Source organism: Flavobacterium sp. J372, from assembly GCF_024699965.1.
Lineage (GTDB): Bacteria > Bacteroidota > Bacteroidia > Flavobacteriales > Flavobacteriaceae > Flavobacterium.
Map to the genome: position 1 here is coordinate 2,255,444 of NZ_JAJOMZ010000004.1, position 115,343 is coordinate 2,370,786.

General features: G+C 40.0%; 95 protein-coding genes, 4 tRNA genes and 14 pseudogenes (2 of these 113 running past the window's edge). 57 read left to right on the plus strand and 56 right to left on the minus strand.

Annotated features, from left to right (window positions below):
• The 9 genes and pseudogenes from LRS05_RS17670 to LRS05_RS11245 form a co-directional block, all read right to left on the minus strand.
• Positions 1–2,344: pseudogene (locus LRS05_RS17670) on the minus strand (glycoside hydrolase family 3 N-terminal domain-containing protein); it reaches 562 nt to the left of the window's first position.
• An 84-nt stretch (positions 2,345–2,428) separates the two neighbouring features.
• Positions 2,429–2,912: pseudogene (locus LRS05_RS11210) on the minus strand (ABC transporter ATPase).
• Between the two features lie 8 nt (positions 2,913–2,920).
• Positions 2,921–3,712 carry a (Fe-S)-binding protein gene (locus tag LRS05_RS11215; RefSeq protein WP_257868410.1) on the minus strand — a complete coding sequence of 264 codons (792 nt, stop codon included), beginning with the start codon at positions 3,710–3,712 and terminating at the stop codon, positions 2,921–2,923.
• Between the two features lie 6 nt (positions 3,713–3,718).
• Complete coding sequence (locus LRS05_RS11220) at positions 3,719–4,165, minus strand: HAD family acid phosphatase (protein WP_257868411.1); 447 nt, start codon at positions 4,163–4,165, stop codon at positions 3,719–3,721.
• A gap of 2 nt (positions 4,166–4,167) precedes the next feature.
• The gene (locus LRS05_RS11225) at positions 4,168–5,493 is read right to left on the minus strand and encodes a (Fe-S)-binding protein (RefSeq protein ID WP_257868412.1); all 1,326 of its coding nucleotides are present in this window, start codon (positions 5,491–5,493) and stop codon (positions 4,168–4,170) included.
• A gap of 27 nt (positions 5,494–5,520) precedes the next feature.
• Positions 5,521–6,507: an MlaD family protein gene (locus LRS05_RS11230; protein ID WP_257868413.1), complete on the minus strand. Its 987-nt coding sequence runs from the start codon at positions 6,505–6,507 to the stop codon at positions 5,521–5,523.
• Positions 6,508–6,586: 79 nt separating this feature from the next.
• Positions 6,587–6,832, minus strand: a complete 246-nt coding sequence (locus LRS05_RS11235) for a hypothetical protein (RefSeq protein ID WP_257868414.1) — start codon at positions 6,830–6,832, stop codon at positions 6,587–6,589.
• 53 nt (positions 6,833–6,885) lie between these two features.
• Complete coding sequence (locus tag LRS05_RS11240; protein WP_257868415.1) at positions 6,886–7,770, minus strand: N-acetylmuramoyl-L-alanine amidase; 885 nt, start codon at positions 7,768–7,770, stop codon at positions 6,886–6,888.
• Between the two features lie 186 nt (positions 7,771–7,956).
• Positions 7,957–9,063 carry an N-acetylmuramoyl-L-alanine amidase gene (locus LRS05_RS11245; protein ID WP_257868416.1) on the minus strand — a complete coding sequence of 369 codons (1,107 nt, stop codon included), beginning with the start codon at positions 9,061–9,063 and terminating at the stop codon, positions 7,957–7,959.
• Positions 9,064–9,221: 158 nt separating this feature from the next.
• Here LRS05_RS11245 and LRS05_RS11250 point away from each other — a divergent pair.
• Together LRS05_RS11250 and LRS05_RS11255 are read left to right on the plus strand one after the other, a co-directional pair.
• Positions 9,222–11,818: pseudogene (locus tag LRS05_RS11250) on the plus strand (putative LPS assembly protein LptD).
• Between the two features lie 28 nt (positions 11,819–11,846).
• Positions 11,847–12,227 carry a RidA family protein gene (locus LRS05_RS11255; protein ID WP_257868417.1) on the plus strand — a complete coding sequence of 127 codons (381 nt, stop codon included), beginning with the start codon at positions 11,847–11,849 and terminating at the stop codon, positions 12,225–12,227.
• Here LRS05_RS11255 and LRS05_RS11260 read toward each other — a convergent pair.
• From LRS05_RS11260 to LRS05_RS11280, 5 genes and pseudogenes are all read right to left on the minus strand, one after another.
• Positions 12,208–12,582 (minus strand): methylglyoxal synthase, encoded by a 375-nt coding sequence (locus LRS05_RS11260; protein WP_257868418.1) that lies wholly within the window; start codon positions 12,580–12,582, stop codon positions 12,208–12,210. The genes LRS05_RS11255 and LRS05_RS11260 overlap by 20 nt on opposite strands.
• A gap of 5 nt (positions 12,583–12,587) precedes the next feature.
• Positions 12,588–13,436, minus strand: coding sequence for an N-acetylglucosamine kinase (locus LRS05_RS11265; RefSeq protein ID WP_257868419.1), 849 nt, complete (start codon positions 13,434–13,436; stop codon positions 12,588–12,590).
• A gap of 95 nt (positions 13,437–13,531) precedes the next feature.
• On the minus strand, positions 13,532–14,533 hold the full coding sequence (gene gap / locus LRS05_RS11270; protein WP_257868420.1) for a type I glyceraldehyde-3-phosphate dehydrogenase: 1,002 nt from the start codon (positions 14,531–14,533) through the stop codon (positions 13,532–13,534).
• Between the two features lie 24 nt (positions 14,534–14,557).
• Positions 14,558–15,545 (minus strand): annotated as a pseudogene (gene pfkA, locus LRS05_RS11275) (6-phosphofructokinase).
• Between the two features lie 198 nt (positions 15,546–15,743).
• Positions 15,744–20,183 (minus strand): translocation/assembly module TamB, encoded by a 4,440-nt coding sequence (locus LRS05_RS11280; protein WP_257868421.1) that lies wholly within the window; start codon positions 20,181–20,183, stop codon positions 15,744–15,746.
• A gap of 178 nt (positions 20,184–20,361) precedes the next feature.
• Here LRS05_RS11280 and tsaD point away from each other — a divergent pair.
• The 14 genes and pseudogenes from tsaD (at position 20,362) to LRS05_RS11350 (ending at position 31,238) form a co-directional block, all read left to right on the plus strand.
• Positions 20,362–21,385: pseudogene (gene tsaD, locus LRS05_RS11285) on the plus strand (tRNA (adenosine(37)-N6)-threonylcarbamoyltransferase complex transferase subunit TsaD).
• Positions 21,382–22,350: an alpha/beta hydrolase gene (locus tag LRS05_RS11290; RefSeq protein ID WP_257868422.1), complete on the plus strand. Its 969-nt coding sequence runs from the start codon at positions 21,382–21,384 to the stop codon at positions 22,348–22,350. Before tsaD ends, LRS05_RS11290 begins: the two are co-directional and overlap by 4 nt.
• A gap of 3 nt (positions 22,351–22,353) precedes the next feature.
• Complete coding sequence (locus LRS05_RS11295; protein WP_257868423.1) at positions 22,354–23,061, plus strand: 16S rRNA (uracil(1498)-N(3))-methyltransferase; 708 nt, start codon at positions 22,354–22,356, stop codon at positions 23,059–23,061.
• Between the two features lie 19 nt (positions 23,062–23,080).
• Positions 23,081–23,437 carry a DUF2200 domain-containing protein gene (locus LRS05_RS11300; protein WP_257868424.1) on the plus strand — a complete coding sequence of 119 codons (357 nt, stop codon included), beginning with the start codon at positions 23,081–23,083 and terminating at the stop codon, positions 23,435–23,437.
• A 48-nt stretch (positions 23,438–23,485) separates the two neighbouring features.
• A complete protein-coding gene (locus LRS05_RS11305) occupies positions 23,486–24,124 on the plus strand; it encodes a DUF4159 domain-containing protein (protein ID WP_257868425.1) in 639 nt (212 codons plus the stop codon).
• 101 nt (positions 24,125–24,225) lie between these two features.
• Positions 24,226–25,308 carry an AI-2E family transporter gene (locus tag LRS05_RS11310; RefSeq protein WP_257868426.1) on the plus strand — a complete coding sequence of 361 codons (1,083 nt, stop codon included), beginning with the start codon at positions 24,226–24,228 and terminating at the stop codon, positions 25,306–25,308.
• A 2-nt stretch (positions 25,309–25,310) separates the two neighbouring features.
• Positions 25,311–26,486, plus strand: coding sequence for a class I SAM-dependent methyltransferase (locus tag LRS05_RS11315; RefSeq protein WP_257868427.1), 1,176 nt, complete (start codon positions 25,311–25,313; stop codon positions 26,484–26,486).
• Between the two features lie 6 nt (positions 26,487–26,492).
• Positions 26,493–27,065, plus strand: coding sequence for a hypothetical protein (locus LRS05_RS11320; RefSeq protein ID WP_257868428.1), 573 nt, complete (start codon positions 26,493–26,495; stop codon positions 27,063–27,065).
• Positions 27,066–27,208: 143 nt separating this feature from the next.
• Positions 27,209–27,292 (plus strand) — tRNA-Ser (locus LRS05_RS11325).
• Positions 27,293–27,299: 7 nt separating this feature from the next.
• Positions 27,300–27,374 (plus strand) — tRNA-Pro (locus LRS05_RS11330).
• A gap of 295 nt (positions 27,375–27,669) precedes the next feature.
• Positions 27,670–28,902 carry a site-specific integrase gene (locus LRS05_RS11335; protein ID WP_257868429.1) on the plus strand — a complete coding sequence of 411 codons (1,233 nt, stop codon included), beginning with the start codon at positions 27,670–27,672 and terminating at the stop codon, positions 28,900–28,902.
• A 46-nt stretch (positions 28,903–28,948) separates the two neighbouring features.
• Positions 28,949–29,191: a transposase gene (locus tag LRS05_RS11340; RefSeq protein ID WP_257868430.1), complete on the plus strand. Its 243-nt coding sequence runs from the start codon at positions 28,949–28,951 to the stop codon at positions 29,189–29,191.
• A gap of 301 nt (positions 29,192–29,492) precedes the next feature.
• Positions 29,493–30,044 carry a DDE-type integrase/transposase/recombinase gene (locus LRS05_RS11345; RefSeq protein WP_257868431.1) on the plus strand — a complete coding sequence of 184 codons (552 nt, stop codon included), beginning with the start codon at positions 29,493–29,495 and terminating at the stop codon, positions 30,042–30,044.
• Positions 30,045–30,074: 30 nt separating this feature from the next.
• Positions 30,075–31,238, plus strand: coding sequence for an IS3 family transposase (locus LRS05_RS11350; protein ID WP_257868432.1), 1,164 nt, complete (start codon positions 30,075–30,077; stop codon positions 31,236–31,238).
• A gap of 123 nt (positions 31,239–31,361) precedes the next feature.
• On the opposite strand, the gene LRS05_RS11355 is transcribed toward LRS05_RS11350, so the two are convergent.
• The gene (locus tag LRS05_RS11355; RefSeq protein ID WP_257868433.1) at positions 31,362–32,282 is read right to left on the minus strand and encodes a site-specific integrase; all 921 of its coding nucleotides are present in this window, start codon (positions 32,280–32,282) and stop codon (positions 31,362–31,364) included.
• Between the two features lie 81 nt (positions 32,283–32,363).
• Here LRS05_RS11355 and LRS05_RS11360 point away from each other — a divergent pair, with 81 nt between their 5' ends.
• A complete protein-coding gene (locus tag LRS05_RS11360; protein WP_257868434.1) occupies positions 32,364–33,518 on the plus strand; it encodes a restriction endonuclease subunit S in 1,155 nt (384 codons plus the stop codon).
• A gap of 143 nt (positions 33,519–33,661) precedes the next feature.
• On the opposite strand, the gene LRS05_RS11365 is transcribed toward LRS05_RS11360, so the two are convergent.
• On the minus strand, positions 33,662–34,075 hold the full coding sequence (locus LRS05_RS11365) for a hypothetical protein (protein ID WP_257868435.1): 414 nt from the start codon (positions 34,073–34,075) through the stop codon (positions 33,662–33,664).
• 97 nt (positions 34,076–34,172) lie between these two features.
• Here LRS05_RS11365 and LRS05_RS11370 point away from each other — a divergent pair, with 97 nt between their 5' ends.
• On the plus strand, positions 34,173–34,727 hold the full coding sequence (locus LRS05_RS11370; RefSeq protein ID WP_257868436.1) for a restriction endonuclease subunit S: 555 nt from the start codon (positions 34,173–34,175) through the stop codon (positions 34,725–34,727).
• A gap of 9 nt (positions 34,728–34,736) precedes the next feature.
• Here the strand turns inward: LRS05_RS11370 and LRS05_RS11375 are convergent, their stop codons facing one another.
• From LRS05_RS11375 to LRS05_RS11405, 6 genes and pseudogenes are all read right to left on the minus strand, one after another.
• Positions 34,737–35,924 carry a restriction endonuclease subunit S gene (locus tag LRS05_RS11375; RefSeq protein WP_257868437.1) on the minus strand — a complete coding sequence of 396 codons (1,188 nt, stop codon included), beginning with the start codon at positions 35,922–35,924 and terminating at the stop codon, positions 34,737–34,739.
• Positions 35,925–35,968: 44 nt separating this feature from the next.
• Positions 35,969–37,595, minus strand: a pseudogene (locus LRS05_RS17675) (type I restriction-modification system subunit M).
• A gap of 207 nt (positions 37,596–37,802) precedes the next feature.
• Entirely contained in the window at positions 37,803–38,591 is a 789-nt protein-coding gene (locus tag LRS05_RS11390; RefSeq protein ID WP_257868440.1) for an AAA family ATPase, read from the minus strand.
• A gap of 198 nt (positions 38,592–38,789) precedes the next feature.
• Positions 38,790–39,941: a hypothetical protein gene (locus LRS05_RS11395; RefSeq protein WP_257868441.1), complete on the minus strand. Its 1,152-nt coding sequence runs from the start codon at positions 39,939–39,941 to the stop codon at positions 38,790–38,792.
• A complete protein-coding gene (locus tag LRS05_RS11400) occupies positions 39,850–41,685 on the minus strand; it encodes a type I restriction endonuclease subunit R (RefSeq protein WP_257868442.1) in 1,836 nt (611 codons plus the stop codon). Before LRS05_RS11400 ends, LRS05_RS11395 begins: the two co-directional genes overlap by 92 nt.
• 410 nt (positions 41,686–42,095) lie before the next feature.
• The gene (locus tag LRS05_RS11405) at positions 42,096–42,479 is read right to left on the minus strand and encodes a helix-turn-helix domain-containing protein (protein WP_257868443.1); all 384 of its coding nucleotides are present in this window, start codon (positions 42,477–42,479) and stop codon (positions 42,096–42,098) included.
• 168 nt (positions 42,480–42,647) lie between these two features.
• Here LRS05_RS11405 and LRS05_RS11410 point away from each other — a divergent pair, with 168 nt between their 5' ends.
• The 4 genes from LRS05_RS11410 (at position 42,648) to LRS05_RS11425 (ending at position 46,863) form a co-directional block, all read left to right on the plus strand.
• Positions 42,648–43,553, plus strand: coding sequence for a hypothetical protein (locus LRS05_RS11410; RefSeq protein ID WP_257868444.1), 906 nt, complete (start codon positions 42,648–42,650; stop codon positions 43,551–43,553).
• A gap of 29 nt (positions 43,554–43,582) precedes the next feature.
• Positions 43,583–44,350, plus strand: coding sequence for a hypothetical protein (locus LRS05_RS11415; protein WP_257868445.1), 768 nt, complete (start codon positions 43,583–43,585; stop codon positions 44,348–44,350).
• Between the two features lie 6 nt (positions 44,351–44,356).
• Positions 44,357–45,604, plus strand: a complete 1,248-nt coding sequence (locus LRS05_RS11420) for a hypothetical protein (protein WP_257868446.1) — start codon at positions 44,357–44,359, stop codon at positions 45,602–45,604.
• Between the two features lie 554 nt (positions 45,605–46,158).
• On the plus strand, positions 46,159–46,863 hold the full coding sequence (locus LRS05_RS11425; RefSeq protein ID WP_257868447.1) for a hypothetical protein: 705 nt from the start codon (positions 46,159–46,161) through the stop codon (positions 46,861–46,863).
• Between the two features lie 137 nt (positions 46,864–47,000).
• Here the strand turns inward: LRS05_RS11425 and LRS05_RS11430 are convergent, their stop codons facing one another.
• The 4 genes from LRS05_RS11430 to LRS05_RS11445 form a co-directional block, all read right to left on the minus strand.
• Positions 47,001–47,618 carry a hypothetical protein gene (locus LRS05_RS11430; RefSeq protein WP_257868448.1) on the minus strand — a complete coding sequence of 206 codons (618 nt, stop codon included), beginning with the start codon at positions 47,616–47,618 and terminating at the stop codon, positions 47,001–47,003.
• Positions 47,619–47,890: 272 nt separating this feature from the next.
• Positions 47,891–48,463, minus strand: coding sequence for a hypothetical protein (locus tag LRS05_RS11435; RefSeq protein WP_257868449.1), 573 nt, complete (start codon positions 48,461–48,463; stop codon positions 47,891–47,893).
• A gap of 63 nt (positions 48,464–48,526) precedes the next feature.
• A complete protein-coding gene (locus tag LRS05_RS11440) occupies positions 48,527–48,838 on the minus strand; it encodes a hypothetical protein (RefSeq protein ID WP_257868450.1) in 312 nt (103 codons plus the stop codon).
• A 40-nt stretch (positions 48,839–48,878) separates the two neighbouring features.
• Complete coding sequence (locus tag LRS05_RS11445) at positions 48,879–49,571, minus strand: nucleotidyl transferase AbiEii/AbiGii toxin family protein (RefSeq protein WP_257868451.1); 693 nt, start codon at positions 49,569–49,571, stop codon at positions 48,879–48,881.
• 220 nt (positions 49,572–49,791) lie between these two features.
• Here LRS05_RS11445 and mobA point away from each other — a divergent pair.
• The 7 genes and pseudogenes from mobA to LRS05_RS11475 all read left to right on the plus strand — a co-directional run bounded on the left by mobA (position 49,792) and on the right by LRS05_RS11475 (position 55,469).
• Positions 49,792–50,222, plus strand: a pseudogene (mobA, locus tag LRS05_RS11450) (conjugal transfer protein MobA).
• A gap of 5 nt (positions 50,223–50,227) precedes the next feature.
• Positions 50,228–50,737: a relaxase/mobilization nuclease domain-containing protein gene (locus LRS05_RS17345; RefSeq protein WP_308224909.1), complete on the plus strand. Its 510-nt coding sequence runs from the start codon at positions 50,228–50,230 to the stop codon at positions 50,735–50,737.
• Complete coding sequence (locus LRS05_RS11455) at positions 50,643–51,485, plus strand: hypothetical protein (protein WP_308224911.1); 843 nt, start codon at positions 50,643–50,645, stop codon at positions 51,483–51,485. The genes LRS05_RS17345 and LRS05_RS11455 overlap by 95 nt, the downstream gene beginning before the upstream one ends.
• 244 nt (positions 51,486–51,729) lie before the next feature.
• Positions 51,730–51,999, plus strand: a complete 270-nt coding sequence (locus tag LRS05_RS11460; protein WP_257868452.1) for a helix-turn-helix domain-containing protein — start codon at positions 51,730–51,732, stop codon at positions 51,997–51,999.
• A 102-nt stretch (positions 52,000–52,101) separates the two neighbouring features.
• Positions 52,102–54,504: an NACHT domain-containing NTPase gene (locus tag LRS05_RS11465; RefSeq protein WP_257868453.1), complete on the plus strand. Its 2,403-nt coding sequence runs from the start codon at positions 52,102–52,104 to the stop codon at positions 54,502–54,504.
• Positions 54,505–54,758: 254 nt separating this feature from the next.
• A tRNA-Arg gene (locus LRS05_RS11470) sits at positions 54,759–54,832 on the plus strand.
• A gap of 61 nt (positions 54,833–54,893) precedes the next feature.
• Complete coding sequence (locus tag LRS05_RS11475) at positions 54,894–55,469, plus strand: hypothetical protein (RefSeq protein ID WP_257868454.1); 576 nt, start codon at positions 54,894–54,896, stop codon at positions 55,467–55,469.
• Positions 55,470–55,510: 41 nt separating this feature from the next.
• On the opposite strand, the gene LRS05_RS11480 is transcribed toward LRS05_RS11475, so the two are convergent.
• Positions 55,511–55,867: a hypothetical protein gene (locus tag LRS05_RS11480; protein ID WP_257868455.1), complete on the minus strand. Its 357-nt coding sequence runs from the start codon at positions 55,865–55,867 to the stop codon at positions 55,511–55,513.
• Positions 55,868–56,323: 456 nt separating this feature from the next.
• On the opposite strand from LRS05_RS11480, the gene LRS05_RS11485 reads away from it, so the two are divergent.
• Positions 56,324–56,875 carry a hypothetical protein gene (locus LRS05_RS11485; protein ID WP_257868456.1) on the plus strand — a complete coding sequence of 184 codons (552 nt, stop codon included), beginning with the start codon at positions 56,324–56,326 and terminating at the stop codon, positions 56,873–56,875.
• 7 nt (positions 56,876–56,882) lie between these two features.
• Here LRS05_RS11485 and LRS05_RS11490 read toward each other — a convergent pair whose 3' ends face one another.
• Positions 56,883–58,370, minus strand: a complete 1,488-nt coding sequence (locus LRS05_RS11490) for a carboxypeptidase-like regulatory domain-containing protein (protein ID WP_257868457.1) — start codon at positions 58,368–58,370, stop codon at positions 56,883–56,885.
• Positions 58,371–58,624: 254 nt separating this feature from the next.
• On the opposite strand from LRS05_RS11490, the gene LRS05_RS11495 reads away from it, so the two are divergent.
• From LRS05_RS11495 to LRS05_RS11505, 3 genes and pseudogenes are all read left to right on the plus strand, one after another.
• Positions 58,625–59,803 (plus strand): acetyl-CoA C-acyltransferase, encoded by a 1,179-nt coding sequence (locus LRS05_RS11495; protein WP_257868458.1) that lies wholly within the window; start codon positions 58,625–58,627, stop codon positions 59,801–59,803.
• Positions 59,804–59,925: 122 nt separating this feature from the next.
• A pseudogene (locus LRS05_RS11500) lies at positions 59,926–60,683 on the plus strand (NlpC/P60 family protein).
• Positions 60,684–60,742: 59 nt separating this feature from the next.
• A complete protein-coding gene (locus LRS05_RS11505; protein WP_257868459.1) occupies positions 60,743–61,474 on the plus strand; it encodes an alpha/beta hydrolase in 732 nt (243 codons plus the stop codon).
• 183 nt (positions 61,475–61,657) lie between these two features.
• Here the strand turns inward: LRS05_RS11505 and bcp are convergent, their stop codons facing one another.
• Positions 61,658–62,119, minus strand: a complete 462-nt coding sequence (gene bcp, locus LRS05_RS11510) for a thioredoxin-dependent thiol peroxidase (protein ID WP_257868460.1) — start codon at positions 62,117–62,119, stop codon at positions 61,658–61,660.
• A 32-nt stretch (positions 62,120–62,151) separates the two neighbouring features.
• Between bcp and nth the strand changes: the two are divergent.
• A pseudogene (nth, locus tag LRS05_RS11515) lies at positions 62,152–62,812 on the plus strand (endonuclease III).
• Positions 62,813–62,829: 17 nt separating this feature from the next.
• On the opposite strand, the gene LRS05_RS11520 reads toward nth, so the two are convergent.
• From LRS05_RS11520 to LRS05_RS11540, 5 genes are all read right to left on the minus strand, one after another.
• Positions 62,830–62,973 (minus strand): hypothetical protein, encoded by a 144-nt coding sequence (locus tag LRS05_RS11520; protein WP_257868461.1) that lies wholly within the window; start codon positions 62,971–62,973, stop codon positions 62,830–62,832.
• 51 nt (positions 62,974–63,024) lie between these two features.
• Entirely contained in the window at positions 63,025–63,609 is a 585-nt protein-coding gene (locus LRS05_RS11525; protein ID WP_257868462.1) for an RNA polymerase sigma factor, read from the minus strand.
• A gap of 254 nt (positions 63,610–63,863) precedes the next feature.
• Positions 63,864–64,331 (minus strand): YdeI/OmpD-associated family protein, encoded by a 468-nt coding sequence (locus LRS05_RS11530; protein ID WP_257868463.1) that lies wholly within the window; start codon positions 64,329–64,331, stop codon positions 63,864–63,866.
• A gap of 13 nt (positions 64,332–64,344) precedes the next feature.
• Positions 64,345–65,292 (minus strand): hypothetical protein, encoded by a 948-nt coding sequence (locus LRS05_RS11535; RefSeq protein WP_257868464.1) that lies wholly within the window; start codon positions 65,290–65,292, stop codon positions 64,345–64,347.
• Between the two features lie 59 nt (positions 65,293–65,351).
• Complete coding sequence (locus LRS05_RS11540) at positions 65,352–66,281, minus strand: LD-carboxypeptidase (protein ID WP_257868465.1); 930 nt, start codon at positions 66,279–66,281, stop codon at positions 65,352–65,354.
• A gap of 111 nt (positions 66,282–66,392) precedes the next feature.
• Here LRS05_RS11540 and uvrA point away from each other — a divergent pair, with 111 nt between their 5' ends.
• The 6 genes from uvrA (at position 66,393) to LRS05_RS11570 (ending at position 72,862) form a co-directional block, all read left to right on the plus strand.
• Positions 66,393–69,182, plus strand: a complete 2,790-nt coding sequence (gene uvrA, locus LRS05_RS11545) for an excinuclease ABC subunit UvrA (RefSeq protein ID WP_257868466.1) — start codon at positions 66,393–66,395, stop codon at positions 69,180–69,182.
• A gap of 53 nt (positions 69,183–69,235) precedes the next feature.
• Positions 69,236–70,657: a putative phage abortive infection protein gene (locus LRS05_RS11550; protein WP_257868467.1), complete on the plus strand. Its 1,422-nt coding sequence runs from the start codon at positions 69,236–69,238 to the stop codon at positions 70,655–70,657.
• Positions 70,654–71,028 carry a VOC family protein gene (locus LRS05_RS11555; protein ID WP_308224913.1) on the plus strand — a complete coding sequence of 125 codons (375 nt, stop codon included), beginning with the start codon at positions 70,654–70,656 and terminating at the stop codon, positions 71,026–71,028. Before LRS05_RS11550 ends, LRS05_RS11555 begins: the two co-directional genes overlap by 4 nt.
• A 2-nt stretch (positions 71,029–71,030) precedes the next feature.
• The gene (locus LRS05_RS11560) at positions 71,031–71,654 is read left to right on the plus strand and encodes a hypothetical protein (protein ID WP_257868468.1); all 624 of its coding nucleotides are present in this window, start codon (positions 71,031–71,033) and stop codon (positions 71,652–71,654) included.
• Complete coding sequence (locus LRS05_RS11565; RefSeq protein ID WP_257868469.1) at positions 71,654–72,040, plus strand: DUF2809 domain-containing protein; 387 nt, start codon at positions 71,654–71,656, stop codon at positions 72,038–72,040. Before LRS05_RS11560 ends, LRS05_RS11565 begins: the two co-directional genes overlap by 1 nt.
• Positions 72,041–72,232: 192 nt before the next feature.
• Complete coding sequence (locus tag LRS05_RS11570; protein WP_257868470.1) at positions 72,233–72,862, plus strand: hypothetical protein; 630 nt, start codon at positions 72,233–72,235, stop codon at positions 72,860–72,862.
• An 85-nt stretch (positions 72,863–72,947) separates the two neighbouring features.
• Here LRS05_RS11570 and LRS05_RS11575 read toward each other — a convergent pair whose 3' ends face one another.
• The 8 genes and pseudogenes from LRS05_RS11575 to LRS05_RS11610 form a co-directional block, all read right to left on the minus strand.
• Positions 72,948–73,475 carry a DinB family protein gene (locus LRS05_RS11575; RefSeq protein WP_257868471.1) on the minus strand — a complete coding sequence of 176 codons (528 nt, stop codon included), beginning with the start codon at positions 73,473–73,475 and terminating at the stop codon, positions 72,948–72,950.
• A gap of 245 nt (positions 73,476–73,720) precedes the next feature.
• Positions 73,721–76,286: pseudogene (locus LRS05_RS11580) on the minus strand (phosphoenolpyruvate carboxylase).
• Between the two features lie 78 nt (positions 76,287–76,364).
• Positions 76,365–76,843 (minus strand): annotated as a pseudogene (locus LRS05_RS11585) (Lrp/AsnC family transcriptional regulator).
• Positions 76,844–76,885: 42 nt separating this feature from the next.
• Entirely contained in the window at positions 76,886–77,260 is a 375-nt protein-coding gene (locus LRS05_RS11590; RefSeq protein ID WP_257868472.1) for a hypothetical protein, read from the minus strand.
• Positions 77,233–78,051, minus strand: coding sequence for a M14 metallopeptidase family protein (locus LRS05_RS11595; RefSeq protein WP_257868473.1), 819 nt, complete (start codon positions 78,049–78,051; stop codon positions 77,233–77,235). Before LRS05_RS11595 ends, LRS05_RS11590 begins: the two co-directional genes overlap by 28 nt.
• A 96-nt stretch (positions 78,052–78,147) precedes the next feature.
• Positions 78,148–78,333: a hypothetical protein gene (locus LRS05_RS11600; protein ID WP_257868474.1), complete on the minus strand. Its 186-nt coding sequence runs from the start codon at positions 78,331–78,333 to the stop codon at positions 78,148–78,150.
• Positions 78,323–79,168: a hypothetical protein gene (locus LRS05_RS11605; RefSeq protein WP_257868475.1), complete on the minus strand. Its 846-nt coding sequence runs from the start codon at positions 79,166–79,168 to the stop codon at positions 78,323–78,325. The genes LRS05_RS11600 and LRS05_RS11605 overlap by 11 nt, the downstream gene beginning before the upstream one ends.
• A gap of 345 nt (positions 79,169–79,513) precedes the next feature.
• Complete coding sequence (locus LRS05_RS11610; protein ID WP_308224915.1) at positions 79,514–80,026, minus strand: 1-acyl-sn-glycerol-3-phosphate acyltransferase; 513 nt, start codon at positions 80,024–80,026, stop codon at positions 79,514–79,516.
• A gap of 60 nt (positions 80,027–80,086) precedes the next feature.
• Here LRS05_RS11610 and LRS05_RS11615 point away from each other — a divergent pair, with 60 nt between their 5' ends.
• Positions 80,087–80,749, plus strand: a complete 663-nt coding sequence (locus LRS05_RS11615) for a spermidine synthase (protein ID WP_257868476.1) — start codon at positions 80,087–80,089, stop codon at positions 80,747–80,749.
• Between the two features lie 45 nt (positions 80,750–80,794).
• On the opposite strand, the gene kdsB is transcribed toward LRS05_RS11615, so the two are convergent.
• The 3 genes and pseudogenes from kdsB to LRS05_RS11630 form a co-directional block, all read right to left on the minus strand.
• Positions 80,795–81,544, minus strand: a complete 750-nt coding sequence (gene kdsB, locus LRS05_RS11620; protein WP_257868477.1) for a 3-deoxy-manno-octulosonate cytidylyltransferase — start codon at positions 81,542–81,544, stop codon at positions 80,795–80,797.
• A complete protein-coding gene (locus tag LRS05_RS11625) occupies positions 81,544–82,152 on the minus strand; it encodes a hypothetical protein (protein ID WP_257868478.1) in 609 nt (202 codons plus the stop codon). Before LRS05_RS11625 ends, kdsB begins: the two co-directional genes overlap by 1 nt.
• A pseudogene (locus LRS05_RS11630) lies at positions 82,142–83,567 on the minus strand (ATP-dependent RecD-like DNA helicase). The gene LRS05_RS11625 and the pseudogene LRS05_RS11630 overlap by 11 nt, the downstream one beginning before the upstream one ends.
• Before the next feature lie 98 nt (positions 83,568–83,665).
• Between LRS05_RS11630 and LRS05_RS11635 the strand changes: the two are divergent.
• From LRS05_RS11635 to LRS05_RS11645, 3 genes are read left to right on the plus strand one after another with little or no spacing between them, the layout of a single operon-like run.
• The gene (locus LRS05_RS11635) at positions 83,666–84,466 is read left to right on the plus strand and encodes a DUF3822 family protein (protein WP_257868479.1); all 801 of its coding nucleotides are present in this window, start codon (positions 83,666–83,668) and stop codon (positions 84,464–84,466) included.
• Positions 84,463–85,038, plus strand: coding sequence for a 16S rRNA (guanine(966)-N(2))-methyltransferase RsmD (gene rsmD, locus LRS05_RS11640; RefSeq protein WP_257868480.1), 576 nt, complete (start codon positions 84,463–84,465; stop codon positions 85,036–85,038). The genes LRS05_RS11635 and rsmD overlap by 4 nt, the downstream gene beginning before the upstream one ends.
• Positions 85,025–85,516: a hypothetical protein gene (locus tag LRS05_RS11645; protein ID WP_257868481.1), complete on the plus strand. Its 492-nt coding sequence runs from the start codon at positions 85,025–85,027 to the stop codon at positions 85,514–85,516. The genes rsmD and LRS05_RS11645 overlap by 14 nt, the downstream gene beginning before the upstream one ends.
• 118 nt (positions 85,517–85,634) lie before the next feature.
• On the opposite strand, the gene hutH is transcribed toward LRS05_RS11645, so the two are convergent.
• Positions 85,635–87,143 (minus strand): histidine ammonia-lyase, encoded by a 1,509-nt coding sequence (gene hutH, locus LRS05_RS11650; protein ID WP_257868482.1) that lies wholly within the window; start codon positions 87,141–87,143, stop codon positions 85,635–85,637.
• A gap of 72 nt (positions 87,144–87,215) precedes the next feature.
• Positions 87,216–88,706 (minus strand): NAD(P)H-hydrate dehydratase, encoded by a 1,491-nt coding sequence (locus tag LRS05_RS11655; RefSeq protein ID WP_257868483.1) that lies wholly within the window; start codon positions 88,704–88,706, stop codon positions 87,216–87,218.
• 140 nt (positions 88,707–88,846) lie between these two features.
• On the opposite strand from LRS05_RS11655, the gene uvrB reads away from it, so the two are divergent.
• The 8 genes and pseudogenes from uvrB to LRS05_RS11695 all read left to right on the plus strand — a co-directional run bounded on the left by uvrB (position 88,847) and on the right by LRS05_RS11695 (position 97,406).
• Complete coding sequence (uvrB, locus tag LRS05_RS11660) at positions 88,847–90,832, plus strand: excinuclease ABC subunit UvrB (protein WP_257868484.1); 1,986 nt, start codon at positions 88,847–88,849, stop codon at positions 90,830–90,832.
• Positions 90,833–90,882: 50 nt separating this feature from the next.
• Positions 90,883–91,911 carry a DUF262 domain-containing protein gene (locus LRS05_RS11665; protein WP_257868485.1) on the plus strand — a complete coding sequence of 343 codons (1,029 nt, stop codon included), beginning with the start codon at positions 90,883–90,885 and terminating at the stop codon, positions 91,909–91,911.
• Complete coding sequence (locus LRS05_RS11670) at positions 91,895–92,530, plus strand: HEPN domain-containing protein (RefSeq protein WP_257868486.1); 636 nt, start codon at positions 91,895–91,897, stop codon at positions 92,528–92,530. The genes LRS05_RS11665 and LRS05_RS11670 overlap by 17 nt, the downstream gene beginning before the upstream one ends.
• Complete coding sequence (locus LRS05_RS11675; protein WP_257868487.1) at positions 92,531–93,382, plus strand: DMT family transporter; 852 nt, start codon at positions 92,531–92,533, stop codon at positions 93,380–93,382.
• 190 nt (positions 93,383–93,572) lie between these two features.
• Positions 93,573–94,693 (plus strand): annotated as a pseudogene (locus LRS05_RS11680) (MDR family MFS transporter).
• A gap of 98 nt (positions 94,694–94,791) precedes the next feature.
• The gene (locus LRS05_RS11685) at positions 94,792–95,151 is read left to right on the plus strand and encodes a BlaI/MecI/CopY family transcriptional regulator (protein ID WP_257868488.1); all 360 of its coding nucleotides are present in this window, start codon (positions 94,792–94,794) and stop codon (positions 95,149–95,151) included.
• Position 95,152: 1 nt separating this feature from the next.
• Positions 95,153–97,153: a M56 family metallopeptidase gene (locus LRS05_RS11690; protein WP_257868489.1), complete on the plus strand. Its 2,001-nt coding sequence runs from the start codon at positions 95,153–95,155 to the stop codon at positions 97,151–97,153.
• A 112-nt stretch (positions 97,154–97,265) separates the two neighbouring features.
• Entirely contained in the window at positions 97,266–97,406 is a 141-nt protein-coding gene (locus LRS05_RS11695; protein ID WP_257868490.1) for an SsrA-binding protein, read from the plus strand.
• A 90-nt stretch (positions 97,407–97,496) separates the two neighbouring features.
• Here the strand turns inward: LRS05_RS11695 and LRS05_RS11700 are convergent.
• Positions 97,497–97,570: transfer RNA gene (locus LRS05_RS11700), tRNA-Arg, on the minus strand.
• Positions 97,571–97,739: 169 nt separating this feature from the next.
• On the minus strand, positions 97,740–99,941 hold the full coding sequence (locus tag LRS05_RS11705; protein WP_257868491.1) for a bifunctional alpha,alpha-trehalose-phosphate synthase (UDP-forming)/trehalose-phosphatase: 2,202 nt from the start codon (positions 99,939–99,941) through the stop codon (positions 97,740–97,742).
• 80 nt (positions 99,942–100,021) lie between these two features.
• On the opposite strand from LRS05_RS11705, the gene LRS05_RS11710 reads away from it, so the two are divergent.
• Complete coding sequence (locus LRS05_RS11710; protein WP_257868492.1) at positions 100,022–101,818, plus strand: glycoside hydrolase family 15 protein; 1,797 nt, start codon at positions 100,022–100,024, stop codon at positions 101,816–101,818.
• 50 nt (positions 101,819–101,868) lie between these two features.
• Here the strand turns inward: LRS05_RS11710 and LRS05_RS11715 are convergent, their stop codons facing one another.
• Genes LRS05_RS11715 through lpdA form a run of 4 tightly spaced genes read right to left on the minus strand, consistent with a single transcriptional unit; the run spans position 101,869 to position 107,924 of the window.
• A complete protein-coding gene (locus LRS05_RS11715) occupies positions 101,869–103,833 on the minus strand; it encodes a thioredoxin family protein (protein ID WP_257868493.1) in 1,965 nt (654 codons plus the stop codon).
• Positions 103,833–105,146, minus strand: a complete 1,314-nt coding sequence (gene tilS / locus LRS05_RS11720; protein WP_257868494.1) for a tRNA lysidine(34) synthetase TilS — start codon at positions 105,144–105,146, stop codon at positions 103,833–103,835. Before tilS ends, LRS05_RS11715 begins: the two co-directional genes overlap by 1 nt.
• A 20-nt stretch (positions 105,147–105,166) precedes the next feature.
• A complete protein-coding gene (locus LRS05_RS11725; RefSeq protein ID WP_257868495.1) occupies positions 105,167–106,462 on the minus strand; it encodes an anthranilate synthase component I family protein in 1,296 nt (431 codons plus the stop codon).
• Positions 106,463–106,517: 55 nt separating this feature from the next.
• Entirely contained in the window at positions 106,518–107,924 is a 1,407-nt protein-coding gene (gene lpdA, locus LRS05_RS11730) for a dihydrolipoyl dehydrogenase (protein WP_257868496.1), read from the minus strand.
• A 304-nt stretch (positions 107,925–108,228) separates the two neighbouring features.
• Here lpdA and LRS05_RS11735 point away from each other — a divergent pair, with 304 nt between their 5' ends.
• Positions 108,229–108,945: a toll/interleukin-1 receptor domain-containing protein gene (locus LRS05_RS11735; protein ID WP_257868497.1), complete on the plus strand. Its 717-nt coding sequence runs from the start codon at positions 108,229–108,231 to the stop codon at positions 108,943–108,945.
• A gap of 195 nt (positions 108,946–109,140) precedes the next feature.
• Here the strand turns inward: LRS05_RS11735 and LRS05_RS11740 are convergent, their stop codons facing one another.
• The gene (locus LRS05_RS11740; RefSeq protein ID WP_257868498.1) at positions 109,141–109,599 is read right to left on the minus strand and encodes an Lrp/AsnC family transcriptional regulator; all 459 of its coding nucleotides are present in this window, start codon (positions 109,597–109,599) and stop codon (positions 109,141–109,143) included.
• Positions 109,600–109,756: 157 nt separating this feature from the next.
• On the opposite strand from LRS05_RS11740, the gene LRS05_RS11745 reads away from it, so the two are divergent.
• From LRS05_RS11745 to LRS05_RS11755, 3 genes are all read left to right on the plus strand, one after another.
• Entirely contained in the window at positions 109,757–110,980 is a 1,224-nt protein-coding gene (locus LRS05_RS11745; RefSeq protein ID WP_257868499.1) for an aminotransferase class I/II-fold pyridoxal phosphate-dependent enzyme, read from the plus strand.
• Positions 110,981–111,108: 128 nt separating this feature from the next.
• Entirely contained in the window at positions 111,109–113,286 is a 2,178-nt protein-coding gene (locus LRS05_RS11750; RefSeq protein WP_257868500.1) for a S9 family peptidase, read from the plus strand.
• Positions 113,287–113,363: 77 nt separating this feature from the next.
• Positions 113,364–114,053, plus strand: a complete 690-nt coding sequence (locus LRS05_RS11755) for a hypothetical protein (RefSeq protein ID WP_257868501.1) — start codon at positions 113,364–113,366, stop codon at positions 114,051–114,053.
• Between the two features lie 46 nt (positions 114,054–114,099).
• Here the strand turns inward: LRS05_RS11755 and LRS05_RS11760 are convergent, their stop codons facing one another.
• The gene (locus LRS05_RS11760) at positions 114,100–114,333 is read right to left on the minus strand and encodes a hypothetical protein (RefSeq protein WP_257868502.1); all 234 of its coding nucleotides are present in this window, start codon (positions 114,331–114,333) and stop codon (positions 114,100–114,102) included.
• Positions 114,334–114,409: 76 nt separating this feature from the next.
• Positions 114,410–115,343 (minus strand): annotated as a pseudogene (locus tag LRS05_RS11765) (class I SAM-dependent RNA methyltransferase); it runs 216 nt beyond the window's last position.

Sequence of the window (115,343 nt, forward strand, 5' to 3'; positions counted from 1 at the left end):
GCAAGCCTGTCAAGCGATTTACCGGTTTTTGCTTCCAGATATTCCTTAAACAGGATAAATGAAAAGTCACTGTATTTATATTCAGCTTTTGGAAGCAGCTTGCTTTGGGCGATTTTGCTTATGATTATACCAGGATAATCTTCGCGCAGGTAAAGGTTTTCGGCTACCTGATGTGGAAATTCGGGGCTGTACACCTTGCGGTAATAGGCCGAATCAGGGTGTTTTGTTGCATCAAGTGTTTCCTGGTAAAACGGCATCCACGGCTGGAAACGTGCCTGATGCAGCAGCATGTCTTTTACCGTAATATTCTTCTTATCTGTATTAGCAAACTCCGGTAAAATGTTGCCAAGTTTATCGTCAAGCTTAAGCAGGCCTTTATCATACAACTGCATAATGTTCGGTAGTGTTGCCAGTATCTTTGTCAGCGAAGCCACATCATATACGTCACTGTTCTTCACCTTCATATCTCTTTTGTCATAAGTATGGTAGCCAAATGATTTTTGGTAGAATACCTTTCCGTTTCTCGCAGCCAGTATCTGCATACCGGGTGTCATTTTTTCATTTATCGCCCGGTTAGCAATCATATCAATCTTTGTAAGTATGGCAGGATCCATCCCGGCATTGCGGGGGTTGTAAAGCCAAGCCTGTTAACCGTTTGCGTAGGCATGCCAAAATTGACTTTATATACATTGCTTATTGAAACCGGCAGTTTACCTTTAGCGGGAACAGCCCCGAATATCACCTCGGCAGCAACTGTCTGGGCGATAAGATTATTTTGATAGGCCAGTACTACAGAATTAAAGTTCTTATAATTCTTGATGGCATTTAGCGTATACGGCTTGGCAAAAACTGTAAGAATGGCTTTCCGGCCTTTAGCGATGCTATCAATCCATACTAACTCTTTATCACTGAAGTTATGTTTCTTCCAGGCTCCGTCAGCTTTATGGAAACCAATTATCACAGTTGAAAATTCCTTAAGTTTTGCCGTTACAAGATGAAGGCTGTCTTCCTGCACTTCAGTTACTTCAGCGTATTTTCTCAATGTTTCTAAATATTGGCTGCCGTCATCATCGCCAAGCTTTACGTAAGCAATTTTTTCGTTTTCAAGCTGCTGTACCGGTAAAATTTCATCATCATTTTTCAAGACCGTCACAGCTTCTTCGTATAGCTTGTAATTCAGGTCTTCATAGTGTGATGCATTCAGGTCGGCATACAGGTTGGCTGTATCAACAGGAGTATATTTTGTAAGTCCAACCCTGTGCTTGTAAGCTAAAATCTTCTTCACCGAAAAAGCAAGCCTGTTTTCGCTGAGGATACTGTCGGTATACGCTTCACGAAAACGCTCTATGGCCACCGGTACATTTTCAGCAAACAATAGTATATCATTACCTGCCAGGAAAGCCTCCAGGTCAATATCTCCTGGCTGCATAAAAGCGCTGGCGCCTTTCATATTAAGCGCATCAGTAAAAATAAGGCCTTTAAAATCCATTTCACCCTGAACAATATTGGTTATAACATTATACGATAGCGATGTGGGGTAATTTTCTGTAGCTTCGATTGAGGGGACATTGAGGTGGGCAACCATTATGCTGCTAAGCCCCTCATCAAATAGTTTTTTGTACGGAAAGAACTCTGTATCATTAAGCCTTTCTTTTGAAAAATTCAGGAATGGCAACGTGTGGTGACTGTCGTTTGCGGTATCGCCATGGCCTGGAAAGTGCTTGCCGGTAGCGTAAATGCCACCTTTCTGGATTCCTTTCATAAGTGCCAGTGCCCGGCCGGTTACATTTTCTTTTGTTTCGCCAAAAGACCTGTTCCCGATGATTGGGTTTGCTGCATTTGTATTGATATCAAGCACGGGCGCAAAATTGAAATGTATTCCCATCCGTTTTGCCTGCTCTGCCATTTGTTCACCCATCTTTTCAATAAGGTTCATATCCTGTACAGCGCCGAGCGTCATATTCCACGGATAACGGTAGGTTGAGTCAAGGCGCATGGCGAGGCCCCATTCGGCATCAATACCAACAAAGAGAGGTACTTTGGCCGCAGCCTGGTAACGGTTGGTAAGCCTTGCCTGCCTTACCGGCCCGCCCTGGAAGAAAATCACACCACCAATCTTGAAATCTTTAACAAGACGGTCAATGCCTTTTACATGCTCCATATCTTTATTTGAGTAAGCAGCAACCATAAATAGCTGCCCTACTCTTTCATCAAAAGACATATTTGCATAAACGCTGTCAACCCACTTTTGCTCTGCAGGGCTTTTATAGTCGCTAAAATTATAAGTGCGCTGTGCATAAACAGTATGCATCAGCAGGAAGCAAATTATCCCAAAAATCCTCATTGAAACCGTATATCTTATTAAATAATAAATCACCATTAGGTTAATAATGATGATTACAATTATGAAGCCATATTTGGCTCCGTTTTAAAAAAAGCGGCTGTGCCAGCTTTCTTCAGCGGGAACTTCCCAAAATTCTTTATATTCACCTATATTATTCACCAGGTTATTGAAAACAATCGTGTTACCTGAAACCGCCTTTTCCTTCGCCATCCTTTTAAAATCAACCAGCGGCTTGTGCGCAATATGCTCTCCAAGCCTGAAAGTTACATTCATCTTGTCAAGCAGGTCAATACTATATTTTTTCTCTAAATCCTGGATAAATTGTACGGAGGCATCAATTGAACATCCTGTTGCAGGTTGTACCGCCTGATTTATACCTATAATTATGAACCTGTTATAACGCAATTCAAATGAAGATTCAAGCGGGGGTCCCGTGTGCAGCCCAACCCTCAAGAAATTGCTTAAGATCACGTTCGATTTCGGCAATCTCATCATCACTCAGCTTGCGGTTTGCCTGGTAAATCCAAATCCTGCCGTCATCAGGCAGTGTATCAAAAGGTACGTACATAATTTTTCTTATAAATCCTGTGCATTTGCAATCAGTTCGGCAACATCCATCACCTTCACGTCATGCTCACGGTTTTTTGCTTTAACGCCGTCAGTAAGCATTGTATTGCAGAATGGGCATCCGGCAGCAATAATTTCGGGCTGGGTTTCAAGAGCTTCTTCAGTCCTTTCCACATTTACATCTTTAAAACCCGGTTCAGGTTCCTTAAACATTTGCGCTCCACCTGCACCACAGCATAATCCGTTGGCACGTGAGCGTTTCATTTCAACCAGTTCGGCGTCCAGTTTTTCCATCAGGTCACGCGGCGCTTCATAAATGTTGTTGGCGCGACCAAGATAGCACGGGTCATGAAAGGTTATCTTCTTACCCTTAAACTGCCCGCCTTCAATTGTAAGCCTGCCATCTTCAAGGAGCGATTTAAGAAACTGCGTGTGATGCACCACCTCATAGTTTCCGCCTAGCCCGGGGTATTCATTCTTAATTGTATTAAAACAGTGCGGACAAGCCGTTACTATCTTCTTAACTTCATAAGCATTCAAAACCTCAATATTAGCCATTGCCTGCATCTGAAAAAGGAACTCGTTCCCTGCCCTCTTGGCCGGATCACCAGTACAGCTTTCTTCTGTACCTAATACTGCAAACGGCACATTCGCCCTGTTAAGTATTTTTACAAAGGCTTTTGTTATTTTCTTGGCGCGATCATCAAAACTGCCAGAGCACCCCACCCAGAATAAAACTTCCGGCTGTATACCCTGCATCATCATGTCGGCCATTGTCGGCACATTCAGTTCCTGCTGCATAACTTTTTATTCATGCTTACCATCATCAAAAACCTGGATGGTAACTTCTTTTTCTATTAAATCTGTAAATTTTCCGCGGTAACGTGTTGCCTTTACGAGGTGGTTGTCAATCCAGTGGTAATTGCCCCCGCGTGGTTTGCCCATTACCATACCGTGGTATTTAAATCCGTGCCTGTTCAGCCATTCTTCTGTCACCTCCCTGTGAGCTTCGGTTCGTGATGTAAAGAAGAATATAACATGCCCTTCATCATACCACTTATTAAGTGTGGCGAGCGCATCAGGGTACACTTCTGCAGTAACCATCCTCTCAGGTTCTTCATTGGGAATATCATCGCAGATAGTCCCGTCTATATCTATCAGGTAATTTTTTATACCCGGTGGCAATATCGGGCTTATATGTTCGCCGTTTTCGGTTGCAGGCCTTAGTTGCCCTTCTATATCCTCAATATTCATAACTATTCATCTTTCCAGTTCAGCCTGTCCATCTGGCTGTATTGCCATGGGGCTCCGTTATTTTCTACATTTGCCATCATACCGTTAAGTTCTGTAGGTGCGGCGCTTTGCTCCATCACCAAGTATTGCCTTAAATCCATGATGATTGATAGCGGGTCTATATTCACAGGACATGCTTCTACACAGCCGTTACACGTGGTACACGCCCAAATTTCCTCAGGTGTAATATAGTCAAAAAGCAACGTTTTGCCATCATCAACAAAAGTACCTTTATTCTTGTCAATATTCCTGCCTACTTCCTCAAGCCTGTCGCGCGTATCCATCATAATCTTACGTGGCGAAAGCTTCTTGCCGGTAATATTTGCAGGGCAAGACGACGTACACCTTCCGCATTCGGTACAGGTATATGCATTCATAAGCTGTACCCAGTTAAGATCCTGCACATCGCTTGCGCCGAATTTAGATGGAGCCGCATTTTCATCAACCGGCTGTGCGGCAAATGGGTCAGCATTCGGATCCATCATCAGTTTCACCTCATTAGTAACTGTTTCATTATTCCTAAATTTACCTTTAGGCTTCAGGTTTGCGAAATAAGTATTAGGAAAAGCAAGCAATATGTGAAGGTGTTTTGAATAATATAAATAATTCATGAACACCAAAATTCCGATAATATGAAGCCACCACGCAATCCTTTCAATTAGTGCAACGGTGTTATAATCCATGCCTTCAAAAATTCCTGAAATGAGTCCCGACACAGGGAAAGCCCCGGCTTTAGCGTAATGGTCTGCTCCTACGCTTTGAAGGTAGCCGTCAGCTGCATTCATCACGAGGAACAATGTCATCAATACTATCTCAAAGTACAGAATGTAATTTGCATCATTCTTTGGCCAGCCTTTAAGATCGCTGTGGACAAAGCGCCAAAGTTTGATGACATTCCTACGGATTAAGAATGTGATTACCGCAAAAAGTACAAGGAAAGCCAGAATTTCAAATGAGCCAATAAGGAAACTGTAAAAGCCTCCCATAAAGCCGAAAAGGCGGTGTGTACCAAAGATACCGTCAATAATTATCTCTAGAAGCTCGATATTAATGATGACGAAACCTGCATAAACTATTATATGCAAAAAGCCCGACACCGGGCGTTTTACCATTTTTGACTGGCCGAGAGCTATGAGAGCCATATTCCCCAATCGTGCTCCGGGATTGTCATACCTGTCTATATCTTTACCCAGCTTTATGTTCCGGATAAGTTTTTTTACGTTGATAGCAAAGTAGCCAAAGCCGGCTGCCAGAACTATAACAAAAAGAATATTATCTATATACCCCATACTACAAAAGCAATGATGCCCCTTGTGTTATTGTTTTTCGGTTGTTGTGGTCGTAGTGGTTGTTGTTTCCTTTTTTACAGCCGTTGTTTCATAAGGTGTGCCCTTCCTGCCAAAAACAGAGAAATGCACATAACGCTTAGGATTATTCTTCACATCAGCCAGTAACTCCTTCAGCTCATTTGAAGCGTCCCTAAGGTTATTATACATAGCCTCATCCTTAAGCAATTTGCCTACCGTGCCTTTGCCCGATTGTACGTCATTCAAAAGCTTATCTACATTAGCAAGCGACTTTTCCAGATCTTTTACTACTTTACCCAGATCAGCCCGGTTAAGCGAATCTGAGATCTTTGCAAAGTTAGAAGAAGCTACATTAAGATTGGTAAGCGTACCATCAATTTTTGATTTATTTCCTGAAATAATTCCGTTTAATGAACGGGCCGCCACGCTAAATTCCTGCATAGTAGTACTCAGTTCAGCAATGGCAAGCTGTAAATTAGCCTGTGTGCGCCTGTCAAACACATTATTTAAGTTGTGTAAAAGGCTATCTGCAGTCACTACTGTAGCCTCTACTTTTGTCTGCAGCGGAGATAATTTCTCTCCCACCACACTTAGCATTCCCGGCTTAAGGCCGCTTAATAGCTGGTCACCGTCTTCCGCTTCCTGAGTATTCTTTAAGTCCGGTATGATTGCAATCTGCTTACCTCCTAAAAGTCCAGGCTCATACAATGTTGCATGGCTTGTCTTTGATATCGGGAAATCTGTCTTTACCTGCATCTCTATACGCAGCCTGCCCTCAGCATCAACAAAACTAATATCTGTGACCTTTCCTACCACAAGGCCATTAAGAGTTACAGGAGCAGAAGGTGAAAGCCCTTCCACATCATTATATATTACATAAAAATTCCTGTAAGAATTAAACAGGTCTCTTCCTTTAAGGAAAAGGTAACCCCATATAAACAATAATATTGCTGCGATTACTAAAATTGCGGTCTTTGCTTCTCTTGTAATTTTCAAAACGAATAATTTTTTAACAAATGTAGGACAATTTAGATTACCGAAATGTGAATATTATTGTAAAGATTTCCTGTTAATTTTACTTTTTTACTGAGAGAGCTTCCTGCACACTAATCTTCTTCCCATCCCTAAATGCCACAACAAACGCAGAATCATAGCCTTTAGCTTTAGCTTCGGCAAGCAGTTGCTTTGCGTTGCTGTAATCAGCAGTGGCTCCGTAGAAATATTTTATGATAGATGTACTGGTATCTTTACTGATGTTTGAAAGCCCTTTGAAATTTGAAGGGGTTGTGTCAAGATTTGTACCGCTGGCAGAAATTTGCACCTTAAATACAACATCACCGCCTCCGGCAGCAATAGCCGGTTCAGCTCTGGGCTTTACAGGTTCCGGCTTAGGCTCAGTTTTTGGCTTTTGTTCAGGTTTAGGTTTATTTTCTGTAGAGGGCTTATCTGTGGCAGCAACCTCTGCAGGTTCTGTATACTCGTTTGTACCCGGAACAAAATATTCTTTTTGTATGAAGTTATTGCCTTTGCTATCGCTTCTGCCATTTCCTGCTGGCCTTTATCAGAATTAAGGTACTCTCCTTCCTGTTTATATGAAATAAAACCAAGTTCTATTAGCACACCGGGCATTGTTATTTTGTTCAGCGCCCAAAAAGGGCCCTGGCGTACCCCCCTGCTTTTACGCTCGGCATCCTGGGTAAAATTATCCTGTATCTTGCTGGCGAGGTCAATGCTCTGATTGGTAATATTATCAGACACAGGCTTATTTAAAGAAAGCGTTTCGGGAGCCATCGGGTCAAAACCTCCATAAATGGTTTTATAATCTTTCTCAAGCTTAATTACTACGTTTTCTTTTTTAGCCACTTCAAGATTAGATGCATTCTTTGTAGAACCGAGAACAAAAGTTTCTGCCCCAAATGCTGCTTTTTTGGCTTCACCATTGCAGTGTATGGAAACAAAAATGTTGGCTTCAGCATTGTTTGCAATGTTTGGCCTTTCCTTTAGCTCTACAAACGCATCGGTCTTACGGGTATAAATCACCTGCATTGCGGGGTCTTTTTCGAGTATATCACCAACTTTAAGCGCTACATTAAGTGCAATATTCTTTTCAATAAACCCATGGTATATGGCGCCGTAATCTTTGCCCCCGTGGCCTGCGTCAAGCACAACCCTGAAACGTGCATTGCCTTGCGCGTTGGATATTGCAGCAGTAAGCATCAAAAAAATTACGGCCAGTCTGGTTGTGAGGGTGCTTTTCATTGTAAATCAGTTTTTCATTAAATAAAGATGCACATAGCTAAAGCACCTTATTTTACTCGCATGTAGTACAAATTTAAGATTAAATACAATGTTTGCAAACTGACTCAAAAATGATTTATTATCATATTTCTTAACAACCTGTAAACCTGAAAATTATACCAGATTATAATGATTATAAATTGCAGGCTAATTGTCAGTTGTAACTATAAAGGCCGATTTATAACCTTTTGCCTTAGCCTCTTCAAGCAGTTTTTTTGCTTCAGCCTGGTCATTGGTGGCACCATAATAGTATTTAATGCCCACAGAAGTTTTTTCTTTGGATATATTCTTAAGCCCTTTAAAATTTGACGGTACAAGCTCAAGGCTTTTGCTGCCCGTGGCAATCTGAACTTTATATACAGGCCCTTTTTCAGGATTTGCCTTTTCATTGTTTGAAACTACAGGGGTAACGGGTTTTACCTCTCTTTCAGGCTGGGTAGCCGAAACCTTATTTACGGTTGCTGCTATATCACCAAAATCTGTTGGGCTATGATAGGTGTTTTTATAATTAAGAATAGCATTTGCAATAGTAGCTGCCAGTTCATTCTGGCCCTTTTCAGACACAAGGTATTCCACTTCATCTTTATACGACATAAACCCTAGCTCTATAAGAACACTTGGCATAGCAGTCTGGTGCAGTACCCAAAAAGGCCCCTGCTTTACGCCACGGTCGCGCCTGTGCAATTCTTTAATTATATTGCTCTGTATCATCCCGGCAAGTTCTATGCTCTGCTGCACATAAGCCTCCTGCTGCACCATCAGGCCAATAAAAGTTTCAGGTGAGTTAGGGTCAAAACCCTTATACTTGGTCTTATAATTCTCTTCAAGATAAATTACGGAGTTTTCCTTTTTTGCTACAGCAAAGTTGGCAGCATCTTTTGCACGACCCATAATCCAGGTTTCGGCACCATAAGCAGTCCGCTTTGCATCACCATTACAGTGTATAGAAACAAAAATGTCGGCATGTGCTTTATTAGCAATGGCCGGGCGGTCTTTCAATTCAATAAACACATCTGTCTTTCTTGTATAAATAACATCAATACCGCTCTGCCTGTCAAGCAAGGCGCCAACTTTTAGTGCTACGCTAAGCGCAACATCCTTCTCTTTATAGTTGTAATAAGTAGCCCCGGCATCATCGCCACCGTGCCCGGCGTCAAGCACAACTTTAAACCTGTTGCTGCCCTGGGCCAATGAAACGCTGTAACATACAATAAATACTAATAATGTAAGTTTTGTTTTAAGGTTTGCTGCCATAGTAATGTAGTTATTAATAGCCTTAGTATTATTGGTGTGAAGTGTTTACTTTTGCCGAAAAATATGTAAGTTTGACACCTTTAAAAGATAAACGCATTTTTACAAAAATAGTATCCATACCGTTGCGTACAAACTTACTTCATATCATTTTATCAGCAATGTTTCTAACAATTTTTGCGCCAAATGTATTTGCGCAGGTTGTACCCGCTGTAAATGACACTGTTAACGTAAAACCCGGCGACTCAATTACGATTAAAACAGATTCGATAAAGCCAAAAAAAGGTGGGCTTGATGCAATAATTAAGCGTACTGCTGAAGGCTATGAAAAGATAGACCAGCGCAAAAAAGAGCTCACGCTTTATGACCAGGCCGTGTTAACACAAAAAGACATGGAGCTGAAGAGCGGTGTCATTATCATGAATTATGAAAAAAATGAAGTGTTTGCCGGACGGATGAAAGATTCTACAGGGGTATATTCGCAATACCCTTATTTTAAGCAGGGCGCTAATGTTATCGAAGCCGACTCTATCCACTTTAATACCAGGTCAAAAAAGGCACGGGTATGGAATTCCCGAAGCGACCAGGGGGAATTTCGGGTAAAAGGCGAGATTACAAAGAAAGAGAATGACAGCGTATACTTTATAAAAGGAGCGCGTTTCACCACCTCAAAAAACATAGATGACCCTGAATACTATTTCTTTACAGATAAGATAAAATTTGTTCCCGGCAAAAAAGTTGTTGTAGGCCTTACCAATCTTGTAATAGCTGATGTACCTACGCCTGTGGCCCTTCCGTTTGCATTTTTCCCTATGACAGATAAGGCCGAAAGCGGTTTCCTGATACCAACTTTTGGTGAAAACAACAACCAGGGATACTTTTTGCAGAATGGGGGGTATTACCTTGCGCTAAGTGATTATTACGACCTTGCTGTTACAGGAGATTATTATACCAATGGCAGTTACGGACTACGGTTTGAATCGAGCTATGCACAGCGGTATAAATTCAATGGGAACATACACATACGATTTGAAAACCTTGTAGCGAGCGAACGAGGATTACCGGATTATTCGAAAACAAGAAACTATAACATACAATGGAGCCACAGCCAGGACTCTAAAGCAAATCCAAATTCACGGTTTTCAGCAAGTGTAAACCTTGGGTCAAGCCAGTATTTTCGCCAGTCTATAAACATGGCTAATGTCGGCGCATCACTAAACAACAACTTCCAGTCATCCATAAGTTATAATAAAACCTTCCAGACGGTACCTCAGGTCAATTTATCGCTCGCTGCAACACACCAGCAAAACACAAATACCGAGGCAATTAACATGAGCCTGCCAACAATGCAGCTGAGTGTAGACAGGATTTTCCCTTTTGCGCCGGGAGATGCACCCAAGAAAGGCTTTATAAAAAACCTGAACTTACAATATAACCTTCGCGGTGAAAACAGGATTGCAACCACCGATTCGCTTTTCTTCAAGGCTGGGATGTGGCGGGATATGCGTTCGGGTTTCCAGCACAGTATACCACTTACAACCAACTTTAAAATTTTTAAGTTTTTCAGTGTATCAGCAGGAACTAATTATCAGGAAACATGGGTCTTTAACACAATAGAGCGGGAATTAGACCCTGATACCAACAGGCCGATAGATTCAGATATACGCGGCTTTGACTCTTTCCGGACCTATAATTTCAACTCCTCTATAGGTACAACAGTATATGGTAATTTCAACTTTGGTGAGAAGAAAAAATACAGGCTATACGCCACGTGATTCGTCCATCAATAGGTTATAGCTATACACCCAGCTTTGAGCAATATTATGACACTTATGTAGATAATACTGGCAGATACCAGCAATATACACGTTTTGAAGGTGGGCTATTTGGTATTCCTGGCCGGACTTATTCAAATAACATTGGTATAGCAGTAAATAATACATTTGAAGCAAAGGTGCGTGATGATGAAAGCGAAACCGAAGAGCCTAAAAAAATCATGCTGCTTAATAATCTGAATTTCACTACATCTTATGATATGACTGCTGATTCACTGGCATGGGCGCCGTTGCGAATATCAGCCGGGACAAACCTGCTAAAAGACAAAATGAATGTGAATTTCGGCACCACGCTAAATCCGTATGCGGTAGACAATAATGGCCGCACAATCAATATGTGGAATATTGATAACGGCGGCAGTCTTTTCAGGATGACCAGTGCCAATATTACTGTAAACTATGCCCTATCAAGTGAAGACGGGGATTCAGGAAAAAAGGATGGGCCTGATAGCCAGACTGCACGTAACGGCGGCCGTGAGGATGACCTTTTTGGTACCGGTGTTAATATGGGAGACCAGCGCAACAGTATGTTTAATGATGAGGAAGACGATACCAAGAAAAAGCCTTTTGATGGCTTTTATAATGCAAAATTACCCTGGGATATGCGCCTTGCCTACTCCCTCACCTATTCAAATAATGCGCGAGAGAAAAAGATAACAGGCAACTCAATCATGTTGTCCGGTAATCTTGACATAACTCCTAAATGGAAGCTGGGCTTCTCCTCAGGGTATGATTTTGTACAGCAGGGTGTTACTTATACTCAGCTACGTTTTGAGCGTGACTTGTTAAGCTGGCGGATGGACTTCAACTGGATTCCGTTTGGTGATAACTCGTTCTGGGGCTTCTTCATAGGAATAAAATCATCTGTTCTCCAGGACATCAAGTGGGAAAAACGCCGTGTACCGGACAGGACAATCAGGTAATTAGATTTCAGAATAAGAATTCAGATTTATGAAAAAGATAATCTTCACAGATAAAGCACCGGCGCCAATCGGTCCATACAGTCAGGCTGTTTTAGTTGGTAACACACTTTACACATCAGGGCAGATTGCACTGCATCCGGAAACAGGCGAACTGATAATGGATGATATTGAAACCGAAACAGAGCAGGTGATGCAGAACATGAAGGCTGTACTTGATGCTGGCGGAATGACTTTTGAAGATGTGGTGAAGGCCACTATCTTTATCAGCAATATGGATGATTTTGCCCGCATAAATTCAGTTTACGGGAAATACTTTAACGAAAAGACCGCTCCTGCAAGAGAAACGGTCCAGGTGGCAAGACTGCCTAAAAGCGTTAATGTTGAAATCTCTATGATTGCTGTGAAATAGCCAAAAGCAGCAATTCTGCCGAAGCAGGGTTTGTGGCCAGCGGCACATTGTGCACATCACAAATCCTGATAAGCATGTTTATGTCAGCTTCGTGTGCATGGCTTGACATAGGGTCTTTAAAAAAGAAAACCATCTTAGTTTTTCCTTCAGCAACACGGGCTGCAATCTGTGCATCGCCGCCAAGTGGCCCTGATAGCATTTTCTTTACTTTAAACCCTGCTGCTACTGCTTTACTGCCGGTTGTGCCGGTAGCAATGAGTTTTATATTTTCTTTGATGAGGATATCTTTATGCTTGTTGAGGAACTGCACCATTTCGGCTTTCATCCCATCATGGGCAATCACGGCAATTTCCATAGCTCTTAGTTTAATTCGTGGTATTCAATTAGCCCGTCGATAGGCCTGCGCAGTACGTTACCAAGCTTCAGGTTGTTTTTTTCCAAAACCTCGGCAAGCTCAGCCTTCAGGTAAAAAGCTATTGAACCTACAAAATGTACGGGTACATCATGCGCATTGTCATATTGCGTAATATAATTATCTACAAAAGTCTGCATAGCATCATATATAAGGCCTTTTATAAAAGTATCATCTTTGTGCTGTATAAGGAATTTCGCAAACGTAGCCAGATAGGCATTTGGGTTCGGCTCTTTGTACAAGTTGTGCTTAATGGTATCAGGCTCGAGGTTATACTCATCCTGGAATATCTTAGCCAGGTGTTCAGGCATTTTACCAAAGTAATAAGCACGTATTAAATCACGGCCGAAACGGTTGCCACTGCAATCATCCATTGCAATATAGCCAAGAGACTGGACCTTTTGATGAAGCTCTTTACCATCAAAATAGCTGCAGTTTGAGCCGGTACCTAAAATGCAGATAATAGCTTTCTCATTACTTGGGTTTGTAGCATAAGCTGCAGCATAGGTGTCTTCCTTTACTGAAACCTGTGCATTAGGGAAGAATTCTTCAAAAATTTCCTTCATGTACTTCTTCATCCTGTCTGTACCACAGCCGGCGCCGTAAAAATAAAGGCTTGTTACTTCTTTTCTGTTGTTTGATATATCAAAACGTGCTTCAAGGCGCTCGAGTGCCTCTTTCCTGTCAATTACTTCAGGGCTAAGGCCAAGGGTTTGTGTGGTGAAAAGCCTGTTGCCCTGCTCATCAAGGGCAATCCAGTCGGCTTTTGTAGCGCCACTGTCTACTAATAGTTTCATTGAGTTGAGTTAGTTTAAGTTTGCTTGTAAGCCAATAAGGCTAAATAAAAAATCCCGCCTTTTGCTTCCAAAAAACGGGACAAGTTAAAAAAATATTACAAAGATGCAACGTGCACCGATAGGTCTATAAGCTTGCTCGAGTAGCCATACTCATTATCGTACCAAGATACGATTTTGAAGAAGGTAGAATTAAGCCCGATACCTGCTTTTGAGTCAACAATACTGGTACGTGTATCTGAAATAAAATCCTGAGATACTACATCGTCTTCAGTAAAGCCAAGTATGCCTTTCATCTTGCCTTCGCTCTCCCTTTTCAGCACCGCCATGATATCATCATATGTAGTCTCTTTGCTAAGTTTTACCGTAAGGTCAACTACAGACACATCAGCTACAGGAACGCGCATAGACATACCGGTAAGCAATCCGTTAAGCTCGGGGATAACTTTACCCACCGCTTTTGCAGCGCCCGTACTGGCAGGAATTATGTTTAGCAAAGCTGCACGGCCTCCACGGAAATCTTTGCGTGACGGCCCATCAACAGTAAGCTGTGTAGCCGTTGTGGCGTGTACAGTTGTCATAAGCCCCTCAACAATACCAAAGTTATCGTGGATAACTTTAGCCAATGGTGCAAGACAGTTGGTGGTACATGATGCATTTGATACAATCTTGTCATCAGCTGTAGCCTTCTCATGGTTTACACCCATTACAAACATTGGCGCATCTGCCGATGGTGCAGAGATAACGACTTTTTTAGCTCCGCCATCAATATGTGCCTGAGCTTTTTCAAGTGTAGTGAATATACCGGTACATTCAGCAACTACATCAACACCAACCTCATCCCATTTTAAAACTGAAGGGTCTTTTTCAGCTGTTACGCGAATTTCCTTTCCGTTTACGATAAGCTTACCGTCACGTACTTCAACTTCGCCTTTGAAGTTGCCGTGGACTGAATCATATTTTAGCAGGTATGCAAGATGGTCAACATCCAGAAGATCATTTATTGCTACTACCTCTACATTATCTCTGTTGAAAGTTTCGCGGAAGACAATCCTGCCTATCCTTCCGAAACCGTTTATACCTAATTTTACTTTTGCCATTTTTTATGTTATTTGTTGTTTAAATTATATTGAAACTATATCAGACACCCTGATAAGCTCTTTATCTACTTGTGACTTCATTTTGATAGCCTGTTCAAGCGGGGTAAGCGCTATCTCATCTTTCAAGACGCCGGCCATTAAATTTGACTTGCCTTCAAGTAAAGATTCTACAGCCTTGACACCCAGCCTGCTTGCCAGTACCCTGTCATAACATGTTGGCGCACCACCACGCTGCATATGCCCGAGGATAGATACACGCACATCATATTCAGGCATGTTTTCCTCAACGTAATCTTTAAGCTCAAATGCGTTCTTCCCTATTTTATCTCCTTCGGCAATCACCACTATGCTTGATGACTTGCCCGATGCCTTACTGCGGCGAAGCGATTCAAGAAGCCTGTCAAGGCCCATATCTTCTTCAGGAATCAATATTTCCTCCGCACCGGCACCTATACCTGCATTTAGTGCAATATGCCCTGCATCGCGCCCCATTACTTCTATAAAGAAAAGCCTGTTGTGCGAACTGGCCGTATCACGTATTTTATCTATTACTTCAACTACTGTATTCAAGGCGGTGTCATAGCCCAAGGTATGGCTTGTACCGTATATGTCATTATCAATGGTTCCAGGAATACCAATAATAGGGAAGCCAAATTCCTGGTTAAATTTAAGCGCTCCGGTAAAGCTGCCGTTACCACCAATTACAACTAATGCATTAACACCTGCCTTTACAAGATTGTCATGAGCTTTTTTACGGCCTTCTTCTGTCATAAAATCTTTTGAGCGGGCTGATTTAAGTATAGTACCGCCTTTATTGATAATGTTATTTACACTACGCGGGCCCATTTCTTTAAAGTCACCTTCTATCATCCCTTGGTATCCCCTGTAAATACCCAAACATTCCACTCCGTGAAATGCGCATGTACGCACTACAGCCCTGATGGCGGCATTCATGCCCGGAGAATCCCCCTCCGGAAGTCAGCACACCTATTTTTTTGATATTAACAGACATTTTTTAGTATTTGATTGTAAAATTAATAATTTAATATGTTTTATTTATTTGTTTTTGCATTCCATTAATAAAATCGCAACATTTCAAACGTTTTCGTTAATAAGTTTTTCTTAAGGAAAATAAAAAAGCGGATAAAGTTGACATTTCTTTACCCGCTTTTCTATCAAATATGTTTTTATGAATACCTCAAATTATATTTTAATCAGTTTCAGGTATCCTTTCAGGTTCTTTTTCTTCAGTATTCGTTTTTTTCCTTCTTTCAGTACTAAATTCAAGCCAGTCAGGCGATACATCGCTGTCAGGCACATTATCGTCGCCATCACCGTTTTTCTCCAGCTTAAGCTTCCTGAAGAATTTCTCCATAAACTCACTAAAAGTATCAAAATCAACTTCATATGTCAAACCCACACCCTGTGTATACCCTATACCCTCCCCTAAAAAGTTAAGGTCATTCTCCCTGTTAAATACCCTTGCCTTAAGGGAACCGTCTTCATTAAGCCTCAATTGCGCTTCCACATTACCTACAATAGTACTTTGGTTCACTCCGCCTACAGGCACGCCCAACTGCCCGTTTACGGTTATCCTGTCACTAATTTGTGATGATAGCGTAAGGCCTACTTGCGAGCTCGTCTCTACAAACGGATTTCGCTCTGCCTGTACGTAATTTACGCCCACCTTTACTTTACTGTCATCCTCGCTGAAAAAGTCTTCAAACAAGCTGCTGGCGCGCTCAAACAGCGGTGCATATACAGCATTGCCTGCACTTGTAGGGCTAAGGAATGAACGAGAGTATAATAATGACAGTGCCTGTGTCTGCCTTGTGTCGGCATCACTTAGCCTGTATTCCAGGTCAGATTTAAGCACCGAACTTACATTTGGGAAATTAATCTGGAACTCATGCTCGGGCTGTGCCAGGTTACCGTTCAGCGCAATAACAACCTCAACAGGTATTACACGGTTAAAAGAGCTTGACTCAAGCAGTACAGCAGGATTTGCCCTTGTAAGATATACAGCTTCCATGCTAAGGCGCGCCCTTGCAGGGTCACCATCCCACGCGAGATAGCTGCCCGGCCTTAACGAGAGTTCTTTATCAAAAACACCACCGTACCTAAAGTTATAAACCCCCTCGGTTACCGCAAAGTCACCATTCATATTAAACTTGCCAAGCGTATTAATATTCAGCAAGAGGTTACCATTACCCTTAGCTTTCATACCGTGCCCTGTGTTTTTGTCAATGATAATTTCAAGGCTGGCATCAGGTGTAATGTTCAGGTCAAATTCCATCTCGAGGCCTTTATAAGTCTTCGTTTGCGTTATTTTGCCCTTGGCAATGTCTGCTACTTCCTGAGGTGAAAGAAAATCAATATAAGGCGTTGAAGCGCCGCTGGCTGATGATGTATTAATAGGTATCTTAATATCTGTACCAGATACTGATGTTGCATCAACCTTTATATTCAATGCTGTTGTAGGCCCGGTAATGGAAGCGCTACCTTTTATAATTGCCGTGCCGTAAAATTGTGCTTCATCACTATCTTCTGTATCCAGCACCAAGAGCCTGTCTGACTCCAGCCCAAGGTCAAGAGCCCAGTCTTTAAACACATTATGCTTCACGCTGCCAAAGAGCCTGCCGGTAGTGTTATACTTTGTGTCTGTAATCATAACATTACGAAAGAATATTTCATCTTCTGTAAGGTCTACGGCAGCATTTTGTTCAAAATCATACTTAGTATTAAGGTAGCCTACCGTAAGGCCAGCATCTTTCAGGTACAGGCGACCATCAATCTCAGGGCGTTTTGCATTCCCAACTATACTTGCCCTACCCGATGCAAACCCATGCATTTCAGGGAAAATTGATTTAAGGAAGACCGATAATGGCGCCAGGCTGAAGTTAGAAAATCCTGCATCAAGGTTTAGGGTGGTTTCTTTATTAATGATATCAACGGTACCGTTAGCAAAGAAGGTTTCTTCACCGTCGCGAATCAGTTCAGTATTTACGTTGAAGGTGCGAATCGATTTATCACCTACTATTTGTGCCTGCAGGTTGCCTAACTGGAATTTATTGATCGAGAGACTGTCAATCGTAATATCTGATGCCGGCTGGAAAACCGACCTGTTCTGCTTCAGGCTTACCTCACCGTTTACTCTTCCGCCAAAAGAGAGGCTGTCAAGCGATGGTGTTATCTTGTGCAGGTCAACATCATCAAAACTCAGTTTCAGGTCTTTGTAGGTTGAGTCGCGAAGCATACCTGAGAGCTCCATGCGCTGGTCGTTATGCGAAAGGCTTATCCTGTCAATTTCGAAATCGGTAAGTTTTTTATTAAAGACAATTTTGTTATCCCGGCTGTCATTTTCATTCAGGAACCATAAATAATTTTTAAAGTTAACTTCTGAACGCTTAAGCCCGACTACAGATTTGTTGTCTTTACCAATGGTATGGTAAAGATTCAGGTTATAATAATCTTTATCTGTATTGCCTCCTTTAAATTCGGTACGCAGGTAGAGCGTATCATTTTGAGTTACGTTTACGAGGTTAAAGTCAGATATCTTGTAGTTCTTCACTCGTGCACTATCAATCGTAACGTAGGCATTATACAGCGGGTTTCGATTATTTACATCAACCTTAATATTATTGAAAGTATTGTTATAAGCTGTAATATTCGGCGAACTGAATGCAAGCCTGAACTCGCCCTTATCTGCATTGATATTTCCGCGAACGGTTGTACTGTCTCCCAACACAATATCAGGCGCTATAACCTCGACTATTTGGTTATAAATCGTAAAATCAAAATCAAGAAACTGCCCCGGCCTTACCCTGTGCTTACTGTAGTTTGTATATAAGCTGCCGAGTGCATTTTCTACAAGTTTTGCTAATTGCTTTGTATCATATTTACCCGTAACCCTACCCTGAATTATGTCGGGCGAATTGATTGTAATAGTACGAACATTGGCCGCATCAAAAACCGACTCAACCTGAAAATCTTCAAAGTAATAGCTGTTGCGCCCATTTTGGAAAGACATTTGTGAAACCTCAAACCTTCCTGCCAGGTCATTGAAGTTACTCCCGCTTGCATTTAGCTTAAAATTACCTTTTACGATGCCTATTGAATCTTTTTTGAAAAGATTTAAGTTAAGCGCTTTAAGGTCTGCATAGTCTATCTGGGCTTCAAAATCATAGCGTGCGCGGCGTTTGCTAAGGTCGGCAAGGCCATCAAAAGTCAACATCAGATTAGGATCGTTACTGTTAATGCGCCCCTGGAAATAAGGCCATTTCATCAGCCCGTCAACGGTAATTTTTCTATAAGTGTACCTGTTATATGTTGCGGAATAAATTTCGCCTTTCAGTTTTGTGTTTAATGATTCTTTTTTAAAGCCGGCACCGTCAACCTCAAGATTAAGCGTTACGTTACCAATTGTTTTATCATTCAGGAATTTACCCAGCTGAAAATCATTCAGGTCAATAACGCCGGTATACACTGCAACGTCAGGCTTATTAAAATCCTTTATTGCAATGTTAGCCACAGCTTCACCAAGTTCAGAAATAATGTTTAAATTAGCATCAAGGTCTTTTTTGGTAAGTACGACATCTCCGGTCATATCAACGCGCCCGAATTTCTCCAGTTCTTTTGGTAAACTTTTACCCAATATCCCTGGCATGATGCTGCGTAAAACTGTGTAGTTTGAGGTAACACGGTCAAAATTTCCATTCATGTAAAAGCCCGGCCCCTCCCTGTCAAACAAATGGCGGAAATTTACAGAGCCAATGATTTCGCTTTGCTGTGCATCAAGCAGCTTAAGGTTATGCAATGTGAAATTGTTAAGCGGCCCATCTAGCGTTGTAGAGAGGTAATACTTTTGGTTTTTACCAAATTCATTGTAGAAAAGGTTCAATTCATTTGAAGATACCGTGGCGCGGTCTATTTTAAAATCAAATCTTACCCTATTTACAAAGTCCTTCATATCCTCCTTTGTGTACGTAAGTTTCACGGCTCCGCGCAAAGCCGATTCCTTAGTCGCCAATTCCAGTTCGTTTAAAATGATATTGGTCTTGGTGTACATAAATGCTGCTTTCAGGTTTTGTACCTGCAGCCCGCGATGGTCAAGCAAAGACAGCTTTTGTATATTAGCTGAAACGTCACTGCCTTTAATATAGAAATCTTTCAGCTCACCATTCAGGTTTTTAAAATCAAGCACACGCGGCGTTACAGCATTCTCATTCGTAAGACGGAAACGCCCGCCGGTAACGGCAAGGTCATCTGCCCGCAAGCGAAACTTACCTGAACCCGGTTTGCCATTATCAAAAGCTTTTACAAAAACATCAAGGTTAGATGTTTTTTCGCCTTTGTAAGTTTTCATGTGGAAGGTAAGCGCATCTGCTTTAAGCGTACCAAACTGAAGGTTGCTGTTAGCGATATTCTTAAAGCTGAGCACATTGGTTTGTAAGCGATTGGCTGATATTAACGTATCGCCGTGATGGTCAAGCACCAGCACACCCTTAAGTTTTACGCTGCCAAATATTGAAACAGCAACTTTGTCTATGCTAATATTTGTGCCAAAATCTTCATTAAGTGTGTTTGTAAAATATCGTGCAATTTTTGTTTGCACAAAAGGCAGCGAGAGCGCAATGCCAAGCAGTAACAAAAACAGGATAATTCCTATTATCGTGCGTATAAGTATTTTTTTAAACTTTTTGATACTGCGAAATGTTTAAATTTGTGCCTACGGAAAAAATCATAGCAAATTGTAGCAAAAGTAGGAATTTTTATACTCTGTTAAATTTGCTTTTAACTTTTTATTATTCAAATTCCGTGCCTTAATTATGGCAGAAAATTCTGTATATATTTTAGCTATTGAAAGTTCGTGTGACGATACTGCCGCCGCTGTACTTTGCAACGATAAAGTGCTGAGCAATATTGTGGCAAGGCAGGCTGTACATGAAGAATTTGGAGGTGTCGTGCCGGAGCTTGCATCGCGCGCCCACCAGCAGAATATTGTTCCTGTGGTTGATGTTGCCCTGAAAAAAGCCGGAGTTGATAAATCGCAGCTTAGCGCTATCGCTTTTACACAGGGGCCGGGACTAATGGGGTCGCTGCTTGTTGGCACTAGTTTTGCCAAATCACTAGCCTTGGCTTTAAATATTCCTTTAATTGCTGTTAACCACATGCAGGGACATATACTGGCGCATTTTATTGACGAGGAAGGCTATGACAAGCCGGAGTTCCCTTTTCTTGCAATGACCATAAGTGGCGGGCATACACAAATAATCAGGGTTGATGATTACTTCAAGATGGAAGTGATAGGTGAAACCACCGATGATGCTGTAGGTGAAGCGTTTGACAAAAGCGCTAAGATTCTTGGGCTGCCTTATCCCGGCGGGTCCGCTTATCGACAAATATGCTAGAGAAGGCAACCCGAAAGCTTTTCCTTTTACAAAACCAAAGGTACCGGGGCTTGACTTCAGTTTTAGCGGGCTGAAAACGCAGATACTTTATTTCGTCCAGAAAAATACAGCACAAAATCAGGAATTCGTTCACCAAAACATAAACGACATTTGTGCCTCCATACAGCATACTATTATCAACATACTGATGGACAAACTGAAACTGGCTGTGGCGCAAACCGGCATAAAGCAGGTGGCTATAGGTGGCGGCGTGTCAGCCAACAGCGGAATACGCCAGGCGCTAAAAGATGCTGAAAGCAAATACGGGTGGAAAACATTTGTACCTAAATTTGAGTACACAACCGACAATGCTGCTATGATTGGCATTACAGGTTACTACAAATTTTTGACGAAAGACTTTGAAAATGCGGCAGTAACATCAAAAGCCCGGATTGCAATATGAGGATACTGATATTATTATTTTTGCTGCTAACTATTTCTGCTTCATCTCAAAAAAAACCGGAAGATTTTGGCTGGAGGCAGATTGACTTTCCGTATAAAAATTCGGTAGCCAAAGTAATTGTGCGTTCAAAAGCTGGTGAAGAATCTAAGCCAAAGCCAATTTTTTTCTGGTGCCAGGGCTCTATGCCGCAACCGCTTATAAAGTACGAAGATGACGGCGTTTACGGAATTCTTCCCTTTGATGAAAAAGATTTCCTGGATAATTACCATATTGTGATCGTCAGCAAGCCCGGAGTTCCTGTGTCAGCACATGTGTCTACGCTCAGTAAAAGTCTTTCTTATCTTGAGAACGGAAACTTCACAAAAGAGTATGCTGTGAACAACCACCTTGCCTTTTATGTTGAGCGCAACAACTTCATTGTAAAACAACTTCTTAAAGAGCCATGGGTAATGAAATCAGGATTCGTGGCGGCAGGACATTCTGAAGGAACATACATCGCTGCAAAGATGGCGGCAACAAATAAGAAGGTTACAAAGCTTATTTACTCGGGTGGAAATCCGTACGGGAGAATACTGAGCATATTATCGCAAGACCGTTATAAGAATACTGATACCACAACTATTGATAACTGGAAAAGTGTTGTAGCTGATAAAGACAATATCATTGCCCAAGGCAACAGCGACAGCAATAAAACAACGTATAGCTTCTCACTACCAATTGCTGAGGATATTTTAAAACTTAAAATTCCTGTTCTGATAAGTTACGGCACAAAAGACTGGAGCACACCTTACAATGACCTGTTGCAGACTGAGGCAATCCGCAGGGGCAACAAAAATATCACCTTGCTGGCTTATCACAACACAGAGCATAATTACTTTCCTGTAGACGATAAAATGCAACCCGATCATAATGTGTATAATTGGGAAAAAGTTGGCGCCGACTGGGCAAAATGGCTAAAGCAATAAAAGATGCAACTATTTTATAATCCCGACATACAACAGGGCGACAGCAGCTTTATTTTTGATAAAGAAGAAAGCCGCCACATTGTTAAAGTACTGCGTAAAAAGGAAGGTGACATCATACACATTTCTAATGGTAAAGGCTCACTTTTTACTTCGGAAATCATATTTGCTTCGGAGAAGAAATGCGAAGTGAATATTACCGGCGTAGAAAATTTTGACCCACTTCAATATTACCTTCACCTTGCAGTAGCGCCGACTAAAATGAACGACCGTTACGAGTGGTTTTTGGAGAAAGCGACAGAAATAGGCATTAGTGAAATAACGCCGCTTATCTGTGAACACAGCGAACGCACCATCTTCAAAGCAGACCGGTTTGAGAAAATTCTTCAAAGCGCGATGAAACAATCTTTGCAATATTACCTGCCGAAATTGAACGAGCCGGTGCCATTCAAAAATTTCATTGCCGATAAAAAAGAAGGCCAGCTATTCATAGCCCATTGCGAAGAAACCGATAAAAAACTTTTGAAAACCGAATTGCAGCCGAAGCAGAAAGTAACCATTCTAATAGGCCCTGAGGGCGATTTTTCAACCAAGGAGATAGAACTGGCACTGTCGAACAATTATATACCCGTATCTTTAGGCAATACCCGCCTGCGTACAGAAACAGCTGCAGTCGTGGCAGCTCACAGCGTAGCATTTGTGAACGAAGAATAATTGCGAATTACAATTACACATGAACGATAAGAATAACGACCGCGTACGCAAAATGTCCTTCGCAGTTGTGTACCCACACTATATAACTAAGGCTGAGAAGAAAGGCCGCAACAAGGCAGAGGTTGATGAGATCATTGAATGGCTTACAGGTTATGATGGTAAGGCACTGCAGGAAATCCTTGACAATAAAACCAACTTTGGAGATTTCTTTGCCAATGCAAAACTGCATCCGAATGCTTCAATGATTACAGGCGTGATCTGCGGTTATCGCGTTGAAGATATTGAGGATACATTTATGCAGCAGGTTCGCTATCTTGATAAACTGGTAGATGAGCTGGCAAAAGGCAAAGCAATGGAGAAGATACTACGCAAATAATTATGAATTACGCTTATATTTACATTCCAATTTCTGCGTTATCATAAAATGAAAAAACTCCACTACATACTCCTTCTTTCTCCTGCCCTGCTTTTGGCGCAGGAAATCGCTGTGCTCAAATATTCAGGCGGCGGCGACTGGTACGGCAATCCTACTGCCCTGCCCAACCTGGCGAAATTCTGCAACCAGAATATCAATACAAAAATTCCGGCAAAGACCGCAACAGTTGAGGTTGGAAGCCCTGACCTCTTCTCTTATGCCTTTGTACATATGACAGGCCATGGCAACGTGGTTTTCAGTGATAATGATGTCATCAACCTGCGCAATTACCTAACATCCGGTGGATTTTTGCATGTAGATGATAATTATGGGATGGACAAGTACATTCGACGTGAGTTGAAACGAATTTTCCCCGACAAGGAACTTGTAGAAGTGCCTGCAAACCATAAAATATTCCAGGGTCCATTCTTGTTTTCAGGCGGTTTACCGAAGATTCATGAGCACGACAACCAAAGGCCCCAAGCGTTTGCAATAATCCTTGAGGGGCGCATTGTATGCCTCTACACCGTAGAAACTGACCTTGGTGACGGGTGGGAAGACCAGGAAGTACATAACGACCCGCGTGAAGTTCGCGAGAAAGCCCTGAAAATGGGTGCCAACATTTTACACTACGCATTTACGAACTAGATTACTTGTTACATGTTTCAACCTTTCTTAATCTTATATTAAAGGCAACAGCATTAGTAATTTTTTTCATACATTCGATAAAGTTTTAACACTTATACCGAATGGTAACTTCAAAAATTATTGCTAACGGAATTGTTCGTGCCGTACTTATAATAGCTGCTATTTATGTAGGCCTGATTTTCCTTTTCAAAATACAAAATGTGCTGCTATATCTTTTTGTAGCGCTTATTGTAAGCATGATAGCCAGCCCTATTGTTTATTTCCTTAAGCGCAGGCTGCGCTTTCCGCACGTTGTAGCCGTTATTGTAACACTTGTTTTTTTATTGTCTTTACTTGCCGGCTTCATCTATTTGTTTGTTCCCTTGATAATTACGCAAAGCGAGAACTTATCTTTACTTGATACTGCCAAACTTCAGCAGGATCTCAATACACTTATTGCACAGGTAAACGATTATTTCGGGATTGATACAGAGAAATTACTTAAGGAAAGTGACCTCACCTCTAAACTCGACTTTAATTTTATCCCGAACCTGGTTAACTCCATACTCGGCATAGTAAGCGGTTTTGGTGTAGGGTTAGCCTCGGTTTTATTCATAACTTTCTTTTTCCTTAAAGACCGTAAACTATTTACAATCGGAGCTAAAAAGATACTTCCCGAAGCCCATGAAGATAAGATAATCAATTCTTTCAGAAAGATAAATCATCTGCTAAGCCGTTATTTTATAGGACTTATAGTGCAGATGTCAATACTGTTTGTATTGTACCTGATTGTATTACTTATTTTTGGTGTAGAAAACGCCTTTATCATAGCCTTTGTAACAGCACTGCTAAACATAATTCCATACATAGGTCCGTTGATTGCTACAGCTTTAGTGCTTATCCTTACAATGCTCGGCCACATTGGGCCTGAATCTCAGGGAGAAATGTTCTCAACTACATTGTATGTATTTATAGGTTATTGCGTGGCACAGTTTATTGATAATAATATAACTACACCACTTGTATTCAGCAATAGCGTAAACTCTCACCCGCTAGAAATATTTATAGTAATTTTGGCCAGCGGCTTTGTGTTTGGGGTACTCGGCATGATCGTTGCGGTTCCGCTTTATACAGCCATAAAGGTAGTAGCCAAAGAATTCTGGCCGCGCAACCCTGTTGTGAGAATACTTACTAAAGATATTTAAGCTTGTTTGAAAATTTACTAGCGCCCGAAATACAAGAATTTATCCGGGAAAACTCAGGGCAAAATCCCTCCTCCCTTGCCCTGAAGAAAAATCCTTTTCCCGGCAACGATTGGCAAGCTATTATTAGCCAGATTGCCGCTCGTGAGAAGGCGAAAGATAAGCTGCCAACATGGTACGATGCGGAAAATATTATTTACCCTTCAAAAATTTCTGTAGAGCAGACATCATCTGAAACAACGGCTCAGTTTAAGGCCAAACTGGTTTCAGGTGAAAACCTGATAGACCTTACAGGTGGCTTTGGTGTTGACGATCAATACTTTGCCAAAGTTGTAAATCATGTTACTCATTGTGAACTTAACCCTGAATTATCAGCAATAGCAGCACATAATTTTAAAATTCTCGGGGCGGACAACATTACCTGCATTACCGGAGACAGTTTTGAAACACTTAAAAATTCAGGGCAAAAATGGGACTGGATATACATTGACCCATCACGCCGCAGTGATGCAAAAGGTAAAGTCTTTATGCTAAAAGACTGCCTGCCTAATGTGCCTGAACTGCTTGACATATATTTAACTTATAGCAACAACATCCTGATAAAGACCGCACCCATTCTCGACATTTCAGCCGGATTTAGTGAACTTAGTTATGTAAAGTCCGTTTACATTGTTGCGCTGAATAATGAAGTAAAAGAGCTTTTATGGCACATAGAACGAGGTTTTAATGATGAACCTGCCTTACATAGTATTAACCTTGAAAAAGGCCGTACAGACAGCTTTACAGCCCCGTTGCAAAGTGATGCGGTTGTCCACTACGCTAACCCGTTAAAATACTTATACGAGCCTAATGCTGCAATTATGAAATCGGGTGCATTTGCAGAAGTTGCCGAACAGTTTGATGTGAAAAAACTACACCCCCATTCACATCTTTATACTTCAGATATGATAATTGATTTCCCCGGAAGGAGATTTGAAGTACAGCAGGTTATTCCCTATTCAAAAAAGGAAATGAAAGAATTTATACAGGCAAAAAAAATGAACGTTACCGTTCGAAACTTTCCGCAAACTGTAGAAGACATCCGCAAAAAATGGAAAATAAGCGATGGCGGTGAGACTTATACATTTTTCACAACTCGTATGAACAATGAGAAAATTGTGGTACTTTGCGCCAAAATTTAATGATTGATGAAGAAGATTTTATTGCTGCTGATGCTGGGAGTAACCATTAGCAGTATTGCACAAAAAGAATGTGACTATGCCATGAATGCCAAAGAAGATGGCAAGATGATAAAAAGCACAAAAGAATATATGATGTATGAGCGTGTATTTGGCGGCACAAGCACGTTTGTTTTCTTTTCTCTCACAAGTTCAGACGGATTGCCGATGCTTAATTTCCAGATGCTTGCAAAAAGTAAGGAATTCCCCAAAGCGCAATGTTTAGACAAAGCCTCAAAAATATACCTGCAACTTGAAAATAATAAAGTTGTAACCCTCATAAATGCACTTGAAACAGAAAATTGTGCCGGGCTTATGTATGATGCTGATAACAAAAACAACATCAGGGTGCTATCTGGGACGTTTCTATTTACTAAAGGCAGTCTTGAAGAACTGGAGAAAAGCCGCGTAACCATGATGCGAGTAAAGTATGCTACGGAAATGGTTGACTACAGTATAAAAAAAGAACTTACAAGCGAAACCAATACAGTTAAATACTCACCCGAAAATTATTTTATTAATAACCTGAAGTGTATACAATAGATTGCAAATGCTATATTGTTGAGGCTTAAAGACTTTAACAATGTAGTTCAAAAAAAAATTAAAAAACCTTAAAAAATAGTTGCAGATAATAGAATTGAAAGTTACATTTGCAACCGCAAAAGGCTAATGCCTTGGCGCAAGCAGGAGAGGTGCCGGAGTGGTAACGGAGCAGATTGCTAATCTGTCGGCGAGCAATCGTCGCCAGGGTTCGAGTCCCTGTCTCTCCGCTTCTTTCGGGGTGTAGCGTAGCCCGGTCATCGCGCCTGGTTTGGGACCAGGAGGTCGCAGGTTCGAATCCTGCCACCCCGACTAAAAAGCCTTCAAAGGCAGTCAAAAACCCGCAAATCATTAGTATTTGCGGGTTTTTTGTTTTTTTTATATCAAAAAACACCAAAGAATATCAATCTAAATGTGAGCAATTGCGTGAGCGAATTTCATAGTTTAATTTTACTCACCTATTAGCAGATAAGTAATTGAAAACAATGTTTTGCATCAATTATTTTGAGGCTTCTTATTGCAGTTTGATACCCTTATGATCCGTTTCCCGTGAGCAGTTTTCTGGAACGAATACAAAATGTATCTGTTTAACACAAAATGTATTGGTATGAGAAGCAAAAACACCTTTGGTATCCAGTTTATTATCAGGATGCCAAAACCACAGAAAAGTAATCAGGCAACGGTATATGCCCGCATTACCGTTAACGGTCGCAGGGCTGAAATTTCCTTAAAGCAGAAAGTAGAACCTAAAGATTGGGATGATGTGAGGGGGCGTGCAAAGGGGAAGCGTGAAGAGATAATAAAACTCAATAGCCATATTGAGCGTGTGCGCGTAATCATAGCCGACGGCTATAATGACCTTGTTCAACAACGTAAAGCCGTAACGGTAGATAGAGTTAAGTCATTATTTGTTGGCGGCGAGGCAGATACAATGACATTGAGTAAACTTGTTGCGTATCATAATCAGGAAGCAACCTACAAGCTTGCACTGGGTACAATAAAGAATTATCACACTACGCAAAAGTACATAGAAAGGTTCCTTAAGGAGAAATACAAAAGAAATGATATTGCCCTCTCAGAGCTTAATTACCGCTTTGTAATGGACTTTGAAAGCTATCTTGCGGCCTATGTCCCCCAAGACCACCAAAAGCCCCTTAAGAACAATGGTATCATGAAACACATTGAGCGGCTTCGTAAGATGGTCAACCTTGCAATTACATTAGATTGGCTATCCAAAGATCCATTCGCGAGTTACAAAAAGCATTTTGACAAAGTGGAACGCGAATGCCTAAGCAGTGAGGAATTGTCTAATCTTATAAAAAAACAGTTTACCATTCAACGCCTGCAACAAGTTCGTGATATGTTTCTGTTTAGCTGTTATACAGGACTTGCCTATATTGATTTAGTGGAACTGACCAATGATAATATTGTTAAAGGTATTGATGGCGGACTTTGGATATCAATTAGCAGGGCGAAAACCGATACATGTGTTCGTGTGCCGCTTTTACCCCAAGCAGAGGTACTTATTGAAAAATATCGGGATGATCCGAGAGCGCAACATAGCGGAACAGCATTTCCTGTGATTTCCAATCAGCGTATGAACGGTTACCTAAAGGAAATTGCGGATATTTGCGGTATAACGAAAAAGCTAACATTCCACATCGCCCGTCATACTTTTGCCACTACTGTAACATTAAGCAACGGTGTGCCAATTGAAAGTGTTTCAAAAATGCTTGGACATACCAGTATTCGCACCACACAGATTTATGCCAAAGTAATAGAAAGTAAACTGAGTGAGGATATGGGCAAGCTCTGTGCTCGATTAGGAAATGGAATTTAAGTCAAGGTAAATGCAAAGTGTTCGAATTCCTTATTACTCTAATTAAATGGAAAAACGTAAAACGTACGACCGTAATTTTAAATTTAACGCCGTCAAATTAGGGGTTGAAAGAGGTCTCCATAAAGTTTCAAAAGAGTTAGGTATACCATCTTCAAATATATACAGCTGGCAAAAGGAACTCCAAGAATTTGGAACGGGAAGTTTTTGCGGAAGTGGTTATTTTAAAAACCCCGAGCAAAAAGAATTTTCGACCTTAAAAAAAACTGGAAGAATTGAAACTTCAAATTGAAATTTTTAAGAACGCAAATAAGCATATCGCTGCGGGGGAAACCTATGATCTTCCACTTTATTGAGAACAATCTGGACAGGTACCCATTATGGAAAATGTGTAAAGCATTAGGAATATTGACAGGAACCTATCATAAATGGAAAAGCCAGGCAAAATCTCCAAGGCAACGACAGAGTCTTTTATTGGAACAAGAAGTAACTGCAATATTTTATGAGTACAAACAGCGCTATGGCAATATAAGAATTTCGGAAGAATTAAAAAGCCGGGGCATTAAATTATCACCGGCTCAGGTTACCTTTACATGAAAAAATTAGGCCTTGTGAGTAAGCTAAGCACCAGCAATAAATCCAAGTATAGTTCACCATTTATTCCTTACAATCCCTGTATTTTTCCTAACATTCTAAACCGGCAATTTAACGCTGAAAAACCTGATCAGGTTTGGGTCTCGGCTATAACGAGCATTCAAACAGTAACAGGACTTTTATTCCTAACAATTATCATGGACTTATATGACCGGAACATTATTGGATGGAGCCTCAGCGACAGACTAATGATAAAAGAAACGTCGATGCCAGCTTGGGAAATGGCCGTTCAGGATCGTACAATAAAGAAAGAATTACTATTCCATTCAGACAGAGGACCACAGTATGCGAATAAAGCATTTACCCGTAAACTAGCCTCATATAAATGTATTAAGCGCAGTATGAGCCGGAAGGGAAATTATTTAGATAATGCTATACCAAGGAACTTTTTTACCTCCCTTAAGTCTGAACTTGTACAATCAGACGATCCTGTGACAAAAAAACAAATTGAAGAAGCATTGATAGCCTCCTCCAGAAATTGCTCCAAATAAACTTATAGGGTATAAATCAACACCTTTCAGATGATAAAAAAATATGACCGTGCTTTTAAGGAGCATGCTGTTAAATTAAGTTATGAACGAGGCAAGGGACAAATTGTCGTTATTGAACGAGAACTCGGAATTACACCGAGTTGCCTGAACAGATGGCGGCAGGATTTTGAAAAATATGGGGCAGGAAGTTTCTGCGGGACAGGTTATTTAAAATTAACACCCAACCAATCTGTAATTACTGAACTCGAAAATAAAATTAAAGACTCAGAAGTTGCTCTGGAAATTTTAAAGCGAGGCACCGGATCTGTTACTCAGGGAAAAATAGCAACCAAACAATTCATTGAAGAAAATAAAGGTAAATTTTCAATTTTAAAAATGTGTGCTGTATTGGGCGTGTCGAGAACTACCTATTACCGCAGGAAGAAACAGGAATTATCAGATACAGAATCCCGAATAATTTTACTCAAACAAGAGATTGTCTCCATATTTAATGAACATAAGCAAACTTATGGATGCAGAAAAATTACAAAAGAGCTTCACAAACGGGGATTTAAGATACAGAGTGCGCAGGTCACCAGTTATATGAGAATGCTTGGCCTACGTTGTAAAACCAAGAGGAAGTATAAGCCGACCACCGATTCAAATCACAACCATTATACATTTCCTAATGTTTTAAACAGGCAATTTACTGTTGATGCGCCCGCCAAGGCATGGGTTTCAGACATCACATATATCCAAACGGTGAGAGGTTTCGTATATCTAACTATTATTATGGACTTGTTTGATAGAAAAATTATTGGATGGAATCTAAGTAATAGAATGAAGACTAAAGAAACTACTTTGCCTGCTTGGGAAATGGCGGTTAAAAACAGAAAAATTACGAAGGATTTGATTTTTCATTCCGATAAAGGGGTTCAATATGCCAATAAGATTTTCTGTAAGGCTTTAAATGCTCACAAGTTCGTCAGGCAGAGTATGAGCCGCAAACAAAACCATAATGATAATGCCGTCTGCGAAAGTTTTTTCAGGTCTTTTAAGTTGGAATTACTTAATGGAAGTACACTTTTGGCAAGAAAACAAATGAAAGTCGAAGTAGATGATTATATCGAAAATTGGTACAATAAAAAAAGAAGGCATTCATTTTTGGACTACAAGACCATCGAAGAATTTGATCGAATCAATAATTTAATCTGAATCAATACTATTAGTTAATGCAAAATTTGCCTTTCGGTATAAAAGATTATGACATAAATCCACTTATAAAGTAAGGACAAGGATGTGTATTTCATCTTTGTCCTTTTTTAAATTCAGTTTATCTTAAAGCTTTGAACATTTGTTCAATTGCTTTCTTTTTTGTTCCATATTAGGATGAACATAAAGATTTAAAGTTGTACTTATGTTAGAATGGCCCAATAAAACACTAACTGTTTTGTAATCACAATTGCTTTCTATACATCTGGTTGCAAAACTATGTCTTAGTCCATGAAATTTAAGATCTGGCATGCCTAAGTCTTTCATAAGAGTTTTATAGTAACTTCTATAGGTTCTTGGTTCAGTCGGTTTAGCATCATTTGTCAAGACAAAAAATGAAGGGTTAACTATCTTCTTGAAAGGCTTAAGTATTTTTAAAAGATCTTTATTTAAAGGTATGTCGCGAATCGAGTTTTTAGTTTTTGGAGTGTCCAAAATCAACTCTGTTTTCCGTAAACCATCATCTATATTATAAATTCGTTGTATCGTTCGCCTGACGTTAATTATTCCGTTATCAGTATCAATATCCTCCCATGTGAGAGCGCAGATTTCTCCAATACGAATACCGGCACTTAAACAAATATAAACTCCCAGATTTCGAAATGTGAAGTGTTCTTGAATATAGTTCATTATTTTTTTCTGGTCACTTCGACTCAAAACGTCAATACTTTGTTTTTCACGATCTGTGGGAAATTGAATATCGAAAGGTGTGTAATTTAAAAATTTTCTTTTTGCTCCGAATTTTAAGATCATTTTTAATACAATCAAAATATCTTTGATTGTCTTTTGACTTAAACCATTATTCAATTTCTGAAACACAAATAATTGTACATCAGCCTCCTGTACTTCCCTTTTATCACCAAAATTAGGCAATAAATGGTTTTCAATTAATAGTATGTAGGCTGAAAAACTTGATTTCTTTACATACTGCTTTTTGTCTGCTTTCCACAGATCAATTACTTCGAAAATTTGCTTTTGTTGATTCATATAAGTTAATTTTTACAAACTGTTCAAAGAAAAGAAATACACACAAAACCTTTAGGATTTAAAAGAACGAATGTTCCCAATTTGAGATTCCCTGGGTTTGAGGGGGAATGGGAAGTGAAAAAATTGGTAGATGTTGCAAAAATTATTGGAGGCGGAACTCCAGACACAAACATTGAAGAATATTGGAATGGCAACATCCAATGGTTTACACCAAGCGAGATAAAATCGAGTTTTGTTACAAAAAGCAACAGGACAATTACAGAATTAGGTTTAAAAAGGTCATCTGCAAAATTATTGCCCAAGGGAACAATTCTGTTAACAACAAGGGCTACAATTGGCGAAGTTGCTATTGCCAATGAACAGTGCTCTACGAACCAAGGATTTCAATCTTTGATAGTGAACGATACAACAAATAATATTTTCATATCTAATTGGATTAAACATAATAAAAATGAGTTCATTAAACGAGCTAATGGTTCTACTTTTTCAGAAATAAGTAGATCAGAGATAGAAGATATCGAGGTGTTTATTCCATCAATTAATGAGCAGGAAAAAATAGCGAGCCTTTTATCATTAATTGACGAAAGAATCCAAACCCAAAGCAAAATAATTGAACAATTAGAAACCTTAATTAAAGGGCTAAGTGAAAAGCTGTTTTCTCAGAAACTGAGGCTACGAGGATTTACGCAAGAATGGACGACGAAAAGCGGAGATGAAATATTTACAAATATTTCAAATAAAAATCATGATTCAGACCTACCCATTCTAGCTGTAACACAAGAATATGGGGCAATTCCAAGAAACTTAATTGACTACAATGTAACTGTCACAGAAGAAAGTGTTAGTGGCTACAAAGTTGTTGAAAAAGGAGATTTCATTATTAGCCTAAGATCTTTTCAAGGAGGTATAGAATATTCTGAATATGACGGAATTTGTAGCCCTGCATATGTTATCTTACGCCCTGTAATTCCTGTAGACAGAACTTTTTATAAATATTACTTAAAAACTGGTAGTTACATAATAAATCTTAATAAGAGGTTGGAAGGAATCAGGGATGGGAAGATGATAAGTTATAAATATTTCTCAGAAATACTATTACCTTTTCCATCTCACAAAGAACAAACAGCTATAGCCAAATTTCTTTCTTCAATCGACGGTAAAAGGCGGATGGAGAAAAGTTTGTTAGATGGATATCAATCTCAAAAGCGATATTTATTACAAAACCTATTTATATAAACAAGTTTTGTAGGAGGTGCAGTTTTTGCATTTGATAATTTTGCAGTAATTTTTTTTCAATAATTATTCTTTCATCAATAGAGGAAAGAAATTGGGCGATGATAATTTGCTCTTTTGGCAAGGCAATAATATGTGCAATTTCATTAATCCCCCTTAGAAATATTATATCGGGTACTCCCTTGTGCCAACCTAACTATTTGTTTTCTGAATACTGAATTTCTAAAAAGATAACTAGCAAAAAGGGGATTAAGAATTTGTAGTGAAAATGCTCTAAATCCAAAACAAAAACTATTTAAATACATTTCGTTTACTTCTTCTAATAAAACTGAGGACATTCCTATTTCATAAGGGGTTTCTGATGAAATAGTAAAAAAAGCATCCCCATACTTTACACTATTTTGACTTTCATTTTCTATAATTTCTACAAGGCCACAATTTTCTATTTGAACTTTAGAAGAATCAAAAATTTGTTTGTATTGAATATAGGGTTTACCTTTTCCAAAATTATCTTTCGTTTTTCCTGACAGACCGTTAAAAGGTTGTCCTATCTCTCCCAAGTTCCTCAATTCCCATTCATGCCTAAATTCTTTAAATCTAATATTCTGAGAAAACAGCTTTTCACTTAGCCCTTTAATTAAAGATTTATTTTCCTCTGTGAATACGATTCGCTATCGGCTTTATACACAGACTCATAATGAAAGGAATGAATTGGTACAGATTAGAGATATTTTAAATTATGAACAACCGACGAAATATTTGGTTACAAATACAGATTACTCTTTTAATATTGAGTCAACACCTGTTTTGACTGCAAATAAAGCCTTTATATTAGGATATACAGATGAAGATTTCGGAATTTATGATAAAGGAGAGAATATTATTTTTGATGATTTTACCATGGATATGAAATTTGTTGATTTTCCTTTTAAAGTAAAATCTTCTGCTATAAAAATACTAACAGCTAAACGAAATGTGGATTTGAAATTTATGTTTGAATATTTGTTCTTCTTAGATTTATCATCTAATGAACATAAGCGTCATTATATTTCAGAAATTGAGCCAATGAAAATTTCACTGCCAGATTTCAACCAACAGAAGCAGATTTCAATCGTTTTATCTAGTATTGACAAAAAACTAAAAACTGAATCTGAAATTCGTATGTTATTGATAAAACAAAAACAATATTTGTTGGCTAATTTATTTATATAAACAAATTAGTTAGTAAGTATTTTTCTCTACTTCTAATTTTTGTAAAAGCTGAAGTTCAATATTAATTTTTGAGTCAAAAGATGAAAGGAAATTAGCGATTTTCAATTGTTCTTCCGGTGGAGGAATTGAAATTTTAAACTTTGAAAACTCTGTTTTGTTAATAATAGGCATTGTAGATGAGGCTTGGATAGATTTTATAAATCCTGAAATGTTTGCAATCGCATAGAACACAAATTCATTATTAAAATCTGAATTAGGGATAAGGGAATTAATTTGTTGGTTTGTCACACAAGGTTTTAATGATAAACTCATCTTACCAATTGAAGCTATACAAGTAAACATTATGCTCTTAGGTGGTAAAATTTTTAACTTGTCAGTTTTTTTAATTGTCCTTTCAGTTGTATATTGATACTTATCTAGACGTATGTCTGTTGGTGTTACAAACTGTATATCTCCATCCCACAAGTCTAGATCTGCGGTACTTGGCGTTTTTCCTGTAATTATTTGGCCAATATCTCCGAGCATTATGTTTTTCCAATCACCAAAGGAATAATCATTATCATCTTTAAATCTCAATTCACGTGAGAATAACTGCTTGTTAAGCGTATTCTTTAGCAATTTAAGTTCCTCAATTATTTTGTTTTGAGTTTGAATACGAAGGTCTAATAGCGATAAAAAATCAGCTATTTTCTTTTGCTCTTCTTTACTTGGCAAAGCAATAGAGAAGCTTTTCAAATCGCCTCCATTTATTGAGTTTATAGTAGCTCCTAAGTTTTTATTTACAGTTTCTTTATATTTTTGAGTATCAAACCATTGAAAAATAAATTGATTAAAGGGACTTCTATAAACCGACATAAACGCACCAAACGCAAGACCTTCATTTTCTTTTTTTATGAGTGCATTTTTACCTATTAAATTTTTGCTGCCATTTCTGACGCATATTAAAATATCATTTTCCTTCACCTGATTATAATTCAAAACTTTTACATACACATTATCATCAAAAACTATGTTTCTATTTTGAACATTGGAAGACCTTAGAACTAATACACCATTTTCATTAATATCATTAGGATTATAAGTTAGTCCATTTACAATCTCTCCAATTTCCCCTAACTTCTTTACTTCCCATTCCCCCTCAAACCCAGGGAATCTCAAATTGGGAACGTTACCTACTTTTAATTCTTTATTAGCCATCTCAATAATTCAAATTTCGTTAGTAAAAGCATTAAGGATATAAATTAGAAAGTTAGTCCCAATTCCTTAAAATATCCTTCTATTTCTTTGTCCAATTCTGCCCGTTTGGCTTCCAAGGATTTGATTTCCTGCATTACCGCCTGAATATCTACAGGCTCTTCTTCTACATGTGTACTTATATATCGCGAAATATTAAGATTGTAGCCGTTTTCCTCAATCTCTCTTATTGGAACTCTACGTGAATAGCGCTCTTCTTCATTTCGGAACTGATATGTTTCTACTATTTTGTCTATGTCATTTGGCTCCCCGTTATCTCCCTCACGTAAACGGTTTTGCCGTTTGTCCTTTTTATAGCATTCACTTGCATTGATAAACAATACATCGTCAAATCTCTTGCATTTTTTTAATATAAGAATGCAAACCGGAATACCTGTAGAAAAGAACAGATTTGAAGGCAGTCCAATTACAGTATCTATATGATTATCTTTTAGTAACTTGGTGCGAATCCGTTCTTCGGCACCGCTTCGGAACAATACTCCATGCGGAAGTATAATTGCCATCGTTCCTTCATTAGAAAGATAATGAAAGCCATGAATTAAAAAAGCAAAATCGGCTGCTGATTTTGGTGCCAAACCGTAACTTTTGAAGCGGAAATCATCTGCCAGCCTATCATTAGGTTCCCATTTCAAACTGAAAGGAGGATTGGCAACAATACCATCAAATTCAATTTTCTTAGCAGGATTCATTTCATTAAGCATATCCCAATCATTCAAAAGTGTATCTCCATGATGAATCTCAAATTCGGTGTCTTTTACTCCGTGAAGTAACATATTCATACGAGCAAGGTTATATGTGGTAATGTTCTTCTCTTGTCCGTATATCTTTCCTATATGACCACCGCTTTCCTCTAATTGTCGGCGTACATTCAACAATAATGATCCCGAACCACAGGCGAAATCCAGTACCCTATCTAATTTTTTTCTTTTCTCCTAAAGAAGGGTTCTGACTATCTAAGATCACAATTTTTGATAAGATGGTAGACATCTGCTGCGGTGTATAAAATTCACCTGCTTTTTTGCCTGAGCCTGCTGCAAACTGCCCAATAAGATATTCGTAAGCATCCCCTAAAATATCAGTGTCGGTAGAAAAAACAGCAATCCCTTCTGCAATTTTTTGAATGATATTACAAAGTTTTTTATTCCTTTCAGGAGCTGTTTTGCCTAATTTTTCAGAATTCAGATTGATTTCAGAAAATAATCCTTGAAAGGTACTTTCAAAAGATTCATTTTCTATATATCTAAAACCCTCTTCAAGTGTAATTAATAAGTCATTGTTTTGAGTCCTGGCTAACTCTGCAATATTACTCCACAAATGTTGCGGTTTGATGACATAATGAATTTTTCTTCGCATTTGCTTTTCAAAATCAGGCACATCTGCTTTGTATGCTGTATACCACAAGCCTAAAGCTGTAAAATTGTCATCTTGCTTTAATTGTGGATAATCTTTCCCTAATTCTTTTTTTGCTGCTTCTTCGTAGTTATCAGATAAATACCGTAGAAAAAGAAATGAAAGCATATAATCGCGAAAATCATCTGCATTCATTGCTCCGCGTAGTTGATCAGCTATTTCCCAAAGGGTTTTACCCAATTGTTGTTGTTCTTTTAATGTCATAATTATTTTATTTCTTCAACAAGTATTTCAGGTAAATAAAATTCATATTTTCTAAGAAACTCTTGTAATATGTTTTTAAAAAGTTTTTTATTATCCGCACCCATTTCCACTGGTTCATAAATAGAATATTTACCATGGCTCAACAGGTTTAAAGCACGAGCGTATAATGTTTCGTCATTTATCCCATGAATGCACTTAGAAAAATCATCAAAACCAAAAAAAAGTTGCTGTTTTTTCTAAGGTACTTCGCAACATGTTAAAATGATAAGTACTAATTTTATTTGATTCTGCAGCATGTTTTAACTCACTTAAAAGAGCCACATGATGAAAAAAAGGCGTATCATCAGTTGCCCTTAAAGTATGCCCATCTGTTCCATTTTTGTGTAGAAAGTATCGCTTATGATTATTCTTTTTCAATTCATTGCAAATCACATTAAAAAATAGATTGTGGTGAGAGGATATAATGATTTTTACTTTACCAATTCCTTTTATTAATGTCTTAACTAAATCGCTTGCCACAGCAATTGCATTATTGTCATCCAATGAAGAAATAGGATCGTCTATATAAATATACTTTACCCAATTGTAAGCTTCATCACCGTCTATAGTTAATTCACATATTACCAGGAAAATACACCAAATAAAGATATTTTCCTCTCCACGAGAGATTTTAATATTATCTTGAACAATATATTCTGGTTCATCTGTATTGGGTTTGTATTTCGGATTTTTAATTCCTTTACGAAATACAACTTGCCATTTTTCATAATCTATTTTAAAGTCAAATTCAGCATAACGTTCCAAATAAACGAAAATTTTTTCTTCCAAAGCCAGTTCTCTGAAACCATTGAAGAAATTTGATTTGGAATTTATTTTAAGGGTACGATCTCTGTCATTATCCAAATCGTTATCCCAATAAAAAAGATCCTCAGTGAAGGCAGTAAAATAAAGTGTATCTGAACTAGCTAATTGTTTACCTTTATCTTTAAAAGCCATAGAAATTCGAGTTTTCCCTGTTCCATTATATGCATACAACAATACAAAATCTACATTATTTAAATCATCTCGTAATCTAGTTACGAGATGTGATATCAATTTGAAATTGTGTAATTTGGGTTGATTACTCATACGCCGCCAATCCAGATATTTCACGACCTAATGCCTGTTTTTTTAGGTGGGGAACTAAGTCTTCCATTAATGAAAGCTCTTTGTCCTACGTTCTTTCCAACTTAGTTCCAAAGGTTCTAAGAGGTCTGTCAGCCTTTCTCCATCAAAAATCATCCGATTCATAACTTCATCTATAAAACCTTTCAAGGTCGTCGCAGGTAAGTTATGTTTGTTTGCAATAGCTAATAATTCTTTATTGTTTTTCTCTATCTTAAATATCTCGTACCCATTACGCAAAGCCTGTTCATCTTGTCCGCTATTCCAATCTAGGCCATTAATGTAGTCGGTGAGATCTTCTTGTTCTTCCATCAAATTGGAACTTGATGTAAGTAAACTAATTACTTGCATTTTCGTCATTTTTTGCTTAGTCGGTGCCTTCTGCATATTCTCGGCAATTAATGACATAATATAGTCGTAATCTATCAATGTGGAAGCAAAAAGAACAAATTCAAAATCAAGTTGCTGTATATCCACTGGAGCTTTATTCCCTTCTTCCTTCTGTATTTTTTTGAATTGTTTAGCTGTTTCTATATACGAACTCCTGAATGACCTCAAAGTGTCATCAGGCAATATCGTTTCAATAACATCTCTCTGTTCGTTATTTAAGTCTGTATATTGGTCGAGCTGAGTTTTTAGTCGTTGTACCTCTTTAAAGTTTTTTACAAATGCAATTTTAGCAGCGTCACCCCTTAAATTATAAACTTCTTCTGGCTCACAAACCAAATTATTTTTTGACATAAAATCGGCTAATTGAGCTACTGCTTCCTTATACTTTTCAATTACCATAGGTGCTGGATCAACCAACCATATTTCTCTAGCCTTTTCTTTAGAGTCTTCGCCTGAGAATAAAGTAATAGCAGCGTTTACTGAACTTTGTTGATGGCGAAAATCTAAAATATTTCCATAAGGCTTGGTGTCATTAAGAACGCGATTAGTTCGGGAAAATGCCTGTATCAATCCGTGGTATTTTAGGTTTTTATCTACATACAGTGTATTGAGGTATTTTGAATCAAAACCAGTAAGTAACATATCTACGACAATCGTAATATCAATTTTATTTCTATGTGGATAGTCTGCGTTACTATACTTATGATCTTTTATGCGTTTTTTGAATGTCCTGATAGTATGAATCAAACTCATTAATACTTTTATTAGTACCATATTGTCTGTTATAATCATCGATAATAGTTTTTAATGCCGCTTTCTTCTCTTCAGGATTTTCTTTATTATCTTCTTTCTCCTGTTCTAAATCTTCCTGAATCTGCTGGATGTCCTTATTACCTTCTGCTGGTGGAGAAAACACACAGGTTACATTAAGAGGTTCATAATCTTCGTCTTCTGACCCTTTTTGTTTCTGTACTTCTTTAAAAAGACGATAATATTCTATTGCACTATTGATAGAGGCAGTAGCAAGAACAGCATTGAAACGCCTGTTGTTCGTAGCTCCATTATGTTTTTCAATTATGGCCTCAACCACTGCTCGCTGTGCAATTGTTTCACCTGGCTTAAGTTGTAAACTTCCTTGCCCTTTGAAATAATCTATATGAAAACGCAACACATTTTTATCATCTATTGCATGGGTGATAGTGTACGCGTGCAGTTGCTTCTCAAAAATATCATCAGTCGTTTTATAAAATGCCTGTTCACCTTCTCGGACCGTATAGGTAGAATTTTCCGGAAAAATAGGTGTACCCGTAAACCCAAAAAGTTGTGCATTGGGAAAGAATTCCTTTATAGCTTTATGATTATCTCCAAATTGTGAACGGTGACACTCGTCAAAAATGAAAACTATCCGCTTTTTACTCAAAGGCTGTAGACGTTCTTTAAAGTTTTTTCTATTACTTTGATCAAGGGCCAAGCCTAATTTTTGAATAGTCGTGACAATCACCTTATCCGCATAATCAACAGAAAGCAGCCGCCTTACTAGGGCTTCTGTATTAGTGTTTTCTTCAACACTCCCTTCCTGAAACTTATTGAATTCTTCCCGAGTTTGTCTGTCTAAATCTTTACGATCTACTACAAAAAGACATTTTTCAATATCGGGATTATTTTTTAATAATGTAGAAGCTTTAAAAGATGTTAATGTTTTACCACTGCCTGTTGTGTGCCAGATGTATCCATTTCCACGATTCTGCTGAATGCAATCTACAATAGCTTTTACTGCATAAATTTGATAGGGGCGCATTACTAGCATTTTTTGCTCGCTTTCTACCAATACCATATATTTACTTATTAACTCTCCTAATGTGCATTTAGGAAGAAACTTTTCTGCAAAAGAATCTATATGAGTAATTTTCTTATTCTGCTCGTCCGCAAATTGATAAACTGGCAAAAATTGTTCATCAGAATTAAAACTGAAGTGTTGATTTCTGTTATTAGCAAAATAATAAGTATTACTTCTGTTACTTACTATGAATAATTGCATAAAACACAACAAAGAATTAGTATATCCGTTTCCTGGATCATTTTTATAATCCACAATCTGCTGCATCGCTTTACGCGGAGAAATCTCCAGTGTTTTCAGCTCAATCTGAACAATTGGGATACCATTGATGAGTATAAGGATATCATACCGATGATTGCTGTTTTCTGTGTTTATTCTCAATTGGTTAATAACCTCATACTCATTTTTACACCAGTCCTTAATATTTACCAATGTATAATGTAATGGCGTTCCATCTTCACGTTGAAAATAATTCCTAGTGCGTAATAATTTTGAAGCTGTAAAGACATCAGAGTTGACAATATCTGCTTTTAGACGTTCAAATTCATTATCTGTTAACTTTACTTGGTTGAGAGTTTCAAATTTTTCACGGAAATTTTTTTCAAGAGAATTTCTGTCACATATATTTTTGCGATAAGTATATTTAAGTTCTTGTAGCTTTTGTAAAAGAATGTTTTCAATATGTATTTCTCTAATCATAATAGTTTCCCATGAAATTAAGGTATCAAAAATACCAAATAAATAAAACGTAATTTATAAGAATCTTTTTAGTTCTTATAATTTTTCTTGAGATTGTTCTATTACACAATGATTCTAATTCATAAATCTATTAGGGGTAAATTAGTATAGTTTTTCAATTTCCTTGCCTTCAACATTAAATAATTAATGCAAGCGGTTCAATATGTAAACTTCTAAAACTTTGTCTCGACTTCAATTATCTTCTCCTATCGTAGCGGTTTTGATAAATGATTCAGGCTTTGTTTGTAATTAGGTTAAAGAAATATTTGAAAGCAATTCACGGATGCACCAAGATGCTCTAACTAAAAAGCCCTACAAGAAGTAGGGCTCTCAAATTAATAATTATGAAAAACTAATTTTAAAAAATGGACTTATTTATTTCTTCTCTCGGCTTCGAGCAATCGCTCGTAAAGCTTTTTATTTTCTTCATATGCCTCCACTAGCTTATCTAATGGATTGAATGTGCAATGGTGACCGAATGCACCATGACTATGGCTAAAGTCATTATCGTATATATTATTAAAATAATTTATCACAGCCTCTTCAGAAAAATTCTTAATTGCTTCAACAGTCACACCAAGTGCTTTAGCTACTTCAGCCAGTTTCTCATCTTCAATCAGCTCACTGTTTTCCAAAATTGAAATAGTCTGCTGGTTTGTGCCCATTGCCTGGGCGAGCGCTTCCTGTTTCATATTACGAAGTTCACGGATCCGGCTGATCTTACGTCCTATATGGTTTGGTTTTGTCGTGTTCATAGTCAAAGATATAAAAATTGAAAATAATGTACTACGCAATGTAAAATACATTGAAAATCATGTACTGTACACGGGAAAATGATTCGGTACAGCCATAACAATGATTTACTTGTGCTTCATAACAAAAATACAATTTTTCACTGATGTACAATTTCAATTCTTCAAATTATGGACTACACATTAAAAATTCCCAAAGAGCATCCGCAGCTCGGGCGACTGCAAGAAGTGATTAACAGTCTGCTCGTAATTGTCCCTGCTGAAGCCGTTTATGTTTCTAATGATGATGATAATTATTCACCGACTTTCATAACATTTATTTTAGCGAATAATCTCGGAGAAAGTAGTGCTGGATTCCAACGGGTTTCACATAAACTCCAACAAAACTTTCCTGATTTTATTTTTAAGTTTCTTGAGGCTGAAGAAATGACCCGTGGATTTAGCAAGGGCAATGTTTATCTTATCCGCCATTGTAATACGGATTGCCTTGCTTACTATGAGCCGGGACATAAGATGTTCTACCCTGCCTCAGCCAAACCTAAGCGAATTTATAAACGGGCAATAAAACGCTTTAATAAGCGTCGCGTCTATCACTTTAATGCCTTTGGCAAGGCAACAGAGCAGTTAAATAGTAATAATGCTGTAGAAGCAGCAGCTAATTTATATAAATCCCTTTGGAGAATGTATGGATTTTATTTAGCTGTGCTTACAGAGGATACGATGGAAGATCTTGATTATGTCGATTTCAACATATCCTTTTTGAGAATCACCAAAGCTTATCCAGCATTAAAGAAATTACTTGACCTTGATAATCCAGAAGACAAGGAAATGATTGAGGCACTTTGTTCCGCGCATAAGTCTATCCTTGAGGATAAACCAATGGAACAGGTCGACAATTCGATTTTGGAACGGCTGTGCAAAAATTTGATCCGCTGGAAGATGCATTATCAGGTATTTTCTATGAATATATCGAGTATGGTAAAATATATATTAAAGGTTTTGCACATCGTTCCTTTCCGAATAAATCAATTCTTGCAGATAGGATTTTACCGAACTATTTCCTGGAACATGCACTAATTGAAATTAGTGATATCATAACAGGATTTTTGAAAACCCGTGCGGTATATTGTTTCGGCTATACAACAAAATGGGTGGCAGGAAAGAGGCAAAAGAATTATACCAAACAATTACCCGGCTACCACTTTTATCTGCTACTTCTCAATGGAGAGCACAAGGAAAATGCGGTGCTATTGCTTCAGGCATTAATACGAAAGCGGTTTAACGACAAATACACTGTAACGATCTTAAGCCATCGCCTGCAATATCTGCGCAAGCAAAGCCACAATCAGCAGTATTTTTTCAACACAATAATTTCAAATGGACTAAAGGTTTACGAAGACCCCAAGCATCCTATATATCCGTTAAAGATAGACATGGTCAGGGACATTGAATTTACAATGAATTATTGGAAAAACCGGATGCTTGCCGCAGGGTCATTCTTAGCGACAGCCCAAAATGAAAAGATGAACCAGCCTGCCCTTATAACTAATGCCTTGTTACAACAGGCTGTACAACAAATTATCATGGCGTTGCTTGACCTTTTCCTGAGTTACCACCCTAACATCTATTCCACCAAATACATGCTTCGCCTTTCGGAATGTGTTCCCGGAATAGAACCACTATTTGATAATTCCGAAGAGGACAGGAAGCTTCGACAACTCTTATCTGCCAATATCGACATGATAAAGCACAAGAATTTAGATACAGAAAGTATTGAGGACAGTGACCGCCTTTATACGAAATGCCGGGATTTTTATGATATGGCCAAAAGATTAGGGCAAACCGAATTAGAACTACTGGCAAATTTAAAATAAAAGTTTATGAGTACCTTAAAAATTCCCGAAGGCCATCCCAAAAAGGACGAACTGGAAAAAGTTGCCAAAACGCTCCTTGAGTTCTTGCCGATCCATTCGCTGTACATTTCGGTAGAAAATAAGGATCTGGGCTATGAAGTTGTAATAACAATTTTGCTTTCCAACGGTTTGGAAATTGATGCTCCCGCCATCCAACCTTTTGTTGCGAAGGTTTTTCAACCCTACCCTGACTTTTATTTTCATTTGATAGAGCAGGAATATGCCCTGGAATATTCCGAAGAGGGGCTACCATTTTACATTCTGCATGCGACCCGCAGTGAACTTGCCTATAGTTCCGATACGTCAAATACAATATTTGACCTCAAAGACTATTCTGTAAAAAAGTTAATCAGAAGAGCAAAGGAAGATTATGCATATTATAGAACATCAGTTGAAAATTGCCTCGGACTGATAATATTATATAGGTGGAACGATAATTACCCCCAGATAGCTTTTCTTTTGCATCAGGGATTGCAGATGCTCTATATATATTTTTCAAAACTGACCAACGGCGATTATGAGACTTCGGGAGACTTACTGCGCCTTCAAAATAGTTTCCAGTCTGTTCAGCCACGCCTCGAAAATTTATTCGATGTCGAAAACGAAGAGGAAGCTGCCGCGATTAAACAGCTTAACAATGCCCTACGGGCAGTAAAATATAACGAAGAATATGAATTTACTAAAGAAGCTACTGAGCTCGCACGGATTAAAACTGAAAAGCTACTTAAGGAAGCCGACACATTTTTTGAGACGTATCTGAAAAAATGCAAGAAGAAGATAAGGGCTGTCCGTTTGCAAACCAATGCAGAGAATAAGAATATACAGGGAAATAACAATCTTAAAACAGAAACAATGGAACATTATGATAATGATGCTGTAGCTAAATTTCTTGATGAAATTGATAATTTCAGATATGCTCCCACCTTGCGTCCGGTGGGACAAAACGAAGAAAGTTACTATGCCAAAGTAAAATTCGCCAGCTATGTGGAATTGCAGTACTCAGTCCGGGACATATTGATAGTTGCTATCCATAGCCTGCAAAATGATGGGCTTGAAAATTCCGGCAAGGTTGAAGATCCTGCCAGCCATTTAACCCGTGTGTTAGAAATTGCCGTACAACTTTTACCATTAAATGAAATTGGGCTTTTGGATGATTGCCGTAATCTCTTGGCAAAGCTTGACCGTGCCGGGCAAGAAAAAACCAGTGGACGCTAATGATTGTTTATAACAATAGAAAAAACGACTTCGGAGTTTTTTCCAGCCCCCTGCAAGGGCAAGTGGTTTTGAGCTGCGGAAAGTATTTCAAGCAGCTCAAAACACAACTTGCTGTTTTCACGCGAAAACATTTTTTAAAATAGACTTAAGGTACTTACGTCCTTATGCCCCTACGTGATAAACAGTTTTAAAGGATAAACGATAAAAGAGTTATATAATACAAGCCTGCCTGATAGCAGGCTTTTTTCTTCTGGCCGACAGAATATAGATAGCAGTTCTATGTAATTGCATATATGCTTATTTATATTTCTACCTGTTTACTCGCCGACCAACCTAATTACGTACTCAAATATTTACCATACTGCTTACCTGCCAATTTACACAGCTGTGTACTTAAACATAGACGCGCTAAACTATGCCCTTACCTACATAAATAAGTACCAACATACCTACAGGTATACCTACCAGCTTCACATTTCGAAAAGGAGTGTCAGCAAATTAGAAATCATTACGGTTTGCCTATTCATTTTGCAACCTGATGCCAAATAAAGCCATTGGCTGCCACAATAAAAAGCTGTGGTTGTGGATTGCTTAACTTGTGGCAAAAATGCACAATATGGATAAGGTTACTGAAAATAAGGAGAATCAGAAGAAAAAGAAAAAGCCATTCATCCCCCCCACCTCCACAGCATGACGATGAAAAAAAGAAAAAGGATTCTACAAAAAGGAAAATCAGGGAGCAAAAACCTTTTATCCAGGTTGACAGAAGTGGAAATATGATTAGCAATTTTATATCCAATTATCTGAGGCAATTAAATCATCCGAACCATACAGGTTTGCTAGGGTTATTGAATAAGCTTTTACACAGGAGAAAACCGGAAGAAGAGCCGAAACCTCAAGAGGCTGACGAGGTTGTTGGAAAGTCCAAAACAGTTTTTGAGAATGGGAAAGCAAAACCGCAATATGGCGGCCTGCCAAAAAATGACCTTCAGTCAGCAAAGCATAATAACAGGCAGGCAAATGATAATCATTTGGAGCATAAGCAGAAGGATGAAGCAAAAGTAATCCCTATCGCCGAACCTAAAAAAGAGTGCTTAGGAGATGATATAGAAATTCATTTTTCCAAAAGAAAAAGAAAAACCGAAAAAGAAAAAGAAAGCAACCTCTCCGGCAGCGGTTGGACAAAGGCAAGGAAAAACGCAATAAATCAGCCCTTGGGCTCTTGGGCGTATGGCGGATTTTCCTTGCCGTGTCCTTGAAAGCCGCTGCCGAACTTGCTTTTCTTTTTATGAATTATGGTTTAGTTTCAAAACATATAAAACATACACTTCGATTGAGTAATTAGATAAGCCTTATGTATTTTATAGTACTTCGGTGATTTTACGAAACGTTACGTTTAAGTTTGGCGCTGTCGAAATTGATCCAGAAGCAAATTGGTTGTATATTGGTTTGGAACACCTTCGATACCAAAACTGTATTGTTCATCGACAAAATCTAAAAAATTAATATCTAAAGAAGGTAATTCATATTCGGCATACTTTCTAAAATCGTTAAAAGTAATTGTGTCAATATGCAGTTGCCCATCAAGTTTATATATTGAATTTGTTCGCTGGAGCAAAATCTTTAACGGTTCATAAGGATCAGGCAGTCCATTATTTAATATTAAATTATTGTTTGAGAATAGTTCCCACATAACTATCAAATACGCAAAAATTCCTTCAAATGAACGCGGTCCGCTAAAGTCAGTTCCCTTGTTACGTAAATCTGTAATAAAAGTTTCATATGTAGGTGTATTATCGTAACCATCCTCACCAGATAAATATGTTAGTAAATTGTGATTGCTCTTATCTATTATATTTAATTCCCCTGCTTCTCCAAAATAAAATTTCCAAAGCCTGAGCCTTCTTAAATATTCCCTAAACAACAAAACATTTGATACCCTCGATACGGAGTGGTGTGGTCTTTCTATCGTAGAAATTTCTCTAACTGCGTCAATATATTTTTGCGTTTCCATTTTACTATAGGTTATATAAGATCTTGTCCAAGTAACGACGAAATCCCTAAAACAAACTTAATAAATGTTTAGGATGTCCAGTCTCTCACAAGACATGCCAGAATAATGCTATCTCCCGAATTCGTTTATAACAAGATCATACTGCCACCGTCATGGAAAGTGTTTACGCGTAGCACCATCTTTATTCTTAAACTTACGACTATTCAGCCAAGTACACAATAAATTAATGACATCTACGTCGCCCGTAACAAAAAATTCTTTCCATTGCTTAACTATGGTACTAAGGGATAAGCGAACTGATAATATTCAAAACCCTGCCAGGTGAAGAACCGGCCCGGTTGCCCAATTGTTTGTGGGAATATATCTGCCTGGTCCTGCTGTTCATCATAAATCATTACGCAGATACCGCTGCTTGCATAATGAAACCTATATTTTAGCTCTCCCTCAGCATCGTAATAATACTTTTCTGTACTTTCATAAATTGGGGTATTAGCCGGAAGATTGTAGTTAAGATAGCATATTGTATTATCATTTATATCGCGTACATATACCGTCTTACCCACTAAAATTTCAAATTTATAATTTAAATGAAAATAGACTGTAAAGTCATCCTGAAAGTATTTGTATTTAAAAGATGCATTTGGGTCAACTTCTAAGATCTTATTTGTTTTACTTAGAGAATCAACATAGTATAAGGTACTGGACAGTTCGCCATTTACAAAGAATTCCTCCTTATCTAAATGTTGGTCAGTATATACCTGCCTAACATATCTGTTCAATGATGAAAGTTGTGCTGAACTAATCTCATTCTGCAATTCATTTGTGTATTTTATTATTGTTGCCATTTAATTAAATAGGGTCGGATAACATAACAGTAAAAAAGTAAGCTCTATTTATATACCTTGTAACTAAATCCAATGGTAAGGCTTATCCTTACGGTTCATATAAGCCACCATCTGCTCTTTTGAAAGTTCAGGAAAATATGATAGGGCGTTATCTATAGCGATATTGGTCATAAAAGTAATTTCCTGTTTCAAAGCCTTAATAACCCTGTCATAGCCGTAAAAGCGCACTAATTCATCAACCTCTTTTTGCTGGCCACGTTCAATAATCCTGTCAATAACCATTTTGTACGCTTCTTCCCAGTCGATTTTCTCGAACTTATATTCCCAAAAGAATTTAGGATGGAAGTTTGGTACTATGGTATCTGATCTTTTCATAAGTATAAAAATATTGAAATTATTATTCATTAGCAAGGCATTACCTCCTGAATCCCTTACGTTTTGACCAGGCCGGGTTTATGTTCTCTTGCTTTTTACCAATACTTTTAAATTGGGCACCAATATTAATATTGGCTTTTCTCAACCTTTCTTTTACAACATTCCATTTAATCTCCTTTCCGTCCGGGGTTTCAACGCCCTGGAATGAAATGATATTATCGTGGTATAGTAATCCATTACGGGCAATGTAAGGATTAGTGTTATACTTTTTCTGGTAGGCACTCAGGTAGGTTTGCAACGGATTATACTCCAGTAAATAATACATATCCACAAAATCTTTATAGCGTTTCCCGCTTTGCACAATAGCATGTAATTTCATTGCACCAATATCCTCAATTGAAATAATCCGTATATTTTCAATAGCCTCAACAGGTTTTACATATGGGTATTTGTGAGAAACCAAATCCACTTTAATATCATTGATAAAGGTCATAATGGAGTTGGTGTTATATTGTGATGTTTCTGCACCATAGCGGTTTTCAAGATACCGTAATGTACTTTGGGCGTCGAAATTATTCACTGAAAATAAATCAATATCCACACTCATTCGGTGGCCTATCCTGAGGCTAAGTGCGGTGCCGCCGACCATTACAAAATCTTGCAGAATTTCATCTTTCATCAGCGTATGCATGAGTTCCCACATTGCAGGACTTACTGTATTTTTATATAGCATAAATTAAACTTTTCGGCAAATAGCCTGAAAAGAAGCTTTGCTATGTATTATTGTCTCTCTGTAGCTGCATTTGGCAGCACTGGACTTCCGGGTTGTTTTTAACTTTGCTTCCTGTAGATCAACTATACAGGCCTGAGAAGGTCAAATCAGTCCAACGAAAGACATTTATTCTTTTACATTTATTAAGAAACTACATTGGTTGCTTTCTGATAAATTCAGCATGCAGCATAACAGAACAAATAAAACGCACAAAGGAGGCAGACATCCTAAAGATGATCCTGCCATATTTCGCTATTCTATTTCGCTGACCGCCGAAGAAAATGCACATTTCCTTTCACTCTTTGAGCAATCAGGAATGAATGTAAAAGCCCATTTCATTACCGCATGTATTTTCCAAAAGACGATTTCCACAATAACCATTGACAAATCAGCAATGGACTATTATATGAGGCTCACAACATTCTATGGACAGTTTAGAGCTATTGGGGTAAATTACAACCAGGTAGTGAAAATGCTTTATAAAAATTTCTCTGAAAAAAGGCAGCAGCCTACCTGTATAAACTGGAAAAGCAAACTGTGGAACTGGTAATACTCAATCAAAAGATAATTGCCCTGACTGCTGAATTCGAGCAAAAGCACCTAAATAAATAAGTTCAATGGTAGCGAAAATCAACAGGGGAAAAAGTTTGCTCGGAGCAATCAAGTACAACCTTGAGAAAGTCGATCAGGGAAACGGTAGCATACTTTCGACTTCAAAAATTATAGAATCTGCTGATGGCAGTTACAACATCGACCAATTCTCCCGTTCGTTCCAACCCTATTTAATGGCAAACCGAAAGACAGAAAAGCCAATCCTGCATATTTCCCTGAACCCGGACCCGAAAGACAAAGTAAGTGCCGACACTCTACGGGAACTTGCCCAGGATTATATGCGTCAGATGGGCTACAGCAACCAACCCTTTGCAGTATTCAAGCATACAGATATTGACCGTACCCATATCCACATCGTATCGGTTTGTGTAAACGAGCAGGGCAAAAAAATTTCTGACACATTCGAGAAAAAGGCGCTCAATGGATGCCTGTCGCAAATTGGAACAGCAGTACAACCTGATAAATGCCACACAGCTAAGGAAAAACGAAGACAATACGATATTTCGTCCTGTTGATTATAGTAAAGGCGATGTAAAAAGCCAGATAGCCGCTGTTATCCGATACCTTCCGAAATATTACAAATACCAAAGCTTTGGCGCATATAATGCGCTGCTTGCGGGTTTCAACATCACTGCCGAAGAAATCAAGGGAGAATACAATGGCAAGCCAAAGCAAGGAATGGTTTATTTTGCTATATACGAAAACGGCGAGAAAGTGAGTAATCCCTTTAAAGCTTCATTGTTTGGCAAAAGTGCGGGTTATGCGCTACTGCAATCTCATTACAGGCAGTCAGTAGAAATATTGAAAACCCATACTGTAAGGGGCACGTTGAAAAATACCATAGAACAAGCAATACGAGATACTTCCAATGAAAAGGAATTTAAAAAATTGCTTACAACACAAGGCATAGACATATTTATCCGTAGGAATGCTGAGGGACGCTTGTATGGAATAACTTTCATTGACCACAAAACTAAAACTGTCTGGAACGGCTCGCAATTAGCTAAAGAGTTATCCGCAAATATATTTAATGAATTGTGGAATAGAAACAATGATAATCTGGGCATAGATGAAAAGAGAGATAACGATTTCATTAATGAGACATCAGGACTGCCGATGGAAGATTACAATATACAGGATTCAGAAACTAATAGTTCAATCATAAATGTAAGCGGATTATTACCGGAAAGCCAGGGTGAAGACTACGAGGAAATGGTATTTGAAAATCTAATGAAGAGAAAGAATAAACGCCGGACTAGATAGCGTGAAGCTATTGAAATATCTTTACCGTTTTGACATGTAGCGACAACGGAGCGTTATGTCAAATCGGTAATTCCGATTTGTAAAATAAAGGCTGTTCCGACAAAGGAACTGCCTTTGTTTTATAGAGAAAAAAACAAAGTGCTTGATGTCATTAGCCATGTACAGACAAATTCCGCCATAAACTCCGATAAATACCATTAAAAGAAGAATCTGATTAATTTGCTTTCAATTAAATTGAAGGACTATGAATATAGATTTAGTGACGAAGGATGATCTTCAAAAATTTAAGGAAGAATTGCTTGAAGAAATCCGTCATTTCCAGATGTACCCACGCAAGCGAGGGGAAGAGCCAAAAGCATGGCTTAAAAGTTATGAGGTAAGAAAGCTGTTAGGAATTTCGGCAGGGACATTGCAAAATTTACGTGTGAACGGCACATTGCCGTTCAGTAAGATTGGTGGCCTAATGTACTATCGTTATGACGATATTCAAAAACTAATGGAGAAGGTACGTTGAGAGATTTGAAATCAATTTTAAAGTTTTCATTATCTATTAATAGTATTTTTTTAATACAAATATTATTAAGTAACTTTGAAAAGTACTGTTAAAATATTTACAATGCTGGAAAAAGAAAAGATAAACAAGCTTCAAAATATTTCAAAGGAAACAGAAATCCATGAATTATTAAAAGAATTGCTCCCCTACATGGGTTACCAAAATGTAACAATTACCCACGAAAGTGGAAATGTACCTGAATATGGAAAAGATTTAATTGCATCATTACCTGACAAAATTGAAGAGATTAATGAATGGACAGCTTTTGTTGTTAAGAAGGGTGATATAACGGGAACTTCACGAATGAATGTAGAGTTACAAGCCCAGGTAAAGGAATGTTTTGACTATGCCTATGAATCATTAAAATATGGAAAACTTAATATTGCTAAAGTCCGCATCGTGACTAATGGAAAAATTAATAGCGGAGCAAAACAAAAATTTTTTAAAGATGATTTTTATAGTAATGCTAATGTTATTTTTTGGAGTTATGAAGAGTTAGTAAAATACATTGACAAGTATTACCCAAGGTTTTGGCTTAAAGGCTCGAAAAATTATAAGCATTATATAGAGTTATTTCAAACCAGAAATAAGTATGATGACTTTGCAAAAACACTTAGCCTTAATGATTTAAAAATTGAGAGACTGTTAAAAAATACTATAAGATTGAAATTGGCGGAATATTTTTATGATGAAGATAATGGCCAATTCAGAAGAAAATGGTTTGAAGTTGAAGATTTAAATAAACTAAAAGAATGCTCTCTAATTGTAGGGGAATCTGGATCGGGGAAAACGACATTATTTAAACAAATCGCGAACAATATTATTTACGAAAACTCAATCAGAAATGACTTTGAATTTTATCCTATAATATTAAAATTTAAAGATCTTCAAGATAATGAATTCGATGTAAATAAAACAATTGAGCAATATTTTCAACAAGAGGCCTATCAATCCTTAAGTTTTGACGTGGAAGCATTATTTGAGAAGAAAAATTTTATTTTGTTTATTGATGCTTTAGATGAAATTGGAGATAAAGAAAATAAAGAAAAGGCCCTGGCAGCCGTTAAAACATATCATGAAACAAATTCGACGATTCAAATTTTCTGTTCCTCTAGAAATTCCGACTCTCTATTAGGCACATGCCGACAACTAAATTTTCGATATTTTGATATAATAAATATTTCAATTCAGCAGGCAGAAACATTTATAGATAGATATTTTGATGGAGAAGAACTCAAGGGCAAGCGCTTAATTAAATCCTTAAAAGACTCACGTATATTAGATAAGCTGCCGAAAACTCCGTTAACGCTCACATTATTGACATCTCTTTTTGATGAAGATGGATTTGAAATTCCGGCCACAATATCAGATTTATACAAATATTTCGTAGATGTTCTATTGAATAAGAATATTAAAGAAAATCATCTGGATTTATTGAAAGTCGGTGTTCACAGGAGTGTTCTATCATTTATTGCCGAATATTTACATACAAAAAGGATTAAAACTATTTCAAAATCAGATTTAAATGAGTTAATAGTTAATTTTGCAAACGAGCGTGGTCAAAAATATAATGTTTCGGAACTTTTAAATGACTTGGTTCAAGACATCAATCTGCTAATTGAAAATGAACGGGGAGAAATTGAATTCAAACATCTTTCGTTTCAAGAATATTTTACAGCTTACCAGTTCTACAATCATAGCATAAATGGTAAATCCGAATTCATAAATAATTTTAATGATGTTTGGTGGCAAAATGTTGCAATATTCTATGCGGGGATGACAAAAGATTCACCACAGTTGATTGAAGACATCATATCCAATTCCATACCTCAAGATTTTCATGAGTATATCGTAAATGTAAGTGGATTAGGATATTTAATCCAAGCCCTTTACAACACACCAGTTGAATACAGAAAAAAAGCAATTGTAAAAAATTTAGAAAGTATTCACGCAGCGTTAAAATTTATTACGAATACTCAGGATGAAAAGTATTCAGACATAAAATCTTTTTTACATACAACATATGGCGCTAATAAAATTTTAGCTTTCTGGTACGAATTTCATCATTCTTCCGTAACATTAAAGGAACTTTTAAATACTTTGTTTAACGAAATGTTGGAGATATTGGCAGCTAATCAGTTTATGTCAATCGAAGAAAAAAATGATTATGAATATTCCGCTTATTTAGTAGCTGCTAGTCTTCTAAATATTGAGTTTGATGATTTTGATAATTATTTTAGATTGCTAAATGTTACTGGAAGTGATAATTTTGTTGTCCAGGGATTAATTGAATCAGATTTTAATAATAAATTTAAGACTCTTACAAAAGAAGAAAAGAGGCGAAAAAGTATAAAGAAATTTGAAACAAGACTTTCTTTCTTAGATAATAAGAAAATTGATGAAAATGTCAATGTAACACTTAAAGATGGAGCTAGAATTAAGAAACCCAGACAATTCAAAAAATAATCCTCTATGGAACAATCTAAGAGTATATAATCTCATATATTTTGTTGCATTTTATATTAAAAACATTTACATTTGCCCCCGTAATCGTTTAAAGCTTGCTGCGAGTAAAACGGTGAGCGGATTTACAACGGGATAGTCAACATATTGATTTTATGATATTTGCGGCGGTAGGGAATCGTCCTGCCACCCCGACGGATAAAAATCCCGATGTACATCGGGATTTTTTTTAAATAGCATTGGTACTTTTGTATCAGGGTTGCGTAGCTCAGCTGGATAGAGCACCTGCCTTCTAAGCAGGCGGTCACAGGTTCGAATCCTGTCGCAATCACAACGACCCGTTCAGAAATGAACGGGTTCTTTGTATAAAGAACTAAGCCATATACCTTCAAATGAAAAACTTTTACCCGCTGCTGGTTACTATCCTGCTTTCTGCTATCACATCTACAAATGCATACGCTCAACCACAAAAAGGGCAATTTATAAATGCATCAATTGGGTTGGGACTGGCGGCACCATATGATGAGGCAGATGTGACCGGCGACGGCTTTTACGCACAGGCTGAATATGTTTGGGCACCAAAAAGGTGGTTTGGAATACGCCCATATGTTGGGGTTGCGACCGCCTCAGGCGAATCTGATGAAAATGGATTGTACAAGTCGAGGATTAAATCAAATGCAGCGTTGCTGGGCGCTAAGGTAAGGGTGGCAGCACCGATACCTTACGTTGCTCCATTCATAGAAGCAGGTGTGGGTATGTCTTTAGGTTCATTTGAGACCCGTACACAATTTACAGATATAGAAAAGTCAGGCGTGGTCATGCATATTCCGTTTTCGTTGGGTCTGGCAATTGGCCGCAGACATAATTATGAGATAAAGTTTACGTATTATAATCATGAAGCTGTAAAACAATATTCAGGCGCTGCAGCATTAGGGTTTTCTTTCCCAATTGGTACTGATGAAAAATAATACACATTAGCAAAAGTAATATACAGTCTTCCATTAATCTCTTAGCAATTTTTAACCTGCAATGCCACACTTAATGCTTGCCGCCCCAAAACCACACACTGCATAAGCATATCAATAGTTATTCTTACCGATTCTTTATATCCCGTCAGTGTTGGGTGCGACCCAAGGTCTGAACGCAGTGTAATGACGTGAGCGTCTCTTATATAATCAAAGTTGGCTGTCGTGCCGTTCCCGAGCTCTCTTGAGCCAGAGGGGACATGTTGTATTATCTCTACAGTTTCTGCAACCAAGGCATCAACATCACGATGTGTCACAGCGTTTTCAATTTTACTTTGTAATTCATGCAATTGCTTTACAGCATCAAGTTGTAATTGTGTAGGCTTATGATAAACAGTCATCTAATTCTTCGCAATTTTAGGAACTTCAATATTTGAATGTTACCTTATTTTACGCAGTGTCAAGTTATATGGTTTTCTTTAAAAGTAATTTTAGCATTTAGGCTGAGAATACTTTTCAATACAAAAGAGGCTCACCTATGTAAAAATACCCGACAACTAAAATACCGTATTTTTGCGTATAGCTTGATTAACAATTGGTTATAATTTTACACAACTAACTAATAGATATTCAATCATGGCTAAAAGATTATTACTTACATTCATTGGTGTTATAGGCTTTATGTTCCTTCTTTCTATGATTATGGCAACAATTCAGTACGTGAGATTATACTAAAACTACCCCTTCAACACAATATTATGTAAATTTATATTATTTAAAAAATAAATATATAATACTATATAATTGATTTTCACACCTATATTGATTAGTTTTGCCTGAAACCTTTTATTTAAAAAATGGTTATTAAACGAATTCTTCATATCTTAATCGTTCTTGGTTTCCTGGGAACTATATTCTATTTTGCTACTTCAGGATTTACACGTCCGGCAGCAAAAACAAAGGATTATATTGATCCTAACTTCAGCCAGCTTTACGGTACGCCAGACAAAATTGAGCTTACTAAAGAATTATACAACGTTGTGGGTGCAAAAAACATCGCCTTAAACGCTAACATAGACGGGCGCACCATAGTAGTTACCGGCAGTATGGAAAATGATAACCCTGACGAACCCTATACTGCAGAGAAGATACATAAAACAATAGTCCTTGTACCAATTACTATTTTCAGGAAATTTGCCGATGTACAAAGGGTGCGCTGTATAGTTAGCCACAACAGCCGCAACTACGGCATTGATGTAACACGTGATGCGTTTGAAGACTTTGTCGGCATTTCTGCTAATAACCCTGTAAACAACTGGGAGTCAAATGTTCTAAGCATGGTGGTTTATGATAAAATAAACCGTGATAACTTCATGGATTTGCACGGGCTTTATAAACCGGAGTATTAGAGATAAGTTATTCAGGTTTTTTCAGGCTTTCTATTATAGGTACAGGATTTTCGGCAACATATTTATCCCAGACTTTTGCATCGTAAACATGCGGTTCATCAAAAGCAAACTCCTTTTCAAAAGCTTCATCAAATTCAGTTTCTGCAATTTCAGCTCGTGTAAGGCATAAATATTCCGTCCTGGTAATTATATCGCCTTCAACTTTAATGTCATATGACACTTTTTCTTTACCACCATCAGTAATCTCGATGAATTTTAAGGGACGGTTTATATACATATAAGCGCCTTCGTCAGAACTGGCGTATTTAAGGTAGTAACTTTTATCGCAGGCCTTTTGTTCATACACGAGTGTACCCTTACTTATGTTGTCCGCATGTTTGACACCTAAAATAAATTTAAGGTTAAGCCCGCTTTTTACCTTGCCGTCCGCAAGCTGGTAATCTACCCGTACTATAGCGTAATCTGTAGGCGAGATATATAAAGTGCCTGCATATTTTGCCTTTCGTTTACGCGGACTGAAATTTATTCTATATAAATAGTTCCCTTCTTCATAATTTGAGACACCTGCAAATGTATACTCATAAAGCTCTTGTTTGGTAACAAAGTCATGATTGTACGTAAGATTGCTTTTTGCAGAAACCCCTATGATTTGCGATTTTGCACCCCTCAGGTTAGGGTTCTCTCGTTTTACTTTTTTGCCCCCTATTACTGTATCACGTGTACCGAATATGCCGCTTTTGATACGATATAATTTTGTAGTGTCAAGGTGGCTCATCAATAAAGCCATGCCTCTGAGTTCTGTATCTTCAGGCGTGGGCGCTAACTTGTCTTCTTTAAAACTTATACCCTTCCGGACCAAAAGTTTACTGTTGAATATCTTCTTACCGTTAACTATTTGAATGGCGGTGTAATAATCTGCCAGCATATCAGTTACTTTTTGTGGCGGATGCTTAATGAGATTGCTTGTAAAAACCTTTAATTCAGCATTTACTTTATCCAGGTCTTTTTTGGCTACTTTAGTTGACTTGCTCATTTCAGCTTCAGCCTGTATTGGTTTACACAGGGTTGATGTTCTAATAAATAACGTATTTTTAATTGGACTAGCTGCACCCTTGTAATTAGTAGCAAGATTGCGCTTTACAAGTGCCATGATGGTATCAGGATTTCGGCTGATACTTTTGACTGCAACTTCCTGCAGCTCATAAGCAATAGGTCCAAGCTTTAATGTCAATTGGTTTTGGCGCAATTGCATCAGGGTCATCGCTGCTTGCTGATATCCCAGATAACTGGCAATAATTAAAGTATTATCAAATTCCTGGTCTTTTGGCAGTATAGCAAGCCCATCATCATTGGTTACTATTCGGATGTTGTCAATTCTTAGAGTTGCCTGAGCCAGGCCTTTACCGGTTCGTGCATCTGTTACCTTAATAGTTGTTTGGGCAGAAGTTTTTATAAGTGCCAAAAAAAATATCAATAGTAAAAGTTCTCTAAGCATAGTATTGATTGGTTTTAATCTTGTAACGCCGACACAGGTATAAAAATTATAACGTTTATTTTCTTACAATAGAGCATAAATGAATTTCATTCTTCCTTTCTCTAAATAATTTTGAGGGGTTACAAACGTGGCAACAAAAGATTTTGACCAAAATCAAATTCAGATGCTCCAGGATAAACTTTTTTAACAATAATTTTAAAATTGGAGTTGATTTTGATTAAATTCGCAACTTCAACACAAATAAGACGATTCAAATGAGCAAAAAAGTAGTTATAGTATCAGCCGCACGTACTCCTATAGGTAGCTTTATGGGGGGGTTATCAACAGTAACGGCTGCTCAATTGGGTGCCGCAGCAATAAAAGGCGCTCTAGATAAAATAAACCTTGACGGCAAGCATGTAGATGAAGTTTTGATGGGTAATGTAGTGCAGGCCGGTGTTGGCCAGGCTCCGGCAAGGCAAGCTTCGCGCGGTGCAGGGCTTCCTGATAGCGTTGTGGCAACAACAGTAAATAAGGTTTGCGCTTCAGGTATGAAAGCGGTAATGCAGGGCGCTCAGGCCATTATGTGCGGCGATGCCGATGTAGTGGTTGCCGGCGGAATGGAAAATATGAGCCTTATACCTCACTATGTACAAATGCGTACAGGCGTGAAATTTGGCGGCGCTACAATGATTGACGGACTTCAGAAAGACGGCCTTAGCGATGCTTATGATAATAACGCAATGGGTGTTTGTGCAGATGCATGTGCAACGGAATACAAGATAAGCCGGGAAGAACAGGATGCTTTTGCTATTGAATCATACAACCGCTCTGCAAACGCGTGGAATTCAGGGAAATTTGATAATGAGGTTGTTCCGGTAGCTGTACCACAACGTAAAGGTGACCCGATAATGGTGACTAAAGATGAAGAGTACACTAACGTAAAGCTTGACAAAATACCTGCACTTAACGCTGCCTTCACTAAAGAAGGTACGGTAACTGCAGCCAATGCTTCTACAATAAATGATGGTGCTGCTGCGCTTGTGCTTATGAGCGAAGAAAAGGCTAATGAACTGGGCCTTAAGCCACTTGCCTACATAAGGTCTTACGCTGATGCTGAGCAGGAACCGAAATGGTTCACTACTTCGCCTGCCAAAGCGCTGCCTAAAGCCCTTGACAAAGCAGGGCTTACTAAAGAAGATGTTGATTTCTTTGAATTTAATGAGGCATTTTCTGTAGTAGGTATTGCCAACACTAAGATATTAGGCCTTGACCCTGCAAAAGTCAACGTAAATGGCGGTGCAGTTTCTCTTGGCCATCCGCTAGGTTGTTCAGGTGCGAGAATCATAGTAACTCTTCTTAGCGTATTGGAGCAAAATAATGGCAAAATAGGTGCTGCAGCTATATGCAATGGCGGCGGCGGCGCTTCGGCGATTGTGCTGGAACGTGCATAATTTTTTACAGAAAAAAGCTTTTCAACATATTGGCGCTGCTTTAAATTACCGCTATATTTGCGTGAATTGAAGCAGCGTTTTTTGTAGGCAATAATCAATAGACAATAAAAATATAAAATTTGATGTTCGGTATATGTAACCTTGCTATTGTTCCTCTCCGGCTTGAACCAAGCGACAGGAGTGAAATGACATCACAGTTACTATTCGGCGAACATTTTAAGGTTTTAGAACAGACACCTAAATGGTCTCGCATTGAGCTCGCTTTTGACGGCTACAACGGCTGGATTGACAATAAGCAATTCCGTGAGATTACAGAGGCTGACTATGAAAAACTGACATTGGGTGAAATAGTATTAAGCGGTGACCTTATTGAATATATTTCTACGCCAAAAAACGGCCTGATTACAATACCTTTAGGAGCTACGCTTTCTTTCTTAAACAGCACTATAAATACAGAGGGTTTTGCTTTTGACGGCACATCGGTTTCAGGAATCAAAACTAAAAAGGATCTTATTGAAACTGCGTTTCTTTACATGAATTCACCATACCTTTGGGGCGGACGTACACCTTTTGGAATTGATTGTTCAGGATTTGTGCAAATGGTTTATAAAATAAACGGTTTCAGGCTTCTACGGGATGCATCGCAGCAAGCCACACAGGGTGAAGCCCTCAGTTTTATTGAAGAAAGCGAACCTGGTGACCTTGCTTTTTTGATAATGAAGAAGGCCGCATCATTCACGTAGGCATTATTATGGAAGATAATTATATTATCCATGCACATGGCCAGGTTCGTATTGACAGGCTTGACCATCTTGGCATCTATAATATTGACACTAAACGCCATACACACAAATTGCGCGTTATAAAAAAGATAATTTAAGTATATCTGTTAACTTTTTTTATAAATTAGCTGTATAATTCAGGCATACATTTTGCGTTATGAAAAGCATGACAAGATATATGATACCGATGCTTTTACTGATTCTCTCTTTCGGGTGCCAGTCAACCGAAGAGGGCCAAAATAATACTGCCGAGAGCCATCTTGCTGCTGAAGAGATACTTAATGTTCAATATGGCGAGAAGAGCGAGCAGAAGATGGACATTTACCTGCCTGAAGGACGAAACAGCAATACCAAAGTCTTTATACTGGTGCATGGCGGCGGCTGGACAGGAGGTTCAAAGGCTGACACGGCCTATGTTATACCAATGCTTAAGCAGCAGTTTCCCGGTTATGCAATAGTAAATATTGACTACAGGCTTGCCAGCATACAATACCCGGCTTTCCCAAAACAGGTTCAGGATATTGAGGAGGCCATTCAGTTCCTGAAAAGAAGTAATTATAAAATTTCAAATAACTATGCGCTGATTGGTGCTAGCGCAGGCGCACATATTGCCATGCTTTATAGTTACAGGTTTGATACTCACGGCGATATAAAAGCCGTTTGCAGCATTGTAGGGCCAAGCGACTTTACAGACCCGAATTATAAAAATCACCCCTATTTTCATTACGGGGCGCAATATTTGATTGGGAACATCAACTACCGGGAACATCCTGAAGTTGTTGAAACTGTCAGCCCGGCAATGCAGGTTAAAACTACTTCACCCCCTACCATAATGTTTTACGGTGGGCAGGGACCCCTCTTGTACCTCTTACACAGGGGAGCAGGCTAAAGGCGAAACTTGACGAAAAAGGTGTATACAACGAGTATTACCTGTACCAGAATGGCGGCCATGGTAACTGGGATATGCAGACGATGACAAACTTCTCTGAAAAGCTTGTGGCTTTTTTTAGAAATAAATTCTAAGCTACTTAGCTTCTGAGCCGCTTAGCTAAGATGCTGGTCGCTCAGGAGCTTAGTCGCTTTCTCTCAAAATCTGTTCTGCGTGGGTTTTGGTTTTTACGTCATCAATAACCCGTTCAACTATGCCCTGTTCATCAATAACAAAAGTTGTGCGGTGGATACCGTCAAACAGCCTTCCCATGAATTTCTTCGGGCCCCATACACCAAAAGCATTAATGACAGCTTTATCCTCATCGGCAATTAACGGAAACGGCAGGTTGTATTTATCAATAAATTTTTGCTGCTTTTTACCTGAATCAGCGCTTACGCCTAACAATTCATAGCCTTTGTCCTTCAGCATCTTGTAGTTGTCCCGCAGATTACAGGCTTCGTTGGTGCAGCTTGGTGTATCTGCTTTTGGGTAAAAGAAAACTATAAGTTTTTTGCCTTTGTAATCTGATAGTTTATGTTGTTTCCCTGTCTGGTCGGTGCCAAGATTTTCCGGCGCCTTATCTCCTGATTTAAGTGTATTCATAATGTATATTTGTAGTGTAAAAATATGGCATAATGACCAAAGCACAAAAAGCAAAGTTTGTTATTGATACCCTTGAGGAAATTTATCCTGAAGTACCTATTCCCCTCGACCATAAAGACCCTTACACCCTGCTTATTGCGGTACTGATGTCGGCACAAAGCACTGATGCGCGTGTGAATATTATAACACCCCAACTCTTCGCAAAGGCCGATAACCCTTATGACATGGTAAAACTTACTGTTGAGGAGATTCAGGACATCATCCGGCCCGTTGGACTTTCACCAATGAAAGCAAAAGGCATACACGGGCTGTCGCAAATATTGATTGATAAACACGGCGGTAAGGTTCCGGATAATTTTGCCGACCTTGAAGCCCTACCTGCAGTCGGGCACAAAACAGCAAGCGTGGTAATGAGCCAGGCATTTGGCGTACCGGCCTTCCCGGTTGATACGCACATACACAGGCTGATGTACCGCTGGGGGGCTGAGCAATGGAAAAAATGTAGTACAGACCGAAACCGATGCCAAGAAGCTATTCCCTAAAGAGCTGTGGAACAAACTCCACCTTCAGATAATTTATTACGGACGCGAATATTCCCCTGCACGCGGCTGGGACCTGAATAAAGACATCATCACGGCAACCATCGGAAGAAAAGAAGTGCTGGCAGAATTTGATAAAAAAACCTCCCGTTAAGTGCGAGAGGTTTTTCTTTAATTAGCGATATTCTCGTAGGTTCCGTTCTCGGTCTTAACTATCTTCAGTGCTTTAGAATAGTTAAGCAAAAACTCGACTGTTTCTTTCTTTGGTAACATTTCAGGAGTTGCTAAATTTTTCTCAGAGTAAATTTTTGCCATGTATAAAGTTTTTTATTTCTTATACAACGGCAGCAGCCTCCTTTATATTGCCTAATTCGTCAAAATAATTTTATTTTTTTCTATAATTTTTCGCAGGTTCATGAGTGCATAGCGCATACGGCCCAGTGCGGTGTTAATGCTTACACCTGTCATATCAGCTATTTCCTTAAAGCTCAGGTCCTGATAGATACGCATGTGCAGCACTTCACGCTGGTCATCAGGCAGTTCAAGTATCAGCCTTTGCAGGTCATTCTCCACCTGTTCAGTAATGATTTGTCCTTCAACATTAAGGCTGTTATCGGTCATTATCGAGAAGATAGAAAACTCTTCAGTTTCACGCGTCATCGGCATCTTTTTGTTTTTCCTGAAATGGTCAACAATAATATTATGCGCAATACGCATTACCCACGGCAGGAATTTGCCTTCTTCATTATATGAATTAGACTTCAGGGTTTTAATTACCTTAATAAAGGTATCCTGGAAAATATCATCGGATATATCGCGGTCTGAAACCTTTGAATAGATAAACCCGTAAAGTTTAGATTGATGCCTTTTAATTAATATGGTGAGAGCACTTTCGTCTCCGCCCATATAATTCTTTACTAAGACAGCGTCAGGGATTGCAACAGTAGCCATAACATTACTTTTTAGTTTTTTGAATTTGATGATCTAAAAACGGTTTTATCCGTGTAAAAAGTAATGGTACTTAATAGGCATTCTGTTAATTAAAGTATAATGATATGCCAAATATACCATAATTAAATTTTAATTTCCAAGAGCATTTTAAAATTTTAACATAATCAGGACAATAATTTTATTATTATGGTGATAATGCAAACTAAAATCAACAGCTTTGAGCAAAAAAATAATTTTTATGCAGAAACTTCTTCTTAAACTATTTTTTCATTCCGCTGCAGCCTGTATATTGTCTTTATGATACGTTCATTTACAGTCTCAGCACGCTTTGCCGAAAATATCCACTGGCTGCACATTTTCTGCTCCCAATTTTTCCGGCTGCTGAACTTTTTGCTCACCCCGGCTTCATCAAGCCGCATAACCAATTCCTGAGGGATAACGAATCCTGATGTGTCCCGGTAAAGCTTTACCTTTACATTGTCGCCTTCCTCCTTGCCTATTTTCTTTCTTATTTCCGCTTTTACAGCCATAAGCAGCACGCCATTACCATAAGGCATCAGGCTGTAATCGGCTACTTCATAATCATCAATAGTGCCGCAAACCTTTACAATGCCAAAAGGCGCATCTTTATCTTTGGGTATTTCGGGAAGCAAAATGTATGTCCACCCGCCTTTACCGGGAAAGCGCTGCAGCGTATATTCTTTATCTGTAAGGAGTTCCATGATCCAAATGTAGCTAATCCCAATGTTTTTTGAAAAATTCGGCAAGCGCATCGTTAATTTTAAGGTCGGTGCCGTGGCCAATACCTGTATAAGTAATAAATTCACCTGCTACACCCTCTTCCTCATATATTTTACGCATAAATTGCCAACGTTCAGTAAGCCCTTTACCCATAAGCGAATAAATCAATTCACGCTCTTGTATGCTGTAAGCATCATCAAAAGCAGCAGCGTCGTTATCATCTTTTTCACCCATGTATAACATCTTTGGCACTTCAATGTATTCCTTCAGGTCAACTTTTTTGCCAGTAACATTTTTAATATCAGCTGTCCCCAGCGGGTACTGAAGTTTTTTGCCGCTAAGCTTATCTTTTGGGAGAATAACCATGGCGTTAATGCCGCCTGCAGCGACAGCCTGGACCATTTCAGGATGCAGCATTGAAAACCTGTTGGCAAAAGTGCCCGAGGCAGAAAATCCTGTAATGAATATTTTTTGCTTAACTACATATCCCTTGTCCGCAAGCTGCAGCCTGGCATGGTTTATCATAGCTATAAGCTGGAGGTCTAAACGATTTTTTTGAAGAAAAGAATCTCTGTCAAGCGCGTGGGTATATAACAGAGGTTCTTTGGCCGGGCGCGGAAAAATCGGAACAAGAAACGGCAGCCCAAGCTTTTCGGCCGTATAATTGCCTACTCCGCTTTCGCTTGCCTGGTTTATGGCAGCTATCTCATGAACAGCAATTGAATCGCTTAGCCTACCAGTATTATTAGTCTCAACAAGTATATGCACTGCCCTTGACAGTTTTAGTTTAGCCGGATAATAAAGAAGATAGTCGAAATTATATCCGGCAGCCGGATTTGCAGGAAACTTGTAAAGTGTGCCGTATTCAGTTTTTTTAATAATGGAACCGCCTTCGGCAAGGCAGGTAGCAGAAAACAAAATTGCGATGAATAATTTTAACATTACGGTGATTGATTGATGATTTATAACCGTAAGACTATTTATACAATTATTTGTTACAGCTATTGATGGAATTTAATTGAAATTGTTTCGCCCGGGGTAATGGTAACTTGGCTACCCATCAGCAGCGCCCTGTTATCACTTATGTGCCCTGCCGGGAAGTCGAAATATACAGGGCAGTCAAAATGCTCCAGTGTGATTTCACGATAGTCCCTGCCCCACGGTAAAGTAGATTCTTTAATATCGGTCATATCTCCTACAATCAAAGCTTTAAGCCCCGATAATTTACCAGCACGTTTAAGTGACATAAGCATGCGGTCGTAATGATAACGATACTCGTCAATATCCTCGATAAAAAGTATTTTGCCGTTGGTGTCAATATCTGATTCTGAACCCAAAACAGCATATAGCATAGAGAGGTTTCCGCCCACAAGCGTTCCGGATATCACATCGCTATTAGTCAAACCCGACTGTGAACTGTTACTGCGACTGTGAACTCTATTATATACCCCAGCAGGAATTTTATATTCCAGCCCTTCGCCGAACAAAATTTTTAGGATGGAATCTGTAGACTCAAACGTAGCCTTCGCATAGCCCTGAAGCATTACGCCATGAAGCGATTGTATCCCGAAATTGTGCACATGGCAATGCAGCAATGTGATATCGCTATAGCCCACCAGCCATTTCGGATTTTCCCTGAACTTATCCCAGTTGATTCCATCGATAATGCGCAGCGTACCGTAGCCTCCTTTGGTAAAGAATATAGCTTTGATATTTTCATCATCGAGCATTTGCTGCAAGTCGGCCAGGCGTTCGGCATCCGTCCCTGCCAGGAAACCATATTCATTAAAAGCATTTTGCCCTATTACAGGCACGAGTCCCCAGCTTTTCAGCACGGCCAGCCCCTGCTCTATTTCGTGGGGTTCAGTACGTTTGGCAGTGCTTACAATGCCTACGCGGTCGTGGGGTTTGAGGTTTGGGGGTGAGCTCAAGGTGTTTATAAATTAATAGCTAATAATGAACTCAAATATAGTAATTCCCTTCGCAATACCTTAACAAAAAATTCCATTCAATATCGTATCTTCGCCTATTCAAATTTTGCCATGATAAAGACAGATTTTTCTACTCTTGAACCCAAGAAAAATATCCTGATAAAAGGTGCGCAGCTGCACAACCTCAAGAATATAGACGTTGCCATTCCGCGCAACAAACTCGTAGTGATTACAGGGCTTTCTGGCTCCGGTAAGTCAAGCCTTGCCTTTGATACGCTCTATGCCGAAGGCCAGCGCCGCTATGTTGAAAGCCTTTCCTCTTACGCACGCCAGTTCCTGGGCCGCCTCGACAAACCGAAGGTGGAATACATCAAGGGGATTGCCCCTGCCATCGCCATCGAGCAAAAGGTGAATACTGTTAACGCGCGATCGACTGTTGGCACCAGCACGGAAATTTATGATTACATGAAATTGTTGTTCGCGCGAATCGGTAAAACATACTCCCCTGTATCAGGCCGTGAGGTTAAAAAAGACACTGTGACCGATGTCATTAACGAAGTGAAGTCGTTTGACGAAGGCAGCCGATGGTTGCTTTTGTCTCCTGTTCATATCGAAAAAGGCCGCTCTATCGAAGAAAAACTAGGCATACTATTACAGCAGGGTTTTGCACGGATATTAGCTGATAATGAGATGCTTCGCCTTGATGAATTGGAAGGCGTCGATTTCGACAATAAAGAGGTTTTGCTGGTGGTTGACCGTCTTGTGGTAAAACACGAAGAGGAATTTTACAACCGCCTTGCCGATGCTGTGCAGGCTGCCTTTTACGAAGGTAAAGGCGAGCTTTTCCTGCAAAATGTCGAGAGTGGCAACCGCTTTCCTTTCAGTAATAAGTTTGAGTTGGACGGCATTACCTTCCTTGAGCCGAATGTGCACCTTTTCAGCTTCAACAACCCTTACGGCGCGTGCCCTTCCTGCGAAGGTTACGGCAACATCATTGGCATTGACGAAGAACTGGTTGTACCAAACACTGCGCTTTCGGTTTACGAAAATGCTATCTTCCCATGGCGCGGCGAGAGCATGGGCTGGTACCGCGACCAGCTGGTAAACAACAGCCATAAATTTGATTTCCCGATACATAAGCCTTATTTCCAATTATCAGAAAGCGACCGTAACCTGATCTGGACCGGCAATAGATACTTCACCGGTCTCAATGATTTCTTCGCTGAGCTTGAGGAGAAAAACTATAAAATACAGAACCGTGTTATGCTGTCACGCTACCGCGGAAAGACCAAATGCCCCGTTTGCAAGGGCAAAAGACTGAAGCCGGAGACAAACTATGTGAAGATTGCCGACCGTACCATCAGTGACCTCGTTGACCTCCCGATAAAAGATTTGGCTGTGTTTTTCGAACGGCTTGAACTCTCTGAATTTGACTTAAAGGTGGCGAAAAGGCTGCTTGTTGAAATAAACAACCGCCTTCGCTTTTTGCAGGAAGTAGGCCTCTCCTACCTTACACTGAACCGCCGCTCGGCTACACTTTCAGGTGGTGAGAGTCAGCGTATTAACCTCGCTACCAGCATGGGCAGCAGCCTTGTGGGTTCTATGTATATTCTCGACGAACCCAGCATCGGCCTGCACCCCAAAGACACTGAGAGGCTTATAAATGTGCTGGTGGGCCTGCGCGATCTTGGCAATACTGTTATAGTTGTTGAGCATGACGAAGACATTATGAAAGCTGCCGATATGATCATTGATATTGGTCCGGAAGCCGGTACGCATGGGGGCCGCCTCGTGGCGCAGGGCACATATGATGAGATACTGCAATCAGATTCTCTTACCGCAAAATACCTGAACGGCGACCTGGAGATTGAAGTCCCGAAAAAGCGACGTAAATACAAACATCACGTAGATGTCATCGGTGCGCGCGAGAATAACCTTCAAAATATTGACGTAACCTTTCCGCTGGATTGCCTTACCGTGATTACAGGTGTTTCGGGTAGTGGTAAAAGTACACTGGTAAAGAAGATACTCTTCCCTGCCATGCAGAAAAAGCTTGAAGGCGTAGGCGAAAAAGCCGGTCAGTTTACGGAACTTCAGGGGAACTTTAGCCATATAAAACACATTGAATACGTAGACCAGAATCCTATCGGGCGCAGCTCGAGGTCGAACCCGGTTACGTACATCAAGGCGTATGATGACATCCGCGACCTGTTTGCCAAGCAGAAGTTGTCGGGTATTCGCGGTTACCAAAGCAAGCATTTCTCATTCAACGTTGACGGCGGCCGATGCGATACCTGCAAGGGCGAGGGCGAGGTTACCATCGAGATGCAGTTTATGGCTGATGTGCACCTGGAATGTGAGACCTGCAATGGCAAACGCTTTAAGAAAGAGATACTTGAAGTGACGTTTGAGGGCAAGAATATTGATGACGTACTTACCATGACCATTGATGATGCCGTGGCGTTTTTCAGCGAGCACAAGCAGGCCAAGATAACTCAAAAGCTGCAGCCGTTGCAGGATGTAGGCTTGGGTTATGTACAGCTTGGGCAGTCGTCTTCTACCCTTTCGGGCGGTGAGGCGCAGCGTATTAAGCTGGCATCATTTCTTGTGAAAGGTGCGACTAAAGAGAAAGCGTTGTTTGTATTTGACGAGCCAACCACCGGGCTTCATTTCCATGACATAAAAAAACTGCTGGCATCGTTTGAGGCGTTGCTTGATAAAGGCCATAGCATCATTGTGATTGAGCATAACCTCTACCTTATCAAATGCGCTGACTACATTATCGACATCGGCCCGGAAGGCGGCGAGAACGGTGGGCATCTGGTAGCTTTCGGCACACCGGAAGAGGTTGCTAAGAACCCGAAATCAGTGACGGGAGATTATTTGAGGGAGAAGCTTTAATTTGGCGTGAGTTAGCATAATTTTATTTAATATTTTGGTAAAAATTTTATAAAATGACAACGTCAACACTAATAGCGCTATCAATTTTTGCATCAGTATTCTTTTTCTTGCTACTAGGAGTCGCTGTTAAATATTTTTATAACAAAACTAATCCAGAAGAGATTAAAGAGAGTACAACTGAAGAGAGTACGAAAGTTAAGGTTAACCTTACATGGAAAAGCATATATTTAATTATCATCGCTGCATTCTTGATATGCCTATCCTTCGTCATTCCAATTATATTAACAAGACCTAGAATAACTAAAAGTTTTGATTTTTCACAAACGGGACAGATTGGTGATACAATAGGCGGTCTTATGAATCCATTCATAGCGCTTGCTGGAGTTATTGTAACTGGATTAGCATTTTATATGCAATATAAAGCTAATCAGCTTCAACGAACATTCTTTTATAAGCAGCTTGAAGAAGACAAAACAAATTTCAACACGGAATTAGAAAATAACAGAGAGCAATTTGAAAAACAATTCCAAGCACAGGAAAATCAAATAAAATTACAACAATTTGAATCTTCTTTCTTTGAAATGATTCGTTTTCATCGTGAAAACATTACTGAATTACGATATCATACACAAACCAATACACTAGAAAATCAACAAGTTATTCAGTTGATATTTAATGAATTTATTGAATGCTATCGTGATGTAAAGAAATTTTCTAACTCGAAGAATCCCAATGATTATATAATTCCTAAACATATAAAAAAACTGCGAAAAATATCATCATTAAATAATATAAACATTGATTTAATTGAATGGGCAGTCATAGATATAGCATGGTCGATAGTTTTCTACGGATTAGAAACCGAGGGGGAGTCAGTCATAAGAAAGTTATTTTTAAGAAAGTATAATCGTAAATATTATTACAGATTACTATATTATCTAAAACTTAAACCTAAAAATATAAAAGGCAAAAGATATAAAAGGTGGTTAGAAATTCGTAAAATGAAACTGAAAGACCTCCATCCTCTCATTGAAGAATTATATTTAAACCGGATACATCCGCAAAATATTAATGGGCTATCGCAACAAGCACTAAAAATGAAAGTGGATTCGCAGTACAAAAAATTTTATGAGGGACATCAATTTAGGTTAGGACATTATTTTCGTCATTTATTTCAATGTTACAAATTCATTAATTCAAATACTAATTTAGTTGATGATAAGAAGTACGATTATGCAAAACTTCTTAGAGCACAATTATCAACATACGAGCAAGCCTTACTATTTATAAACAGTATTACAAGCTTAGGCATGAAATGGGAATTTACTGCAGAAAAATCAGAAATATTGAATAAAAATTTAATTACAAGATATCATCTTATTAAAAACTTGCCTAATGATAACTTATATGGTATCGAATATAAGTCATTCTATAAAAGTATCAAATTTGAATTTGATGATCAAATAAATTTATGATGCAACCAAACTTCTCGTCCAAATCCCTCCGCCCTTTTATCGGTTCAAAAGATTTTGAAACCTCACGCAGCTTCTACTGCGACCTTGGTTTTGAAGAGTTTGTAATCGACCCTAAGATGTCCGTTTTCAAAATGGGTGAACAGGCTTTCTACCTTCAGGATTATTACGCTGAAGACTGGGTGGGCAACACCATGCTTTTTCTTGAGGTTGAAAATGTTGACATTGCCTATCGCGAAATTGAAGCGCTGAACCTTCCGGCCAAATACGAGGGTGTGCGCCTTATACCGATCAAAAACCTTGACTGGGGCCGTGAGTTTTTCCTATATGACCCGGCGGGGATATTATGGCATATCGGGGAGTTTAAGGATTAATTATGAAAGAAGAAGCAATAAAATTTATTACGGAAATTATAAAGCCTTGGGAAATTCTCAATCAGCAACTTGCTATTCCATTGGCTATGACACCTGAATCAAATGATGTTACATCGACTGCAAACACCTTGGCGGTTAATATAAAACACCTTCCAGAATTCTGTAAAGGAATTAATCCAAATGCATTACTTGCCCAATCTAAATCTTACCAAATTATTTGTGATTTAGCAGACACATCTAAACATGGTAAACTAAGAAATCAAGCTAGAGAATGCATCTTAAATGTCTCATCAATGTTTGAAAGGAGTAAAGATGTAAAATTTCGATTTCTACGTAACAAGATTATTATTCAGCACAATACATTTGGAAAAATAGATTTTATGCAATGTGCATTGGAAAGCGCTGTATTTGTAGCCAGTATTTTAGATATCAGAACCGATTGGACTCCAAAAATTTTTAATAGTAGTGGAGAATTTACGAAGGAAATTAAATTACATGCGAGCCGTGCAAATCAGATTACGTGGACCGGACTCACTCTTGAAATAGTTGAACTAAATGAAGAAGGTGAATATTTGAATGTTGATATAAATGGAGATGTATTATTTACCCTAACATCCGATTTTTAATGAACCTCCGCTTCCATAAAACTTATTTCCTCCTTTTTGTCCTTATCTTCATTACTGAAGTGCTTATTGCCCTATACGTTCACGATGACTTTATCCGTCCGTACTTTGGCGATGTGCTGGTGGTTATACTCATTTATTGCTTTGTAAAAGCTTTTCTAAACATCCGTACGCTGACTGCTGCAACCGGAATTTTGCTTTTCGCATTCATCGTTGAAACCTTGCAGTACTTAAAGTTTATAGAATTAGTGGGCCTTCAGGACGTAAAACTTGCTAGGGTCGTGATAGGCACTTCATTCGCCTGGATGGATATTTGGTGCTACGTTGCAGGCTTTGCGATAATTCTTATAACTGAACATCTGCTTACAAACAAAAATAAAAAAGATTGATTATTGATTTTTTAAATTGAATATTTCAGTTTTAAAGTCTTTTAATCTTTCAGTTAATAAGCAAAATATAATATAAACTATAAAATTAAAACTTTGGCACGTGCCTTGTAATATGTTAATCAAACAACGCTATTGTTGTTTGCGGTAACCGAAAAGCATTTAGAGTAGGTACAACGATTAACATTTACAATCATGAAAAAAATTACACTTTTAGTTGCCGGATTACTAATGAATGGTAGCCTGGCCATCGCGTCAGAATCAACAATTTTTTCTGGCGGTAACACAAATGTTTTTGCACCGGTTGACTACCGCAATGCCGAACCTGTAATATTCATGGAACGCGGTATCGAGTTTATGGTGTTCCTTGACGGGCAAATGGACTTCAACACTGTACCGGGCACAACCGGCGGAAGCTACTACCGTGGGCCAAGCCGTACTGCAAACGCTACTTATGGGGTGGCAGGCAGCCAGGGTGTTCGCGTAGAACATGATTACAGAGGCCGTGTACGCCGGGTTGGCAATGTATACATTAACTATGATGCGTTTGACCGGGTGAAAAGAATTGGGTCTGTTTACATGAGTTATAACAGATTTGCACTTTCACAAATTGGTGGCATGACATTTGCATATAACAGAAACGGGATGGTAACAGGAGTTCATGGGTTTGTAAACAACCCAAACAGAAGCTACACGTACCAAACCTACACCGGAAGTTACGGTAATGGCTACAGCAACAGCGGGAATTATGGTGCTGGCAATAGCGGAAGCAGCGGATACTATTACCGCAAAACTGAAACTACCGGTAACGAAAGAAGAAAATAGGTTAGTTATATAAAATTGGTTGGTTGGTTTGTTAAGTCCCGATTAATCTCTCAGGAGATTGTCGGGACTTTCATTTTATTCAAAATCAAACCTCACCGAGATAACGCTCCCTGAAGATCTTCATATGGTGGTTTTGGTGGCCTATGATGCAGAAGCCCAGCGCCCGTACAGACATTGCATAACCCGAAGCCATGCCTTTACGTAAAAGTTCTTCGGTGGTAAATGATTTGAACAAGAGCAAAGTAGCATGACGTACGGCTGATAGCTCTGTCAGCAAATCTTTCAGGTGGCGGTTGTTGGCGTTTACTGTCGCGGCAAAGTGATTCTCATCATAACCCGGCAGTTCAGTGCTGTCATTACGGGCAAAGCGGAGAGCACGGTAAGCAAAAACACGTTCTGCATCAATTACGTGCTGAATTATATCTTTTATCGTCCATTTCCCTTCAGCATAGCGGTAATCGTGCTTTTCCATAGGTATATCCTGCACAAAGCGGATAAAGTTATGCAGGCTTACTTCCAGCTCTTCAGTAAGGCTCCATGTATCGTCAACAAGCATTAAATATGGCGCCTGATATGGCGCGAACTCTGTTTCGTTAAGGTCTTTTATGTTCATTGAATAATTTTCTAGTTCTAAAAAAGAAGAAAAAATGATATTAAAAATAGGACTGTAATAAGTAACGAGAAAATGTTTACATGTCTGTAAAATAATTTAATAATCCCGTTACTGACTGTATTTGAAGCTTCAACCTGATACTTTATATCAATTAAGAAACCTAAGTGTAAAAATATAAATATTATAAGGAGAAGAGTCAGTACAGCCCATAATATATAGTAAAATGATTTTTTCATATGACTTTCTTATGCCGAATTCCGCGCCGCATTGATATTGCCGAACAGTGACCGCGTTACGATCTTCTCGTATGTTTCCAACAGCTTATCGTCTTCACCATTGTTTTTTATATGACGTATTTTCTGCAGGGCGTATTGCTGAATTGTAAGCAAAGGCATCACTATCTGCTCACGAATTTTTATAGAAGCCCGGCCATCAGGGTAGTTTTCCATGAGTTCTTCATAGCCGGAAAGTTTTAGCAGCAGGCGTTTGGTTTCGCAATACTCATCGTAGATTATCTGCCAGAACTCACCAAACTCTTTGTCATCTTTCATATAAGCTGTGAGCGGAAAGAATGACTTGCTCAGCGACATCATACTATTCTCTATCAGTGTGCGGAAAAAAAGTGAATTGGTGTACAGCTCTTTCACCTCATCCCATTTTTCCTCTTTTTCAAAATGCCCAAGTGCTGTCCCCAAGCCAAAGAAACCCGGCACGTTCTGCTTCAGCTGGCTCCATGACCCCACGAATGGTATAGCCCGCAGGTCGTTAAAATCTAATTCCTTAGACTTGCTGCGTTTGCTCGGCCTGCTGCCGATGTTGGTTTTGGCATAGTAATTCAGCGTACTCATTTTGTCGAGATACGGCACAAACTTGGGATGGTTCTTAAAGTCGAGGTACTTCTGGTAGCTCAGCTTTGCCATCTGGTTGATGAGAGCGTGCTGTTTCTGCGTAAGCTGCTTTTTGTCTTTGTTGAAAACACCATTGGTAATCCCGGCGCTCAGCATATTCTCTAAGTTGAATCGGCAGGTATCAAGCGTACCGAAGTTACTGCTTATGGTTTGTCCCTGTATGGTAATCTGTATCTCGCGGTTCTCGATAGTCGGGCCCTGCGATGCATAGTATTTATGGGTCTTACCCCCGCCCCTTGCTGGCGGGCCGCCACGTCCGTCAAAGAACACGACAGCTATATTATTTTCACGTGCAATGCGGGTCAGTTCTTCTTTGGCTTTAAAAAATGCCCCAGTTAGCCATAAGGTAACCGCCATCTTTAGTGCCGTCGCTAAAGCCGACCATAATCGTCTGCTTATTGCCCCGGCGTCTTAGGTGGGCCGCATATTTTTTGTCGTTATACAGCCTTTGCATAATATCGGCTGCCGCCTCAAGGTCGTCAACCGTTTCAAAAAGCGGCACAATATCAACTGTAGGATTCTCCCAACCTGTCATTTCGAACATTGCGAGTAACTCCATCACATTCAGCAGGCTTTCGGTGTTGCTGATGATGTAGCGGTTGCTCCCCCGCTCGCCGTTCAGTTCCTGTATATTTCGCATCGCCTGTATCGACTCCAGTGTTTGTCTGGCCTGTTCATCTTTTATTGCTGCAACATCAATAGTATCTTTCAACTTATGAAGCGCAGCTACTTTTTCATCTTCATCAAGTTCATTGTAATCTTTAGGAAGTTTTACTAACGTTGACAAATGCTCAAATACCGCATTGTGGATTTTGCTGTTCTGGCGAACGTCCAGCCCTGCGAAGTGGAAGCCAAACAGGTTGACGCGGCTAATGAACTCGTCTATTTTATCAATATACAGTGATTCATGCTTTTGGTAGACAATGTCACGCACCTCCGAAATCTTTTCTTTCAATTCTTCCTGCGTGATATAAAGCTCTCCCTGCGAATAAAACACGGAGCGGTACAGCTTCTGTTCAATATCGGTTATCTTATCCTCTACGCCCTCAAAAGTAAGCCTGCGCTTCAGCCTTCTGATGTCAGCATAATAGCACTTCAGGATTGATGTGCGCAGCCTGTCAGCCACTTTCATCGTAATCTCATTTGTTACAAACGGGTTGCCATCGCGGTCGCCTCCCGGCCAAAACCCGAACGTAAGCACCGGATGCTCCTGCGCTCCACTTTTAAAAATCGCCTGTTGTATATATGAAGACATCTCACCTGCCGTTCGGTAAAACACATTCTCCAGATACCAGATGAGGCTTACAGCCTCATCATAAGGTGTAGGCTTTTCTTTTTTAATAAATGGCGTTTTGCCGAGTTGTGACAGGAGTTCTTTAATTTCTGAAAGCGAATTGCTTTTTATGGCGTTGGTAAGATCGGTTATGATGCCAAGCACCGAGCCCGGATAAAATTGCGTAGGGTGTGCTGTAAGCACAGTTCCTACACTAAAATGTTCAAGAAAGTCCCTGAGCTCATTAATCAGCCCAAAATTCTCTGCACGTTCTTTTATATCCCGGAGCGTACCTGAACCTTCAAGATTGTTTAGGGTAGTAAAGGCTGCATCTTCAATGGCATCAAACAGCACTACCTGCCTTTCTACATACTGAATGAAGCGAAACATCATATCAATACGCTGCTTTTCGGTAAATTCCGGCAAGTATTTACCGGCAAATGCGTTAAAGATTTCTTCCGGGCTGTGCCCCTCATTGTATCCCTGCTCACAAAACTCACTGAAAAGCGGCAGCATGGCCCCGGTATTATCAATAGCATCGAAAGGCAGGGTCATAAACAGGCTGTTGAACAGCTTGTACTTCAGCGCAACATTTTCATTAAAGCGTTCAAGCCGGGTATCGGGATACATAGTGAAGAATTTTCCCTGAAATTAATAAAAAAACCCTCATGCTTTAAACATGAGGGTATTAATATTTTGCAAAAAATCTTACAAGTCTTTGAAGATGGTATGCATAAGCCTTTTCTTATCATTGATGCTCTCCTCAAGCGATATCATCGTTTCAGTACGGTAAACGCCTTCAATATCATCAATCATGAAAATAACTTCTTTGGCATGTTTGGTATCTTTAGCACGTATTTTACAGAAAATGTTGAATTTACCGGTAGTTACATGAGCTACAGTAACGAATGGAATTTCATTGATGCGCTCAAGTACAAATTTGGTTTGTGATGTATTATGAAGGAAAACACCAACATAAGCTATGAAAGAATAGCCAAGCTTTTCATAATCAAGAGTTAATGATGAACCCTGAATGATGCCTGCATCTTCCATTTTTTAACCCTTACGTGCACAGTGCCCGCAGAGATAAGCAGTTTTTTAGCGATATCTGTAAACGGTACCCTTGTGTTGTCAATCAGCATGTCTAATATCTGATGGTCAACCTCATCTAAACGAAATTTGCTCATAGTGTGCTTTTTAAAGTAATTATCTGGTTAAGTTCAATTACATTATAAGTGCGTTGCTAAACTTCTTCTCCATTTTTTGAAATGCCTGCGGCCTATTATAAAATCTGCTTTCCGGCCAACTATCGGTGCCTTGCCCCCATTAGCGTCAGTAAATTCTTCGTAGCTACAGTCATATTCAATATGTCCGTGAAAATCATGAAGATTACCTATTTCGCTGATAATAGCTTCAAAAATTACAGAATTATCAATTAACGCTTCTTTATACTGTGATGCAAAATTCGAAATAATTTCTTTATTTTCATAATTTATTTTGACATTTTTCCACATCATATCATAAAAAGCTATCTTATTTTGTGGAATTTCAAAATATCTTTCGCTTTCATTAACAACTATAACGTTTTCGTAAATTGCTGACAATCCTGATAATAATGCAAAAACACATACTTACGTGTAGTTTCGCGCTCATAGTCATTGGGGAAATGCCCGGCCTCGAACAAAATTGTTGGCACACCCAATGATTGAAATGTATCGCCTATGCAATTGATGTTAAAGCCGTCATCAAAACGCCCCACCTGCCCGGGAATATATTGCTGAAGTGTTTTATGCATCGCAACAATTACATTGATGGCTTTTAAACGGCAGTCGTTTATCTCCCTGGCTTCATTATAAGATGGGGCAAGAAAAGACATAGTAGCAGGCTTACCCGTATCTCCCACGGCAAATATTGTGCGCTGGTCATGCATGTTGTAGCACCAGTGCGGTTTAAATTCATCAAATGCCCTGCGTAATGCCCTGCTTTCGGGTTGTGATAAATCTGCTGCGTCACGGTTAAGGTCAATACCGTTTGCATTTACGCGTGTGTAAGCTTTAGCTCCATCCGGATTTATCATAGGAAGTATCAGGAAAGTAAACTTGCTAAGGAAGCGTTGCGCATTTTCAGTTTCATCAGACAAGAAATTCAAAAAATCAAAAATTGCTTTTGTAGTAGTTGATTCATTGCCATGCATTTGAGACCATATAAAAACCCGAACAGGCCCATTACCGGCTTTTAAGCTCCAAATTGTTTCGCCATTTACAGATGTTCCTGTTTTGCAGGTTTCAAATTTTTCGCTATGCTTCTTAATTAATGGTTCTATGTGCTGAAGCGTAATATACCGCCCATGCAAAGCAGGCTCTTTGTAACAGGTAAACAGATATTCAAGATTCATTAAAGTTGATTTATAATGTAAATATATAGTGATGAAGGATATTAAACAAAAAAGCCCTGCATTAGCAGAGCTTTGAATATTCACATCAACAAATGATTATCTTCTTGACAGGTACACGGCAGATACACCCGGCTCAGCCCTATTTTGTAAAGGTGCTGTATCAAAAGTACCTGTTGATGGCGATGCAAATGTAAGTACACGGCCGCCGCCATTCAGCCTTTCAGCCACATAGATTCTTTTTGCTACGTTATCATATGCTACATCAACAGGGTTACCCAACATTGTTGAAGGGTCCGTATATCCTATGCTGTAACCCCATATTTATACCATTTCCGCTTGTAACATTGTTGAAAATCTCAGTCCAGTTATCAATAAATACAATACCACCGTCATTATCAACAGCTGCATCTCCAATATCAGTAAGTACCATAACATCTGATTCTGCCGAATAAGTAATACCATGAGTCCTGGTAAGGCCTGCAATGCTAACAATCTTAGTTGGGAAAATAGCGCCTTCAGGCATGCTTAATATATTATCAAACCTTGCTATGTTTCCGGTATTGTCAACTACCGCATAAAGATTATTGCCGTCTGCATGGATTCCCCACAGTTTAAAATCGATAGTATATGTTTTTGTTTTTGAAAATTCATTGCCGTTTTTAGTAAACACAACAATTTTATTTGTCATTTCATTCGCAGCAGATTGGTCTTGTACAACAAAGATTGTATTGCCTGTAACCGCAATTTCTCTCGGGTTTGTAAAGTGGATATCAGATATTCCGTTACCAACGTTTAAAAGTGTTCCGTTATTAGCAATTGCATCCTGTATATTCTCATATAGGTTTAATTTATTCCTGCTTCTTGATGCCTGTATGATTTGGTCTGAAACAGGATCATAATAAATTCCATCTGAATCGAGGTTTATATCATCAGCATTACCAAGGCTCACTACCTGCCCGTTTGACAAATTTGTAACTGATATCTTGCCTGAAGTATTGCTGGATGTGTAAAGCTCTACTGTTTGCTGCTGATTGTTATTATTATTGTCATCATCACTGCACGATGCAAAAAATGACAATCCTGCCAATACGCCTAATAGGTAAATGTTTCTTTTCATAAGTAGAAATGTTAGTTAATTTTGTTTTTGTAAATATAACCGCACATACTCTTAACGTTTTACCAATGAATAGTTATAAATAACTTAAACTACCTATAACACCCATAAATAAAAAACCCGGAAGCATATTATAAAATATTTCCCGGGTTCTCATTAACCAATAAAACAAACACAAATTCTTAAAAGCTGCTTAAGCAGTAATATTCTATAAATATTTTATTGGCCTATAGCTAACTTTCTCATTTTTGCTATTGTAAAGATACAACCACATGTTGTTAATGACTGCTAACAAAGCGTTAAACTATTCATAATCATTTTTGTAGCTGTATTCAGGCACAAAGCCTGTTACGCCAATGTAGTTTGCCTCAAGAATTTTAAGGTCATTGTCAATATTACCTGCAGGATAAAATGGCTCAGCAATCTTAACCTCTTTTTACCATAGTCAAATGCAATTGCAACCACAGGCACATCAGCTTTAAGCGCTATGTAATAAAAGCCGGTTTTCCATTTGTCAACTTTTTTACGCGTTCCTTCAGGGGCGATAGCCAAACGAAACACCTTACGCTGATGGAAGATTGCTGCAATGGCGTCAACCTTATTCTCTGCCCTGCTCCTGTCAAGCGGCGCGCCGCCCATCCACCGGAACCATGCCCCAAAAGGGAACCGGAACAGCTCTTTCTTTGCCACATAGTGCATCTCCAGCCCTATTGACCCACGTGCCATTACCCCAATAAAGAAATCAACCCAACTGGTGTGAGGCACCACTACCATTATGCATTTTTTTAAGCCAGGACTTATAGTTCCGTTAAGCCGCCATCCCATAAGCCTGAAAAATATAAACCGATATATTTTTTTCATAAATCGTCAGAAAACAGGCTATAAAAATACTATATATTTACAACCGCAAACAAATTACTAATGTTCAGGCGGATTTTAAGCTACTTCATCCCTATAAATATTTACAACAAACGCTCTGCTTACAGCAAAAACCTTGAAGTTACCTGGAACAATGGCCAGCTGGTACTTGACAGTGCCAATACCAATTATTCATACGGCAGCCTGCAGCGCATATTGCGGAAAGGATTGCACTACATAGGTTTTGAGCGCATACGCGGATTTAAGGAGATACTTATACTTGGTGTGGCAGGCGGCAGCGTGATCAAAACACTAAAGGATGAAATAAAATACTGCGGACACATCACCGGCGTTGAAATTGACCCTGTGGCAGTTGAGATTGCAAACACCTATTTCGGACTCAAAGATTATAATGACGTTGAAATAGTAATTGGTGATGCTTTTGAATACGTGCTGCGAACAAAGAAAAGGTATGACCTCATCATTATTGATATCTTTCGCGACACTGCTATGCCTAACTTTTTGTTTGAAGATTTCTTTATTAACAGAATTAACTTCCTTCTTAATGTAAATGGCTTCATCTTGTTCAATACCATGACATTGACAAAGAAAGATAAGCAAAGAAATTTAGATTATCGCACACACTTTAGCAATGATTATTCCGTACGGATGTACCCCAAGGTAGAAGACCATAACGAGCTTTTTACGATAAAAAAATTACGGTGATTTTTATGGAACGCGGATGACGCGGATTTAGCAGATTTAGCAGATTTATGCGGATCTTTTTAAGATTACCCCCAGCATCTTCCTGGCCTTTTCCAAATCTTCAGGGGTGTCGATGCCTATGCCGGCGTGGCCTGTCTGCACCATCCTGATTTTCTTGCCGTACTCCAGGTAGCGCAGCTGTTCCAGTTTTTCGGTAGCTTCGAGCGATTGCATTGGCAGCTTATAAAAGTCCATAAGCGCATGCTTCCTGAACGCGTAAATACCTATATGCCTGAAGTATTTCGCTCCTGCTTCTTTATCACGTGGAAATGGAATAACCGAACGTGAGAAATATAGCGCGAAGCCCTTCTGGTCGGTAATTACTTTTACATTGTTGGGGTTATTGATATCATCCCAGTCCGTTATCGGAATCATTACTGATGCAAGGTCAATCTCATGGGCGGTGTCGCTCTTAAACACTTCAAGCACATCCGCCAAGGGTTCTTTGTTGATAAAAGGCTCATCACCCTGTACGTTCACAACTATATCAACATCAAGGTTTTCTACCGCTTCAGCTATACGATCACTTCCACTCTCATGTTCTTTAATGCTCATGATGGCTTTGCCGCCGTTGGCTTCAATCTCTTTAAAGATGATATCAGAGTCGGTAACCACAAACACATCATCAAACAGGCCTGTGCCCACCGCTGCCTGGTAGGTTCTGGTTATAACTGTCTTCCCTCCCAGATCCTGCATAAGCTTTGCCGGGAAACGTGTGCTGGCATATCGCGCCGGTATTACTGCTATGATTTTCATTATAAATATTTCTTCTCCTTTAATTTTCCTTCCTCGTCAATTTCAAATCTAATCCAACTTCCACGTTGCAAAGGTTCGGGCTTCTTCAATGTACACATAATCGTAAATATATGGGTAACTTGATGATTTTTTGTTACACTGAAATCCCATTCAGATAGATGGATTGACGAATATAAATGTTTATTCTTAATGAGCTTTTTTGCAGCCTCAACATATGACGGTATTTCATCAAATTTGATTTCCTTTATTCTGACAGTTTCAACAGTATCGTCACTTTTATTTAATAAACGAGGTTCAAATTTATACAACAAATCAGGTTCAGAAACATCATCCGGCTCAGCCAGCTTATAAACCTCATAATAAACTTTATTTTGTATTGGGTATTCTATAGTTACAGTTTGTAATACTGATTCCATTGTTGGAACATATCCAGTTGCAGTAACGAGAGAGAGACCATTGATTTCTTTATTTTCACCAAACCTTTCAATGATTATATCCCGTGCATTATTAACTCCCTCCTGGGTTTCAATATTTACTGTACCTATATTACATGAATATAAGCACATTAACATTATTGAATATACCAATATCGGGAAACTACTCTTCAAACGCCTCATCTTTAAACCCTATTAAATACAATTTATCTTTTGCCCGTGTCACTGCCGTGTACAACCAACGCAGGTAATCCCTGTTGATGCCCTCCGGCAGGTAAGGCTGCTCTATAAACACCGTGTTCCACTGCCCGCCCTGGCTTTTATGGCAGGTAATGGCATAGGAGAACTTGACCTGCAGCGCATTAAAATAGGGGTTGTTCTTAACTGCCATAAAACGTTTGTATTTGTTGGCTTCGTGCTCATAATCAGCCATAACCTCCTTATACAGCTTATCCGATTCCTCATACGTAAGCGACGGCGTTTCACTTTCCAGCGTGTCGAGAATCAGTATCGTCTCAAATGGCAGCTGGTTTTCATAATCTACCATCCGTACTTTCACTTTCGCGAACTTAAAGCCGTACAGCTCCTGAATCTTGAAAATCTCCAGCACTTCAATGATGTCACCGTTGGCAATGAAACCTGCCTCGCTCTTTTCCTCAAGCCAAAAATAATTATTCTTTACCACCATCAACATATCTCCGGCCGAAAGTTCGCTCTCACGGCCTAAAATTCGCGTACGTATCTGCATATTATACTGGTTGGCCCGCTTGTTGGGACCGTACAATGAAAGCCGTATCTTCAATACTATAATTGCTATATGCGGCGTGTATGGCATCCTGAATGTCGTAACCATCCGTCAGCCGCACAATATCCTTAAAACCTCTTAAATTGAACGTAAACGCGTCAGGGAATGCCGTCTTCAGCATCTCACGTATCTCTGTAGCGTTGTAAAGAATTCCTGAGTCAAGAGCCTGGCGCATTACTTCGTCCAATTCTATGTGGTGCACGTTCTTATCGTAATTCTGAGCCAGTCCTTTTATATCCAGCGCGGGACTCAACTCCATATTCACCGGCGGAAGCTGTGCCGTATCACCAATCAGTATCATGCTGCACCGCTCACCGTTGTACACATAGCTCATAAGATCGTCAAGCAGCGAACCGTTGGCATACATCCTGCTCTCTGCGGCGGTATCGCTTATCATTGAGGCTTCATCCACAATAAAAACTGTGTCCTTAAATTTATTCGGCTGCAATGTAAAGCCCACCTCGCCCCCGCTTCCTTTTTTCGGGAAATAAATGCGTTTGTGTATCGTAAACGCCGGTTTGTTGCTGTAATTTGCAATAACCTTCGCCGCGCGGCCCGTCGGTGCCAAGAGCACATATTTCTTACCGGCTGCCTGAAGATTATTTACAAGTGTCGATATAATCGTAGTCTTACCTGTACCTGCATAGCCTTTCAGCACAAAGAGGTTGTTCCTGCTATGGTCAGTCACAAAGCCCGCAATCTGCTGGAGGAAAATATCCTGCTTTGCCGTGGGCTCAAACGGGAAACTGTTGCGCAACAGGCTGTAAAACTGCGGGGTGGTCATTCGGGTAATCAAATTAGGATTTCAAAGATACCACGATTTTGCGCCCTGCCCCGCATATCCCGAAAAAGAATGTAAATTTGTTACCCTAACCCGTTGCCATGACAGACGTTATTACACTGAAGAATTACCGCAAACTGGCGCTGAGCGTGGCGCAGGACGGCCTTTCGTTCTGCTGCCTTGATACGCTCAACTGGCAGCTGCTGGGCCATAAAGAAATTAAGTTCGCGAAGTACAAGCCTATTGAAGAACAGCTTTGGAAGGTGTTTGTTGACCATCCTGAACTTACCCGCCCGTATGACGAAGTGGTGGTTTTGCACGATAACAGCTTCAATACCTTTGTACCGCAAGCGTTGTTTGACGAGCATTACCTGGGCAGCTACCTGCAATACAACACCAAGGTTTTTGAGACGGATTTCTTCACATACGATGCTATAGCCGGCCACGAAATGAACAATGTATATGTGCCGCTGGTAAACGTGAACAATTTTCTTATCGACCAGTTCGGGGAGTTCGAGTACCGTAATGCCAACAGCATCCTTGTTCCGAAACTTTTGGAACTTGGCAGCACCGGCAGCGTGAATGTGTACATCCATCTTCAGGATAACCATTTCGAGATTGTGGTAGCTCGCGGACAAAAGCTATTGCTGTTCAACTCGTTTGAGTACAGCACTACGGACGACTTTTTATATTACATATTATTTACTCTTGAGCAGCTGCAGCTGAACCCCGAGACCGTAAACATAAGCCTATTGGGGAAAATCGACAGGCAGAGCGCTTATTTTGAGGCGGCTTACAATTATATTCGGAATGTAGATTTGCTCGACACCACGGCGCTGCAGGATAAATTCGGCATTACCGAAGCCATTGCGCTGGAACACTTTATACTATTGCATTCATGAGGATAATTTCAGGAAAATATAAGGGCCGCAGGATAAGCCCGCCGAAGAACCTGCCCGTACGCCCAACGACCGACATGAGCAAGGAATCGCTGTTCAATATACTGAACAACCGTGTAGACCTTGAAGGTATTAAGGTGCTTGACCTATTTGCCGGTACTGGAAACATCAGCTATGAGTTCGGGTCGCGCGGCGCCGCAAGCATTACTGCCGTAGATGAAGATTTCGGCTGTATCAAGTTTATAAAACAAACGGCTCAGGAGTTTGATTTCAATATACAGGCAACCAAGAGCCCGGTTAAAAAATTCCTGCAAGGCAACAAAGCAGCATATGACATCATTTTTGCCGACCCACCCTACCACATGGAGCAGAAGCTTTTTGAAGAACTGGTGCACCTTATCTTTGAACACAACGCCCTTGCCGATGGCGGCCTGCTAATCATCGAACATTCAAAACACACCAAAATGGACCACCTGCCGAATTTTTCTTTTGACAAGAAGTATGGTGGGAGCGTGTTTAGTTTTTATGAGGTGGGAGATGTTAAAGAAAATATTGTTAGAAATGGAGCAGAATAGTAATCCAATTTATTCTTTTGATATCAAAAATTCTACGGATTTATTAAGAGCATTACTTGAGCAACATTCAGAATTTAGAGGTAGGACAACGTCTACCCCCAAAGCTTTGGCATTAGCAATGTTTTCTTTCCATTTAACAGATTGGGTAGCCAAAGAGCATTTTCAAATCCGTGATAAAAGCGAATTAGGCGGATTTAGAAAAACGTTATACCCTGTTTGTCCATCTTTAAAAATTATGCATGATATTGCAAATGGCGCGAAGCATTTAGATTTGGATCCTGGGAGAGCAAAAGGACAAATTGAAACAACAACAAAAAATATTGGCCCTTTTTCAAATATTTTTAGCAAACAATTTGATCAGACCGCTCTTTACATAATTATGGCCAATGGCGATAAATTATATTTTGAAGATGAAATTGAGAAAGTCGTAAACTTTTGGAAAGAATATTTTAAAACCAAATTTGATATTGACGTTTGAGATGTCTCAACTCCGCTGCGCTGCGTTCGACATGGAACTACTGTAAAAAATCTGTGTTAATCTGCTTAATCTTTCTAATCCGCGCCTGTACCATTCGGGCAGGTGTGTTCCAAAATCTTTACTCAAACACACTCTCATCCAGCTGTAAATTCTGCAGGAAGGCAATGGTGTTTTCTATGTCATAATGCAGAATACGGTCTTCTTCAACAAGCGGTACTTCTTCACGGTACGATTTCAGGAACATTTCAAGGAAATCACTTGTTTTTAGCGGCCGGCGGAACTCTATAGCCTGTGAGGCATTCATAAGCTCAATGGCCAGTATGCGCTCCAGGTTATCAACAATCTTCAGGGTTTTGGTAGCGGCATTGGCACCCATGCTCACGTGGTCTTCCTGCCCGTTGCTCGACACGATGCTGTCGACACTCGCCGGAGTTGCCAACTGTTTGTTCTGGCTCACGATACCGGCAGCGGTATATTGCGGAATCATAAAGCCCGAGTTAAGTCCGGGGTTTGATACAAGGAACGGTGGCAGTCCGCGCAGGCCTGAGATAAGCTGATAAGTACGGCGCTCACTTATGCTACCGAGTTCGGCAAGGGCAAGCCCGAGGAAATCCAATGTCAACGCCAACGGCTGACCGTGGAAGTTACCGCCTGAAATAATTAAGTCACTGTCGATAAAAATATTCGGGTTATCGGTAACCGAGTTGATCTCGGTACGGAACACTTTCTTAACGTAGTCAATCGTGTCTTTGCTCGCGCCATGCACCTGCGGTATGCACCGGAACGAATACGGGTCCTGTACATGCTTTTTCGGCTGGGCAATGATCTCGCTGCCATCAAGCAATTCGTTCATGCGGCGAGCTGTCACAATCTGGCCTTTGTGGGGGCGCACCATGTGTATCAGTTCATTGAACGGTTCAATCCTTCCGTCAAAGCCTTCAAGGGAAATTGCCCCGACGATGTCAGCTAGGTATGAAAGCTTAGTCGCCTTCAGCAATGCATAAACTCCGTAAGCGCTCATAAACTGCGTACCGTTAAGCAATGCCAGCCCTTCCTTCGATTGAAGCACTATCGGCTCCCACCCCATTTTCTCAAGCATCTTTTTTGCAGGCTGTCGGAAACCATCCATAAACACTTCGCCTTCTCCAAGCAACGGCAATGAAAGGTGCGCCAGCGGAGCCAAATCGCCTGACGCGCCAAGTGAACCTAAAGTATAGATAACAGGAAGTATGTCATTGTTATAGAAGTCAATAAGCCTTTCTACTGTTTTCACCTGAACGCCGCTATAGCCGTAACTAAGCGACTGTATTTTCAACAGCAGCATGATCTTAACAACTTCATCCGGAACAATGTCGCCTGTGCCGCATGCGTGAGATTTTACAAGGTTTTCCTGAAGCTGCGAAAGGTTATCGTTTGAAATCTTTACATTATAAAGCGAGCCGAAACCGGTGTTGATTCCGTAAATGGCATCCTCCTGGGTTTTCATCTTTTCATCGAGGTAGTTGCGGCATTTCTCGATATTCACCCTCGCCTCCTCACTTAGTTCAAGCCTTTTGTTTTGGGTGATAATCTCGTTTACGGTTTCAAGGGAAAGTATATCGGTGCTTATGTAATGTACAGTGTCCATTTATTGGTGGGTTTTGAAGCGGTAAAATTCCGTAAACCCTGCGTAAAAAACAAGGAATTTGCAAGAATTCGACTAAAGGCACTCGCTCTCCACCTGCAGAAAGGCTTTACCCAAATAATCAATGATAGATGAAGCTGTAAAAGCTTGCTTACTTATTTCCGCAGCGCCAATGTCGGCTGTGAGTCCGTGGAGATAAACACCAAACACTGCTGCATCAACAGTGCTATAGCCTTGCCCAATCAGGCCTGTTATGATACCCGTGAGCACATCGCCGCTGCCACCGGTTGCCAATGCTGAATTACCGGTTGAGTTAACATAGACCTTATCTTCATAAACTACCATGGTTCGGGCATTCTTCAAAACCATTACCAGCTTATACTGCTTTGAGAAAGCCTTTACCATCTCCATTTTTTCAAAGTCATCCTGCCAATCTCCTATAAGCCGCTGCAGCTCTTTAGGATGCGGCGTAAGCACTGAGTTTTCAGGTACATCTTTCAGCCATTCTTTATTAGCTGACAGAATGTTAAGCGCATCGGCATCAATAACCATTGGCGCTGTTTGCAGTTGCAGCAGGTCGTGAAAAGCGTGCTGTGTTTCTTCATTTAGTCCCAGCCCAGGGCCAATTCCAATTGCTGTCGGTTTTATTTCAAATGATATTTGTGAAATGTATTTTTCACCATTTGTAATTACCATCGCTTCGGGCAGCGCGGTTTGAAGAATATTGTACCCACATTCCGGTATATAGGATGTAACGAGTCCGCTGCCGGCTTTAAGCGCTGCTTTTGCCGAAAGGGTTATCGCACCGATTTTTCCATAACTTCCGCCAACTATTAACGCATGCCCCATTGTACCTTTATGCGCATAATACGGCACATGCTTGTAACGTGTATTAGCATCCTTTTTATTAACAAAAATTATATCAGAATTTTCTTTAGAGATAAATTCTTTGTCCAAACCAATATCCAGCACCTCTACAGTGTTAACAAAATCATAATTGCTGCTCAGGTAAAATGCAAATTTCGGACACTGGAAAGTTAGCACAATGTTACTTTTAACGGCAACCGTTGTCGGCTTATCCAAAAACAATCCCGATGGTATGTCGATTGAAATTATAGTCAACCCACAATTATTAATTAATTCAATAACTTCCAGATATTTACCTTCAGGTTCACGTGATAATCCTGTACCGAATAAAGCATCAATTATTATGGTCTTATCGCCTTCGTATTCTATTTTGAGTGAGTTTGTTACTTTAACATCCTTATCAACAGCATTTTGCAACGCAGTTTTATAATCTTCAGATGTCTTTACACCTTCAATCTGATGGATTTGCACTTCGTAACCATCTTCATATAATAATCTGGCTATAATCAGCCCGTCACCACCGTTATTACCCCCGCCACAGAAAACATGAAAGGCTGTTTCTTTATCTGGGTTTGCAGTTTTTATCCACAAAAAAGCCTCATTGGCAGCACGTTCCATCAAATCATACGATGTAATGCCCTGCCTTAAAATTGTTATTTTGTCAGCTTCACGTATCTTTTCAAGGGCAAATATTTTCATTTGTGCAGAATGGTTTCAGTAAATTTATTATTTTATGTAGCTCATAACCCGTTTTACAACAAAGTTTTAACTAATTGCGGAGCCTTACCTTAAGCTGAATTCTGCCTCATAATCACTATCTTTGCGAAAATGCGAAGAAGATGAAATTTAAGGTAGTATCTGACTATAAGCCGATGGGTGACCAGCCCGAAGCGATAAAGAAACTGAGCGAGGGGATAAAAGCGGGGGAGCGTTTCCAGACACTGCTGGGCGTGACAGGCAGCGGTAAGACTTTTACCATGGCTAACGTAATTGAAGAAGTGCAAAAACCTACACTTGTGCTTGCACATAACAAAACGCTTGCAGCCCAGCTGTACAGCGAGTTCAAGCAGTTTTTTCCAGAGAATGCCGTGCAGTATTTTGTTTCGTATTACGACTATTACCAGCCTGAAGCCTATATACCAGTTAGCGGACTTTACATTGAAAAAGACCTTTCAATAAATGAAGAGCTTGAGAAAATGCGCCTCAGCACCACATCTGCCCTATTATCGGGGCGGCGTGATGTTTTGGTGGTGGCTTCGGTATCGTGCCTATACGGTATTGGTAACCCGGTTGAGTTCCAGAAAAACGTAATATCTATAAAACGTGGTGAGATTATTTCACGCACTAAATTATTACACAGGTTGGTACAAAGCTTATATGCCCGTACAGAAGGCGATTTCACTCCGGGGACATTCCGTATAAAAGGTGACACTGTAGAAGTATTCCCGAGTTATGGCGACGACCCTTTCCGCATCCATTTCTTTGGTGATGAAATTGAAGAAATTGAAGCTTTTGAAAAAACTTCTTCAAAAGTCATAGAAAAATACGACAGGCTGAATATCTATCCTGCAAACATGTTCGTTACCAGTCCTGATGTGCTTAACGGCGCCATCTGGGAGATTCAGCAGGACCTGGTGAAGCAGGTAGAATACTTTAACTCCATAGGCAAACACCTTGAAGCCAAGCGCCTTGAAGAGCGTACCAACTTCGACCTGGAGATGATTCGCGAACTTGGTTATTGCTCGGGAATTGAGAACTATTCCCGCTATCTTGACCGCAGGTTGCCGGGTACAAGGCCTTTCTGCCTTATTGATTATTTCCCCAAAGATTACCTGATGGTGATTGACGAAAGCCACGTAACGGTAAGCCAGGTGCATGCTATGTACGGCGGCGACCGTTCACGTAAGGAAAACCTTGTGGAGTACGGGTTCAGGCTGCCGGCCGCGATGGATAACCGTCCGCTTAAATTTGAAGAGTTTGAGGCAATGCAAAACCAGGTAGTATACGTGAGCGCCACCCCTGCCGACTATGAACTACAAAAGAGCGAAGGGATTTATGTTGAGCAGGTTATACGCCCAACGGGATTGCTTGACCCGGTGATAGAGATACGCCCGAGCCTGAACCAGATAGATGACCTGATTGAGGAAATTCAGCAACGTGTGGAACTTGACGAGCGTGTGCTTGTTACAACCCTGACCAAGCGAATGGCGGAAGAACTGGCAAAATACCTTACGAAGTTGTCGATACGTTGCCGTTACATTCACAGTGAAGTAGATACGCTGGAACGTGTAGAGATCATGCAGGATTTGCGCAAAGGTTTATTTGATGTGCTTATCGGGGTTAACCTTTTACGTGAAGGGCTTGACTTGCCGGAGGTGTCGCTCGTGGCGATACTTGATGCTGACAAGGAAGGCTTCCTGCGCAGTAACCGCTCGCTGATACAGACAGTGGGCCGTGCAGCACGTAACGTAAACGGCAAGGCGATAATGTATGCCGACAAGATTACCGACAGTATGCAGCGCACTATTGACGAGACCAATTATCGTCGCGAAAAGCAGCATGCCTACAACCTGGAGAACAACCTTGTACCACAGGCGCTTAACAAAAAAATTGAGAAGAATGTACTGGGACAGAACAATGCTTACAAGTTTGAAAACGCTCCGAAAATCGCAGCTGAACCGGATACAACGTACATGAGCAAGATTGATATTGACAAAATCATCCGCGAGAAACGCAAGGCCATGGAGAAGGCCGCCAAAGAGCTTGACTTTTTACAAGCCGCAAAGTTAAGGGATGAGATTAAGGTATTGCAGGATAAGGTTTAGGAAGAATTCTTACATAATTATTTATATATTCGTTAAAATTTAGATTTAACATGGAAAGAGCTACATTAAATTTGTATCCGATAGATTATCCATTTGAAACATTAGTCACTAGAGCAGACGCAGAACCCGCAAAATTAATTCTAAATCCAGAATTTCAACGTAAGTATAAATGGGATAAAGATGGATTTGAAAGGGCGAGTAGATTTATAGAATCATGTTTAATGCGAATTCCGTTACCTGCATGTTATTTTGCTGAAAACGAACACAATAATCATCTCGTAATCGATGGAGTTCAAAGAATTACTACAATCAAAAGGTTTTTCAATGATGAATTTGCATTGGAAGGTTTAACGGTTTATCCCCAACTAAATGGTCAGAAATTTTCTGAACTAGGTGAGTTGCAGAGTGAATTAGAAAGCACTACGATAAGATGCATAATTCTTCGTAAAGAAAATCCAAAAGAGCTTGTTCATGAAATATTTGCAAGATTAAATCAAGGCGCTGTAAGATTAAGTGATCAAGAGATAAGACATGCTATTTATCCTGGAAATCTAGACAAATTACTGATTGAATTAGGTGATATAGAATTCATTAAAAACTTTCAAAAAAGTGCTGAACGTGAAGACAGAAGTAATGAAGAATTAATTCTACGTTTTCTTGCATTAGATGACACTTTAGAGGAATATGATGGGAGACTTGCAAAATGGCTTGATAGATACATGCAACAACATCAAAACTTGGAGCAAGATGCTCAGGATGGATTAAGGAATACGTTTAATGCTACTCTAGACAGATGTCTTCGAACATTCGACAGACCATTTGTAGATACAACGTTGGAGAAACCACGCCAAAGTATTGCATATTATGATTTGCTAATGTGGAGTTTTAATAATCTTTCGGATCAATTTATTGATGCAAATCGAGAAAATTTAAATCGTAAATTCCAAGAATTATGCGCCCTCCCAGAATTCAAAAAAACTATGTCAGGTGGTCTTCAACAAAAATCATCAATAATCACAAGACGAAATCTTTGGGTTGAAAAATTACGTGAAATTGACGGTTATGACCAAAGCGTATAAAAATTTTACCGATAAACTTGACGAATTAAATCGTACAATTTTAGAATTTGATACTATTCTAATTTCTGACGAGCCTTTACCATTCGTATATAATAATGCTAATTTTATTACAAAATCATTTTTAATTAATTTATGCGGGTATCTTGAAACTTATCTAAAAGATGCATTAGAGTTGGCGTTACTAGATTTTAAAGAGAGGTTAACAAAGGAAAATTTGTCTTATAATTTGATACGTTGGAGTATTGAACAAAAACCCAAAAGCGACTCTAAAATGAATTCGATTCTTGATAAGAAACATTGTCGATTTGATAAATTGGATTTGAAAATAAAGAAAAATGATTTAGATAATTTTATTTCTGGAAATCCTTTTAGAACAAAAGACTTATTCGAAATGTTTGGTATTAAATTAGAAGAAAATATAAACTTTCAAGATAAGAAAGAACTTATAAATACAATTGTGACAAAGCGGAATAATATTTTGCACCATAATGATGATGCCTCAGATTTAACAAATGCTGACATTTGTATTTTTATAACGGAGTTTCGAGATTATTCATCAGGTTTAGATTCTGAAATTGAAAATATTATTCAAAATAAAGCTTTACATATAATTGCTTAAATGCTCTACCTCATCCTTTCCATAATCTGCAGCGTATCAGTTGGTGTTATCTTTAAGATAGCCCGCAAGCATAATGTAAACATTGCACAAATAGTTGCATTCAACTATATCACCGCAGTCTGCCTGTGTTTTATTATTCTAAGGCCATATATTCCCGTAATCGACAGCAGCCTGCCGTGGCATATATATATACCTGTAAGCATTTTACTTCCGTCAATATTTTTGTTCCTGGCACTATCCATAAAGCATATGGGTATTGTAAAGACCGATGCTGCGCAACGCATGTCGCTTTTCATTCCCATACTCGCGGCATGGTTTATTTTCGGCGAGCAATTCAATAATTACAAGTGGGCGGGGCTTGCTATTGGTTTCCCTGCAATAGCGCTCATACTGTATAAAAAGCCCGATAAAACTGAAAACAAATGGCTCTACCCTGCTGTGGTTTTATTAGGTTTTGGGATAATTGATATACTATTTAAACAAATAGTCGGCATTGAAATTCCATACAAGACATCGTTATTTCTGGTGTTGTGCGGAGCATTGGCAGTGTCATGGCTTTTCATATTTTACAGCCTTGCTAAAGGCAAAAGAATAAAGGTTGAAAATGTGAAGTTCGGGCTTGGCGTGGGCGCCCTCAACTTCGGTAATATATTATTTTACTTAATGGCCCACCGGGATTTTTCAGATAATCCTTCAACCGTATTTGCCTCAATGAACATGGGGGTAATTGTTCTGGGAAGCCTTGTGGGAATCCTCGCGTTTAAAGAAAAACTTTCAGTAATCAATTACGTTGGCATTGCGCTGGCGCTGTGTGCCATCGGGCTTATTACACTGTCGCAGATTTACGCTTAGTATTTTTATTTTAAAAACCTGTAAGGTTTAGAAACCTTGCACGTTGTCGTGCATCATTTCTTACCTTTGCAATGCAAAATTCTGTGCAATGCTCCAAAAGGCCTTTACCCGATACATCAATAACTTCCGCGGTTTCAGCAGGGAGGTATGGATATTGGCTATCATCACCTTCATTAACCGTGCCGGTACTATGGTGCTGCCCTTCCTGTCAAAATATCTTAAGGAAGACCTGCACTTTACCTATAGCCAGGTCGGGTGGATAATGGTCTGCTTCGGCACCGGCTCAATGCTGGGTTCATGGCTGGGCGGCAAGTTATCAGACAAGATCGGGTTCTATAAAATAATGGTGTTCAGCCTCTTTACCAGCGGGCTTATGTTTTTCGGGATACAGTTTGTCACCAGCTTTTACGGACTGTGCATCGCTATGTTCAGCATCATGGTAATTGCAGATATGTTCAGGCCTGCCATGTTTGTGTCGCTTACCGCTTACGCCAAACCTGAAAACCGCACCCGGGCTCTTACATTGGTACGCCTTGCCGTAAATATGGGTTTTGCACTTGGCCCTGCCATGGGCGGACTCATCATACTTGGTATTGGCTACAAAGGCCTGTTTTGGGCCGACGGCGCTTCGTGTATCATTTCAATATTGATATTTGCCTTACTGGTAAAGGAAAAAAGAAGCCGGCAGCCGACAGGCATCTTGACACTGCACAGCCACAACGCTCTGCCCTGCGTGATTTTCCGTTTGTGCTATTCCTGTTCAGCAGCTTTGCCACGGCGTTTGTATTCTTCCAACTGTTTACGACACTCCCGCTCTATCACAGAGAATGGTATGGGTTAACTGAATTCCATACCGGGCTTATGATGTCGGCCAACGGGCTTGCCATATTTTTTCTTGAAATGCCGATAGTAGGTTACTTTGAGCGAAAAAATGTAGAAAAGCTAAAAATTGTGATGTGGGGTTCGTTACTCATGGGTATAAGTTTCTTCGCTCTGCTGGCCAATGCATGGCTGGGTGCGCTGTTTGTTAGTCTTTTATTCCTCACAATCGGCGAGATGTTTTGTTTTCCGTTCAGTAATTCTTTTGCCATGAGCCGTGCACCCCGCGGACATGAAGGCCGGTATATGGCATTGTATACAATGACCTTCAGCCTGGCGCATATTACAAGCTCTAAGACCGGTATGGAAATCATCTCACACACCAGCTACTCTATCAACTGGTTGTTTATGGGTTGCTTCGGTTTACTGGCTGTTGGAGCATTGCTTTGGCTCCGTAAGTTACTTGCAAAAGAAAGTACCGGTATTTTATAGCGCTGAACAATAAAAAACTAACTTTTTAGTTTAATAACTATAAAAATAGTTGCGCAACTAAAAAAATAGTTTTAAGTTTGGATTATTAAAATACCGCCATGCAAAAGTTAACTAACAAAGAAGAAGAAGTGATGCACATTTTATGGAAGCTTGAAAAGGCTTTCGTGAAAGATGTACTTACCGAAGTGACTGATGAAAAACCGCATTACAATACACTGTCTACTATAATTCGGAATCTTGAAGATAAAGGTTATGTAGCGCATAATGCTTATGGCAATACCCATCAGTATTATCCTGTTGTAAGCAAAGAAGATTACCGCAAAGGCTTTATGAGCAATGCCATTGAAAATTATTTCAATAACTCCTATAAAAGCATGATATCATTCTTCGCAAAAGAAGAAAAAATCAGCGCAGACGAACTCCGGGAAATACTTGACATGATAGAAAACAAGAAGTGATATGGAAAACTTCATCATATATATTACAAAGGCATCACTGCTGATAGCGGTATTCTTCCTGGCGTATCATTTCCTGTTACGCAAAGAAACGTTCTTCAACAGCAACCGATGGTTTTTACTGGCGGGACTGTTCACAGCAATATCATTACCACTTATAGCCTACACCAAGGTAATCTGGGTTGACCCTGCCCCCGCCCCGGCAGAAGGTACAATTAATCTGGCGCACTACGCAGCTATACAAAATGCCATCAGGTCGGCAAATGGTGAAGCACCCGCCGAGATAAACTGGTTTGATGTTGCAGCAGGCCTTTATTTAGCCGGTGTACTGTTTTTCTTTGCGAGGTTTATATATGATATCATTTCACTGAGAAAGTTGATTATAGGGCAGCAAATTGTAAAACTTGGCCGGTATTATATGGTTGACACTACAACGATACAGCATCCTTTCTCATTCTTCAATTACATAGTATATAATTCATCGCTACTTGAGCCATATGAGCTTGAAAGCATCATTACCCATGAAAAAGTACACAGCTCGCAAAGGCATTCGCTTGATATGATAATAAGCCAGCTTTTTTGCATTGCTTTTTGGTTCAATCCCTTTATATGGAGATATAAGAGATCGATATCACAAAATCTCGAATTCATTGCTGATGCTGTTGCCTCAAAACGAATTACCGATGCACGTATCTATCAGAGGACTATGCTGAAATTTACTGCCCAGCCACAATATATTGCAATCACCAATCATTTTTATCAATCATTAATCAAAAAACGAATAGTTATGTTAAACAAGCAAAAATCAAAAAAAATGAATTCATTAAAGTATGGCCTTGTGCTGCCGGTTCTGGCTGCTTTTATGCTGCTTTTCCAGGTTAAGACCGTGGCTCAGGAAAAGAAAAGCTATAGCAGTGTTATCGAATCTAAAGTAAAGGTGGTAGAAATGATTACCAAGGATTCGAAAGATGAAGAACTGAAAGAAAAGAAGAAAGTATTTAAGGAAGAGTTTGACACAGACGTAGATTTTCAGAATGTAAAACGTAATGACAAAAGCGAAATTACGGCTGTAAAAGTTACCGTGAAAGATAAAACCCAAAGCCAGGTATATGAGGTAGCCGGCACCGAGCCTATTTCACCTTTTACAATTGAAGTAGAGAAAGATGATGCCGGAAGAAAGTCAATAGCTTTCGGTAACGGCAATAAATCCCGTATTGTAAGAGGTGATAACTTTAAAATATTTGGTGATCCGCGAAAAGGCGATACAATTGTTGACAGGAAAATGATTATAAAGGGCCGTGGCAGTGTAGATAATATTCCTGCCCCTCCTACCCCGCCAAATTTCCCTGAAGATATTATTGCGAGAGGACAAGGCACAAGCATGAAATTTGGCAATACTGATGCGCTAATAGTAATAAACGGCGTAAAACAAAAGAAAGGTGCCGAAATTAAGCTGCCCGCTGGCGAAGATGTTGCTGAAATCAATGTGCTAAAGGACAAAGAGGCCAAAAATAAATACGGCAAAGAAGGCAAAAAAGGTGTTATAGAAATTACAACCCGCAAAGGCCCGCAAGTGCGCATGGGCAGGCTTGCTCCTTTGCATGGCAACGGACACGCTTATGCCATAACCATTCCTGAAGGGGAGTTTAATTTCGACTTTGATTTCAATATGGATGATTTGGGCGATATGGATGTCTTCCGTTTTAATGGCATGGAAGATATGCAGCGTGTGTTTGAAGACATGGGCAGGAATTTCAGCTTCAGCACTGAAATTAATGATGAGGTAATGGCCGAGGCAATAAAAAAAATACGCGAAGCGCAGGAAACACTTCAAAACAGGATGCCTGAAATTAAGCGTGAGCTAAAGAACAACGGGCTGAGCGAGAAAGAATATAAAGAAGCTTTGGAAGAAGCTAAAAAAGGTATGGATGAAGCGCGCAAAGAAATGGAAAAGGCGCGCAAAGAAATGGAAAATGCGCGTAAGCAAATGAACAAAAAAGCTTAGATTTTATATAAGGTTGGTTAGTAAAGTAATAAATAACAATTTATTATGAATTGAGGCAGCTGTAAAAAGGCTGCCTTTTTTTATATTTGATATACCTTAAATTTTTAATGTAATGTTTAAGTTACTGGCAAAACTCAACAAATGGCTCCTGCCTAACTACACCAAAGAACGGCTAGACCTTGCTAAGGCTACTAAGCTGCAAAAGGCTATTATTGCCTGGAAATATTACGTGACTACACGGGCTGTAGATTAGTAATACTAAGAAGTTGGAGTTATATTATCAGACAGGAATATTTTTATATAAATAAAAAAGGCGAGAGATTAATATCTTTCGCCTTTTTAGTGACACCGACAGGATTCAAACCTGTAACCTTCTGAGCCGTAATCAGATGCGCTATTCAGTTGCGCCACGGTGCCGTAAGCAATAGTCTATGACTTGTTTGCGGGTGCAAATATAGGGCACTAATCCTGAACTTGCAAACAATATTTTACATTAAATTCAAATAAAAACAACATATAGTTTTAGGTAATTGGTTATCAGAGTCTTTAAAGAAAATGCTATCTTTCCAATAAGCTCTATTATCCGTTATAATAGAGACTTTAATATTGTACGTACCGAATCTATATTATTTACATAATACTTTGCTGCAGTTCTTTGTGTACCTACTTTAACGGTATAAGCTGATGCCGGAAGTTCCTGAAACATAAATTCATCTGTCCAGTCATCGCCCACAGCGAATATAAAGTCAAAATCATTTTCTGAAGTAAGCCTGGCGGCAGCACGGCCTTTGCTAATACTGCTGCCTTTAATCTCAATAACTTTATTTCCTTCAAGCACAGCCAGCGCATTATTTGCCAATAACTCGTTAAGCACATGTTTAAGCTCTATAGTGCGCATGTGGGCAAGTTCGGCATCGGCCCTTCTGTAATGCCATGCCAGCGAATATTCTTTTTCTTCAATAAAGGTACCTGGCGTACTATCGGTAAAGGTTTCCATTATCGGGCGTATGCTTTCTTTCCAGTCGGTTTTAAGCCGCTCAATCGCTCGCCACTCCTGCCTGCGCCGCAGCCATACACCATGATCTGTAATAATAGTATAATTTTTATGCCCAAACCACTTTTCAAGTGTAGCCCTGTCACGCCCGCTTATAATGGCTAACTCAGTACGGGTGTCAGCAGCAAGGCTGTCAAGCAGGTTATATAATTCCTCATCAGGCGATGCGTCTGCAGGGTTGTTTTTAAAGCCTGTTAAAGTACCGTCATAATCCAGCAACAAGAGCCTGCGTTGTGAATTTTTATAGTTGTCTTTCAAAATATCGAGGTGCTCCTGATTAAGTTTTTTTGCAGGAGAAACAGGGGCGGCTTGCTTTGTAGCATCAAGCGATTTTAAAAACGCCGCTGACCACTTTTCAACATTATACCGCGATATACGCTTCTGCAGCGCCTGCATGCGTATTTTTTGTTCTTCGACAGGCATCTCCAACGCATATTTAAGGCTGTCAGCAATCTGCTCAAAATTATTAGGGTTTATAATCAGCGCCTCGTGCAGTTCTTTAGCAGCCCCGGCCATTTCACTGAGTACAAGTACGCCTGTCTGGTCAGTCCGTGTAGCAATGTATTCTTTTGCCACCAGGTTCATACCATCGCGTATGGGCGTTATAAGGGCCACGTCTGATGCTGCGTAAAGGTCAATAAGGTCATCAAAAGGCATTGACCTGTAAAAATACCACACAGGTGTCCAGCTTACGGTTGCGAGGCGCCCGTTTATGCTACCTACAAGCTCATCCGTCTCGCGTTTAAGCTTTTGATATTGCGGTACATTTTCGCGTGAAGGCACAGAAAGCATCACGAGTCTTACTTTGCCCTTATACTCAGGGTATTTATCAAGAAAATATTCAAAAGCCTTTATCCTGTTAGGTATGCCTTTGGTATAGTCCATCCTGTCGATTGACAGTATCAATCTGCTATCGGCATGCAATGTATTATGGGCATCAATATTCTGCATCAGCTCAGACTTTGCCCCTTTCGGTGCCTGTATATGCTTCACCGCAGCATTATAGTACCGGTCATAATCAATCCCCATCGGGAAAAAGTCCACTTTGACAATGCGCTCTCCAAAAGTGATTTCATTAAAGCGTATATCAAGCCCGGCCAGGCGTGAGGCAGTAGATATAAAATGCCTTACATAATCATAGGTATGGAAGCCTATTAAGTCAGCCCCCAACATTCCATATAATAGTTCATCCCTCCATGGGCATGTCCGGAAAAGTTCATATGACGGGTAAGGTATATGCAGGAAAAAGCCAATTGTAATGTCAGGCCGCAATTCTCTTATAAGCTGTGGCAGTAACAGTAACTGGTAATCATGCACCCAAACAGTATCGCCGGGCGCTGCATGTGCGGCAACTACATCGGCAAACTTGCGGTTTACTTCTTTATAGCTTTCCCATTCAACCAATTCAAATTCTGTATATGCCTGGAAATAATGAAACAAAGGCCACAACGCTTTGTTACTGAAGCCGTAATAGTAATGCTCTATATCCTGCGCAGTGAGCGGTACCCTCACACATTTTTCATTTTGCAGGGCGGTGTCTACTGCTTCATCTTGCCCTTCAGGAATTTCTTCTTCCGTGAGGCCAGACCATCCTATCCATATTCCATTCCCTTCAGCATGAACAGATTTCATACCGGTTGCCAGCCCTCCTATGCTCGATTTAACATTTAAGGTATTATCACTGAAATTCAGGTCGATAGGCAGGCGATTTGAAACTATTATTGTTTTGTTCATCAAAATTGCTTTGGATTAGTAAGATGCTTTTTGTAAATTTAAAAAAACACATGGCCCTAACCTACCAAAATACCGGTTTTATGAATAATTTAAACTATGGCATCATCGGAAATTGCCGCAGCGCAGCGCTTATTTCAGATAAAGGATCAATTGACTGGTGCTGCCTTCCTGAATTTGATTCTTCGTCTGTATTCGCCAAAATACTTGATGATAAGATAGGCGGTTCTTTTGGCTTTGTAGCGGAAGGATACAATGTAAGCCAACACTACCTTGACCAGACAGCCATACTTATCACAAAATTTGATAACGGTGTGGATGCCTTTGAGTTAATTGACTTCATGCCGAGATATCGCAAGGAAAACGGTGGCTATCACTCCCCTCCGGAGATAATCCGTTACATCAGGAAAGTTTCAGGTTACCCGAAATTTAAAATAAAATATGACCCGAAACTTGAATATGCGCTCGACGAAACCCACAATTTTGTCAAGAAAGATTTTGTCATCAGCATCACCAATACCCAGAAATTCGATTCGCTTTTCCTTTACAGTAATCTTGATAAAGAAGCTATAGTTACCGGGCAGGAAATATTACTGGAGCAAGACAGTTTCCTGCTGCTGGGGTATAATGAGAAAATCTTTAACCCTACGCTTGCCAAAATTGTGCTTGAATTTGAACGTACAAAAACCTACTGGCTTAACTGGAGTGACCGTACCACTTCATACTCAAAATACAATGATTTTATTTCCCGCAGCGCCATAACGCTAAAGTTGTTAAGCTACGAGAAAACAGGCGCTGTGCTTGCAGCGGCAACCACATCTCTGCCTGAAACCATTGGCGAAGTGCGAAACTGGGACTACCGCTTTTGCTGGATACGCGATGCCTCTATGGTTGTAAACGTGGTACATGAGCTGGGCCACCACGAAATGGCGCAGGAATATCTCAAATTTATCATCAACCTCTTTCCTGACAAAGATGAAAAGCTGCAGATAATGTATGGCATAAACGGTGAAAAGATGCTTACCGAGGAGTTTCTGGATCATCTTTCAGGCTATATGGGGTCAAAGCCGGTGCGCATAGGCAATGCGGCATTTACTCAGCGCCAGAATGATATTTACGGTATACTGATGGATGTAATTTACCAGCAGCTTATACATTACAGCAATGATATAGAAAATGGCGAAGAACTGTGGAATATAACAAAAAGTATTGTATGGGTTGTGGCCAAACACTGGCATGAGCCTGATAAAGGCATTTGGGAATTCCGTACGGAAGAGCGGCATTTTACCTTCTCAAAAGTTTTGTGCTGGACAGCCGTTGACCGTGCCATTAAAGTAGCTGAAATAATGGGCAAAAAAGCGAAAGCTTCAAAATGGTATGCACTGGCCAATGAAATTAAGGAAGATATCCTGCTGAATGCCTGGAATGAAAACGTGCAGGCTTTCACGCAATCTTACGGCTCTGAAGACCTTGATGCATCGGTACTGCTTATGGAAAACTACGGCTTTATTGAAGCCAAAGACCCTAAATATGTATCAACAGTAAAAGCTATTGAGCGTGAACTGAGTAACGATGGGCTCCTGTACCGCTACAAGAACAAAGATGATTTCGGGCTGCCGTCATCTTCTTTTACTATTTGCACCTTCTGGTTTATAAACAGCCTGTATAGAATTGGCGAGCGAAATGAAGCGGTACGATTATTTGACAGGCTGCTTTCTTACAGTAACCATTTGGGGCTTTTCAGCGAAGATATAGATTTTACTACCAAAAGGCTGCTGGGCAATTTCCCTCAGGCTTATTCACATCTTGCCTTAATTGAGACTGCCATAACCATTTCAGGCATTACTGAAGAAGAGGCTGTGCTTGGGAAACTTAGCTAGTGCCATTCACACATTCAAAACTAATCTTTGCACTATAGTTTTATTTGCGTTTATTTTTGAAATTTGCTGATGCCGTCTTTCAGCCAGGCTTCATAGTCTTCAATATCCGGAGTGTATCCTACAGGCTCATTAAGCATTTGCTCATTAGCATCAAGTAAAACATAATATGGCTGTGCATTGGCTTTATATCGCGTAATCTGGAAGTCGCTCCATTTATTGCCGATTGTTTTTATTTTTTTTCCTGTAGTTTTAGATACGTATTGTTCGCTTTCAGGTAAATCTTTCTTATAATCAACATACAATGAAATTAGCACAACATCTTTATTGAGGATAGATGAGATGCGCTCATCACTCCAAACATAATCTTCCATCTTGCGGCAGTTTACGCAGGCATATCCTGTAAAATCAAGCAGTATAGGCTTATTCACTTCTTTTGCATAAGCAAGCCCCAGCTCATAATCTTCAAAAGCGATGATGCCCTGCGCGGCAACTTTTGCACCTGAAGGTAATGAATCGCCTTCAGGCATAGACCTTGTTGCGGCGCCAAATCCGAATGGCGACTCGCTATAGTTTGAAGGTGGCGGGAAGCCGCTTACCAATTTTAACGGAGCTCCCCAAAGTCCCGGTATGAGATAAACTGTAAACGCAAGCACTAACAGGCCAAGTGACAATCGGCCGACTGATATTGTTGGGTTCGGACTATCGTGAGGCAAGGTAATCTTTCCGAAAAGGTACAATGCCAACGCACCAAAAACGGCTATCCAGATGGCCAGGAAGGTTTCACGTTCTAATATGTGCAGTTGTAGTACCAGGTCGGCATTCGATAAAAATTTAAATGCCAGCGCCAGTTCAAGGAAGCCCAAAAATACTTTAACGGTATTGAGCCACCCTCCTGATTTCGGTAGTGAGTTGAGCCATCCCGGGAACATGGCAAACAGCATGAACGGCAGCGCAAGTGCCAGCGAAAAGCCGAACATGCCCACAACCGGCGCTATACCGCCTTTAGAGGCTGCGTCAACAAGCAAAGTGCCTACTATTGGCCCGGTGCAGGAGAACGACACTATAGCAAGTGCCAGTGCCATAAAGAATATGCCAATGATACCGCCGCGATCGGCCTGGCGGTCTACTTTATTAGCCCATGAGTTAGGAAGCATAATTTCGAAAGCACCAAGGAAAGAGAATGCAAATACTATGAGAAGTACAAAAAATACAAGGTTGAAGATAACATTTGTAGACAATGCATTAAGCGAATCGGCGCCGAAAATTCCGGTAACAAGCGAGCCTAAAAGCACGTAGATTACTATGATAAAAATGCCGTATAAGATAGCATTGCGCACACCTGCCGCCCTGGTTTTGCTCTGTTTGGTAAAGAAACTTACCGTCATGGGTATCATCGGGAATACACAAGGCGTAAGCAGCGCCGCAAAACCGGACAGGAACGCTATAAAGAAAATGCTGAAAAGGCCTTTGCTTTCAGTATCATTAGCCGGCTTAGGCTGTGCTTTTGCATCAGCTACAGCTGGCTCTGGCTTAACCTCCTCAAAGTTCTGCACTTCTTTTGATGTTAAAGCCTTTGTATCAAACTCAAACAGCTTGTTTTGCTGGATGCAGACTTCTTTGCAAACCTGGTAAGATAGCTCTGCCTGGATTATGGTGTTGGCAGTATTAGTAATTTTTACCGTTTGTTTCAGTTGTGCTGTTTTGTCCCAAAAGGTTTCATCAACTTCAAAAATATCGTTATAAGCAGTCTTTGTAGGGCTTTCTTCGGCCTTGCTTACCGCTTCAAAATTACCTTTGCTGTTATTGAAAAGCACTTCCAGTGGCAATGCCCCGCCCTCAGCAGTAAATTGAGAATACACGTGCCACTCAGGTTCAATTACAGCATTGAAGACCAATATATATTCAGTATCCGACTTCTTCTCAATTGAAGATGTCCACTTTACAGGGTCAAGTACCTGTGCGTTAGTGTTTAAGAATGCAAAAAACAGTACAAATAAAAACGTCGCTTTTTTCATTATGGTAACCATTCTATTTTTAAAATTTCTTTTGTATCAGTTGTTACCCTGAAACGGTGGTCAGCACGATGGCCTATAATCCAGACGATATCATCACCCGAAGTTAAAAGCCACACAGCTTCTTTTTCGTGCAGGGGGAGTTTTTCGTCTTTAAAATATTTAGAAAGTTTCTTTTTCTGTCCGTTCATCCCCAATGGGTAAAAGCTGTCACCTTCCTCCCATTTTCTTACAAATAACGGAAATTTAAGAGCTTTAGCGTCGGCATAGAATATATTTTTACCCGCAGGGTTATCAACAGTTTCGGCTTGCGAAAGCACAAGATTTACCGGCTCAGATATTTGTTTAACATCTTCATCTATTATGTAATCCTGAACCTCAGTATCTTTCAGCAGCGTAATAATCAATACATTCCTGTCTTTGATGATTCGGTAGCTATCTGACAAAACATATTTACCCGATTGGGCATTGACAAGGTTATAGATATCATCCCATGCTTTAAAGCCAAGCGGATTGAGCCAATGGTAAAGGTAAGCCTTATAGTTGGGCAGTTTCAGCAGCTCGTTCAGGTTAATGTTTTTGCTTTGTGGCATTTCGGTAACCACCTGCTGGTATACCAGTACCGCCGCATCGTCTGCCAGCGAGGCCGATTGTTGCAGGCTTTCTAAAGTATTCTCAAAACCCGTATAAAATGAAGGGTTAATCTCTTTCAGTAAAGGCACCATCTTATGGCGGATTTTATTCCGTAAATATTTCTCACTCGCGTTGCTGCTGTCTTCGCGCCAGGCTATATTATGTTCTTTGGCATACTGTTCAATTTCGTCTCTTGTAAACGGTAAAAGCGGACGCACAATATTTCCGTTTTGCTGCGGTATGCCGGTAAATCCCTGCAGCCCGGTACCACGCGAAAAGTTGATGAGGAATGTCTCCAGGCTGTCGTCAAGATGGTGGGCTGTAAGCAAGTAATCAAAGTTGTTTTCCTGCATGATCTCATCAAACCACATATAGCGCAATTGCCTTGCCGCTACCTGAACCGATAGTTTATTATCAGATGCAAAACGTTCTGTATCAAAATGAGTTACAAAAACAGGAATATTGTTTCCCGAAGCATACTGTTCAACAAATTTTGTATCGCTGTCACTCTCTTCACCTCGCAGCCCAAAGTTGCAATGGGCTATAGATATATCATATTCAATCTCTTTAAAAAGATGCGCGAGAACCATGCTGTCGACACCGCCGCTTACAGCCAGCAAAAGCTTTTTGCCCTGTAAAAAAGAAAGGTTTTCGTCGAGATGCCTGCGCAGTTTTGAAAGCATCCTCAAAGGTACAGAATATTTTAGTTTCCTTCAAGTACACGTCGCATGGCTGTCGCTTTCACAAGGCATTCTTCATATTCCTGTTCGGGCGTAGCTTTTGCGGTAATGGCGCTGCCCACAGAGAATGACACATACTTGCTTTCGGCATTATACAAAATACTGCGGATGACCACGTTAAAATCGAAGTCGCCTTGTGGTGTGAAGTACCCGACTGCCCCGCTGTACAGTCCGCGCTTGGTTTCTTCAAGCTTTTCGATGATCTGCATTGCAGAAATCTTTGGAGCACCCGTCATACTTCCCATCGGGAACGTAGTTTTTAGCGCCTGCACAGGAGTGAATTCATCACGAAGCTCTGATGTGACGGTCGAGATAAGATGGTGCACCTGCCTGAAGGTATAGGCTCCGCATAGCTCTTCAACTTGCACCGAACCCGGTTGTGCAGTACGTGACAGGTCGTTGCGTACAAGGTCAACAATCATGATATTTTCTGAGCGTTCCTTTTCGTTTTCGGTAAGTTGCTGTTTTATTTCAGCATCTTCAACAGCGTAAGCACTTCGGCGTGCTGTGCCTTTTATGGGCTGTGAGATGAGCTTGCTCCCCTCCTTCCGCAGATATCTTTCCGGCGACGCCGACATCAAGATTTGCTTATGGTTTTTAAAGAAACACGCAAATGGCGGAGTGGAGATTTCGTTAAGTTTTTGGTAGATGCTACACGGCTCGATCACTGCATCTTCCGCATAAAATTCCATGCAGAAGTTCGCCTCATAAATATCGCCACGCTGAATGTGCGCAAGCATCTGCCCTACTTTTTTAATATAGCTTTCCTTGAGAACTCTCTGCTGTATTTCTATAGGATATCCGGAAGCTTCATTCGTAATTTGTAATTCGTAATTCGTAATTGCCTGAAAGTCTGCTTCCAACTCGTCATCACACATTCGCAAATACTGCGTTTCCAACTGGTTGCCCTTCAGCAAAAACAGCTTCCTGGGCTGGAAGAAATACAAATCAGAGAAGCCTAAGCCATCAAAATTAAGTGATGTCAGGGCTTCAGTATCGTTTTTCAAATCATACGACAAATATCCGAACACCCAGTCTTTAGTAACCTGTTGGTATTCATTCAGCTTGTCAAAAGCATTGTAGTAATCTGTTTTAATGGAAGTGAAAGCATCAACCGCGAGCACGGCATCATACGATGAGAATTGTTGCGGATAGTCATTGCTGTCAAGAAACACCACCTCACGGAATTGTTGTGCCCAGGCAAAGAGCTTAGGCTTTAAAACCTCCGGATTGACCGTATGTATTTTTACTGTCCGCATTCAAAAGAAAAAAGCCCATCAATAAAGACAGGCTTTTATATTGTTGTACTTAACATTAAATATGTATTGCCCTGTTGTCTGTCGCGGCAAGCGCAGCCTCTTTCATAGCCTCAGCATAGGTAGGGTGTGCATGGCTCATACGTGAGATATCTTCAGCAGATGCCTTGAATTCCATCGCAACAACAGCTTCCGCAATAAGGTCGGCTGTACGGGCGCCAATCATGTGGATACCAAGTACTTCGTCTGTCTTCGCATCCGCAAGTATTTTTATAAAACCGTCAGTGTCCATACTGGCACGGCTACGGCCAAGTGCTTTGAACGGGAAACTACCTGACTTGTACTCCACGCCTGCTTCTTTAAGCTGCTCTTCAGTCTTGCCAACGGCAGCAACTTCAGGCCAGGTGTACACCACACCCGGAATCAGGTTGTAGTCGATATGGGGCTTTTGTCCGGCAATGGTCTCGGCTACAAAAACGCCTTCTTCCTCAGCTTTGTGTGCAAGCATTGCGCCTTTTATAACATCACCAATTGCATATATGTTTTTAGCAGCAGTCTGCAGGTGGTCATTCACCTCAATTTGTCCGCGCTCTGTAATTTTTACACCGGCAGCCTCAGCATTAAGGCCCTCCGTGAACGGCCTGCGCCCTACTGATACCAAAGCATAATCGCCGTCAAGGGTAATCACTTCACCTTTGGCGTTTTCAGCCTTCACCTGCACATCAGCGCCGTTAAGCTCAACCGACTGCACTTTGTGCGATGTATAGAATTTCATACCCTGTTTTTTCAGCACTTTTGTCAGTTCTTTAGACAATGCACCGTCCATACCCGGGATTATCCTGTCCATGAACTCCACCACTGATACCTGCGCACCAAGGCGAAGGTACACCTGGCCCAGCTCGAGGCCTATAACGCCACCACCTATCACAATCATGTGTTTAGGCACTTCCTTCAGCTTAAGGGCTTCGGTAGAAGTGATGATCTTCTCTTTGTCAATCTTTATGAATGGTAACGTAGATGGCTTAGAGCCTGTCGCAATGATGGTATTCTTAGCCTCAATTGTTTCAGAACTGCCGTCAGCTTTGGTAACTTTAATATGGGTAGCGTCTTCAAATGAGCCCGTACCTTCAAAAACAGTTATCTTGTTTTTGTCCATCAGGTATTTGATACCGCTCACGTTCTGGTCAACAACGCCCTGCTTACGGGCGATCATCTGCTCAAAGTTAAGCTTTATCTCGCCTGCAATGTCTATACCGTGCTCCTTAAAATGTGATGTAGCGTCGTGGTAATGGTGCGAAGAATCCAGCAATGCCTTAGACGGGATACAGCCTACGTTAAGGCACGTGCCGCCAAGGGTTGGGTATTTCTCTATAATTGCGGTGCTGAAACCCAGCTGTGCGCAACGGATTGCCGCCACATAACCTCCGGGCCCTGAACCTATAACGACTACGTCAAATGAGCTCATACTATATATTTTGCGTTTTGATTAATTGAATGGCAAATTTAGGGATTATCATTTATATCGGCAGAATAAATGATTTTAAATTTCAGGAGCAGCAATCGTCTGGGCTTATTCCTAAACTCCGTCCTGCTGTCCGCTGTATCTGCTGTTCCGCAGGCTACACAGCAAGATGCCGCTCCCATCAGGGCTATGGGTGAGGTATGTTAATAATCCGTTGATAAATAAAACACTGGGGAAGTAAGAAAAATAACTAAATTGCATTATCTAAAATCTAAATAAGCAAATATTAATTGAAATAATTATAAAGATGTCAAGATGTACAGCTCCAGTTAATGGGCATCGTTCAGCGAGTGCTCAAGCGAATTGCCCCGCGTGTGGTCGTTATAGCCGTGGCTATAGTCGTGGTTATAATGATTACTATAATTACTCTCCCTACTCCTCTTCCTCAAGCTATGGAAGTGGCGGTACTAGTAGAAGTAATCAAGCAAGAAATCAAAAAGCACGTTGGTCTTCGCCTAGCTCAACCATATTATATACTCCAGCAGAAATAAGGACTCTAGAACCTATACGTCAAAATATAGAAAAACGTTCAAATCTACCTGATTTACGCGATGTTTTTCTGTGCCATGCTTGGGACGATCGCAAAGATGCCGCTAAGGAATTGCACGATTTATTAGAATCTAAAGGTGTATCTGTATGGTTTAGCGAAAAAGATGTTTTATTAGGTTCATCATTACTTCGTGAAATTGATAAAGGTTTGGCCAAGTCTCGAGTGGGTATTGTGTTAGTAACACCATCTTTTCTTAAACGTGTAAAAGGCGAAGGAATAGCGGATAAAGAACTCTCTGCCCTATTAGCCCGAGATTTACTTGTGCCTATTGTTCATAATACAACCTTTGACGCTCTACGTGAGGTGAGTCCATTACTTGGATCACGTAGTGGATTAAGCACAGCAGAGGAATCAATGGCAGAGTTGTCCGCAAAATTAGCTGAGTTAGTAACTCCTGAGAATTTGACAAATTAGGCAAATTGAACAATTAACTTAAAACACAAAACTATTAGCTAAAATTACTGATTTGCCGAAAGGTTGAATTTATAATTGATTCAATATGAAGGAATTATATTTACCATAACAGAGAATACAGAAATAAGACCTGGCATCATTCGTATCTGAATAATTTAATTGACTCCAAACCCAATAAAATATATCCACTATTACCTACACCACAATCACATTTGTATTCTTCACTTCCCCAATCATAAATGTGCTGTGCGTACTGCCTATGTGCTGTAAGGTTGTTAGCTTAGTTACCATAAACTCGCGGTAGGCCTCCATATTTTCAACATAAATCTTTAGGATATAGTCGTAATCGCCGCTTACGTGGTAGCACTCCAGCACTTCTTCCAGTTGCTTTACTTCTTTCTCAAAGCGGGTCAGGTATTCTTTGGTGTGCTGTATGAGTTTTAAATGGCAAAACACTACAAAGCCCTTGTTGACTTTCTTTCTGTCGACTAAAGCTACATACTTCTCTATAATTCCCTCGCGCTCCAGTTTCTTTACACGCTCATAAACCGCTGTAACCGAAAGACTGAGCTTGGCAGACAGCTGTTTGGTGGTTTGCGTGCTATCTTCCTGAAGCAGGGCTAGCAGCTTCTTGTCAGTGGCATCTAAATTCATCCTGAAAATTTTTCTTGATAACTATCCATTGTAATTAATCAAAAAGATATTTTATCTATTAAAATCCAAAAATACAGATTTAAAATCTGATTTAATTCAATATGATTGACTAAAATGCAATATTTCATTCTATTTGAAAACATTAAAACTACTCATCATGGAAAACTTCAATCCCGCAGACAAGATACAGGATCTGCAATATTTCGGTGAATTTGGCGGCGTAAACCCTTCAATATCCGACTCTTCAACATACACATTCCTTTCGGCGAAGACAATGTTCGACACCTTCGAAGGCAATATGGAAGGCTGCTACCTGTACTCACGCCATTCATCGCCAAGCAACCTGTATTTAGGGCAGGCGCTTGCAGCCATGGAAGGTACTGAAGCCGCCAACGTAGCGGCATCGGGCATGGGCGCTATCACTCCGGTACTACTACAGCTTTGCGGCGCGGGCGATCATATCGTATCAAGCCGCACAATCTATGGTGGAACGTATGCTTTCATGAAAAATTTCCTGCCGAGGCTGAATATAAAAACGGCTTTCGTCGACATCACTAAGCTTGATGTTGTTGAGGCAGCTATAACCCCCGATACTAAAGTGCTTTATTGTGAGACTGTCAGCAACCCGCTATTGGAAGTAGCAGATATTGATGGCCTTGCCAAAATAGCAAAAAAGCATAACCTGAAGCTGGTAGTTGACAATACATTCTCGCCGCTTTCTGTAGCTCCTGCAAAAATGGGTGCTGATGTGGTGATACACAGCCTTACCAAATTCATCAACGGAAGCAGTGACACGGTAGGAGGCGTAGTTTGCGGCACACAGCAATTCATCAACGAACTTCGCAGCGTAAACGATGGCGCAAGCATGCTCCTGGGGCCAACGATGGACAGCCTGCGTTCTGCCTCTATAATGAAAAACCTACGCACGCTCCACATCCGTATGAAGCAGCATAGCCACAATGCCATGTACCTTGCGCAGCGATTTGAAAAGGACGGTATCAAGACTGTTTATCCGGGACTGGCAAGCCACCCGAGCCATGAGCTTTACAAAAGCATGATTAACCCTGAATTCGGCTTTGGCGGAATGATGACCATAGACGTTGGCACCCTTGATAAAGCTAACGCACTTATGGAACTGATGCAAGAGCGTAACTTGGGCTACCTCGCCGTTTCACTTGGTTTCTACAAAACGTTATTCAGCGCACCGGGCACATCTACATCAAGCGAAATTCCGTTGGATGAGCAAAAAGAAATGGGCTTGAGCGACGGACTGATACGCTTCTCTATCGGCCTTGACAATGATATTGAAAGGACGTACCGGATGATGAAGGCCTGTATGATTGACCTTAATATACTTACTGAAGAAGCAGTAACGGTATAACATATTATCATAAAAAATTCGCGTTACCACAAGTAGCGCGAATTTTTTATGTAACAAATTGGCACACTCCAACACATATACTTCAACAAAATAAATCGGTAAATTCGCCTTTCTCAAACAAACACAATATGAAAAAAGTTTTATGGCTCTTCCTGCTTTCGGGCTTGACGGCCAACGCACAAAAAAACCTTACTATCCAGGAAGCGACTTCGGGCCAGTACCGAGAGTTCGCCCCGAAAACAATTGTTGCGCCACACTGGAGGCCTGATACCCGCGTGCTTACACACCTTGATGAAACGTACGGCAAACTGATGATGCGAACCGAGAGCGGCGACTGGGCTGAAACCGTATTGCTTACCAAAGAAGACCTTTCAGTAGCATTGAAAGCAAAATTTCCGCAGGAGACATTCAACCTCAGGATGTTCCCGTATGATTATGAGTGGAAAGATAAAAGTACATTGAAACTGAATGTTGCGGGCGAGAATAACACTTATGTAGTACTGTTTGATGCTGACAGCAAAACCATTAAGAGCGCCATCGCCATTTCACCTGAAGCAGCCCAGCAACAGCTGTCGCCCAACGGAAACCATGTGGCATGGCTTAAGGATAATAACATTGTAATCACTCCGCAAAACGGAAGCAACTTCAACGTAACAAATGATACCGATAAAGGCATCGTGAACGGAAGCGACTATGTGCACCGCCAGGAGTTCGGCATCAATAAAGGTATGTGGTGGAGCCCTGACAGCAGTAAGCTGCTTTACTACCGCAAAGATGAGACTATGGTTACCAACTATCCGCTGGTGCAGTGGGGTGGCCGCATAGCCGAAAACAAGGATATAAAGTACCCAATGGCGGGCATGAAGAGCGAGGAAGTTACGCTTGTGGTATATAACGTCAATAATCAGCAGAAAGCAACCCTAAAAACAGGCGAACCAAAGGAGCAGTACCTTACATCGGTAACGTGGAGTCCGGATGGCAAAAGCGTGTTTGTTGGTGTGCTGAACCGCGGGCAGGACCACCTGAAGATCAACCAGTATGACGCCGCAAGCGGTAATTTGGTAAAGACATTGTTTGAAGAGAAAGCTGCTACTTATGTTGAGCCGCTGCATGACCTGACTTTTGTTCCCGGTAATAACAACCAGTTCTTGTACCGCAGTGAGAAGAACGGTTTTGAGCAATTGTACCTTTATGACACCAACGGAAAACAAATACGCAACCTGGGCTACCTGGATGTTGTGATTACAGAATTCCTTGGGTTTGATACTGATGCAAAGAATGCTTTTTATATGGGGACTGCCGATACCGGATTGCAAAGGCAGGTATATAAAGTGGAACTGAAATCGGGCAAAACCATACCGGTAACGCTTATTGGAGGCATGCACAGTTCGATTGTGAGCAGTGACGGTACTTTAGTATATGACAGTTACAGCAATACTACCACGCCGAATACTATACACATCATGGATTTGAAAAAGAGAAATGCTAAAATGCTGCTTCAGGCGGAAGATCCATACAAAGGAAAGACTGTACTCCCTAAAATGGAATTAGTTATTGTAACAGCCGCCGATGGCAAGACTCCGCTTAACGGTAGGATGATTTATCCGGCTAATTTTGATGCTAAAAAGAAATATCCTGCGATTGTTTACGTATACGGTGGCCCGCATGCACAGCTCGTGCAGAATGAATGGCTGGGCGGCGCGTCGTTGTTTGATTACTACCTGGCACAACAGGGCTTTATCGTTTTCACATTGGATAACCGTGGCAGCGACGCACGCGGGCGCGATTTTGAGCATGTAATTCACCGTAATCTGGGCGTAAATGAAATGGCCGACCAAATGAAGGGCGTAGCCTACCTGAAAAGCAAGCCGTTTGTAGATGCTGAAAGGATTGGTGTTTCAGGCTGGAGCTTTGGCGGCTTCATGGCGACATCACTGATGCTTGACCAGGCCGATACGTTTAAAGTTGGTGTGGCAGGTGGCCCGGTGATCGACTGGAAGTATTACGAAATCATGTATGGCGAACGCTATATGGACACCCCGCAGGAAAACCCTGAAGGCTATAAAAACACTAATGTATTAGACAAAGCCAACAAGCTAAAAGGCAGGCTTCTTGTAATACATGGGGCACAAGACCCGGTTGTGGTGCAGCAGCACAGCATGGATTTTATCCAGGCATGTATCATGGCAGGCAAAAATGTGGACTACTTCCTCTACCCTACGCAGGAACACAACATGCGCGGCAAAGACAGGGTACACCTGAACCAGAAAATCGCCGATTACTTTGAAACACACTTAAAGAAGTGATAAACAACGGAAGCTGAGAGGCTTCCGTTTTTGTTTTAAGGATTTTAATTATATTTACATTTAAAATCAATAACTAAATGAAACAAGCTTTTATCGCCGCTATATCTACCTTATTATTGTCATGTAATGACAATAAAGAAAATCCATCAACTATAAATTCAGATTCCATAGAATCTTCAAGTGAGTTTTCAATTCCTCAAGATGTCACTTATGAAATAATCGATGAGAAAGTAAATGATGTTTTAAGAAAAACGAATATTGAAATACGGTTAAATAAAGCTGTAGACGAGAATACGCTTCGCAATATAGCTTACGTTTTAAAAGCAGACAGAGAAGATTTGGAAAAACTATGGATTTTTTACTATTTACCTAGACATGAAGTTGGTAATGGTGCATGGGCAACTACACATTATTCTCCAGATTTAGAAGTGAAAATTATTGGAGCATCTGCAGAAGCAAGTGACGAAATGAATAATTTGAAAGTAACTGGTGAAATTTTAAATGTTTGGAAAGATAACGACGCTATGGTGCCTAACAAAAAATATCTTGTTAAAGAAGATGGAAAACTGTGTATGAAAACTGTGTATGCAAAAAGCAGTATGACCAGCGCAGGAGAACTAAAGGAAGTTGTAAAGGAAACAAAAGTACAAGGACGTTTACGTTATGACTATGATAACAATCATGGTGAATATTATCTTATCGAAAAAAATGGAAACTTAGGATATTACAGTGAAAACGGAAAGTTTAAAGAACTTGTAAAAGAATAAGTCATAATAGAATTTTATTAAATGGAAGCATCATAAGCTTCATTTTTTATTTTAACTCCTTCACTCCCTTAATAAACAGCCACTTCATAAGCAGCTTCTCTTCACCATAAATTGTCACAGCCTGGAACTTCGGTGTAAGCAATGATGCGGCCACCGCAGATGTAATGGGAATCCAAAGCCCGTCAAGCCCGGTAAACCTTACGATTAAAAAATAGGCCAGCGTAAAGTGTGCAGCAAACCCTAAGAAGTTATATAGAAATGCTTTGGTTTTTTTAGACATAGATTCGATTTTTAGATTATTTGATTGTTCGATATTTCGACTTCCCGTACAGTCTTGCTGTCGAAAATCGAAAGATCTAATTGTCGGGGTTCTGGAATTTAGTTCGCTTGCTCCCCTCATACATCTCATATTTTACCAGCCTTGCTTCCAGCTTACCGTTGAAAAGCTTTATCTTACGCGACGGCTTCAGTCCCACAAATTTCAAGGCTTCAAGGTTGGCCGTGATGAACCATGCGTTGGTATTGGGGTAGCTCTGTTTAAGCGTATCGCCTATCTCGCGATAAAAACGCTCCATTTGTATATCAAGCCTCTCGCCATAGGGAGGATTAAATACCATGTGCAGCGGACCACGCGTCTCCTTTTGGCTGTCGAAGAAATTCTCTTCAGTAATCGTTACATATTCCTCGAGGTTGGCATTGCGTATGTTATCTTTCGCTTTGGCAACTGCACTTGGGGCTTTGTCAGTACCTTTTATCGTATAATGAAACTCGCGTGTTTTGCTCATCAGCGAGTCGATAATTTTATCAAACAGGTCATTATCCCAGTCATTCCATTTTTCAAAGGCAAACTCCTTGCGGTTAATGTTCGCCGGTATATTGCAGGCAATCATCGCAGCTTCGGCTAGAATTGTTCCCGAACCGCACATTGGGTCAACAAAGTCGCTGCTACCGTCCCACCCGCTTAAAAGCAGCATACCAGCGGCAAGTACCTCGTTTATAGGTGCAATATTGGTAGCAGTACGGTAGCCGCGGTGATGCAGTGAGGCACCACTTGTATCAAGCGCTACAGAAACCTGTTCGCCGTGAATATGGAGGTTTATACGCACGTCCGGATGGGTCCTTATCTATGCTCGGGCGTTTGCCGAATTTGTCACGAAACTGGTCAACAATCGCATCTTTGGCTTTCAAAGCCACAAACTGTGAGTGGTTAAAATGATCTGAAAACAGTGTTACGTCAATTACAAACGTCTGGTTAGCCGAAAGGTATTGGCTCCAGTCAAGGGTTTGCAT

Coding starts and splice junctions, on each gene's coding strand:
- LRS05_RS11675 (WP_257868487.1), top strand. CDS start 92,531: ATGCTCTACCTCATCCTTTCCATAATCTGCAGCGTATCAGTTGGTGTT.
- LRS05_RS11455 (WP_308224911.1), top strand. CDS start 50,643: ATGGATGCCTGTCGCAAATTGGAACAGCAGTACAACCTGATAAATGCC.
- LRS05_RS11390 (WP_257868440.1), bottom strand. CDS start 38,591: ATGGCTTTTAAAGATAAAGGTAAACAATTAGCTAGTTCAGATACACTT.
- LRS05_RS11290 (WP_257868422.1), top strand. CDS start 21,382: ATGAGGATACTGATATTATTATTTTTGCTGCTAACTATTTCTGCTTCA.
- LRS05_RS11300 (WP_257868424.1), top strand. CDS start 23,081: ATGAACGATAAGAATAACGACCGCGTACGCAAAATGTCCTTCGCAGTT.
- LRS05_RS11215 (WP_257868410.1), bottom strand. CDS start 3,712: ATGCAGCAGGAACTGAATGTGCCGACAATGGCCGACATGATGATGCAG.
- LRS05_RS11570 (WP_257868470.1), top strand. CDS start 72,233: ATGAAAAAAATTACACTTTTAGTTGCCGGATTACTAATGAATGGTAGC.
- gap (WP_257868420.1), bottom strand. CDS start 14,533: ATGGCAAAAGTAAAATTAGGTATAAACGGTTTCGGAAGGATAGGCAGG.
- hutH (WP_257868482.1), bottom strand. CDS start 87,143: ATGGACACTGTACATTACATAAGCACCGATATACTTTCCCTTGAAACC.
- LRS05_RS11255 (WP_257868417.1), top strand. CDS start 11,847: ATGAAAAAGATAATCTTCACAGATAAAGCACCGGCGCCAATCGGTCCA.
- LRS05_RS11705 (WP_257868491.1), bottom strand. CDS start 99,941: ATGAACAAAACAATAATAGTTTCAAATCGCCTGCCTATCGACCTGAAT.
- LRS05_RS11605 (WP_257868475.1), bottom strand. CDS start 79,168: ATGAAAAGAAACATTTACCTATTAGGCGTATTGGCAGGATTGTCATTT.
- LRS05_RS11400 (WP_257868442.1), bottom strand. CDS start 41,685: ATGATTAGAGAAATACATATTGAAAACATTCTTTTACAAAAGCTACAA.
- LRS05_RS11435 (WP_257868449.1), bottom strand. CDS start 48,463: ATGGCAACAATAATAAAATACACAAATGAATTGCAGAATGAGATTAGT.
- LRS05_RS11355 (WP_257868433.1), bottom strand. CDS start 32,282: ATGAATCAACAAAAGCAAATTTTCGAAGTAATTGATCTGTGGAAAGCA.
- LRS05_RS11465 (WP_257868453.1), top strand. CDS start 52,102: ATGCTGGAAAAAGAAAAGATAAACAAGCTTCAAAATATTTCAAAGGAA.
- LRS05_RS11670 (WP_257868486.1), top strand. CDS start 91,895: ATGACCAAAGCGTATAAAAATTTTACCGATAAACTTGACGAATTAAAT.
- uvrA (WP_257868466.1), top strand. CDS start 66,393: ATGATAAAGACAGATTTTTCTACTCTTGAACCCAAGAAAAATATCCTG.
- LRS05_RS11750 (WP_257868500.1), top strand. CDS start 111,109: ATGAAAAAAGTTTTATGGCTCTTCCTGCTTTCGGGCTTGACGGCCAAC.
- LRS05_RS11745 (WP_257868499.1), top strand. CDS start 109,757: ATGGAAAACTTCAATCCCGCAGACAAGATACAGGATCTGCAATATTTC.
- LRS05_RS11335 (WP_257868429.1), top strand. CDS start 27,670: ATGAGAAGCAAAAACACCTTTGGTATCCAGTTTATTATCAGGATGCCA.
- LRS05_RS11555 (WP_308224913.1), top strand. CDS start 70,654: ATGATGCAACCAAACTTCTCGTCCAAATCCCTCCGCCCTTTTATCGGT.
- LRS05_RS11655 (WP_257868483.1), bottom strand. CDS start 88,706: ATGAAAATATTTGCCCTTGAAAAGATACGTGAAGCTGACAAAATAACA.
- lpdA (WP_257868496.1), bottom strand. CDS start 107,924: ATGAGCTCATTTGACGTAGTCGTTATAGGTTCAGGGCCCGGAGGTTAT.
- LRS05_RS11480 (WP_257868455.1), bottom strand. CDS start 55,867: ATGACTGTTTATCATAAGCCTACACAATTACAACTTGATGCTGTAAAG.
- LRS05_RS11295 (WP_257868423.1), top strand. CDS start 22,354: ATGCAACTATTTTATAATCCCGACATACAACAGGGCGACAGCAGCTTT.
- LRS05_RS11550 (WP_257868467.1), top strand. CDS start 69,236: ATGACAACGTCAACACTAATAGCGCTATCAATTTTTGCATCAGTATTC.
- LRS05_RS11475 (WP_257868454.1), top strand. CDS start 54,894: ATGAAAAACTTTTACCCGCTGCTGGTTACTATCCTGCTTTCTGCTATC.
- LRS05_RS11565 (WP_257868469.1), top strand. CDS start 71,654: ATGAACCTCCGCTTCCATAAAACTTATTTCCTCCTTTTTGTCCTTATC.
- LRS05_RS11460 (WP_257868452.1), top strand. CDS start 51,730: ATGAATATAGATTTAGTGACGAAGGATGATCTTCAAAAATTTAAGGAA.
- LRS05_RS11600 (WP_257868474.1), bottom strand. CDS start 78,333: ATGTTGGGTAACCCTGTTGATGTAGCATATGATAACGTAGCAAAAAGA.
- LRS05_RS11305 (WP_257868425.1), top strand. CDS start 23,486: ATGAAAAAACTCCACTACATACTCCTTCTTTCTCCTGCCCTGCTTTTG.
- LRS05_RS11445 (WP_257868451.1), bottom strand. CDS start 49,571: ATGCTATATAAAAATACAGTAAGTCCTGCAATGTGGGAACTCATGCAT.
- LRS05_RS11725 (WP_257868495.1), bottom strand. CDS start 106,462: ATGCGGACAGTAAAAATACATACGGTCAATCCGGAGGTTTTAAAGCCT.
- LRS05_RS11735 (WP_257868497.1), top strand. CDS start 108,229: ATGTCAAGATGTACAGCTCCAGTTAATGGGCATCGTTCAGCGAGTGCT.
- LRS05_RS11615 (WP_257868476.1), top strand. CDS start 80,087: ATGTTCAGGCGGATTTTAAGCTACTTCATCCCTATAAATATTTACAAC.
- LRS05_RS11430 (WP_257868448.1), bottom strand. CDS start 47,618: ATGGAAACGCAAAAATATATTGACGCAGTTAGAGAAATTTCTACGATA.
- LRS05_RS11245 (WP_257868416.1), bottom strand. CDS start 9,063: ATGGCAGCAAACCTTAAAACAAAACTTACATTATTAGTATTTATTGTA.
- LRS05_RS11610 (WP_308224915.1), bottom strand. CDS start 80,026: ATGAAAAAAATATATCGGTTTATATTTTTCAGGCTTATGGGATGGCGG.
- tilS (WP_257868494.1), bottom strand. CDS start 105,146: ATGCTTTCAAAACTGCGCAGGCATCTCGACGAAAACCTTTCTTTTTTA.
- LRS05_RS11375 (WP_257868437.1), bottom strand. CDS start 35,924: ATGGCTAATAAAGAATTAAAAGTAGGTAACGTTCCCAATTTGAGATTC.
- LRS05_RS11740 (WP_257868498.1), bottom strand. CDS start 109,599: ATGAATTTAGATGCCACTGACAAGAAGCTGCTAGCCCTGCTTCAGGAA.
- LRS05_RS11520 (WP_257868461.1), bottom strand. CDS start 62,973: ATGGCAAAAATTTACTCTGAGAAAAATTTAGCAACTCCTGAAATGTTA.
- LRS05_RS11525 (WP_257868462.1), bottom strand. CDS start 63,609: ATGGCTACTGTTGCAATCCCTGACGCTGTCTTAGTAAAGAATTATATG.
- uvrB (WP_257868484.1), top strand. CDS start 88,847: ATGAAATTTAAGGTAGTATCTGACTATAAGCCGATGGGTGACCAGCCC.
- LRS05_RS11560 (WP_257868468.1), top strand. CDS start 71,031: ATGAAAGAAGAAGCAATAAAATTTATTACGGAAATTATAAAGCCTTGG.
- LRS05_RS11715 (WP_257868493.1), bottom strand. CDS start 103,833: ATGAAAAAAGCGACGTTTTTATTTGTACTGTTTTTTGCATTCTTAAAC.
- LRS05_RS11260 (WP_257868418.1), bottom strand. CDS start 12,582: ATGGAAATTGCCGTGATTGCCCATGATGGGATGAAAGCCGAAATGGTG.
- LRS05_RS11345 (WP_257868431.1), top strand. CDS start 29,493: ATGAAAAAATTAGGCCTTGTGAGTAAGCTAAGCACCAGCAATAAATCC.
- LRS05_RS11685 (WP_257868488.1), top strand. CDS start 94,792: ATGCAAAAGTTAACTAACAAAGAAGAAGAAGTGATGCACATTTTATGG.
- LRS05_RS11490 (WP_257868457.1), bottom strand. CDS start 58,370: ATGCTTAGAGAACTTTTACTATTGATATTTTTTTTGGCACTTATAAAA.
- LRS05_RS11665 (WP_257868485.1), top strand. CDS start 90,883: ATGGAAAGAGCTACATTAAATTTGTATCCGATAGATTATCCATTTGAA.
- LRS05_RS11240 (WP_257868415.1), bottom strand. CDS start 7,770: ATGAAAAGCACCCTCACAACCAGACTGGCCGTAATTTTTTTGATGCTT.
- LRS05_RS11410 (WP_257868444.1), top strand. CDS start 42,648: ATGGACTACACATTAAAAATTCCCAAAGAGCATCCGCAGCTCGGGCGA.
- LRS05_RS11310 (WP_257868426.1), top strand. CDS start 24,226: ATGGTAACTTCAAAAATTATTGCTAACGGAATTGTTCGTGCCGTACTT.
- LRS05_RS11395 (WP_257868441.1), bottom strand. CDS start 39,941: ATGATTATAACAGACAATATGGTACTAATAAAAGTATTAATGAGTTTG.
- bcp (WP_257868460.1), bottom strand. CDS start 62,119: ATGAATACACTTAAATCAGGAGATAAGGCGCCGGAAAATCTTGGCACC.
- LRS05_RS11695 (WP_257868490.1), top strand. CDS start 97,266: ATGTTTAAGTTACTGGCAAAACTCAACAAATGGCTCCTGCCTAACTAC.
- LRS05_RS17345 (WP_308224909.1), top strand. CDS start 50,228: ATGGTAGCGAAAATCAACAGGGGAAAAAGTTTGCTCGGAGCAATCAAG.
- LRS05_RS11340 (WP_257868430.1), top strand. CDS start 28,949: ATGGAAAAACGTAAAACGTACGACCGTAATTTTAAATTTAACGCCGTC.
- LRS05_RS11485 (WP_257868456.1), top strand. CDS start 56,324: ATGGTTATTAAACGAATTCTTCATATCTTAATCGTTCTTGGTTTCCTG.
- LRS05_RS11575 (WP_257868471.1), bottom strand. CDS start 73,475: ATGAACATAAAAGACCTTAACGAAACAGAGTTCGCGCCATATCAGGCG.
- LRS05_RS11420 (WP_257868446.1), top strand. CDS start 44,357: ATGAGTACCTTAAAAATTCCCGAAGGCCATCCCAAAAAGGACGAACTG.
- LRS05_RS11440 (WP_257868450.1), bottom strand. CDS start 48,838: ATGAAAAGATCAGATACCATAGTACCAAACTTCCATCCTAAATTCTTT.
- LRS05_RS11595 (WP_257868473.1), bottom strand. CDS start 78,051: ATGAATCTTGAATATCTGTTTACCTGTTACAAAGAGCCTGCTTTGCAT.
- LRS05_RS11265 (WP_257868419.1), bottom strand. CDS start 13,436: ATGAAACTATTAGTAGACAGTGGCGCTACAAAAGCCGACTGGATTGCC.
- LRS05_RS11530 (WP_257868463.1), bottom strand. CDS start 64,331: ATGGAACTCCTTACAGATAAAGAATATACGCTGCAGCGCTTTCCCGGT.
- rsmD (WP_257868480.1), top strand. CDS start 84,463: ATGAGGATAATTTCAGGAAAATATAAGGGCCGCAGGATAAGCCCGCCG.
- kdsB (WP_257868477.1), bottom strand. CDS start 81,544: ATGAAAATCATAGCAGTAATACCGGCGCGATATGCCAGCACACGTTTC.
- LRS05_RS11320 (WP_257868428.1), top strand. CDS start 26,493: ATGAAGAAGATTTTATTGCTGCTGATGCTGGGAGTAACCATTAGCAGT.
- LRS05_RS11710 (WP_257868492.1), top strand. CDS start 100,022: ATGAATAATTTAAACTATGGCATCATCGGAAATTGCCGCAGCGCAGCG.
- LRS05_RS11505 (WP_257868459.1), top strand. CDS start 60,743: ATGAAAAGCATGACAAGATATATGATACCGATGCTTTTACTGATTCTC.
- LRS05_RS11755 (WP_257868501.1), top strand. CDS start 113,364: ATGAAACAAGCTTTTATCGCCGCTATATCTACCTTATTATTGTCATGT.
- LRS05_RS11495 (WP_257868458.1), top strand. CDS start 58,625: ATGAGCAAAAAAGTAGTTATAGTATCAGCCGCACGTACTCCTATAGGT.
- LRS05_RS11760 (WP_257868502.1), bottom strand. CDS start 114,333: ATGTCTAAAAAAACCAAAGCATTTCTATATAACTTCTTAGGGTTTGCT.
- LRS05_RS11645 (WP_257868481.1), top strand. CDS start 85,025: ATGGAGCAGAATAGTAATCCAATTTATTCTTTTGATATCAAAAATTCT.
- LRS05_RS11635 (WP_257868479.1), top strand. CDS start 83,666: ATGACAGACGTTATTACACTGAAGAATTACCGCAAACTGGCGCTGAGC.
- LRS05_RS11405 (WP_257868443.1), bottom strand. CDS start 42,479: ATGAACACGACAAAACCAAACCATATAGGACGTAAGATCAGCCGGATC.
- LRS05_RS11690 (WP_257868489.1), top strand. CDS start 95,153: ATGGAAAACTTCATCATATATATTACAAAGGCATCACTGCTGATAGCG.
- LRS05_RS11225 (WP_257868412.1), bottom strand. CDS start 5,493: ATGGGGTATATAGATAATATTCTTTTTGTTATAGTTCTGGCAGCCGGC.
- LRS05_RS11350 (WP_257868432.1), top strand. CDS start 30,075: ATGATAAAAAAATATGACCGTGCTTTTAAGGAGCATGCTGTTAAATTA.
- LRS05_RS11220 (WP_257868411.1), bottom strand. CDS start 4,165: ATGAATATTGAGGATATAGAAGGGCAACTAAGGCCTGCAACCGAAAAC.
- LRS05_RS11535 (WP_257868464.1), bottom strand. CDS start 65,292: ATGTTAAAATTATTCATCGCAATTTTGTTTTCTGCTACCTGCCTTGCC.